Raw genomic sequence first — 111,171 nt, 5'->3', positions numbered from 1 at the left:
CAGCAGGAAGGGCGCCGTGCCGCCATCTGCCAAGGGGACCTCAAGCAATAAGGGGTTTGCCTCCAGCCGGGCGTTCACCCGCCGCATGGTCGCGGCGATATCGGGATAAAGCGCCTGCGCGGCTGGCTGGGTATCAATCGCCGCCTGCAGGCGCGCGAAATAGAGATCGGTCTGGGCCGGCAGTTTGACCGTCTGGTCGAGACCTTCAGCGCTGGCCATGACGACGCGGTCGAGTTGTTCAGGAATGTCTTTCAGCGCCGCAAGCGCGAGATGGCTGCCATAGGAAATCGCCCAGAGTGACATTCGCTGCGCACCCAGATGCTGCCGCAGCGCTGCCAAGTCCTGCACACTCTCGCGTGTCGTATAGCCGGCGAGGTCGATGCCTTGCTGACGCCAGAACTCGCCGCATTCCTCGGCAGCGCTGAGCTGGGCAGCGGCATATTGCGCATCACTGACCGGTACTGTCTCGGGGATGGTCTGCGAGGAGACGCAACGCGGCAATTCAGTCGAGCCACCGGTTCCGCGCTGATCGAAGGCGATGACATCGCCGTGCTGACGCATTGACTGGAACAGAGGAAACCGCGGTCCCCGGGCCGTGCCGCTGCCCGATCCGCCCGGACCACCGGAAAGGTAGATGATGGGCGAACCGGGATGGTCGCCGGTCGCGGGAAAGCGGATATAGCTGAGAGTGATCATTCGGCTGTGAGGATCGGCGCGGTTTTCCGGGACCTCGAATGTGCCATGAAAGGCGGCAGTGCTGTCGCCGCTCTGGGCGGTGAATTCGATGGTCTCTTCAGCCAGGGCGTTTTGCGCAGCGGCCGGTTGGGGCAGGCTCAGCTGGGACAGGGTCAGCGCGCCCAACGCCGTCGCCAGCATCATGTATTTCCAGGATTGCATGTTTCACTCCATGAAATTGAGCCCCCCGGCTCGCTGTCATCCTGCCGCGCCCGTGCCGCGGCGCACCTGCCGATCTGGCAACGGTCACCTCTGGCCGTTGAACGGCGGGACGTTCGCGCGGGCGCGCGCTAGAATGGCGCCATGACCCCAACCCCCCTGCCCCTGATCCTCGCCCTCTTCCTCTTCACCCTGTCGGCTGGCGCCGCCACGGCGCAGGGGTTTGGCCCGCTGGACGCGACACCGCTGCGCGTCTGCCCGGCAAGCGGCGCGAGCGTTACGATTCCCGACTTCACAGCGCCCGACTGCAGCGATGCCGCCTTGATCGATCTCGACCCACAGGGCCGCGAAATCTGGGTCAGGGCCGAGTTTGACTGGGACGCCTCGCAATGGCCGCAGGACCGGCCGATCGGTCTCTTCATCTCCGGCAAGGCATCGAGCACAGCCTGGCTCAACGGCCATGAACTCGCGTCCAATGGGATGCCGGGCCCGAACCGCATCGCCGAGCAGCCCGGACTGATCGATGCTGTGATCTACGTGCCGCCTGAGCGTCTTGTGCCGGGGCGCAATGAACTGGTTTTGCTGATGTCAGCCCAGCATGGGTTTCTGCACCTCGGCTGGCCGATCCACATGATCGGCTTCGCACGCTACCAGTCGCCGACCGCCTTCATCGCTTCGGCTTATGCGCCCAGCCTGATCACATTCGGCATTTTCCTGCTGGGCTTCATATTTTTCGCGATGATGGCAATCCGTGGCGGCAGTCGCGAAGGAGCGGTTCTGGTCGGGATGATGTCCTTGATTGCCGGTGGCCAATTACTGGCGGAAACCAGTCGCGGCCTGATCGCCTATCCCTATCCGATGCACGATGTCCGGCTGGTGCTGATCGTCGCTTTCACCGCCGCCTTCGGTCTGACGCTGATCGCCTACCTCCTGCACCGGTTTTCCGGCCTCTCCTTGCGGGCACGGCTGCTGCGCCTGCCGGGCATCGCCGTCTTGATGGCCCCCGCCATACTGCTGTCGTCAGGCTTCGACGCCAAAACGCTGTCAATCTTCCTCATCGCAATTTTCGCGGGTCTGGTCTGGTGCGGCATCTGGATTTGGCAGGGCAAGTCGGGCGCACGCACCCATATGGGTGTGCTGGCCGGACTGGCCGTGCTCGCCTTGCTGTTTCCGGACTTGTTCATCGACCGCTATTTCTACCACGCGATTGCGGTCCTCTTGCTCTTCCTGTTTGCCCAACAGGCCATCGCCCTGGTCAATGAGCGCCGCACCCGCCGGATCGAGGCGACCCGCGCCGACCGGCTCGAGATTGCGCTGAGCCGGGCGCAGCAAAAGGCTCATCCGGTCCAGATTGAACTCGTTAGCGCCGGCCGCACCGATTACATCGCCAGCGACCGCATCGCCCAACTCAAGGCGGCCGGCGATTATGTCGAAGTCCATTTCGAGAACGGCCAGACCGCGCTCTATACCGGATCGCTGTCAGGCCTTGAAGCGAGCCTGCCGCCGACCTTCCTGCGCGTCCACCGCTCCCACATCGTCAATACGAGCTTCGTCAGCGCGCTGGAGCGTGATGCCTCCGGCGTCGGACGGCTTATCCTGTCAAACGGGATGGATGTGCCGATCAGCCGGCGGATCCTGCCGAAGGTGAGATCGGCGCTGGCCGGGGCGGGGGAATAGCGCCGAGCGCGACGCCCCCACCCGCCTCAGCCATTGCTGGCCTGAAAGGCGAGGAAGGCGGTGAAGTCTGGTTGCACGCCCATCAGCTCGGCAATGTCATGAATGACCGCACCGCCATTGGCGCCATTGGTGAAAATGATCAAACCAGTCTGCGCCTCCGGGTCGAACAGGCCAACGGTCCGCTCACCCCAATCGGCGCCGCCATGAGTGACGATGCGGGCATCGGCATACTCAAACATGCTCCAGCCCAGCCCGAAGCCGATGTTTTGCGGGCAATGCTCGGCCGGCAGCGGGCAACCATTGGCCATCAGGTTTTCGCGGATCTGCAGGCGTGAGCGCGCCAGATCAGCGTCGATGCCTTCATTATGCATCACCGCGATCATGAAACGGGCATAATCGCCAATCGTCGTATAAACATTGTCGGCCGCAGACCAAGGGTCACTATAAGCGGGCTCGCCCCATTCACCGTCCGGTCCCATCGGCACTGCGACGCGGTTGGCCGCATCATCGGGGCGGACAAAGCCGGTCTCATTCATGCCGATCGGAACAAACACTTCACGTGCGACCAGGGCTGCGAAACCGGTTTCAAAGCGGTTTTCCAGATAATGGCCCAGATAATCATAGCCCTCACCGGAATATCCGGTTGTCGTGCCCGGCTCGGCCTGGAATTCCAGCACATCGTCGGTCTGGTAGCGCCAATTGGGCAGGCCGGTGCGGTGGCTGAGATTGATTTCAGCGGTCAGCAATTCATTCCAGGGATTGGCGGCGATGTCGGGATCAACCCAGTACTCGGCCAGACGGTCATCCAGCCGCATCTGCCCGGCCGACACAAGTCGCAAAACAGTTTCCGCCGTCAGCGGTTTGGTCATCGAGGCGATATTGTAGAGCGTGTCTGGGCCCGCCGGGGTGTCAGGCCCCTGCTGCCCGTAAACGGCCGTCCAGGCCAGCGCCCCGTCCTCGATATAGGCGACGGCGACGCTCGGGACCTCATAGGTCTCCAGCATGCCCGGCGCTGCGGCATCCAGCGCGGCACGGAGTGTGGCAGCGTGTGCCTCACTGACCTCCTGCGCCTGGGAACAGGCCGGTGCCAGAATCAGACCGAAAGACATCACTGCCGTACAAATAATTCGAAACATTGGCTTCATTCCCAAACGGCGCCCAGCGCCAGACATGACCTCTGGATGCTTCCGGACAGGCGATTGGATGCAAACGACAGGCGCGTGGTTGACGTTTCTGGCCCTACCAATGTGGCGGAGGACGGCTTTCCGGGGCGGGGCCTTGCGCTTCGACGGCATGAATGCGGTCGAGAAACTGGTTGAGCCTGGCCTTGATCAGATCAAACTCGGTGCGCTGGTCATTCATGACCTCGCTGAGTTCCTGCAGCATCTGATCCTGGTGTGCGATGTGGGCTTCGAGCGTATCGAGCCGGTCGGTCACGTCGCTTGGTACCTCGTCGGTCATCTCGCCTGTCCGTCGTTGATGGGTGTCTCGGCGCCTGTTTAGGCAAGGCGCACCGACATGACCAGAGGCTTGCGCGTCCGGCGTCAGCGCGAAGCGGGATTATGTTGACGGGGCGATTAACTCTGCCGCCAGGCTCTCCAGCCTGTCCTTGCCGAAATAGAGCTCACCATCAACGACGAAGCTGGGAATGCCGAACACGCCCTGATCGACGGCGGCCTGGGTATTCGCCATCAGCTGTTGCTTGATGTCCCGCGTCTGGATCGCGGCCAGCAGGCGCTCGGTCGGTAGTCCGGCCTCGGTGAGCGTTGCCGCCAACACGTCGGGATCGTCCAGCTTGCGCGGCGCCTCCCACATGAAGTGAAACATGGCCTCGATATAGGGCTCCAGCACACCCTCGCCTTCGGCCGCGACCGCGCCGCGCATCAGGCCCAGCGTATTGACCGGGAAATGCGGATTGAAATTGAAGTGTTTGAGATCATGGCGGGCGATGAAGCGTTCGATCTCCTTGTATTCATAGGCCAGCTTGGCCGGCACACCGGCGAAAGCGATCATCGGCGCCTGATTGCCGGTCGACTTGAATATCCCGCCGAGCAGAACCGGCACATAGCGAAATTTGCGCCCCGTGCGCGCCTCGATGCCCGGCATTATGCGATGCGCGAAATAGGCATTGGGGCTGGCGAAGTCGAAATAGAAGACGGGGTCAGTCGAAGGATCGCTCACCAGTTTTCTCCATAGGGCCGAAGGTCGAGTTCATGCGTCCAGGCATCGCGCGGCTGGCGATGCAGCATCCAATAGGTCTCGGCAATCGAGGCCGGGTCCATCAGCACATCCGGCGGCATGTCGGCCAGAGCCTCCGCGCCCTTCGCTTGGGCGATGCGCTCGCGCACCCAGGCCGTATCCACCCCGGCATCGATGACAAGGTGCGCGACATGCAGGCCCTGCGGCCCCAGCTCGCGCGCCATGGACTGTGCCAGCGAGCGCAACCCGGCCTTGGCGGCCCCGAAGGCGGCATAGCCCTTGCCGCCGCGCAGCGATGCTGTGGCACCGGTAAAGAAGATAGACCCCGCCCCGCGCGGCAACATGCGCCGCGCCGCCTCACGCCCGGTCAGGAAGCCGGCCTTGCAGGCCATATCCCACACCTTGGAGAAGACCCGCTCCGAGGTCTCCAGCAGCGGGAATTGCACATTGGCGCCGACATTGAAGATCACCGCCTCGAGCGGCGCCGAGGCCTCGGCAGCATCGAGGAAAGCGATCACGGAGGCCTCGTCGCGTGCGTCAAGGGAATGGCCGGTGAAGCGCCCGCCGGCCGCCTCGATCTCTTGCCGCAGCGGTTCCAGCTTCTCGCCGCCGCGCCGCCCGCCATGGACGTGATAGCCCTCAGCCGCAAAGCGGCGGGCAATCGCGGCACCGATGAAATCGCCGGCGCCGACAATGGCGATGCTGGCATTGCGCTGGGTCATGCTGGGCTCTCTGTCTGTTCACCGCCTGGACGTAAAGCCTATCGCAAACCGCAGCCCAACAAAGTGGCCATGCGAATTCGTCGTGCTGAGCCCCAGACCCGAAAAACTATCGCAAATTCCGCGTGGCGCAAAAGCTATACTACGCCTCGAACACAACACTCTACTCAGGTTTTGGGGAGATCAAATTGACCGTCGGGAATGCTAATCTATCGAGCATATCTGGATCTGGCGGTATCGCCGAACTCGTTACTCGAGCGCGCGCTTCAAAAAGCAAATGAGCATACCCTTCGAGGTGCAGCAGACTTAGGCGATCCGTTTGCCCACTGTTGGCGGACAAGCCCATGACTCGAACCAAGATCTGGTCCCGAACAACGCCAGCCAAATCCTCAAGCACATCTCCAATTTCACACCCTAGCCGACTCTCGATCACTTCGAGATTGTCGCCATGAGCAAGCATATTGCGAAGTTTGAAGATTCGAGCACGACGAGCATCGTCCTTCAGTTCCAAGTATTGAAATAAAATGGTATCAATTTTTTGACGGGGGAACGGCTTGTGACTGGGATACGTCTCGCATGTCTCGCAATAGAGTGACGATCCACATTTTTGACAAACATCATTCTTTTCTGGCAGGTCGTCCTTGGAGACTATCGTCTCTAGGGCATAGAAAAATAACTGGTATTTGTCCCGAGCGCGCGAAGCTGCAACACCACTAGAAAACCATTCGATCGCTTGCTCAAGATAAGTCCCAACCGTGCTTTCTCTTATTTCCTGAGCCGTCTCGAGGATTGGTTGTGTTAGCGCTTGAATAGGAAACTCGTGTCCAGGCTCCGTCGCAAAAACGTCGAATTCTCGATCAAAATTGCCGTCCGACCAGTCGATCAAGCGTAGCGGGCGTTCCAGTTGAAACTTTAGGCACGTAGCAAATGCGAGGGCATCAAGAAACTTTCCAAGCTCTCGCACCCCCAGGGTTGAAGCCGGTTCAAACCCCTCAGCCTCGAACACGAACAAACAAATCATCGTCGACCGACCGGTCCCCTGGCGAACTTGATCGTTGGAAAGCCGAAACTTTATGTTTCCAGACGAGTCGACAATTTGCACATTCGAGACGCCGTTTGGCAGCAGGCAATTAGAGACTAATCGGCTCTCCAGAAGAAATCGCATCCCCTACTCCCACTCAATCGTCCCCGGCGGCTTCGAGGTCACATCATAAACCACGCGATTGATGCCGCGGCATTCATTGATGATGCGGGTGGCGACACGCCCGAGGAAATCGTGTTCGAAGGGGTAGTAATCGGCTGTCATGCCGTCGACCGAGGTGACGGCGCGCAGGGCGAGGACGGCGTCATAGGTGCGTTCATCGCCCATCACGCCGACGGTGTTGACCGGCAGCAGGACGGAGAAGGCCTGCCAGATCTTGTCATAGAGGCCGGCCTTCTTGATCTCGTCGATATAGATCGCATCGGCCTTGCGCAGGATATCGGCCTTCTCCTTGGAGACGGCGCCGGGAATGCGGATGCCCAAGCCCGGTCCCGGGAAGGGATGGCGGCGGACGAAAGCTTCCGGCAGGCCGAGCTCGCGGCCAAGCGCACGGACTTCGTCCTTGAAGAGCTCGCGCAAGGGCTCAACCAATTGCATCTTCATGCGGGCCGGCAGACCGCCGACATTATGGTGCGATTTGATGGTGACCGAGGGGCCGCCATCAAAGCTGACGCTTTCGATCACGTCGGGATAGAGCGTGCCTTGGGCGAGGAAATCGGCGCCGCCGGCCTCCTTCGCCTTCTCGTCAAACACGTCGATGAAGAGGCCGCCAATAATCTTGCGCTTCTTCTCCGGATCTTCGACGCCCTTCAGCGCGGTGAGGAAGAGATCCTCGGCTTGGGCGTGGACGAGCGGGATATTGTAATGCTCGCGGAACAGATCGACGACCTCATCGGCCTCGCCCAACCGCATCAGACCCGTATCGACGAAGACGCAGACCAGCTGGTCGCCGATGGCTTCGTGCAGCAGCACGGCGGCCACGGAGCTGTCGACGCCGCCGGAGAGGCCACACAGCACGCGCTTGTCGCCGACCTGGGCGCGGATCTTGGCGATGGCTTCGTCCTTGAAGCTCGCCATCGACCAGTCGCCACGTAAGCCGGCGATGAAATGGGTGAAGTTCTTGAGCAAAAGCGCCCCGCGCGGCGTGTGCACGACTTCGGGGTGAAATTGCACCGCATAAAATTTGCGCGCCTCGTCGGCAATCGCCGCATAAGGCGCATTGCCCGAAGTCGCGATGACTTCGAACCCCTCCGGCAGGGCCGCGACGCGGTCGCCATGGCTCATCCAGACGCGCTCTTCATGACCGATAGGGCCAAAGCCGGCAAACAGCGGACTGTCGGCAACGATCTTGATATCGGCACGGCCAAATTCACGCTCCTCCGACGCCTCGACCCGGCCGCCGAGCTGGGCGCACATGGTTTGCTCGCCATAGCAAATCCCCAGCACCGGGACGCCGCGCGTGAAGACCGATGGATCGGCTTTGGGCGAATTATCCCAATGGGTCGAATGCGGCGAGCCCGACAGGATGATCGCCTTGGGGTCATAGCTGTCGATAAAGGCCTTGTCGGCGCGGTTATAGGGATGGACTTCGCAGAACACACCGCTCTCGCGCAAACGCCGTGCGATCAGCTGGGTGACCTGGCTGCCAAAGTCGATGATGAGGGCTTTTTCGTGTTGATCAGTCATGCGCTCACATTCCCGCAGGCGCGGGCTTTCCGGGGACGAAAATGGGGGTTATGGCCGAGCTCGATATCAGCATGGCGCGGGATAGCGCGAGTCAGCCGCGATGGCCAGCAAGGATTCCGGTTTCCGCGACGGTGCCGACCAGACCAGCCGCCTTTCGCCGCCGCAATCCAGGCGGAAGCGGGGCGGGAATGAGGCGAAAAGGGGGCGATGGAGGGGGATCGTTAACCCGCTAGTCCCGCCCCCTCATAATTTTGTCATCTATCTGTAATCAATTGACGTTCCGTAATGTTCCGGTAAGCGAACGCTCACCTGATCCCGTGCATGATTCCCCTAGCGGGAGACATCGGACATGCAAGAAATCATCGCCCAAGCTCCGATCTTTATCGGCGGAGCGCCCCGTTCGGGCACGACGCTGTTGCGCGCCATCGTCAACACGTCGAAAGGTATTGTCTGTGGCCCGGAATCCCGCATCGTTCCGGCACTCTGCGCCCTCTCCTCCCAGGTCGAGCAGATGCATATGCCACTGCTCGAACGCCAATACGGACTCAATGTCGACGCGCTGCATCGCAAATTTGCCGCCAGCATTAATGGCTTCCTCGCACCGCTACAGGCGCAGACCGGCCGCCGAATCGCCGAGAAAACACCGGCGAATGTGCTGCATTTCAGCCAGCTGCGCCGCCTCTTCCCGGACAGCCCGCTGATCGGCATCGTTCGCGATGGCCGTGATGTCGTCGCTTCACTGCTTTCGATGGACTGGACCGACGCAAAGACCGGTCAACCACTCGCGATCACCCGGGACGTGGCCGCCGCGAGCCGGCTCTGGGTTGCCAGCGTCGAGGCGGGAGCCGCGATGCGCGCAGACGGCAATTATTTCGAGCTGCGCTATGAAGCGCTGGTAAGCCATCCGCGCGACATGATCGCCGGGCTGTTCAGCTTCCTGGGCGAGGATGCGCAGGCCGTTGAGGCCGCGCTCCACCATGCCGAGAGCTTCAATGCCGACGCCGGCAGCCATGAATCGAGTGCTGCCCGCGTCGCCCAACCGATTGACACCAGCGCCATCGAACGCTGGAGGCGCGATCTGAACGCGAAACAGGTCTGCGAGATTGAAGCGATTGCCGGGCCCACCCTCGCCGGACTGGGCTATGTCTGAGACCGCAAGCGGCGCGGGCTTCGCCTTCCTCGGCGGCTGCCCACGATCCGGTCTGACCCTGATGCGCCGCCTGCTCACCGGTCATTCACGCATCCATTGTGGCGCGGATACCGGTTTGCCCGTTGCCATCGCGATGCAGTGGGAGAATTTCACCACCCAACTGGGCGATCTGCACCGTCAGGATTTCGGGCTTGAGGCCGAACAGGTGCGCATCAATATGGCCGAGCTCCTGACCGGGCTGATCGGTGCGCCGGCCGAGGCCGACCCCGATCTCGTCGTGGTCGAAAAGACCAGCCTCAACATCCTCGCCTTTGAGCGCCTTGGCCGCCTCCTGCCGCAAGCGCGCTTCGTCCATATCGTCCGCGATGGCCGCGATGTCGCCGCCTCGCTGTTGCAACGCGACTGGCGCGGCCCCGACGGGCAGCGCTTCGCCCATGTCAGCGATCCGGCAGCGGCGCTGAAATACTGGTCTGATCTGACCGGGATCGGCCTGCAGGCGGAAGCCGCGCTCGGCCCGCGGCGCGTCCTGCGTTTGCGCTATGAGGATATCGTCAAAAAACCCAAGCGCAGCATGACCGCGCTGCTGCGCTTCCTCGGACTGGAGTATGAGGTAGCGACGCTCAATTATACCGGCCGCCCGATTGAACTCGTCGGCGTCGGACGCGACAGCCTGCCCTTGCTCGATGCCCCACTCACCACGGCGCGGATCGGCGGCGGACGGGCGCTAGGCGAACTGGCGGACGAGGTGGTGCAAGAACGCTTGCGGGCGCTGGGCTATGCGGCAGCGGCAGCGCCCGCGCGCGCCAGGCGATAGGGCGAGGCCCTCAGGCGAGCTGTCCCGACTTGTCGAGCAAACCAGCCGCATCGAGATCACGATGCAACGCCCAGGGCGCGAGATCGAACCCGTTTGGCCAAGTCGGCGCTCCGGCTTCCAGGAATACGCGCGCAAAATAGGCTTGATCGCGCAACGGCTGCACCATCTCACCCGCACGCTTCACCAGAGCCGACAGATCAGCCGTGCCGCAGCTGCCGTCGGAGAAGACCAGCTTGAGCCGGTGGTCGGCCAGCGCTTTGATTGAAGCGATCTTGATCATGGCTCATTCATCCTCAAGGCCCGGGATACGCTCGAGGGGTTGCAATTGTTCCGCCCGGTTCCAGTTGGAAAATATATCCGGTTTTCGAAGCATGATCCACTCAGCGACCAAACGCCGGACGCGCGATGGCAAATGCCCGTAGATGATCTTGCCGGTATCGATCCGAACCAGGGCCTCATAGCCCTGATAGGCGACATGGATATGAGGCGGCGGATGGTCGCCGAAATACATCCGGATCGTGATGCCGAGAAAGGTGGAAATGATGGGCATGGCCGGAGGAGCTTACAAAAAGCGACACCTTCAGGCCGTGCCCAAGATCACGAGGGCGAAGCCCCCCTACCCCACCCGTTCCAGCACACAGATATAAAACCCGTCCGTGTCGGTACGGGCCGGTGAGAGCTGAAGCGCGCCATGAGCACCTTCGCATTTCTCGAGGATCTCCTCGGCGCCCTTGGCGAGGCCGCCGGAGGCGCGCATCGCCTTGATCGCAGGCACAGGTTTGAAGTTCTCGTGCCCGGCGAGGAAGGCGGTGATGCGGTCCTCGTTTTCTTCCGGCAGGACGGAACAAGTGACATAGACCAGTCGGCCACCCTGTTTGACGTAGCGGGAGCCGCGCTCCAGCACGGTGTCCTGCTCGCCCATGCGGGTTTCCAAAGCGCGTTCGCGCAGACGCCATTTGGCGTCGGGACGGCGGCGCCAGGTGCCGGTACCGGTACAGGGCGCGTCGCAGAAGACGACATCCATCTTCGATGTGAGATCGCCGAGGCATTTGTCTTCCTCGGCATCATGGACCTGGACGTTATGGGCACCGGCGCGCTTCAAGCGCGGCCAAATGGCGCGCAGGCGGCGCCAGTCATTATCCCAAGCGTGGATCTGGCCGGTATTGTTGAGCAAGGCCGACAGCGCCAGCGTCTTGCCGCCAGCACCGGCGCAATAATCGAGCATTTGCATGCCTTCGCGGCCACCGGACGCGAGGGCGGCGAGTTGCGAGCCGATATCCTGGACCTCGACCCAGCCCTTGCCATAGGCAGGAATGCTTTCGGCGGCGGCAGACTTGCCACGCGGATCGCGCTGCGGAATGCGGATCGCCATGGCGGCGAGCTCGGAGGCTTCGGCGGTTTTCAGCTTGGAACTGACTTCCTTGAACGCCTTGTCAAATCCGACCTGGACTTCATTGACACGCAGATCGACCGGTGCGCGCGAGCACAGTTCATGCGCCTCCTGCTCAGCCATCTCGCCAAAGGCACGCTGGAAGCTGGGCTCCAGCCATTCAGGGAAATCGCCACGGATATAAAGCGGCGCATCGGAGATATCGCGTTCCAGCCCGCTGCGCTCGGCATTGGTCAGGGTTTCGGGCGCGTGCGGATCGCCCTCCATCATCGCGTCAATTTCCTCGACCGAGACGCCCCAGACGCGGGCGACGGTGCCGAAGGCGAGCGCGCGGGCGCTGTCATCCTGCATCGCATGGCCGACCGAGGATTGGTGACGCAGGGAATCGAGCACCAGGCCGGTAATCCAGGCGCGGTCGCCGGAACCGGCATAGCGATTGGCCTTGCCCCAGTCGCGCACGGCGTCTTTGACCGGCGTGTGCTGGCGCAATTGATTGTCGAGGATTTCAATCGCTGCGGCGATCTTGGCTGCATCTCTCATTTTGGCTGGGCTCCGCCATAGGTGGTGGCGAGCTGGTGGCAGATCGCTTTCGGGTCGGTCAGGAAACGGCGATCATTCGCGGTCTCCACCTGGGTATGGGCATTGGTGTCGGCGGACAGGATCAGGGTCGGCGCATTCTGGTGCGCCTCGCCGAGCAGGGCGATGATTTCCGGACGCGGCCGGGGATAGTCGATCCGCACGATGGTGATCGCCTCGCGCCAATGCGGATTGACCAGCAAGGCGCCTTCCATCAGGCAGCAATCGGCGCACAGCCAGGGGCCGCCCGCCGCGTCATCCCAAGCGCCTGTGAGCAGGAAGAGCACATCCTTGCCGGTCTCGAGGGGCGGTTGGTCCTGCATCATCGCGTCATCAATTCCAGTGCAAATACGACCCAATAGCCCAGCAATACCAGAAGTCCGGCAGCAAAGGCCATGAAACGCGAACGCAAATGATTGCTGGTGACATGGATCAGCGCGTGCAGCAGGCGCAGCCCGACATAGGCCCAGGCGAGCACGACGAGCAGAACACTGGTCGCGCCAGCGATCAGGGCAAAGGCGATGCCGGCATAGAAAAGCAGCGGCGAAGCGAGCTGGTTTTCATAGGCATTCGAGACCTGTTGCACCCGCACCGGCCAAGCGCGCTGGCCGAGCACGATATCGGCCGGCTTGACCTTTCCGGAGGTGGTGGCGCGATAGCGCATTGCGCCCATGGTGAAGACGAGCACAAAGGTCAAAGCAACCTGGACGAAGACCGGAATGAGCAGCGCAGAATTCATCACGAATATCCTTGTTCAAACGAGGGTGTGAGCCAAGGCTGCGAGCCCTGTCCCGGTCAATCGACAAACGCGCAGACAGGCCATACGCGCCCGTCGCTTGCCTTGCCGTCGCAATCAGCTCTGCGTCGGATAATTCGGCGCTTCGCGGGTGATCTTGACGTCGTGGACATGGCTTTCGCGCAGGCCGGCATTGGTGATGCGCACGAATTGCGCCCGCTCGTGCAGGTCGGCAATCGTGCGCGAGCCGGTATAGCCCATCGCCGCGCGCAAACCGCCGACCATCTGGTGCAGGATCGGACCGACGGCGCCCTTATAAGGCACCTGGCCTTCAATGCCCTCGGGCACGAGCTTCATGCGCTCGGTATCCTTCTGGAAATAGCGATCGGCCGAGCCGGCCGCCATTGCGCCCAGGGATCCCATACCGCGATAGGATTTATAGGAGCGGCCCTGATAGAGGAAAACCTCGCCGGGGGCTTCTTCGGTCCCGGCCAGAAGTGAGCCCACCATGATCGCATCGGCACCGGCGGCGATCGCTTTGGCCATGTCACCGGAATATTTGATGCCGCCATCGGCGATGATGCAGGCATCGGTGCCATTGGCGGCCCTGCGTGCTTCCATGATCGCAGTCAATTGCGGCACGCCAACGCCGGCCACGATCCGCGTCGTGCAGATCGAGCCCGGTCCGATCCCGACCTTGACGCAATCAGCCCCGGCCTCGATCAGCGCTTTGGCGCCGTCATAGGTGGCGACATTGCCGGCAACGATACGGGCCAGATTGGAGGCCTTGCGAATGCGGGTAACCTGTTCGAGCACGGAGGAGCTCTGGCCGTGGGCGGTATCGATCACCACGACATCGACGCCAGCCTCGATCAGCGCCATTGAGCGCTCATAGCCACTATCGCCAACCGTCGTCGCGGCGGCACAGCGAAGCGAGCCTTCGCGGTCCTTGGCGGCGGTGGGATGGGCTTGCGCCTTTTCCATATCCTTGACGGTGATCAGGCCGACGCAGCGATTGTCTTCATCGACGACGAGCACGCGTTCGATGCGGTGGCGGTGCAGCTTGGCACGCGCCTCGTCCTGGGAGGCACCGGCGAGCACGGTGACGACGTCGCGCGTCATCAGATTGCCAACCTTTTCATTGGGATCATCAGCAAAGCGGACATCGCGATTGGTGATGATGCCGACCAGTTTGCCCGGCTTGCCCGGTGCTGCGCCTTCAACGACGGGAATGCCGGAGATCCGGCGTTCAGCCATCAGGGCGCGCAGTTCAGCCAAGGTCGCATCCGGTGCAATCGTCACCGGATTGACCACCATGCCGCTTTCGAACCGTTTGACGCGGCGAACTTCTTCAGCCTGTTCGGCGATGGTCAGATTGCGGTGGATCACCGCCAGCCCGCCAGCCTGCGCCATGGCAATCGCCATATGCGCTTCGGACACCGTGTCCATGGCCGCAGCCATGATCGGAATGTTGAGCCCACAATCACGCGCCACGCGTGTCGAGACGATGGCGTCGGCGGGAAGTACGTCGGACGGGCCGGGCTGCAAGAGCACGTCATCGAAGGTCAAACCTTCACGAATCTCCATCAGAGACTCCTTTTCGCTGCTTGCGGCGCGGCTATAACAGGTGTGGCGCGAAGGTCAATTGTGGAGTGCGGGGGATAGGGGCGGCAGATTGGCGCGGCGGGCGTTCGAGCCGTGTTTCACCTTTGTGACTTTGTGTGCCGTTGAGTTGTCGTTCGTGTGCCGTTCACCTGTCGTTGGGGTATCGTTAGGAGACTTTGGGGGTGGTGTTCGGTGACGGGGCATTTTCGGCTTTCTGAATTTTTTCACGTTTTATTTTAATGGCCTATGGAAAACCTCCTCATATACACCGTCTATTTTCACCATCTGTCCTTCGCTCCCGCCCCCTTCCGCCCCCTGCATGCCCGGCGGCGCTGCCCAGTTTAACCCGCCCGATGGCAGCGGGGACAAGGCCGTCCGCGAACGGGACATGGACCGGCGTTGTAACGGGACACGGGGTATGGCAAATGCCGGGATTATCCGGGGACCTCGGGAGTGTCGCGGGAACTGACGCGGGAACAGTGGGTTACAGCGGAATTAGAGTGGGACGTGCGGGAAAGAAGCGTGCCGCGCTGTTTGGCAAACTTTGGGGAATCTGGCCAGGCACGGTGCAACTCGGCTGAAAGCTTCAATTCGCCTTTTATCAGAACGCCGCATCGTTCAAATGCAAGCTATAGCAATCGATGAGCGCGTTTTAGGAAGCGGGATATGGCGGCCCGTACCGGCGATTTTCGGTTACCGATAACTTGCTCCGAGGTTACCGCCCGATTCTGTCGCGGAAAACTGAAATAGCATAGTAAATACAATGCGTAATATGCAAATAGTTGCGATTGCAACGAGTAACCGAAGTGCAACCGACTTGTGCTGATTCCGGGGCAGCCTTGGCAGTCAAAAATGGAGGCCTGAAACGCGCTGTTTCAGTCCTCCATAAATGCCAGTTCAAAGGCCATTTTCAGGCCGTTTCAATGGCAGGTTTCTCGGGAGCCGGACGGGCTGGTTCGCGGGCGGCGCTGAGCATGGAAATGTCGGACTGAAGCCGGGCGCGGAGGCGCTCGTTGTCACGCTTGATCATTTCAGAGATCAGGAAGGCGTCGATGATCCACCAAATGAGGCCGGGGAAGAAGAAGCAGAACCAGGCGAGGATCTGGAGAAAGGCGGTGCCGGGCCGGCCGAGATAGAAGCGGTGGGCGCTGAAGAGGCCGAGACAGAACCAGAGCAGGAAGGCTGTGCCCGAACTCTTTCCCTCAGCCGCGACGCGCGATTCGATCATCAAATATTGTTCCGGTGTCATGACCTTGGTCCCCTTTGCCATGGTTGATGTTCACACGTATCGGTAGCACGGGTTGGCTGGCCAAGAGAAGCGTGTAATCGCCTGCTCAGTCCTTGTCAGGGATGAGGCGAGCGAGATCATAGAGCAGGACCGTGATGAAATCTCCCTCGACCCTGTAGAAACGCACCAAGTTGACTAGATGATTGCGTATCTCAGTTGGCGGCATCCAGCCCGCCGCCGCGCCGGCATCGGAGACGATGGCCTCGGCCTTCCTCATTTCCTGTTTTACGCGTTGACCGCGATCAAGCTGACGCTTTTCTGCGGCATCTCCCTCCGGCTTTCCTGGAAACGCAAACCGTAGCGCGAGATCTGCTCTGGCTCGGACAGGGTCAGGCATTTCCCCATCTGTTGCGATAACCGACAGGGTCTCGGCTGCGTCCTCGGAGATTGTGCCAGTGTCCTGCAGCATTTGCTCAACACTATCCAGCAGCATCGACGCCTGATCGGCTGACAATTCTCCGACTTTGCCGGCTTCACCGACGAGCCAAGCCACCTTCACGTCTAGGGCTCTTGCGATGCTCATAAGCGTGGAGAAAGAAGGGTCCCCACCGCGAAATATCCTGTTGATAGCGCTTTGGGCGGTGCCCGTGCGCCTTGCTAGCTCTGTCTGAGAGACTCCACGCGAAGCCAGCTTAAGCCGTTGATGAAACTCAGAAACTTCTGACATTACCCGCCCTCATAAAATCACCCCATTTGCGCCTGGAAAAGCGCAAAAGTGTATTGACTATCGCTAATGCGATTGATAGCACATAAACAATCGCAATTTAGATTGTTGACACGGTGATGATATGACAAGAACCGAGAAAGCGAAACAGGTTCGCGCCCGACTCCGGGATGCGGGCGTGCAAATCAAAGAGATAGCGCTCGAATTGGGCGTTGAATCTTCGGTTATTTATGGCGTGCTGTCCGGCCGCCTTAAGGGCAAACACGGCGATTCGCGACGCGTCGCCGTCCGGTTGGGGCTGATCGAAGAACGGCCACTCTCGGAGAGAATGAGTGAAGCCCTGGGGCGTGCCTGATGTCCGCGCTGATCGGGAGCAGGTTGCGCGAAGAGCGCATTCGTCTCGGCGCAAGCCAGTGTGCATTCGCTGGGCTGATCGGTGCCTCGAAGCGTGCGCTTGTCGAATGGGAGAAGGGCAAGACCTCTCCGAAAGCCTTGCACCTAGCTCGCTGGAGCGAGAGTGGCCTGGACGCGCTCTACGTCGTCACAGGGCGTCGCGAGCGGGTTGAAATGAAGGCCGCACCCATAAAGGTCCGCCTCCATGTCGACGAGCAGAAGCTGGCGGCGCTGGGCTCGGACTTCATCGCGCAATTCGAAGCCAAGCTGAACGGCGATGACTTCATCACTATCGAGCGGCAGGGCCCCGAGGTCGCATCGACGGCCCGGCCTGCGCCCGGCCCGGACCTTCGCCCGTCGCTGCTGTCTTTTCTCGGCCTTGGCCGCAAGCGCCGGGAGGGCTGATCGCGAATGCGTGAGTGGTTCACCATAGCCGACGTGCTTGAGCTGGATATTGCGGGCGCGCCAGTCTCGACGAAGAAGGGTTGGAATGGCCTGGTCATCCGCTCTGGCTGGCGCGACCTCCATGAAAGGGCGCGGCAAGGCTCGCGCGGCTGGGAGTATCATATCTCACTGTGGCCGCTGGAGGTGCGCGGTGCACTGATGCGTGTGCAGGCGCAGGAGATGATCCGCGAGCGCGCCCTGGTCAGTGATACGGAACATCAGACCGGCCCCAAGTGGGACCATTTTCGCGCCCTTTCCGAGAAACATCGCAACGTCGCCGCCGACCGGCTGGCTGCGGTCGAAGCCTTTAATGCGCGCGTCAAGAGCGGGGCGAGCAAGGGTGAGGCTTTCTCTGAACAGGCGGCGATATCCGGTGTCTCGATCCGCTCGCTGCAGCGGTGGTGGGATTCGGTGCGGTCTGTGCCGCACACGGACTGGCTGCCAACGCTGGCGCCCGGATACCGACCCACGGCCCAGTTCGGCCCCTGCCACCCCAAAGCGCTCGAAACGATCAAGGCTGACTTTCTGCGGCCTGAGAAACCAAGCTTCAATGCCTGCTATCGACGCCTGAAGAAGCTGGCCGAAGCCAATGGCTGGTCACCGATACCGTCCAGCCGCGCGATGCGCCGGCGTTTGGGGGCGGAGGTGCAGCAAAGCGTCGTCGCCATTCGCCGTGAAGGCCGCGACATGGCCAAGGCGCTCTATCCCGCGCAGCTGCGCGTGAAGAATGGGCTGCATGCGATGCAGGTGGTCAATATGGATGGCCACCGGTTCGACGTGATGGTCAAGCGGCCTGATGGCAAGGTGTTCCGGCCCGTTTTGACGGCACTGCAGGACGTCTATTCCGGCAAGTTTGTCGGCTGGCGGATCGACGAAACCGAGAACAAGGTCGCGGTGCGGCTCGCCATTGGCGACATGATCGAACACTACGGCATCCCGGAACATATCGTGCTGGATAACGGCCGGTCGTTCGCGTCGAAGTGGATTACGGGCGGACAGAAGAGCCGTTACCGCTTCAAGATCCGCGATGATGAGCCGGACGGGCTTTTGACGCTGCTCGGCGTGAAGGTTCACTGGGCAAAACCCTATTCCGGCCAGTCCAAGCCGATTGAGCGGGCCTTCCGCGACCTCTGCGACGATATCGCGAGGCATCCCGTGTTTCACGGTGCCTATACGGGCAACAGCCCGACGACCAAGCCCGACAATTATGGCGCCCGCGCAGTGGACTACGAGACGTTCCGGCGCGCGGCGCATGGTTACATTCTGGAGCACAATGCCCGAACCGGGCGAAACACCAGCACGACGCAGGGCCGCAGTTTTGATGCGACCTTTGAGGCGTCGATGAATGATGCGGCGACGGTTGTTCGACGCGCCGCGCCTGCTCAGCGCTCGCTCTGGCTGTTGATGGCGGAGGCGATCACGGCCCGTAAGCCGAGCGGCGAAATTCACCTGATGGGCAATCGGTACTGGTCTGAGGCCATGGTCGAGCACGCCGGCAAGAAGGTGTGCGTGAGATTTGACCCCGATGACCTGGCGCGGCCGGTCGAAGTGTTCGCGATGGACGGCGTGAAGCTCTGCGATGCGCGGGCGATTGAGGAGGTCAACTTCCTCGATGCCGACGCAGCACGGCGTCATGAGAAGGCCCGCAGTGACTTCCTGAAGACACAAAGAGAGCTGGCGAAGATGCACGTCAAGCTCAGCCCGGAAGAGCTGGCGCGCCTCTATGCGCCGCCAATGGCCGATCAAACCAAGGACCCGATTTATCCCGCTGTCACACGCCTGGCGTCTGCGGAAGGCCGCACCCCTCCACCGGACGAGCGCGCTGAGTGGACCGACGAGGACGAGGCCGCCTTCGTGAACGTGGTCGGCCTGATGGGCCGACGCTTGATGAGGGACTGACGAAATTCCCTCCCGCGTCCCTGCAAGGACGCGAGAGGGCTGAACGGCGCAAGCCATCCATTCGAGACGGAGAGACATAAATGGTAGACACATCAACGGCAAGCTCTGGCGCGCCAGTATCGGACGCCAAGGGTCTGGCTGACCTGGTCAAGCGCGTGGACGCGATCGCAGAAGCGCGCGGCTGGTCCAAGGCAGAGATTTCGCGCCGAAGCGGCGTTGCTCAAGGTACGCTCAGCCAGTGGATGAGCGGCAAATATGCCGGCAATTACGATGCCGTCAGCAGCAAGATCCGCAACTGGCTCGATCAGGCCGATGCGGTAGAGGAATTGGCGGCCAGCGTCCCGGTCTCGCCGGACTTCCTGGAGTTGAACTTCGCTCAATCCGTCCTTTCGACACTGTCGATTGCCCAGGTCATGCCCGCAATGGTCATGATCACGGCCGACGCTGGCATGGGCAAGACGGTGGCCGCCCGGCGCTACGCCGCCACCCGCCCCAACAGCTATCTGGTAACGATGAGCCCGCACACGCGGTCCATCCACAATATGCTGACGGAGATCGCCGCCGGTCTGAGTGTCGAGGAGCGCTCAGCGGGCAAGCTGGTCCGGGCTATCGGAAAACGGATCGAGCGGGTCGGCGATGGCACCCTGCTGATCGTCGATGAGGCGCAGAACCTGTCAGACGACGCCATCAATCAGCTGCGCCACTTCGTCGATAATTTTGGCTGCGGTGTGGCCCTGGTCGGCAATCGCGAGACATACGCCCGCTTCACCAGCTGGGGGCAGGGTGACCGGTATGGTCAGCTTCGGCGCCGCGTGTTTCGCCGCATCCGCCGCGACAAGCCGAGCAAGGAAGACCTGCTCACCTTTCTGACGGCCTGGGGCGTCAGCGATCCGAAACAGGTCGAGTTTCTGACCGGTGTCGGCCTGAAGCCGGGAGCGCTCGGTCAGATCGACATGACGATCAAGCTCGCGCGCCTGACGGCGGAAGGCCGCCAGCGCGAGGTGACCCTCGCCGACCTGAAGTCGGCCTGGGCGAACCGCGATGTGGAGTCGGTCTGATGGCGATGGGAACGATGGCTCTCATGTCTCACCGCCTGAAACTGGTGAGAGAGGATGTCGCCACGCTGCAGGCGATTTCACTGGAGATGGAGCGTGAGGTTGAGGCGCGCAGCGCTGCGCCGACACCGGAGAACCGGCCGACCGGTCTCGACCGGGCGATTGACTTGGCGATCCGGGCGGGCAAGCGCCTGTCCGGAGACCTGAACACCCACAATGAGCGCGCATCGATCGATTGCGTCATCGCAGCCCTTTTGGCCCTGAGCGCGGTCTATTCACGGGGGCGATCATGATGCTTCAACCCATGCGGATGATGGCGAATTCAAGCACCGTATCGTGGCGCGACGTGTGTGATGACGGGATCGCGGACGAGACCTGTTGGCACATCAGCACGATGACCAATCCGTCTGTGCCGGAAGGTGTGCTTTGCATCGTGCCGTCAGGCTCCGATCTGACGGATCAGCGTGTCCGGGTACAGGCGCTTTCGCCGGCGGCACTGCCCGCTGCAAAGCGGTTTGCCTTCCTGCTGGCCGCGCTTCGCGACGGCCGCTCCGATTTCATTTTTCCCATTCCGAACGAGGAGACTTTGTGATGTCGAATTCCGATACCAGTATGGCAGTCGCTCCCGGCGAAACCCTGGTCGATGGCAATCGCTATATGCGCGATGCGAAGGGCAGCCTGGTCCCGATTGAAATCATCAAACCGGCCGACCAGCTGGAGGACGAAGTTGTCCGCAAGGTGATGGAGCATGCCCGTGACCTTTCCGGCCAGATCGCCCGATTCCGCGGACATACATTCACCGACCTAGGCGAGTTCGACGCCCTGCTGGAGCAGGAATACGGCTCCACACGTGGCGGGCGGAAAGGCAATCGAAGCTATCAGAGCTTTGACGGACTGATGAAGGTTCAGGTCGCGGTGCAGGACCACATCGACTTTGGGCCTCAATTGCAGGTCGCCAAACAGCTGATCGACGAATGCCTGAATGAGTGGGCTGCAGCCAGCCGGCCGGAATTGCGGGCCATCGTCACGCGAGCCTTCAATACCGACAAGCCCGGCCAGGTAAACCGGTCCGAGATCTTTATGCTGCTCCGTCTCGACATCGAGGACGGACGCTGGGTGCGCGCGATGGAGGCGATCCGGGAGGCCATGCGCGTGACCGGGTCCAAGACCTATCTGCGCTTCTATGAACGCCCGGCGCCCGACGCCGCCTGGGAGGCCGTGACGATCGATATGGCCAAGGCGAAAGGCGGTGCATCATGAACGCCGTCGAACGCGCCGTAGAGGCGTGCGCCACACACGTTCTGCAGACGGGCCAATCGACCTGCATCCGGTATTCAGAGCCGGGGTCCTGGACATATGGCTTCTACGTTTGTTGGGTTCCCGGCCACATCTTCGTGGGTGGGGATATTGGCTCCATTACGTTTGTCCACTGTCAGGCGTTCAGCTCGATGCGGTCAGCTATGGAGTGGCTGGCGCACAGTGAGGACGATGGCTACCAGCTCAGCAAGGCCAAGGTCGGCACCGAACTCGACCTCCCACGCACACGCCTGCACATCGAAGAGCTGATGCGCCAGGCAGAAGAATATGGGGAGCCGACAGCCGGGTTCGCTGACCTTCTGGAGCAATGCGTTGAGGGGAATGAGGCGGCCATTCCAGCTTTGCTGGCCGCATCCGCTTGCTGTCAGGATTATTACGGGACTGAGAGCTACGGCTTCCACCCGCGCTTCCAGCTCGCCTGCATCCGTCTCGCCGCCAAAGCCTGGCTCGCGGAGAACCCACCGCTAATCAGTGACGAGGCGGTGTCATGAGCGCGCCCGATTACACCGTCCGGAGCGTCGGAAACGGGCGGTTCGCCGTCTTCAATGCGAAGGGCGTCCGGGTGTCCGGACTCTATGATTGCAAGGACTTCGCGTTGACACGTGCTGAGAGCCTTGCCCGACAAGCGCGCCGCCAAGAGCGGCCCTGCCTCACCTGCGCCAAGCCCTTCATGTCGGAGGGTATCCACAATCGCATGTGCAACCCTTGCCGGCGCGACGCTGCCGGCAAGGCCTATCTCGGCGACCCCTCCATGACACAAGGCGCCGCGTCTGGAGGCCTGCCGTCATGAGCCAGGGCAATCGAAGCGGGTACGGCGCGCGCACCTACCGGACGCTCTGCCCCATTTGTGGCCGCCGTCTGCGAGGCAAGAAGGGGCTGAAAATGCATACGGAGAGTGAGCATGGCGTTGATGCGGCCAGCGTCGTGGCCGCCGCAACGGCCGAGGCTGAAACGATTGCAGCCAGCCCGCTGCAAGTCGGGGACCGGGTCACGGCCAGGCTGCTGTTTGGCACGTTTGACGGGTTGACCGTGGTCGAGGTTCTGCCCGTGGCCCGGCGCGCCCGCGTGACGGGCTGGATGGGCCGCTTCACCGGAAGTGGGGACGAACGGCAGGACAGCATCGAAGTCGCGTTCGAGGACATCAATCCGGAGGCGGAATCATGAGCGCCCTCGCAGCCATGCATGTCGCCAAGAAGCAGCTCGGGCTGGACGAGGCGACTTACCGGGATGTGCTCGCGCAGGTCACCGGAAAATCGTCTGCCAAGTCAATGAGCGATGGCGAACGCAAGCTCGTGCTCGCCCGCTTCCGGGAGATGGGATTCGGGCAGGGTTCGACCGGCCGCAAAAAGGGTCTTGAAGGGCCCTACGCGAAGAAGCTGCAGGCGCTCTGGATCGCCGGTTGGAATCTTGGCCTCGTCCAGGACCGCAAGGACTCGGCCCTGATTGCCTTCGTGCGTCGCCAGACCGGCATTGATCATATCCGCTTCCTCCATGAACCGGAGGATGCGGCCAAGGCGATCGAGGCGCTCAAGGCGTGGATGGCCCGCGAAGCGGGTGTCGAATGGAATCCCGGCCGGCAAGCCTATCCATGGGCTTTGCAGCCCGGCTACCGGATTGCGCTCGCCCAGTTCGAGCTTCTCAAGCGAGCGACTGCGTCATCGACACCAACGCTCTTGCCGACCGATGCGAGGCAACGCGATCAGACACTGACCTTGTGGATGCAGCCGCGCCGCTATGGAACGCCGGCGACGGTGATCGCCGCCGAATGGCATGCCGTAATGAACGAGCTGGGTCGCCTACTTCGCGACGCCAGGCGGAGCGTGTGATCATGGTTGGCGCGCGATCCACGCCCCTTCTGACCTGGCGACGGGACGCGACGCTGGCCGCCATAGCTGCCGACCGGGCCGAATTGATGGCCCGCATCAAGAGACTACCCCCAATGAGCCACAGGCGCGTCGAACTGGTCGCGCGCCTCAAGGCCCTGACAGTCGAGGCCCTTCGCCTCGAAACACAGTCGCCGGATCTGGACCGGCCTGAAAGTGAGCTGAGCGCATGAGAGACGCCGAAAAGATACCGGCCAATCTGGAGCCATATGTTACCGCCCTCGGCGTCGCAGACGCCGAACGCTTCTTTCTCGCGCTGGGCGGATCGGACATCTACTTGCCTGCCAAGTCGAGCCCGCGCAGCATGGCGGCACGCACGATTGGCGCTGACCGAGTCGAGAAGCTTGCCGCCGAGTTAGGGCCGGGATACATCAAGGTGCCGCTCGCCCGGAAATGGGTCGCGCGCACCATGATGGCGCGCGGTGAGAGCTATGCCGAAATCGCCCGCACTGTCCGGGCAGACGTGGCCACCGTTCGTCGCTGGCTCGGGCCGCGTGACACCCATCACCAGCCAGAATTGTTTTAGAGCCATCTCGCCCGCGCAACTGCGCGTATAAACGTTTGCGCCCACAACTGACAGATTTGCCATCGTATCGCCCTCCTTCGGCCTTCGTCGCCGGGGAGGGTTTGGCAAAGAGGCAGGGATGGTCGCCGGCAATGTCTGAAATCTTCACGCCTTACCGTCCGCTGCTGGACCTGATCGGGAGATCGGAAGGCACCGACCGGCGCCAGGGTTACAACGAAACCCTGGGCTATGGCCGGTTCACGGGCGGCGACCGACACCTCTGCGGCATGACTCTCGATGAGGTTGACCGCCTCCAGACGGCCATGCTCGGTCACCCGGACAATAAATGGCAATCATCGGCTTTAGGCCGCTATCAGATCGTGCGCACGACGCTTCGCAAGCTTCGCAGCGACCAGAGCCTCAACGGTTCCGATCTGTTTGACGCTTTCATGCAAGATCGGCTGGCGGTTCAGCTTTTGATCGGCCGAGGGTTTGACCGGTTCATGACGGGCAGACTGACCGAGGATGGCTTCATCAACGCGCTGGCGCGAGAGTGGGCCAGCCTGCCGACTACGGCTGGCACAGGGCATTATGGAGGCCAGAGCGCTCATGTCAGCCTCGACGATGTGCGGGATGCGCTGGCTAGTTGTCGCAGTCTGGCGGGCGGTGCCGAGGAGGCGATGTCTGAGCCATCGCCGGTCCGTGAGGCTTCTGTCGCGGTTCGCGCCGCGTTGGCCGTGTCTGGCACAGGCATCGCGGTCGCGGGCTTAGCGTTGCCGGCCGATCAGGGCGATGCCGTCGCCGGGTACCGGCTGTTCATTGGGGTTGTCCTGGTCGGACTGGCCCTGATCGGCGCCGCCCTCTACTTCGCTCGGAGGGGCCGGACATGACGCCGAGAGAGGCTGTTTTTGCCGCTGCGCAGACGGTCGGGGCTGACGGGATTTGTCGCCTCCTGAATCCTAGTTTGAGCGAGGGAAGTGACGGGCTGGTCCAGGCCATACTGGGCCGGATTGGCGAGCATGTCGGCGGTGTCTCGGCCGGCGACCTGCCGACAGTGTCTGACGATGCCCTGCGTCGTGCGATCACCCTGACCGAGGAGGAGATGCCTGTCCTTGATGCGGTATTGGCGCAGGCAGGGGCGTCCCGATTCGACCTGAACCGCACCGAATTGGTGCAGGGAGGTTGGGCTTCTGCGTGGCGGCCGGGCTGGATGTATCTGCTCGGAGCGATGTGGATGGTCCGCTTGATGGTTGTGCCATTCATCGACGCGGTCGCGGGAACACGCATTGCGGAAGGCATGGACCTGACGGCGATGCTGACGCTCACGTCCTGGTTCCTCGGGCTCTACATGGGCGGCCATACGCTCAAAACGCTTGGCCAGGCGGCGGTTGACGCTGTGCGTGCCTCTCGCGAGACGCGCAGCTGATGGGGCCGAGCGATGCAGAGATTGAGCGTGGCGAGGCCCGTGTGGCCGCAGAGCGGGCCGCAGCAATCCGGCGCATTAGCGCGTCGCTTGAGGGGGAAGGTGCCGATGCGTGTGGGACCTGCGGCGAGATTATCTCGCCTGAACGCCGCGAGGCCTATCCGGCTGCGCGAAACTGTATCGATTGCGCGCAGGAACGAGAGAGGTCGAGACGATGGATGAAGTGAAAGGGTGGGCCGGCGTCGTGGCCACGCTGCTATCGATCGGTTCGATTGTCTACACGTGGCTCTCTGCAACGGGCCAGGCCAATAAGGCGAAGATCAGGGTGCATGGCGAAGCGCTGATTGATCATGATCGACGCATTCAAGCAATTGAGGGCGAGCTGAAGCATCTTCCGTCGAAGGAAGACGTGGCTGAGGTGAAACTCGCGCTGAGCGAGCTGGGCGGCCGGCTCGGCCGCATCGAGGAAAGTGGTCAGGGCACGAGCCGCGCCGTCAGGCGCATTGAAGAGTATCTGCTGAAGGAGCGTGGGTGAAATGGCGTTTGAAGATCACCTGGTTGAGGACGCGCGTCTCGTCATCCTCAAGGAGCTGGCGAGACAGAATGACAATCGGTTGAGCGAAACCATGCTCGCGCATGTGCTCGAAATCTTTGGACACAAGCGCTCGCGCGAATGGATCAGAACGCAGCTGGGCAAGCTCGAAGAGTTGGGCGCGGTCAAGCTGACTGAGGTCGGGACGGTGATCGTCGCAGATCTTGCCCGTGCAGGCCTCGATCATGTCGAGCGGCGAAGCTTTCTGGCCGGTGTCCGCCGTCCAAGCCTGGAGGGCTAGTCATGTCGCGCCGCAGCAACGCCAAGAGGCAGCGCCGCGAGGGCCGTGGCCGGCTATCCACGCTCGATCTTCTGCCGGAGGAAGCCGACGGTGACATCCTCTGGCTGAATGAGGAACTGCGCGAGGGGCGTCGCCTCCAGATCGACCTGTTGGACGAGTTCAACGCGCGTCTGGCTGACAAGGGCATCGGCTCGATCAGCAAGAGCGCCTTCTCGCGCTATACGGTCCGCAAGGCGACCCAATTTCGCCAACTCGACGAGACGCGTCGTATATCGGTCGAACTGGCGGACATGCTGGGCGTCGACAGCTCCGACAAGATGACGATCGCACTCTCGGAGATGCTGAAAATGGCGGCTTTCCGGATCGCTGAAGGCGGCAATCTCAACACCAAGGACGTGATGGAGTTGGCGCGCGCAACGCAGTCATTGACCAGCGCGCAGAAGGCTTCGGCAGATCATCGGCGTGCCCTGCAGGACGAGATGGGCAAGCGGGTCCGCGAGGGCCTGGAGAAAGTGGAGGGTGGCCTGGAGGGCGACGACCAGTCGGTCCCGGATGGCCGCGAGGTGCTGCGCCGCATTCGCCAGGAGGTCTACGGAATCTTCGATGCCGCCTAAACCCGCCATCCAGCTGTACGGCTATCAACGCGAGTGGTTCATGGACCGCTCCCGGTTCAAGCTCGCCAAATTTGCGCGCCAGACCGGCAAGACGTTCACTACGACCCTTGAGGTCGTGGACGATAGCTATGAGGCGGCGGTGCAGAAGCGCCGCGCCCGCTGGGTCATCCTGTCTCGGGGGGAGCGGCAGGCGGCCGAGGCCATGAACGAAGGTATCAAGCCGCATGCGAAGGCCTATGGAATGGCCTTTGAAGAATCGGCCTTCGATTGGGAAGGTTCGTCCGGCAGCTACAAAGCACTGGAGGTCACGCTTCCACATGGCGGCAAGATCACCGCCTTGCCCGCAAATCCCGACACCGCCCGTGGCTTTTCCGCGAACGTCTTCCTCGACGAGTTCGCGTTCCACAAAGACTCCGGCGCGATCTGGAAGGCCCTCTTTCCTGTCATCTCGGCGGGTTGGAAGCTGCGCGTTGCCTCGACGCCGAACGGCAAGTCCGGCAAGTTCTACGAACTGGACACTGCTGATGACGATGCCTGGTCGCGTCATGAGGTCGATATCTACCGGGCAGTCAAGGACGGTCTGCCACGCGACATCGAGGAGCTGCGCGCGGCGATCGCCGACGAAGATGCCTGGGCGCAGGAATTCGAATTGAAGTATCTCGACGAGGCCAGCGCCTGGCTGTCCTATGAGCTCATAACCGCTTGCGAGGATGAACGCGCCGGCCGGTCGAGCGAGTATCAGGGCGGCCTTTGCTTTGTCGGCCGCGATATCGGCCGCCGCAACGATCTTCACGTCATCTGGGTGGCGGAACTCATTGGAGACGTGTTGTGGGAGCGCGAGCGGATTGAGCAAAAGCGGGCCACCTTCGCAGACATGGACGCTGCATTCGATGAGGTGATGAGCCGTTACCATGTCGCGCGCGCCTGTATCGATCAGACCGGTATGGGTGAGAAGGTCGTGGAGGATGCGCAGCGGCGTTATGGCGGCGTGATAGAGGGCGTGCTCTTTACCTCGCCATCCAAGCTGGTCATGGCCACACAGGGCAAGGAGCGGTTTGAGGACCGTACGGTTCGCATTCCGGCCGGCGACGTCCCGCTGCGCGGCGATCTGCATAAGCTGCGCAAGATATCCGGACCAACCGGCGTTCCCCGCTTCGTCGCCGAACGTGACGACGATCACGCGGATCGGACTTGGGCAATCTTCCTGGGAATAAATGCGGCGGCCGGCTTGAGCGAAGCGCCGCGCTGGCGACCGCTAACTGAAGCCGGCGAGATGCAGCCAAGTCGCGTCAACCCGATCGATGAGAACTGGATACCGGCCGATGCTTAAAGCCCTAAAAGCCGCGATCAATGCGACCGTGTCGTGGATGCGTCACGCACCGGACTATGGGGCCAACCCCATGCGTCTGTTGCGCCGGACCAAGATCGATTATCGCAAGGAAGTCGGCAATGGTCTGGACGCGTCGGTCTTCACCGCGCCGGTGCAATGGATTGCGCGCGCGCTTCCCGAGGCGCGTCTGACTGTGAAGCGCGGCCGCCGTGACGGGGTTGAGGAGGATCTGGCCAATCATGACCTGGTCAAGCTCGTCGCGAATCCGAATGCCTATTATGGCGATATGGCGCTGTGGATGGCGACGGTGTTCTCGTTCTGCTTCGAGGGCAATGCGTATTGGGTGAAGCTGCGAAATGCCGCCGGCCGGCCGGTACAGCTCTGGTACGTGCCGCACTGGATGATGGAGCCGATCGGCTCGCGCGATGGCAGCGAGTTCCTGACCCATTACAGGTATTCGCCTGGCGGCGGCATCGAGCCGATCATCATCTCACCCGACGACGTGGTCCACTTTCGTCACGGCATCGATCCGAGCAACCCGCGACGCGGCCTCTCGCCAATCGACGGCGTGTTGCGCGAGATCTTCATGGATCTGGAAGCGTCCAACTTCGTAGCGGCGCTCCTTCGCAATATGGGCGTGCCCGGCGTCGTGATCGCGCCAAAGGCCGGCGCGCTGCCAACGGCTGACGATGTCGAAGCGACGAAGACCTGGTTCAAACAATCCTTCGGTGGTGACAAGCGCGGCGACCCGCTCGTGATGGGCGCTCCGACCGACGTTCATCAGTTCGGCTTCAACCCGCAACAGATGAATATGGACGGCGCGCGCGACGTTGCCGAAGAGCGGATCTGTGCATGCCTGGGCGTGCCGGCCGCCGTGGTCGGCTTCGGCGCCGGGCTTCAGCAAACGAAGGTCGGCGCGACGATGGAGTCGCTCCTGCGTCTCGCCTGGCATAGCGGTGTCCTGCCCTATTGCCGCATGTTTGCCGACGAGCTGAGCCGCTCCTTACTGCCGGACTTCGGCAATCCTGCCGGCATGCGCGTGACGCACGACACCTCTGAAGTCGTCGCGCTGGCTGACCATGAAGACCGTGAGACTGAACGCTGGGCACGGCGACTGACCAGCGGGGCTGTGTTGGTCTCGGAGGCACGCGAAGCCTGGGGCCTGCCAGTCGATGACACACACCGGATCTATCTTCGCCCGATTGCGTCTCTGGAAGTGCCGGCCGGCGCTCCGCCGCGTGCCCTGCCGGCACCCAAGGCGCGCGGTGAAAAGGCGCGGGCCGATGCATCAGCAGTCGCACGGGCATCGGCTTATGCGGGCATGGTGCAGCGCGCCGAAAAGGGTCAGATCGCGAAGCTTGACGGGCTGCTGAAAGCCTTCTTCACCGGATTGGGGGCGGTCGCGCGCGACGCGGCGACGACGTTGCTCCAGGCTGACCCGACAATCGCCAAAGCACGGGCGGCAGATGGCGAGAAGGCTGATGAGCTTCTGATCGAGCAGATCCTTGAGGCCCTGGGCATTCCTGCCCACGACACCACGTTCCGGCGCCTGCTCGAGCAACACTTCCTGGAAGTGGCCCGAACGATCGCCGATGCCGGCGAGCTGGCGGGCATTTCCGGCAAGCTGCCGGACCCGGTCGCGCGCGCCATTGTCGCGGCGGGCGGCAGACGGGCCGGCTTGATTGATCTCACCGACCAGACGCGTGCCGCGCTCTTTGACGCCTTGGCCGAAGGCCGCGCCGCCGGTGAAGGCGTCACACAGCTGGTGAACCGAATTGCCAACGAGGTTGAGGCGGGGCCTTGGGGCTCGGCCGAGACCCGCGCGCGAACGATCGCGCGGACCGAGACCAAGTATGCGCAGAACATCTCGACCATCGAGCGCGGCCGCGCGGCCGGCGTCGAGCATTTCGTGGTGATCGACGGCCGTCTCGGGCCGGGCCGGTCATCGCTCAGCCATATGGCCCGCAATGGCAGCATCGTAACCGCTGCCGAAGCGCGCCAGATGGCAGATGCCGAACACCCCAATGGAACCCTGTCCTTTGCGCCGCATTTCGGCGGGGACGATGAGGAGGACTGACCCATGAAAACCGAGATCAAGAGCCTGGTCTTCGAGAAAATGGCGGAGGATGGCCAAGGCCTCGCCCGCCTCGCGAGCTTGACCGCAATTGACCACGACGGCGACACCTATGCGCCCGGCGCATTTCTCGGGCCGGATGGCGGCGACCAATGGGTGCCGATCGTTCCGGCCCACAATCGCAGTGCGACGCCCCTGGGCAAAGCTCGGATTTTCGAGAAGGATGGCTATGCTTACGCCGAGATTCACCTGAATCTCGAAACGATCGGTGGAAAGGACTGGCACTCGGTCCTCAAGTTTGATCTCGCCACCGGGAAGCCAGCGCAGGAATGGTCCTATGGCTTCGGTGTCGTGGATAGCCAGCGGGAAGAGCAAAACGGTAAGCCGGTCCGCAGGCTCAAGCGGCTGGACGTTCATGAAGTCTCGCCAGTGATCCGAGGCGCCGGCGCCGACACCGCAACATTGTCGATGAAATCGCGCGGTGCCTTTGCCGACCAGATCGACCAGGTCATCACGGATCTGAATGACCTGGTCGAGCGGGCCGAGAGCGTGAAGGCGACGCGGGCGGCCGACGGCCGTCAGCTCGGTGCCGAGCGGCTTGCCCAATTGGACGAGTTGAAGGCCCGACTTGAGGCGGTACTGGAGACAGGTCAAGCCGATCCGGATGACGCGGAGGTCAAAGCACAGGCTGATGGCGCTCGGCTGGCTGCCGGGTTTGAAACGCGCGGGGCACGCAAGCGCTGGGCCAATGGCGCGGACTAGCGGCCGTGTCGGTCCTTGAGGAGTTCCAGAGACTGAGGCCTGCAGGCGGCTTCGGCATGATCATGGCGGACCCGCCCTGGCGTTTTGACCTTTTCTCGACCAAGGGCGAAGGCAAGGCTCCGCAGGGGCAATACGCCTGCATGCCGTTGGATGATATCGCTTGCCTTCCTGTTTCTGCGCTCGCATCCGAGAATTCCGTCTTGATGCTCTGGGCCACCAATCCCATGCTGCCACAGGCGCTTCAGGTCATGGAGCAATGGGGTTTCACCTTCAAGACTGCGGGCACCTGGATCAAGCGAACGGTGCACGGCAAGGACGCTTTTGGAACGGGCTATGTCTTTCGCTCATCCAATGAGCCCATCCTGATTGGAACCAGGGGGCGGCCGAAGACAGCCCGCACGGTGCGTTCGGCGGTCGCCAGCTATGAGCCGCCCGATTTACCCAAAGCGGGTGAAGGCTGGCCGACATCAACGCTCACGATCGAGGCGGTTGCCCGTGAGCACTCGCGCAAGCCGGATGAAGCGTTTGACGCCGCCGAGCGGCTGCTGCCGGCAGCCGCGCGAATTGAATTGTTCAGCCGCCAGACGCGCCCCGGATGGGCGAGCTGGGGCCATGAAGCTGGCAAGTTCGACCTTGCCGTCTAGGCTCGGCAAAGCGGGCGATTCTACATCTCGCGATTCTGGCGGCCATAGAGCGCCATCAGCCCGCCCGCCCTGCCACAGGCGCCACTCAGCCCCCAAACCGCGCCCCAGCGCGTTCAAACTGCCTATTTAGGGGCAGTCAGGCGCGGGGTCTCGGATGTGAAAACGACCAGGCGAGGTGCGGGGCTGGATTTTGGCCAGGATTTCGGCCAGAAATGCCCACGGAGCCCATCCTCGATCCAGGCGCCCGCGCACCGGCGCGGATAGGACCGGAGGCTCGACACCCCTAGCTTTGCTCTCGATCTGATCTGCCGCGCGGGCTGCGGCGTGTTTCACGCAACGGGAGCAACTACCCCATGACCACCCTCACCAAGGCCCGCGAAAAGCTGGCCGTCCTGCAGACGGCGCTGGGCACCGTCTTCACCGAAGCCAAAACCAATGATGGCGATTACGATTTTCAGAAGGTGTCGAAGGACACGCTTCAGTCGAGCCTCGGGCTCGATGCCAAGAGCCAAACCACGATCGACATCGTGAAGCGGATCAACGAGAAGGACTCCGAGCTGAACGAAGCGGCCGAGCAGGTCGAGGCGCTTGAGGGCGCGGAGAAAGCGGCCGCGTCGCTGTCTGGGCGTGAGAAGGCCACTCGCGGTCTTCCCATGCCTGGCGGCGACAAGTCGCGCTCGGATCGGGCCGTCGCGCAGCTCAAGGCGCTCGGCGACATGGTTTCCGATGAAAAGGCCTTTCAGGACTGGGTTCAGCGCGGCGCGCCGGACGGGATCACCCTACAGTTCGACGACTACCTCCCATCCGACATGCTCGCCAAGGGCCTGTCGATCGACACGATCGGTTCAAAGGCTGCCATGACCACCTCGGCCGGCTGGGCACCGGAAAGCCTGCGTCTGGCCGGTTTCGTCGAGGCGGCGACCCGGCCGGTCCAGTTGCTGGACATCATCCCGATGTCGCGCACGGGGCAGGCGGCGATTCCGTACATGGAAGAAACGACCCGCATTCATGGCGCCGCCGAGGTCGCCGAAGGCGGGGGCTACGGCGAGGCCACGTTCGTCCTTACCGAAAAGAACGGGACGATCATCAAGATCGGTACCAGCATCCCGGTGACCGACGAGCAGCTGGAAGATGTCGAGCAATCGCAGTCCTACATCAACTCGCGCCTGGTCTTCGGCGTGCGCCAGCGGCTGGACAGCCAGATCCTCGTCGGCAATGGCACAGCGCCGAACATGCGCGGCCTCAAGAATACCGTGGGCATCCAGACCCAGGCGAAGGGCGCCGATCCGGTGCCGGACGTGTTCTACAAGGCCATGACCAAGATCCGCGTCACCGGCCGGGCGATTCCGACGCACCATGTCGTTCACCCGACCGACTGGCAGGGTGTGCGTCTGATGCGCACAGCGGATGGCGTCTACATCTGGGGCAATCCCAGTGAAGCCGGTCCCGAACGCCTCTGGGGCCTTCCGGTCGTGCAGTGTGATGCGGATGCGTCAGGGGCGGGCTATGTCGGCGCGTTCAACCCAGCCTTCGTCTCGCTCTTCGAGCGGCGCGGCGTGGACGTCCAAGTCGGCTTCGTTGGCTCCCAGTTCACCGAGGGGCAGCGGACGATCCGGGCCGATGCACGGATGGGCATCGTCTTCTTCCGCCCGGCCGCCTTCTGCTCCTGCACCGGCCTCTAGGTCCGCGCTTGGGCCTGACGGGCGCGCCGACCGGGCGCGCCCGTCGCACAGCATACCTGCGTGAGAGAGCCCTTCCCCGCCTTTCGGCGACATGGATGGGGCGGCCCAAGGGTCGAGGGCTCACGGATCGGGAGGCGGCGCGCGTCGGCGCCGCCTCCGCCATCAGGAGACAAACATGCCCACCATCACCGGCTTTTCTGTGCCCGTCGGATGCGCCCTCATCACGGGCGGCGCCATCGGCGAGTTGCAGGTGCCCGGCAATATCCAGCCGGGCGATGCCTTGTTGGCCGTGCAGCACGTTGAGGATGGCACGCCGCCAACCGCGACCGACATCACGGCCGAGTGTTCGATCAGCGCCACCAAGGGCGGCGTCATCGAAACCACCGTCACCAACACGACCGGTGACCATGTCCACGTCCTGTGGGCGAAGAGCGAATAGGAGCTTGTCATGAAAGCTACGCAACGCCTGTTTCTGACGGCAACGAAACTTGCCCTGGTCGCCGAGGGTGACCCTCTCGCGGCCTTCCTCTACGCCGCGCCAGGCGATGATATCCCTGACTCGGCTGTCGATCGCTTCGGCCTGGTCGATGGCGGTTTGCCAAAGAAGGGCGGCAAGAGCGCGCCGCCCAGCCCGAACAAGGAAAAGCGCCCGGACGAAGACAAGTCCGCAGGTTCGGACGGTGACAAGTCGGGCGGCACCACGACCGACGATCTCACCGTCCTCAAGGGCGTTGGCGCTGCGACGGCAACGGCACTCGCCGCTGCCGGCCTCGACAGCATCGGCAAGCTGGCCCTGATCGACCCTGAATCGCCGCCCGAGATTGCGATCAGTGCCAGCGCCAAGGACTGGCTGTCGTGGGTAACCCAAGCCCGCGTCCTGGCGAGCTCTCATGTTCCCGGCACGGCACCCGGCGGGTTGACGGTTGTCGCGGCTGAAAACGCCGCTTGAGGTCTGATAAATGGCCCTTCTCGACCGTGTAAAAGAGCGCACCGGATCGGACCTGTCCGACGGTGAGTTGCAGGCGATGATCGACGGCATCACTGCCGAAATCGACGCCCGCTTCGGCCCGGCCGGCGCGATCACGGTCGAGGCGGGTGACCCTTCCGAGCCAGACGCGCGGACGCTCAAGACGCTGCGCCTGTCGCGCCCGATCGACACCGGCGCTGCTGTGAGCGTGGTCGAGATTGACCCGTCGAACTCGGGACAGGCCGCTGGCGAACTGGAACTGGACGCGGCCGACTATCGCATCCTGCATGGCGGCCGGACGCTGCAGCGACTGACGGGCGGCCCGAACGGGCGCACCCATTGGGCACCGCTCGTCCAGATCACCTATACGCCGCTAGGCGATGCCGCCGCCCGCGACGAAGCGGCGATCAAGCTGGTTCAACTCGATCTGTCCTATCGCGGCGCGCTCAAGTCTGAGCGGGCCGGCGATTATGCGGTCACGCTCGCCAGCAATATTGCGGAAGAGCGGGAACAAATTCTTGAGAGCCTGGCGCAGCGGCGCGGCTTTCTCATGGCCTAGGAGGCAGGCATGGACCCGTATCTCGTTGTGTTTATGGTGACCTTTGCCCTGCTGGCCAGCGGTCTGGGTGTCGCCGCAGCGATCTTTTCGAATGTCGGCCGGCCGACGGACTGGGTGGATTATGCCCTGGTCATTGTGGTTTCAGCCGTCATTGCGGCGGTCTTTGCGGGCGGCGCGCGCGCCTGCATCTGGCTCTGGTCGATGTTGTTTGGAGGCTAGGCATGCCGGCGATTGTTTATCTCAGCGATGCAGATGTGGTTGCCGGTCGAGTGATCGATGGCGACGAGGACGTGGACGACATCCTGCAAACGCTGCGGGAGAAAACCGGCCGCGACTATATCGTTCGCATCCACACCCATCAGCGCTGGAAGCCCGTTCTGGGTCCGCGCGTCGTCACACGCCATTTTGAATTATGCCTCGCCTGCGGCGGGGAGTGGCAGGTGGTCAACCTGTGCACGCGCGAAGGCGGCTCGATCTTTCACGATGACGGCCATTCGCGTGAGCATGTCATGAATTACATGCTCGGCCTGATCGCCGGGCTGGCCAGCGGGCAGACATGATCGGCGGTCGGCTCATTCACCGCGCCGAGGTCGAGCGCGATCAGGCGACGGCAAAGGATAACTGGGGCGGCGATGTCGCGCCGGATTTCCAGCCATTGGCGAGTCTGCGGTGCTGGGCCTGGTCGAGTGCCACCCGTGAGGTGGTTGATGGCGACAAGACGGCTGTGATCGAGGACATGCGGGTCATGTTCGCGCTCAGTGCCGATATCCGTGAAGACGATGAGATCGCCGCCATCACCAACCGGCGCGGCGATGTCATCTTCGCCGGCCGGTTCCGTGTCGATGGGCAGGTCGAGCACAAGCACACCCACCTTGAAGCGGCCCTGAAGAGGATCAACTGATGCGCGTGAAGATCGGAGACCAGTGGTTCGACAGTATCGAGCAACCCATTTGCGTGCAGTTGTCCGAGGCCGAGATCGACCATTTCGAGCGGCTCGTCATCAGCGGTGATGACGCTCCGGAGCGCAAGTTCGCAAGCTTCCCGGATGACTGGGGAAGCTCCGAGGAGATGCTCGCCTGGATGGACTAGGCCAAGAACACGTCAGCGGATGGCCGAGGCGCATTGCCTCGGCAGCGGGGCTCTAGATTGGCGTCATGACCCCACCAAGCACCGGACATGCTTCATCCGCCGCCCCTATCGGGGCGCTGGGTGGTTTTCACGATTCCGGAAGGATGGGAATGACCCCTCACAGCAAGCGGCCAGTCCGGCCAACCCGCACGCCCGCCGGCTATATCGGCGGCAAGCGCAATCTCGCCAAACGCATTTGCGCCCTCATCGACGAGACGCCGCACACCAGCTATGCCGAAGCCTTCGTCGGCATGGGCGGCATTTTCCTGCGCCGAACGAGCGCGGCGCCGGCCGAGGTCATCAATGATTTCTCCGGCGATGTCGCCAACCTGTTCCGCATCCTGCAGCGGCATTATCCGCAATTCATGGACACGCTGCGCTTCCAGGTCACGAGCCGCCGTGAGTTTGAGCGGCTCAAGGCTTGTGATCCGGCAACACTCACGGATCTCGAACGCGCGGCCCGCTTCCTCTATCTGCAGCGCCTGGCGTTCGGCGGGAAGGTGAGCGGCCAGAATTTCGGGGTCAGTGTCGGCCGGACGAGCTCGTTCAACCTCAACACGCTCGCCCCGATTCTCGAAGAGATACACGAGCGGCTCGCCGGCGTGGTGATCGAAAACTTGCCGTGGCAGGCGTTTGTGGATCGGTATGACCGGCCGGAAACGCTGTTCTATCTCGATCCACCGTATTGGGGGTGCGAGCAAGACTATGGCACCGGCATGTTCGGCCGAGCCGAGTTCGCCGAGATGGCGCAGCGCCTGGCTGCACTGAAGGGGCGGTTCATCCTGTCGATCAATGACCGGCCGGAGATCCGGGCCCTGTTTGGCCGGTTCCGAATTGAGCCGGTGACGGTCAATTACTCGATCACGAGTGGCGCCGGGCATCCTGCCGGCGAGTTGATCATCCAAACGAGGGAGTAGCCATGGGCACGTCGCAAGAGCTTGAGTGGTTTGGCGAGGCCGTCACCGCCACAATGCGCCAGGCGCAGATTATTGGCGTGAACAAGACCATGGCCGCTGCGACCGTGCGGGCGAAACTGAATCACGATTGGCAAAACCAGACGGGTGTTCTGGAGGGCGGTATCGACATCACCGACTACGCCCAGGTCGAGGAAGGTGGTGTACGCGGCACCTGGGGTGTCCGGGATGTTGTGTATGCCCGGATTCACGAGCTGGGCGGGACGATCAAGCCGAAGAACGGTGCCGCGCTCACCATCCCGCAGGCCGACGGGAGTGTTCGCCTGGTCAGCCAGGTCACAATCCCGGCGCGGCCCTATCTTCGTCCAGCGGCCGACGAGGAATATCCCAAGCTCGCCGGCAATATCCGCAAGGCGTATGAGCGGCTCTCGGCCGCGAAGGCTTGACCTGATCGCCGTCGCCGGTGAAGGTGCCAGCGCCTCCCAAACATCGTTTGCCCACGCGCCCGCGCCGATATTTCGGTCTGATGCTCACGCCTAGTCTCGCAGCATGGCTGAAGACGTGGACATCATTGGCGCCGTTCTGGCGCTCTTAAAGGCTGACGCGCCCGTCGCGGCAGTCGTCGGCGCGCGCGTCTTTGGCTCTGAGCTTCCCAAGGACGAGGCGGCGTCGATGCCGCGCCCCGCGATTGTCGTCAAACCGTCAGGTGGCCTCTCCAACGCCCAGGGCAGTGATGTCCAACACGATACCCAGCGCTTTGACCTGGTCGCCTACGGCGCAACGCCTAACGGCGCGGATGCCCTCCGCACTAAATGCCGGCGCGCGCTGACCGATTGCAAGCGGCGCGTGATCGAGGGTGCGCTCATTCACTGGATCGGGGTGGCTGGCGGATTTTCTGCCGGCCGAGACCGTCATGCCGGCTGGCCCTACGCTTTTCAGTCCTTCCAGATCTATTTCGCTCTCAAGGAGGTTTAGGTGAACACCGAACCGTTTGAAATCATCGCTGGCCCGATTTCGGCCTATATCGCCGACCCTGGCACCGCCTTTCCCGCCATCGATGCCGCGCCCGGCGCGGGTTGGACGCTGATCGGCGCGTCCGGCGCCGAGAATTATGACGAGCAGGGCGTGAAGGCTGCCCACAGCCAGGACCTCAAAACGATCACCACGCTCGGCTCCACCGGTGCCAAGAAGGTGTGGCGCGACAAGGAAGGTCTGGCGGTCAGTTTCACGCTCCTCGACCTTCAGCTTGAGCAATTCGCGCTGGCGGTGAACGGCAATGCCGTGGCGACGACGGCGGCGGGATCTGGCACGGCCGGCATCAAGTCGCTGCCGCTCTATCGAGGTCAGGCTGTCAAGCTGCACGCTTTGCTGCTGCGGGGGGCGTTCTCGCCTTACGGCGAAGGGATGAACCTGCAGTATCAGGTGCCCTACTGCTATCTCAATTCATCGCCCGATGTCGTTTTCAAGAAGTCTGACCCGGTCGGTCTGGCCTTTGAATACATGGCGCTGGTCGATCCGAACGCCGCCGACGAGGCGTCGCGGTTCGGGCATCTGATCGCGCAGCATCAGGCCGCGCTGCCGTAATGAGGCCGACGCCACCACAGGCGGAAAGGCTGTCGGCCGAGCACCGGCGCCTTGAGGTCTCGGCGGCCGAGCACAAGCGGCAGGTGCGCCAGCATCGCGAGGCGTTGAGACAAGCGCGGGAGCGTCAAGCCGAGATCGAGCGCGAATGTGCCCGGCTCGGCATCCAACTCATCATTCAACCCGGCGCAGGAGGTTTCCATGGTCGACGACGCAATTCTCAGTCTTGAGCCCATCAAGCGGCATTTCATCACCCTGCCGAGCGGCAAGGCCCGTGACATCTATCAACCCGATGAATTGTCGGTGGCCGCCTGCCAGCACATTACTCGCCAAGGCAAGCGCATCGCAGATCTGTCGCAGGCCAATACAGCCGATGCCGACGGCGAACTGGAGGTCGTGGTGGACGAGGTGGCGCGGCTCGCCTTCGTCGACATTACCGATGATGAGTTCACCGCCCTCTCTGGCTTCCAGAAAATGCAAATCGTCTCGGTTTTTACCGGGCTCCTGCTGGGCCGGTCGACCGGTCTGGCGGGAGCGATAGCCCGGACGGTGAGCGGATCGGCTGGGGTGAAGTCATCGTCCGGCTCCAGCGCTTCTTCGGAGGCTCCCCCGAATGGTGGTGGCGCGAAGCCCCGGTCCGCCTCGTAAAGGGGTATTTCAAGATGCTTGCCCGACTGGAAGCCGAGGAGTCCTTGAAGGCCGTGCAAGTGCACGCGCTGGGTAGCGGCTTGCTCGGCGCCAGCGAGTTCCGCAAATCGATCGCGCAGCTGGAGCGTGCCGCCTATGGCCGGCCGCGCAGGCCGGCCCAGGCAACGCCTGCCGTGCTGCAGGCTATGGGAATTGGTATGGTGGTTCTGCCGGCCGCAACTGCCGCCCCGGCCGATCAGGAGGCGTCAGATGTCTGAACGTCTCGGCGTTGCCCTGCTCGATCTGCGGACGAATGATGCCGGCCTCGCGTCCGGCATTCGCAATGCCAAGGCCGGTGCTCAAGGCCTGCAGACCTCCCTCAATGAAACATCGGCGAAGGCAGCGCTGACAGTCACCCGGATCGAACAGCTGACCGGCGTGACGGGCGGGCTTCGGCGGAGCGCTGGCGATATCGGGGCCTATGGCCAGGCGCTGGACGATTTGCGGGCGCGCTACAATCCGCTCTACGCCGCAATCCGCCGATACCGCCAAGTGCAGAGCGAGGTGCGCCAGGCTCACGCGGTGGGCGCCATCTCGGCCGATGAGATGGCGAATGCGATCAGCCGTGAGCGGCAACAGGCGCTGGCGTCTATCGCGGCGCTGCGCGGCCGGGCTGTCGCCATGGACCAGATGGGCCGTTCATCGCGCAATGCGGCTTTCCAGCAGCGCATGCTCGCCTTCCAGATGAATGATGTCTTCGTGTCTCTCGCATCCGGCATGAACCCGATGATGGTCTTCATCCAGCAGGGCGCGCAGATCTCGCAGGTCTACGGCCCGCAGGAGGGTGGTGCCGGGCGGGCTATCGGTGAGATGGGCCGGATGGTGAGGCGAGCCCTCACGGCGATTCCACTGCTGACTACCGCTGTAGCCGTCGGGGCGGTAGCGTTCCTCGGAATGTCGCACGCTATCGACGGCACGACGAAGTATTCCGTCACCATGGGTGACGTGATGGTCGGCGCACTTCAATCGATTGGCCACGGCATTCTGACGCTTATCCAGCCGGTTCTCGATGTGCTCGGCACGACCTTCAGTCAGGTTTGGGATGGGATCGTCGAAGGCACGCGAATTGTCGGGAATGTGATCGTCAACACCTTGCGTATGGTTGTCCTGGGCGTGTCGACCTACGCGGGAATGGTTGGCGTGGCGTGGGGTACGGCCCTCAGTGTGATCGTAGACAACTGGCGGCGATTGCCGGCGATCATGGGGGATATGGCGTTATCGGCCGCGAACCGGACGATCGCCGGAATTGAAGCCATGATTAACGGGGCGATCGACCGGATCAATGGGCTGATCGAAATGCTTCCGGACTGGATCGAGATTGACACTCTCGGTCAAGTCAGCATGGGTCGGTTGGACAACCCCTTCGAGGGCATGGCCGCCGACTTCGCTGCGGATCTCGAGCTGCTGCCCGCCGAAATCGCGCAGAAGATCGCTGATGTGTTGCGCGAAAGCGGCGTTCAAGCGCAAGAGATTCTTCAATCAGACCCGATGGGTGATTTCTATAGGGACACACGCGATCGCGCTGTGAGGCGTGCCCGCCGGCGCAACAATGAAGATGGTCTCGCCGCCGATGCGAAGCGTCACGAGGCGGAAGCGTACCACAATGTCGTCCAGGGCGCCCGAGACTTCATTGCCAGCCAGGAGATTGAACGCCAGGCCCTCACGCTGACCGAGCAGGCGGCCGCCGCGCTACGCAATGAGCACGAGCTGCTGAACCAGGCGCTGCGCGCCGGCGTGAAACTCACTCCGGAGCAACGTGAAGAGATCCGCGGGCTCGCACTGGATATGGCGGGCGCGGAACATGCGACCGAGGCACTTCGCGAGCGCATGGATTATCTGAGGGAGCAGACGCGCGGCTTCATCGACGACATGCGTGAAGGTCTGAGCCAGGGGAAATCGTTCTGGGAGGCGTTTGGTAGTGCCATCGAGAATATGATCAGCCGCCTTGTGGACCGGTCGCTGGACCAGCTTATCGATGCCATATTCCAAACCCGGGATGCGATGGCATCTACCGGGCAAGGCGGCGGGGCCGGCGGCGGCATTGGCGGCGCGATATCCCAGCTCTTCGCAGGCTTCTTTGCGGATGGCGGGATGATTCCATCCGGCTCATTCGGCATCGTTGGCGAGGCGGGGCCAGAGCCGGTGATTGGAACCTCGCAGGGCGCAAAAATCCTGCCGAACTCCTCGCTTCGTGCGCTGGAGCAAGGCCGCCAGCCTGGCTTCGTTGTCGTTTCGGTGGACAAGAGCCCGTATTTCCAGACCGCCGTCGAGGAGGTCGCAGCGCCGGTGGCCAATCGCGCGGCTGCGGGTGCCTTTTCGATGAGCCAGTCGGCGGCTGATCAGCGCGCTTACAACGAAAGCCGGAGGTTCTAGATGGTCCTCGCGCTGCCGGCCGACCTCGATATCGTGAGTATCTATCCCTACCCGATCACCGCTCGCAATGAGCAACGGCCTGTCTTTGGCGGTCCGGTCTGGCGGGTGAAGCGGATGGGTGCGCGTTGGGCCATCGCCTTCGCCCTGGCGCCTTACGCGTATACTGACGCGCTCGATTTCACCGATCTGGAGGACGAGGACGAGCGTGTTTCGGTGCTAATCCCGCAGCCCGGTCTCGATATTGGCAACCCTGGCGCGCCGGTCATCGATGGGGCGGGCCAGAAGGGCAATCAGTATGCGCTTCGAGGTCTGACGGCTGGCTACACGGTGCGCAAAGGGCAATGGCTGCCCGTGATCATCGGCGGGCAGCGCTATCTCTACCGCGCGCGTGCGGCGGCGACAGCAGATGGAACCGGCCGGGCTATCGTGCCGGTTCGACCGATGATCCGTTCGGCGGCGCTGGACGGGGCCACGGTCGAACTCGCCGCGCCGCGCATTGAAGGCTTCGTGAAGATGCCTCAGGACGCCTTCAAGGTCAGCGTTCCGAGCATGGTCGCCGGCATCTCCTTCACAATAGAGGAGACCGCCTGATGGATCCGCTTCTGAAGGCCAGTTGGTCCAGCCAGATCTCGACGCATTTCACGGCGGTCGAGGTTGTGCTTCCGGGCGGCGCTTTGCGGCTTGTTGACGGTGGACTGGTTAGCTTCGTCGTCGATGGGGTGCTCCAATCGTTCACGTCTCGTGATCTCACATATGGCGCCCTGGGCGGCATCGACACCATTTCAGACGGCATTGCCGCGACGGCGATGTCAGCGCGCATCACCTTGATGCCACCGTCTGACAGCGCCATTGCGGCGCTGGCCGCGCCGGAAGCGCAAAGCTCACTCGTTCGCGTGTGGCAGGGCGCGGTCGATCCGGCGACCGGCCTGTCGATCGGCGCGCCCGAGCGGCTTTTCATCGGGTCGCTTGATTTTGCCAAGCTGGCGATCAGCGAGACCTCACGTCAGGTGGTGTTGCAGTGCGGCTCGGACGATGAGCTCCAGCTTGAGCCAGCCGCACAGCAGCAACTCTCGCATGCCTTTCACACGACCTGCTGGCCCGGTGAGAAGGGGCTGATTCATATCCCAAGGGTTGCCGACAAGGTTTTCTGGCGGCTGCAAGAGCCCAGACAGAGCATTGTCGCTGGATCTGGTGGTGGCCGGTCTTCAATCACGAATTCGGGGAGTGTCGTGCGATGAGCCAAGCGGTAACACGTTTTCACGCTGCTCAGGCGGCTATCGACGTTTTCGCGGGCCGGCAGCTGGCTTGGGGCAAGCACGACTGCGTGCGGCTGGTCCGTTTCACCATGCATCATCTCGGCGTTGGTCTGCCGATGCTGAAGGGCGTGCGTTACCGTACCGAGGACGGTGCCATTCGCGCGATGAAGAAACTGGGCCTGTCTGGCCTTGACGCCGGCGTCGATCGTGCGGGCTTGCCTCGCATCGCGCCAGCGCGGGCCTTGCTTTGCGATATCGTCGCATTGCCGGCCGACGACCCGTTCAAGGCCGCACTTATGGTCAATGTTGGCAATGGCCGGTTGCTGGGCGTTGTGCCTGGCGAGCGGCGCTTTGCGATTCTCCAGCCAGCCGAATATCTCGCCGCATGGAGCGTCCTGGGCCATGGCTGATCCTATCAGCGCATCTGTTGCGGCTGTCGTGTCCTACGTCTCCACGGCGTTTGCCGCGAGCGCGGCTGGCACGGCGACCCTGGCACAGGCGGCGACGGTCTTTGCCGTGACGACAGCGGCCAATATCGGCGTGGCGGCGATCCTCACACCTCAAGTCGGTGCGGGTGGGTCGCCGACAGAATGGGCGGCTGATCCGGACGCGGCGATACCCTTCGTGATGGGCCGGCGCGGCGTGGCCGGAAAGATCGTTCACCGTGATGAGTGGGGGCCGGACAATCGCTACCAGTCGCTTGTCAGCGTCTACTCAGCTGCGGGGCCTATCAAGTCATTCGGCACCTTCAAGGCTGATCTCGAAACCTGCACCTTCGCCGGCACGTATGGTCGGCAAACGAGCGGCACCTGGAAGGATGTTTTCTGGCGTGACACGCGGCTCGGCGCGCAGCCGGATACCGCGTTGCAGACGCCCGCGCAAAAGGGTGACCCGACCGTCTCCGGCGCCATGCCGGAATGGGACGCCAGCTACAAGCTGTCGGGCAAGGCGTGCTCGATGCTCACCGCCGCGATGGATTCGAAGCGCCAGCGCTGGCCTGGTGATCTGCCCAAATGCCTGCAGGACATTGAAGGCATTTATGGCTACGACCCGCGCGCGGACTCGACCTATCCTGGCGGCTCGGGCTCGTGCCGGCTGAACGACCGGACTACCTGGCCGTGGATCAGCAATCCGATCATTGGTGCCCTGAACTTCGAGCTTGGCCTGAAGGAAAATGGCCGATTGGTTGGAGGCCTGGGTGCGTCGGCCGACCGGATCGACATGGCCGCTTGTGTCGAAGCCGCCAATGTTGCCGACGCCAACAACTGGACCCTTTCGGCATACTGGACCTCAGCGGACAGCAAGCACCAGGTGCTGACAGGCTTTCTGCAGGCTGGCGGCGCGCTCTACGCCCAGAACGGCGGACAGCTGTCCTGTGTCACGCGTGGCGCTCCACGCACGTCGATTGCGACGGTAACTGCGGCGGATACGGCAGGCCCGATTGAAATCTCGGCTGCCGCGTCCCGCCTCGGCCGCATCAATGCCATCATCCCGAAATGCGTGCTCGAATCCCAGTCCTGGGCAACGGTGCCGATCGATGAGGTCTCGGTTGCCGCGTTTGAAACCGAGGACGGCGGCAAGCGCGCGCGTGGTATTACCTACGTGTTCGTCGATGATCCTGTGCAAACCAGCCAGCTGGCGGCCTACGACATCTGTGACAGCCGCGAAGGCATTACAGGTCGAATACCGCTAAAGGCCTATATGCGCGAGCTGAAGCCGGGCGATGCCTTCACCATCTCCGAGCCGGAATTCGTTTTGGACGGCTTGAAGGTCTTGGTGCTCCAGCGCGATTTTGACCCGATCACCTCGATCGTCACGATCACGTTTCGTTCGGAAACGGACTCCAAACACCCCTTTGCGCTCGGGCTAAACCCGACCCCACCGACCGCGCCCAGCCTGACACCGGCCAGCCTGTACGTTTTTCCGCAGCCGCCCTTGGCCGACTGGATCGCGACCGCGATCACAATCGACGGCGAGAATGGAGAAACACGACCTGCCGTGGAGCTGATTGGGGATGTTACGGTCGCCCGCACACAACTTGTCGAGCTGCAATACCGCTATCGCGCAGGCGATGGCGCGGGCGGCTGGGGCGCCTCCACGGCATGGGCTGTCTGGGGCTATTTGGACCCGGCTGAAAGCCGTGCGGTGATCGAAGGCTTCCCGCCCGCGTCTCAAGTCGATATCCGCGTCTCCTATATTTCCCAGGACGGAGTGCGTTCGACCGAACCGCGAGATCTGGAACCGGTGACGGTCGCTGCCGAAGTCGTGGTAACGGGAAGCGTGAATGTTGGTGCGGGCTCGGGTTCGCGCCCGTCAACTCAAGTTCTTGCCGCCCTGGACGCCGCCACCAGCGCCGCCACCGACCTGCTCGCTCAGACCGATCAGCTCGCCAACACTATTATGCAGGACGCTCTCGATCGGCGCGAAGAGGTAGATCGGCGCGTTACTGAGATTTTTGGAGCGTTTGGTTCAGCGTCGGTCTTTGTGCAGGGTGCATTTGACGCGCAAACCCTGGCAGCGGCAGCCCAGGCGCAGGCTGCAGCTGCGCAGGCTGCCGCCGAGACTGCTAGTGCAGGGGCGAACTCGTCAGCGTCGACGGCAGTCAGTGCGGCAGGAGATGCCGGGGCAAGCGCTACGGCAGCTGCAACATCTGCCACTGCAGCGGCGGCTTCGGTCGAGGCCGGGGAGGAGTTCGCTACAGCTGCCGAGCTGTCCGCCACGAACGCAGCAACTAGTGCTAGCTCAGCAGGCACATCCGCTACTGAGGCATCGACATCTGAAACCAATGCTGCCGGGTCGGCGGCGGCGGCGAGCAGCAGTGCAGAGGTGGCGGCGACAGCGGCGTCAAGCTCTGGCGCCAGCGCATCAGCTGCTTCAACGTCAGCTTCCAGTGCCGCCAGTGCCGCGACCGAGGCGGGCACAGCCGCAACAGCGGCGGAAGGTTCACGAGTCGCTGCGGAAACGGCCCAAGGTGCAGCGTCATCGTCGGCTTTTTCGGCAGCGAGTTCTGCGACTGATGCGGCAGGCTCTGCATCTTCGGCCAGCACAAGCGCCTCGGCTGCCGCGTCGAGTGCTGGCAGCGCGGGTGCCTCGGCTGCCGCGTCAAGCACAAGCGAATCGAATGCGGCGACAAGTGCCTCGGCGGCTGGCGCTTCTGCCACTGCTGCCGCTGGTTCGGCGACAACCGCCTCGACGGGTGCGAGCACAGCGACAACGAAGGCGACTGAAGCCTCGACATCAGCGGCAAACGCCGCAAGCAGTGCCACCGCTGCCAGCACTTCGGCTGCGAATGCAGCTGGCTATGCAACCACGGCTACTGGCGCTGCAAGCGCGGCATCAGCAAGCGCTTCATCCGCATCTACGTCTTCGATTCTGTCGGCCACTTTCGGGGCCTCAGCAAAACAGGATGTGCAGAATGCGGACGCCTTCTTTACGACAAATCTCGACAGTTTGGTATTTTCCACTGGGAGCCTTTCCGGCGTGTGGAGCGAAAGCTTCATTTCCGGCGTTGGCTATGTCGTCGCCACATCGTCGGATGAAGTAGCCTTTGCGTCACGCGCCAGGTTTGTCCCTGTCCCCGAGAGACGTTACCGGGTCACCGTGCGATGGCGCTACACCAGCGGTTCCCCGGGAACAGTTTTGGTCGGCTTTCGCTATATCAACTCGGATGGCTCAGGGTCGGCTGACAACCGCTGGGGGGCGCTCACACCGGGAGCGGTGAACGAGTGGCGCGAAGGCTCGTACGAGATCACCGCAACGGCCGCGATGGGCCAGGAATCCTGGAGACCGTTTCTATATCGGGGTGGCAGCACACAGCCTATCGAAGTAGCCTCCCTTCTCTGGCAGGACGTGTCCGCTCTGCGCGCCGCTGGGGGTGACGCGACCATCGTCTACTCGACAGCCAACGAGGCGTACGCCGCGCGTATCGAACAGGTTTCGGCTGGCGCAGCATCAGCTTCCATTTCGTTTGTCGCCGCCCAGTCAAACGGGGTGGCTGCATCACGCATTGTCATCGCTGCGCAAACAGTTGCGTTCGGAATTGACGAGCGCATCGAGGCGACGAGCACGGGGGAACTGATCGGCTGGAATGCCGCACGTGACGTCCGACAGCTTGAATGGAACCCGACAGACGATGCACTTAGGATCCGGAAGGTGGACGGGACGTTGATGTTCGATAGCTCGGATGGCGGGATGACGAGCGCCGGCCTGAAGGCGAACTCGGTTACGACGACCGACTACACGACGACGACAACAAATAGTCCAGCCTGGACTACCTACACCACCTTCACGAATATCGAATTTGCCCGGCATACATCCCCCTCACTCACAGCCGGGTCAGTTGCGAACATCAACTGCCTATTCGCCCTCTCTGAAATCCTCAATACAGCCAATTTTATCCTATCTCTGACAGGGCTCTCCACCTCGCCCGCACGCGACATTTTGCTCCAGTTGATCCGCGACCCTGACGGAACGCCTGTTCTTCTGAAGTCCCTCCCTCTGCGCACGAACTTGATCGGTGGGTCTGACATCGGCACGGCCGGTCAAATCTGCGACGCGGATTTCCTCTACCGGGATACTGGACATGGCGGCGGTTCGACAACCTACGCTTTGCGGATCGTCAGCTACAATACGGGCACGACGACCTTAAACAGTGCCAAAATCGGCTGGAACCAAATAGATCGAACCATTTCTGTTTTCCAAACAATCAAATAGGTCTGCACCATGTCCCTCACCAACACGCAATTCTCGGATGCCCTGCTGTCCGTTATCGCGGACTTCCATGCGGGGGTGACAACGGAAAGCGAGGCCGCTGCGGCGCTGATCGCAAGCTTGGATGACTGGATAGGTGTTGCCGCATCGAACCAAGTTTTGGCTGCGAGATTCGTATCGCTATTGGCGCGCCTGGACAACATTCTGATCAATGCCGGCGTCCCGCCTGATACACTTGGGATTGACGGAGCTTATTGCTTCGACACAGTGAATCAGGACTTCTACGGACCAAAGGTTTCGGGAAGCTGGGGTTCCCCGACCTCTTTGTCTGCTGCGGCAGCAGCTTCCGCAACCGCTGCCGCCGCCAGCGCAAGCGCTGCTGCCGGATCAGAAACCGCTGCCGCCGCAAGTGCAACGTCCATTGCCGGGTCAGAAACCGCTGCCGCCGCGAGCGCCACTGCCGCTGCCGGATCAGAAGCTGCTGCCTCGACATCAGCGGCTTCTGCCGCAGCGTCAGAAACTGCGGCCTCGACATCCGAAACCAATGCAGCCGCATCTGCTTCAGCGGCGAATACGAGCGCAAGTGCCGCTGCTGGGTCAGAAACTGCGGCCTCGACATCCGAAACCAATGCAGCCGGGTCAGAAACCGCTGCCGCCGCGAGCGCCACTGCCGCAGCCGGGTCAGAAGCCGCTGCCTCGACATCAGCGGCTTCTGCCGCAGCGTCAGAAACTGCTGCTGCGGGATCTGCTTCATCGGCATCTGCAAGCGCGTCTTCTGCCGCAGAAAGCGCGGCTGCCGCTGCTGCCGCTGTTGTGGCCACATTGGCCGCCGGCGACATCATTATCGGCGGCACAAGTACGCCCGGATCAAAATTAGAGGTGTTTGGGGCGGACGATAGTCTCCAGATATTGGCTCAAGTGCATAATGACAATCCGGGGGCCTCAGCCGCAGTTGCGCTAGGGTTTAATACCTCATGGGCGGCAGGTGAAACCTCTGTTCCTAAGAGTGGCGTCGGTATGATCCGCACCGGTCCCCAAGGCGTTGGGAGCCTAGCTTTCTACAACCGTGGAGCCACTGATGCTAGCGCCTTCACAGCCTCTGATGTGAAGGCGCTGATCAATAGCACAGGGGACTTCGTTTGGAGGAATAGCGGCGGTGGCGACGGCATGACCTGGGACGCCGACGCTGCATCTGGTCTTGGGGCACTAGGAATAAACGTGACTGCCGCTACCGCAGCATTGGACATTAACTCGAACACAGTTCGACTTCGTATTCCTGCTACAATTCCTTCTGCAACATTTGCGAGCCCCATAGGTACAATAACCTGGGATGCTGGACATATTTACGTTTGCATTGCGGACAATACTTGGAAGCGGTGCGCGCTATCTACTTGGTAATGGAGATCAGAACTATGGCCAATGAACACGAATGGAATTTCGGCCCGGTGGACGGGAAAAACAAAGACGGACTCATCGGTGTCGTCACTGCCGTTCATTGGCAGCTTGTTGTTACGGATGAGGATGAAAACACCGTTCGCCACATCGGTGTTCAGACACTGGGAGAACCAGACCCTGGCAATTTCGAGGCTCGCCTACAGGTGCCCGGAGCAACGCCTGAAGAGGTTCAGACCCAGCGCCGGGGGTGGCTCGGAGAGGACTTCATTTCGCAGCGCGAGACTGCGATAGACCTCGCACTGGCCGCACAACTGGAGGCAGAAGAAGCTCAGGTGTTCCGCGAGCCCTAGAAAACACTCACAAAATCCTAACCCGAGCGAAGTCCGCTCATAGATTGAAAAGAGGCGATCACATGAAAACCCTTCCCATTAAAACTGTTCTTCTGGACCCAAACGAACAGGCGTCAGAAACCAACTACGGCGAGTTGATTAAGACGGTCGTAGGCCGCGTCGACCCTTCACAGGGCGGCATCAGGGTTGAAGACATGGCCAAGCGCCTGCGCATTATTGATGCGGTCAACGCCCTCGCGCCGGATGCCACTGAGATCCAGCTTGAGGACGCGGACGCGGCAACACTGGTTGAAAGCCTATCAAGCATGAGGTGGGCTATCGTCTCCCACGCGATCGCCGACTTCTGTGGCGACATGGGCGCGGCGAAATAGGCCGCCGCTAATCCACGCTGATTACTGCGTCGTCGAGCCTGACGGGGAGAATCAAATGTTCAATGCCACGCTATCGAACTGGATCACGTGGGCCGTCCTGACGGCCGTGCTTTCCGGATGCTTGTATGCCGGAGGCCGTGTTGATGGCTGGGATCGTCGAGGCCAAGCGCAGCAGGCTGCAGACTACGCAGCCCTGCGCCAAGCCCAATCCACCTTCCTCGTCGATTTGCAGCACACCCTGCAGGACGGCGAAGAAATCGCGCGCATCACTGGTGATTGGCGTCAAACCCTTGGAGGTATCCGCAATGAACTCTCGCGCTTGTCTGCTGGCGCTGATTGCCCCAGCGATCCTGACCGCAGCGTGCTCATCGATCACGCCGTCGGTGAAGCCAACGCTACCTTACGCGCCGCCGGCGCCGGCCATGATGGAGCCGCCGAGGGAGATAATCCCGATCACGACACCCCCTGAAGACCGCATGTGCCAGGACTATGAATCGGCCTATTTGGACATGGTCGACCTCTATGTCGTGGTCGCGGCGCGGCTCCTCCGGCTCCAGGGGTATGCGAGGAGAGCGAGTGGCACTGATCGGGGTGCCGATTAGGAGAGACGCTCGAAGGGCGCTCTAAGGCGTATTGAGGTCGCTTCGAACGCGGCTCAACGCGCTGACAAACCCGGCGTCACCTTTTGCCAACCCCGGCGGCGCGCTACAGGCGTCCAGCCGGTGCATGTCCCGGGCGCAGGGGCGACCCCCCGCCCCCTCACCCATAGCTCACCACCTCAAACTCAATCCCGTTTTCATCGTCGAAGTAGAACCGCCGACCTGGCTCGTAATTGCCGTGGGAGGTGGGTTGGTAGCCGGCTTTGATGACGCGGGCTTCGACGGCGTCGAGATCGGCGACGACGATGCCGATATGGTTGAGATTGGCGCGTGTGGCACCCGAGCGGGGCGCGGCGGGTTTCAGCTTTTCGGGCGAATAGAGCGCGAGATAGGCGGTGTCGGTGCCGACATGGACGGATTGGCCGCCCATCGCGGACGGGCCGCTCCAACGGATGTGCCAATCAAAGAGGCGGCACATCAGATCCGCGCTCTGCTGCGGCTGGGCGACGGTGACGTTCACATGTTCGAGCATGGCAGTTTTCATGATTTTTCCTGACGGCGTGGCGCCCGGTGCGGGCCGTGATTTGCCAAGCCTAATTGCTCAACTTAAGTTGAGGTCAAGCGCCAAATTGCAGTCGTGGCGAGGGAGGCATTTCATGCAGGCCAATGATTTGATATCCATAGGACAACTCGCTGAACGCACGGGCGTTTCCGTCTCGGCAGTGCGCTTCTATGAAACGCGCGGCTTGGTCACATCCAGCCGCAATGCCGGCGGACAAAGGCGCTTCTTGCGCTCTGATGTGCGGCGGATTTCCTTCGTTCTGATCGCGCAAAAGCTCGGCTTCTCGATCCAGGAAATTGGCGAGCAACTCGCCGGCCTGCCGCAGGGTCGCACGCCGACGCAAGCCGACTGGTCGCAGATCAGCGCCCGTTTCGGCGAGGTGCTCGACGAGCGCATCGCCGCCCTCGCCCTGATGCGCGACCGGCTGGATGGCTGTATCGGCTGTGGCTGCCTGTCGCTGAAAGCCTGCGCCCTCTACAACCCCGACGACCGCATCGCCGCCAAGGGCGCCGGCCCGCGCTATCTGATGGGCGACCGGCGGCGCAAGGCGTGAAGGGGTGAAAAAGGGGACAGGTATAATTAACGCGGCCCGGACGGTTCGCCAGCCAGGCACAGCCGTCTCGCCGCGTTAATTATACCTGTCCCCTTTTTCGGTAGCGCCAAGAGTGAACAGCGTTCATTATAAGCACAGCGTTTTCAGGACCCGACCCCATGACCACCCCTCACCGCGCCACCAAGACCACACCCGACGATCTCACCATCACGCCGCGCGATATCCATTTCGCGACGCAGGCGGCCAGCGGCCAGGCCTGGCTCGGCGGCGATGCGGTGGCGACGGCGGTGTTCAATGCGATGTCGCTGACCTTTCCCGATGGCGAGCGACTGTTCATGGACGCGGTGCGCCATTATCGCGGTGAGCTGAACGGCAAGCTGCTCGAGGATGCGAAGGCCTTCATCAAGCAGGAGGCGATCCATTCGCGCGAGCATGTGGCGCTGAATGGCGGGCTGGACCGGGCTCATTATCCGATCGATGAGATCGAAGCGGAAATCCGCCAACGGATCCAAATCACTCGCGAGCGCGGACCGATCGCGATGCTGAGCGTCACCATCGCGCTGGAGCATTTCACCGCAATGATGGCCGAGGTGACGCTCGAGGATGGCAGCGTGTTTGACGGCACTCACGAGGATATTCTGCGCCTGTGGCAATGGCATGCGCTGGAGGAAACGGAGCACAAGGCCGTCGCCTTCGACGTCTTCCAGCAGGTGACGGCCAAGTGGACGCCGCGGCAGCGCTATTTCCTGCGCATCAAGGTGATGATGATCGTGACCCTGCTCTTCACCTCGAATATCAGCCGCTACGCCTCCAAATTGCTGATCGCCGACGGCGTCAGCGAGTGGACGGCGCGGGCGAAGGTGTTGTGGTATTTGCTGTTCAAACCGGGCCTGTTCCGCAAGGGCTGGCGCAGCTATTGGGCCTGGTATAAGCCGGGCTTTCACCCCTGGGACCATGATAATCGCGCCACGATGGCCGCCTGGCAGGAAAAGTTTACGGCGATGGCGGAGTGATTGCGTGTGGCGGCGTTTCGATCTCCTGAGCCCGATGCGGGTGCCGAGCATGACGGTCACCCACTCAAGAGCGCCGTGGCCTAGTCGTCGCTACCCTTTGGCTTCGATCCAAATTTTTTGGTCACCCAGGGCATTATAAGGGTGTAGAGAAATCCGGAAATCACCGCGTTGGCAAGCAGGAAAGAGTAGTCCCGCTGATCACCCCAAGCCGGGAAAAAATATTGGAACGCGACCAGCAAGACAAACATCCCGCTACTAAAGCCTACCCAAAGCAGCCAGTTAAACTTCTTCATGGTTGGAGCCTCGCCCATTTGGTGGCGACAATCATAAGTGAAATTCTCCGGGGAGCAACAGAAGCCGGAAAAATCCAAGGGATGGATTGGGACAGTCACTCCTTTGCGGGCCGGAGTAGATAAGGGACAGGTATAATTAACGCTGACGCGCCACGGCGCCTTTGCTGACAACCGTCCGGAACGCGTTACTTGGGCCTGTCCGCGTTTTCATGGGATCATGACAATCGCGCCACCCTCACCGCTTGGCAGGAGAAGTTTGCCGGCGCGGCGGAGTGAACCAAGGGAAGACGTCGAGCGGAAACAGGAGTGCTGACCGTAAATCGGCCTTCACGAAGCGCCCTGAGTCTCACAAAGGTCAAAAGACGGTTTTGAACGCATCCATTCGCCCGCCAGGCGGACTTGGTCGTCAATCAAAATCGGACGCAATCTACGGCCTTGGAAAAAGCTCTGATTTGCCAACAATCTCTGGCGTATCGTCTCATCATAAGTGCTGAGAGATCCGTCGGCGCTCAACCCGGATCTCCATCTAATCAGGCTTTCCTGGGTCAGAATCCAGAAATCATATTCGCTTCGAAATAAGAGATTCCCTGCCTGAGATAGTATCAATCGGTTGTCCGCCAAACCACCGGCACAAATTGGACCAATCGCAGCGGTCGACTCCAGCGAGTAGTCGCGCACATTATTGCGGTATCCCAAGCTAATTGCTTCGAGAACATCATGTGCACTGGCAATGGCCCGGCCATCATAATGCTCTGAAAACCGATCACGCCATTCATCGCTGCGTGTGACCATGAAAACGCGGCCATAGGCAGAGGCGTGGGCCAAAAAAAGCGCCTCGGGCCCCACAGTCACGCGCTCCGCCTGGAGATAGAAAGAGATACATGCCGAGGCACATATACCGACAAAATGAACCTCGATTTCACGCGCATTAACAAGCTGAGCCAATTGGTATGTAGATGGTTCGCCGCCGCCGCGGCTTTCGATATAAAGCGCGCTAATGGGCGTCTCTATCGAGGATATAGAATCCACAAGCCTTTGGTTGATGATACCGCAAATGCGGAGCCTCGACCCCTGAAGGGAGGTGGCTTCCGAGTCAGGAGCGCATCGCTCCATGCTCAAACCTGTTTCGCCTCCATCGCCCCGATGCGACGCGCAGGAAGCCAGAAGCGCCATGGCAACAATGATTGGCAACAGGAGCACTTGGTTGATGGGACGCATGATTTCTCCGACGCGCAAGGCCATCAATGCGATTAACCAATTCCCGGCCGGATCGCCACCAGCTTGTTAAAAGTCTTGCGGCGTGATTGCATCAGGGATCACATCGACGATGCCAACACATCGAATAATTCCTGCTTGGCTTCGTCGGCAGCAAGCGCGACAGCGGCAAAAAAGCTGGAGGCTGATGATGCGTATCCTCGCAATGATTGCGGCGCTGATTGTCGCTGCCGAGCATGTCGGCTTTCTGGTGCTGGAGATGTTCCTCTGGCAAAGCGAGGCCGGGATGCAGGTCTTCGGGCTCACCGCCGAAGAAGCCGCGCAAACAGCCACCCTCGCCGCCAATCAGGGCCTGTATAACGGGTTTCTCGCGGCCGGACTGGCCTGGGCGGTGCTGCGCGGAAATCGCGAATTTACCCGCGTCTTCCTGCTCTGCGCCATCGCTGCGGGAGTATTCGGTGCGATGACCGCCAGCCCGACGATACTGTACGTCCAGGCTGCGCCGGCGGCTGTGGCGCTGGTGTTGAGTTTTACACAAAAAGGGGACAGGTATAATTAACGCGTCCCCGACGGTTTGCCAGTAAAGCACTACCGTCTCGCCGCGTTAATTATACCTGTCCCCTTTTTCCCCCGCTCAGCCCTTGAACCCCATCGCGATCAAAAACGTCTCGGCGCTTTCGGATCGGCTTGAGGCCGGCTTGAAATGGCGGACTTTGCCGAAGCGTTGTTTGAGCTGTTCGAGCAATTCGGTTTCGGCGCCGCCCTGGAAGACCTTGGCGATGAAGAAACCGCCCGGTTTCAGGGTTTCGAAGGCGAACAGGGTCGCGAGTTCGACCAGGCCGACGATGCGGACATGGTCGGTGTTTTTGTGGCCGGTGGTCCAGGGCGCCAGATCGGAGATGACGCCGTCGGCGGGGCCGCCCATCGCCGCCTTGACCATGTCAGGCGCGTCGGGCTCGGTGAAATCCTTCTCGAAAATCGTCGCGCCATCGATCGGGTCAATCGGCAGGAGATCGATCCCGATCACTTCAGCCACGCCCTTCTTGACGCAGACCTGCAGCCAGCCGCCCGGCGCCGAGCCGAGATCGACGATCCGCATGCCCGGCCGGATGAAGTGAAAGCGTTCATCGAGCTCGATCAGCTTGTAGGCGGCGCGGCTGCGATAGCCCTCCATCTGGGCTTTTTTGACATAGGGGTCGTTGAGTTGGCGCTGCAGCCAGTTCTTTGACGAGGTCTTGCGGCCGCGCGCGGTCTTGACGCGCTCGAACATCTGTTTCGAGGCACGGCTGTCACCACCCTTGGTGACCGGACCGCCAACGCGGCGGCGGCGCTTATTGTCGTCGACCGGCGGCGTGTCGCCGGCCGGCTTGTTGTCGTCTTCGTCCGAAGGTCCACTCATGTGCTGGTCTCTCCCGGCGATTTCTTCTTGCGGCGGCGTGATTTATTGCGGCGCATCAAATTGATCAACAAGCCCTCGCGCAGGCCACGGTCACCGACGCGCAGATTTTCTGCCGGCCACAGCTCGGCCACCGCTTCATAGATCGCGCAGCCCGCCAGCACCAGCTCGGCGCGGTCGCTGCCGATGGTGGGCTCGAGCGAGCGCCCGGCCAGATCGAGATCGCGCAGCCGGGTGCAGGCGGCCTCGGCCTCGGCACAGCTCATCCACAGCCCATCGACCTTGGAGCGCTCATAGCGCGGCAACCGCAAATGCACGCCGGCAATCGAGGTGACAGTGCCCGATGTGCCGACCAGATGCGCCCGTCCCTCGGAGAACAGGGTGCGCATGGAGCGTGCACCGCGCGGCGTCTTCATCAGCTGGCGCGCATAGGATTTCATCTCATTATACCAGGCTTGGCGATCTTCACGCTCTGGGAAGCGTTCGGACAAGGTGACGACGCCGACCGGCGTTGATGTCCAGGAACGCACCGGGGGACGGCCGCCACTTTCCAGCCCGCCGCGCTCGCGCCAGGCGGCCAGATCGACCCAGGACAATTCGGTTGAGCCGCCGCCGATATCGATCACCAGCGCCGCATCCTTGGCCTCGTCGAGCAGGTCGAGACAGCCATGCAGGGCCAGACGCGCCTCTTCTTCCGGTGTGATCAGGTCGAAACCAATCCCGGTCTCTGCCTTGACCCGTTCAAGAAAGGCGACGCCATTGCTCGCTTCGCGGCAGGCTTGGGTGGCGATGGCGCGATGGCGGACAAGGGGATGGCGGGCCAGCTTGCCGGCACAAATGCGCAAGGCCTCGACGGCCCGGTCCATGGCGCCCTGAGACAACACGCCATGCGCGTTCAGCCCCTCGCCCAGCCGCACGACGCGCGAAAACGCATCAATCACTTGAAAGCCGCCGCTGGTGCGTTGCGCCAATAGCATGCGGCAATTATTCGTACCCAGATCGATCGCGCCGTACACGGGAGTTGGCGACCGGCGCCGCCCGCTCCGCTTGCGTGCGGCGGATCCTGTCCCCGAATCATTCGGGGGCGAAGGCTCCGCCATGTCAGTCCTCTCGCCATAACGGTGCGCCTGCGAAGGCTGGCGCAACACGTTCTGGCCCAATTTAGTCTTCACGATCAGCATACGCGTCTTCCACCCCGCCGCAAGGTGGCGTAACGCAAGGAGGATCGCTTTGCCGCGCGGAGCCTGCGGTATGGTATGCGATTGGCCCACGGGAAATTAACCGGCAAGGTTCAGAGTGTTGTGATGGAAATGCGCGAATCAAAATTCGGCTTGGGCGATATCGTCCGCCATCGTCTCTACCCGTTCCGCGGCGTGGTGATCGATGTCGATGCCGAATTTTCCAACACCGAAGAATGGTATGAGGCGATCCCGGCGGAAGTCCGTCCCGACCGCGATCAGCCCTTTTATCACTTGCTGGCCGAGAATGAGGACAGCTATTACGGCGCCTATGTCTCAGAGCAAAACCTGCTGCCGGACGCCGAAAATGGCCCGATCAGCCACCCGCAAATCGACGAGGCGTTCGAGGCTTTTGACGGCACCCGCTATATCCTCAAACCCCTGCCGCAAGCGTCAAATTAACCCCGCATAAACCATGCCGGCAACCGCTTGCAGCGTCGTGCGGCGTCAGCGGGCATTTGGCCCGAGGCTTGCTCTCATTTCGGGATAGAGCCGGATTGATACATCCGGCACAGGCGATCCAGGGTGAGTTGATGACTGACAACCGGAATATGGGAATCGATACGCTACGCGGGCTCGCCTGCGTGTTGCTGGTGGCCTTTCACGTCATCGGCGAAGCGCCGACCCATGGTTTGCGGCTGGATTGGGATCACCCCTTCGCGCTGTTCTCGGCTGTGTTTTTCCATCTGCGCATGCCGCTGTTCGCGATGCTGTCAGGCTTCGTCTATGGCTATCGCCCGATCCGTCGCGGTGAAGGCGGCAAATTCCTGACCGCCAAGGGCCGCCGCCTGCTCCTGCCCTATCTGTTCGCGGCAACCACCTTTGCGGTCGTCAATACCGTGCTCGGCGGCGCCTATGCGGTCGCACCGGCAGAGTTCTGGCAGGTCTATGTCGAGCCCTATGCGCATTTCTGGTTTTTGCATTCCATCCTGACGATTTTCCTGATCATCGCCGCGCTCGACTGGATCTGGCCACGCGCCCCGCTACAGGTCGCGATCGGCTTCCTCGTTGTGAGTTCAGCCCTGTTCCTGACGCCGTTTGGCGAAGGCATCGAATTTTTCTCCTTCTTCCACACGCCATATCTGGCACCCTTCTTCGCGCTTGGCCTGATGATCAACCGGATGGAATTGGCCAAGGTGGGACAATTGCCGCGCCAGCTGGTCTCGATCACGCTGGTCGGCGGCCTGGCGATCCTGTTGGCGATCCATGCCTGGTTCGTGCTGAGTGATCCGGGCCATGAGCTGCTGCGCCGCGATTTCGTCGCGCTGGGTCTGGGCCTGTGCTTCTCCGGCGCGCTGATCATGCACCGCTTCACGATCACGCCACTGGCCTGGCTGGGACAGTATTCCTTCTCGATCTATCTCTACCATATGTTCGGGGCGCTCGGCCTGCAGATGGTCTATAATTTCATCGGCTTGCCCAACGCCTCCATCGGCCTCGCGCTCGGCATGATTGCCGGCCTCGGTGCGCCCGTGGTGTTCCAGATGCTGACGATGCGAGTAGGCGGTTTCGCGCCGGCTCTGGCGCTGGGACTGAAATCACCCAGGCGGCCCGGTTCACAACCAACCGGCCTGCCACGCCCTGCCAGCGCGATCTGACGGCGCAGGCCACGGACGCGGATTACAGACACGAAAAAGGCCAGGACCGTCACCGGTTCTGGCCTGTTTCATTGAACCCTGGAGCGTCAGGCGTCAGGCCTTGACGACTTCCTGCTCGATTGCCCCGAAAATCGAATGCCCGTCAGCATCCTTCATCGTGATGCGGACGGTATCGCCGTATTTCATGAAGGGCGTGGAAGGTTTGCCATTCTGGATCGTCTCGATCATGCGGATCTCGGCGATGCAGGAATAGCCGACGCCGCCTTCAGAGATCGGCTTGCCCGGTCCACCATCGAGCTTGTTGGACACCGTGCCCGAGCCGACAATCGTGCCAGCGGTGAGCGGGCGCGTCTTGGCGAGATGGGCAATCAATTGCCCGAAATCGAAGGTCATATCGGTGCTGCACTCGGCCTTACCGAACAGCTCGCCATTATATTTGACCAGCAATTCGCCCTGCAACTTCTTGCCGTCCCACGCCTTGCCGAGCTCGTCCGGCGTCACGGCGACCGGGGAAAAGGCACTCGGCGGCTTGGACTGGAAAAAGCCAAACCCCTTGGCCAGTTCGCCCGGGATCAGGCCGCGCAGCGACACGTCATTGACCAGCATCACCAGCCGGATCGCCTTGGCGGCCACATCGGGTGAGCAGCCGGCGGGCGCATCGCCGGTGATGACCGCGACCTCGCCCTCCATGTCACAGCCCCAAGCCTCGTTACCGAGCGGGATATCTGCGCGCGGAGCGAGGAAAGCGTCAGAGCCGCCTTGGTACATTAGCGGGTCGGTCCAGAAGGTCGCCGGCATTTCCGCATTGCGGGCCTTGCGCACCAATTCGACGTGATTGACGTAGGCCGAGCCATCGGCCCACTGAAACGCGCGTGGCAGAGGCGAAAGCGCCTCGCGCTCGTGGAAGCGTTCCGATGGCACCGTCCCGCGCACAAGCTGATCGGCCAGCGACCGCAAGGCCGGCTCGCAGCGCTCCCAATCGTCGAGCGCCGCCTGCAGGGTCGGCGCGATCAGGCTGGCATCAGTGCACCAGGCCAAATCCTTCGATACAACAACAAGCTTTCCGTCGCGATGACCGTTTTTGAGCGAGGCGAGTTTCATGTGCGTTGACTTCCCGTGTTGTGATTTTCAGAGGCGTGCCTGCGGCCAGTGTGGCGCAAGCGTGATCAGTTCGCCAGCAAAGGATGCGGCATCGCCCCGGCGTGCGGCGAGGCCGGAAACAGCCCGTAACTCCACTCAATAATCGCATCGAGCGCCGGCCCGATTGCGGCCGCAGTCTGTATCGCCTCGTCGGCGCGGCGCTTCGCGCTGTGGCTCTGGGTCGGGTCCTTGGAATCCTGACCAAGAATCGGACCTTCAACGGTGGCGCGGGCATGCTCACCGCCAAGGCCAAGGCCGAGAAACTGATCGACCGCGACCAGACCTGCCTCAGGCGTCTGCAGGAAGCGGTCCCCATCGAGCGAGGCGTAATGCTCGGGCCCGCCGGCGCGGGCGGCATCAAGGAAGCCGGCAATCTGCATGTGCCAGACCAGGGCCGCGATCTGAAGATCGGAGAGTTTGAACAAATCGCGCGGATCGGTGCGGGCGATGGCATGGCCGTCCATCGCGAAAATCGTAAACAACTGCCGCGCAAACGCCCGCCCCGCTTCACCCTTTTTGGCGATCGAGAGCAGGAAGGCGCGGATGTCGGAATAGAGCAGCAAATGACGTGCGTCGGGCAGCAGCGCCGCCACATCGCCGATCAGATTATTGACCGTATTGGTCGGCTTGATCGTCACATGTTCGCGTCGCACGAAAGGGCGCGCCATGAGGGACAGCACGGGGCCAAGCTCGCGCTGCAAGGTAGCCTCGCCCTGCGTGCGCTTCATATTGGCCAAGCTCATCAACGCGGCCGGCTCGCGCAGGCTGAGATTGGTGCCCGGCTTGTCGAGACAGCGCGCCAGCAGGGTCGAGCAGCAAAACGCGGTGTGCCAGATAAAGCGCGGCGGCCGCTTGGGCAGCGCCAGTGCCGCAAAATCACTGACGGGCCGGGAAACCTGCTCGGCTCCGGATCGGTCCCAGCGTTCATCAAGGAAAGCCTGATCGGCCAGCGTCTTGCGGCTCACACGGGTCAATCGCAGCGCGTGGGCATTGGCGTCATGTGCGTCGGGAAACCAGGCCGGATCGGCGGTAATTTGCGGCGATTTGGTCACAGCATCCGCCCTCCCGGTCCGGTCCTGACAAGGCTGGATAATGGCCTCCCTGTGATCAGGGTTCCACCGGCTCGAACACACCGTCCGAATTCATCCATTCGAGAATCCCCGTCGCAATCGAGAAACGCGCGCCATGCAATTGCATGCCGCGTGACTGAACGGCTTCGCTGACGAAGTCGAACTGCTTCAAGCGCTCGACCGAATGTTGCACGGCCAGCAGCTCCATATGATCACAGACCGTCTCCAGACCGGCATCGCCGATTTTCGCCACGACCTGTTCGCGCGCTGATTCCAGCGGCTGCAGCCACGGGCCGAGGAAAGTGCTTTCCAGCTTGTCCAGCCCCCTGGCACAGGCCTCGATGCCACCACACATGCCATGCCCCATCACGACAACATTTTTGATGGCCAAACGCTTGACCGCGAATTCAAGCGCTGCCGAAACGCCATGCCGACCGCCGTCCAGATCGATCTGCGGCACGAGATTGGCGACATTGCGAACCACAAACAGATCGCCCGGCCGCGCTCCGAAAATATGCACCGGATCGACGCGGCTGTCGGAACAGGCGATCACCAAAGTGTGCGGGCTCTGGCCGTGGCTCAATTCCTGGTAAAGTGAGTTTTGCGCCTTGTAGTCTGTGGCCCGAAACCGGCGGTAACCGGCAACGAGTTCTTCGGGGGGTTCTGGGGTCATCGGTCCTCATCTCGGCTCTGCGCTCCGCCAGACGCGAAACTTGCGGCGCGCGCCACGCAGGGCGAAAGCGACTCTGCGGACGGCACGAACCGATCTTCTAGGCTCATCTTCGCGCCATTTAAAGGCAGCGATCTGCGCAAAAAAAAGGGCCGGAGCGATGGCTCCGGCCCAATAAATGCGGCTAGCGGTATTGGAGCCCGGGAGGGAGAACCAAGTCTAGGCGCATTGTGCGAGCGAGAGATTCGCCCGGACTTCGTCTTCGCCCGCCGCCAGGACAGCGGCAGCATTGAAATCGGTGACGGCGGCGGCGTGATCACCCGCCAGCCAATGAGCGGCGCCGCGATTATTGATGGCGCGCCAAGCGGTTGGCGTCAATTCGGCGGCGGCGTCACAAGCTAGCACGGCTTCGGCAAACTCGCCCGTCGCGGCGTAGGCGTAACAAAGATTGGTCAGGGCAGCGGTGCGCTGGCTCGGGGCGGCGCCGGATGCGGCGACTTCGCGGCCAAAATGAATGGCCTGGCGCCATTCACTGCGGGTCACCGCATTGTATTGGGCCCGGATGGAACCATTGGCGGTTCGGTGGGCGGCGAATTGCGGCTCCGTGTCGCAGGTCTGAGCTTGGGCACCGACAGTCACTCCGCCGAGAAGGGCGGTGGCGAGGATCAGGGATCGGATCATTGGAAACTCCATTGGTGAACAACGTTCAATTTGGGAACAAAGTTATTCGAATGGAATTGACGAAATCAGGATCATAGATATACGTATTTGAATGGAAGATTGGTCCGACTACCTCGTATGCCTCGCCATCGCCGAAGCCGGCAGCCTGACGGCTGCTGCGCATCAGCTTGGCGTCAGCCAGCCCACCGTGACGCGCCGCTTGCAGGCGCTGGAGCAGCGCTTCGGTGAGCCCCTGTTCGAACGCGAGAACGGGCAATCACAATTGACGCAGCTGGGCCAGAAAGTCGTCGCCCACGCCTCGCGCATGCGTGAGGAAGCCTCGGCCATCGAACGCGCCGTTGTCGCCCAGGACCAATCCCTGTCGGGCCTGGTGGTCATCTCCGCGTCCGAGGGGATTGGCGCCGACTGGCTACCGCGGGCCTTGGCCAGTTTTCACCACAAGAATCCCGGCATCGGTATCGAGATCTCGATCAAGAACCATCCGGCCAATCTCGCGGATCGCGAGGCCGATATCGCGCTGCGTTGGAACGGACCAGGAAGCCAGCAGAGTCTGATCGGCCGGCGCGGCACCACGGTCGGCGCCGGTCTCTATGCCTCCAAGGCCTATCTGGAAAAGAAGGGCTATCCGGCCCAGGTCGAGGAACTCGCCGACCACACCTGTGTCGGTTGGTCGATGGGCGATTATTTCGGCTGGCCGAGCACGCAAGAAGGTTCACCCGTCGTGCCGAGCCATATCGCCTTTCGCGCCAGCAGCCCCGCCACCCATGTGCGCGGGCTTGAAGCGGGATATGGCATTGGCGTCACCTCGCACCGGCTGGCGCGGCAACACCACCAGCTCGAGCGCATCTTGCCCGACTTCAGTTCATCGCTCGACCTGTGGGTAGTGGCGCATGAGACGGTGCGCAAGAGCGCGCGCATCCGCGCCGCCTTCGACCACATCATCGACCAAATGACCGCCGACACCGCCTATTTCACGCGCGGTGAAGCCTCGGTGCTGTGAAGGGCGCAGCCCCAGTCCGAGGGTCACAGCCCACAGCGGCTATTCCTCATCACCATAAATCGCCACCAGCGGCTCGCCGCCAGCGGTGAGGCGCGCGCGATACATGCCCGGCGTATTGAAACTCCAGGCGATATCGCCGGTGGGTGTCAGCGCAATAATGCCGCCATCGCCGCCCATAGCGGTCAATTCATCCTGGATCACCCGGTCGGCGGCCGCCTGCAGGCCAAGCCCTTCGAACTCGACCAGGGCGCAGATCCGGCTCGCGACCGTCAGGCGGATGAAATACTCGCCCGTCCCCGTCGCGGAGACGCCGCAGGATGCATTATTGGCATAGGTGCCCGCGCCCAGGATCGGGCTGTCGCCGACGCGGCCCCAACGCTTGGCTGTCGTACCGCCGGTTGAGGTGCCCGCCGCAATATTGCCGGCGGTGTCGAGCGCAACGACACCGACCGTGCCGAAACGATGCTCCCGGGAATCGCGCAGCAAAGCGCCCTCATCGACCGGCTGTGGATCGGGTGCGCCCTCAGGGCGGGCCGGGATATCGAGGCCGAGACGTCCAAGCTCGTGCTCCATCGACACCCAGCGGCGCTCGGTGAAGAAGAAAGCCGGATCGACAATTTCCAGCCCCTGCTCGGCAGCAAAGGTTTCGGCGCCTTCGCCCTGCAGCATCACGTGTGGGGAATGCTCCATCACCGCGCGCGCCAGAGAAATCGGGTGACGCACCGTGCTGACCCCCGCGACCGCGCCGGCATTGAGGTCGCTGCCATCCATGATCGAGGAATCCAGCTCATTGCGACCAGCGGCAGTGAAGACCGCGCCACGTCCGGCATTGAACATCGGATTGTCTTCAAAGGCGCGAATGATCGCCTCGATGGCATCAACGGATGTGCCACCCGATTCGAGCACATCAGCGCCGATTTCCAGCGCGCGTGTCATTGCCGCGCGATAGGCTGCATCGGTTTCTGGCGTCATCGCACCGCGTTCGATCACGCCTGCCCCACCATGGACAACCAAGGCCCAGCGCGGCGTATCATCCGCCATGGCGCCCGGCGTCAGCATAATGGCGACCATCGCCGCGATCAGAACATCCCGCATCAAATCAATCCTCCCGATTTGGGTCGAGCTTTGCCCTGATCGGTCTGACACGCAAGGGCCAGCGGCCAAGTTAGCCGCCAACCATTGTCGAGCACAGAGGCCGTATGCCCTGCAGGCTCGGGCGGGGCCGCAACCAGCTCGCGCCGCCAAAATACAATTGCACGCCCTGCACGACCCACGTGCCCTGGCACCAGATCTGTTGATATGAGCCGGTACACTCGCCAGTCTGTGCCGTCACATAGGCGCCGGCGCCGGTATAGAAGCGCACAGCAACAATCCGGCTGTCGACGATGCAGGCGCCAACACCGTGCACCATTTCACCCAGCCCCAGCACAGCCACGCCTGACCGCGCGACCTGACGTCCGGTGACGCGGCTTGAGCAGAAACGGGCCGTGCGCGGCGGCGCACCGCGAAAGAAGGCGCGAACCTGACACAGGCGTCCGTCGAGCGGCGTCAATTGCAGCGCGTACAGGCTCTCCCCGTTTTTGCTCAACAGGGTTTTGCTGTCGCGGGTCTGCATGCCGAGCAACATGGAGGGCTCGCTCTCACCTGCGGATGCGGCAAGGCTGACGGCGAGCAGAATTGTGGCGACAATCACGGGGCAACTCCAAAGTCGGGCTCAAGAGGTGGCAGCATAACCACTCACCCTGCCCCGGTCGCCTGCCGCCCGATCACAAGCGCGTGCGCCGGCATCAGCTCCCCATCCGGATCCGCACCCGGGCCCGCGAACGCCGCCCCGCCTGATCAACAACTTCGACCAGATAGAAGCCGGGCCCGTTCGGATACCAGACCGCGTCGCCGACCGCATTGCGCCCCACCGGCTCGCCGTCGGCATACCAATTGACCGCGCTCTGTCCCTGCGCCGCCAGCACGAAACCGCGCCCGCTTCGCTCGGCCCAGACTTCCGACCCATCCGGCGGGAACAGGATTTGCGGCGCCGGATCGAGCTGGAAACGCGCCATCGTGACCGGTGCCGGCGGCAATTCACGCTCGTCGCGGTCAGGCTGGGCCTGCGAGGGCTCCAGGCTCTCGATCAGGTCGAACACGCGAAACAAGAGCGGCAAGGCGCCTTCGCGGCCGGTAATGCCCTCGCGCGGCACGCCATCGGCCCGCCCTGTCCAGACCACGACCGTATAGCGGCCCGCCACCCCGGCGGACCAGGCATCGCGAAAACCATAGGAGGTGCCCGTCTTGAAGGCGATTTCCGGGGCTGCTGTCGTCAAGGTTGCCGGCATGCGGCCGCCCGGATGCGGCGCGCGGCGCAATATGGTGAGGATTTCCTGTGCCGACTCAGCGCTGACCAGGCCATAGCCCGACCCGTCTTCGACCTCATCCTCACCCTCAAACCAGCGCAGGGGTCTGGCCCGGCCACCATCGCCCAGCGCGGAGTACAGGATCGCCAATTGCCGCACGCTCAGCCCGGCGCCGCCCAGCGCCACGGCCAACCCGTCATCACGGCCTGCACCGTGTGGACGCTCCGGCCGTGCGCCGGCAAAGCCGAGCGCGGCGGAAAAGCGCCGCGCGCCAACATCGTCGAGCGTGGTCACCGCGGGGATATTGAGCGAGTGCTGCAGCGCTTCAGTGATGGTGACATCACCGCGAAACCGGCGATCGAAATTATCTGGCTGATAGCCGGCAAAACGACGCGGCAAATCGGCGATACGGGTTTGCGGCGCTGCCAGACCGTCATCGAACGCCATCGCATAAATGAAGGGCTTCAAGGTCGAGCCCGGCGAGCGTGGCCGCGTCGTCAGATCGATCCAGCCACCGGGCCGCTCGCGCCCGGCCGAGCCGACAGCGGCGCGCACAGCGCGGCTCTGCGTCTCCACCACCATGACCGCGATCTGGGCATTTGGATCGCCCATCGGCAGATTATCACGCACCTGTTGTTCCAGCGCCCGCTGCAGGCCGGCATCAAGCGTCGTCACCAGGTCGGTGCGGCCGGGATTGTGCCGCGCCAGCGTCTCGGCGACCTGCCAGGCGTCGGCCGGGAAAGCGCGACGCTGCGGTGCCGGGTCGAGCGTGGCGTCGGCCTGAGCGGTCGGGCGAGCGAGACCGACGCGGGCGAGGCGGTCGAGGACACGGCCGCGCGCTGCGATGGCCGCTTGCGGATGACGGTCAGGCCGGCGCGCCTCGGGCGATTGCGGCAGCGCGATCAGCAGCGCGATCTGCTCAATGGTCAGCGCATCGGGTTCGCGCCCGAAATAGGCCCAGGACGCCGCCCTCACCCCCTCCAGATTGCCGCCATAGGGCGCCAGGGTGAGGTAAAGCTCGAGGATCTCGCGCTTGCTGAAATGCAGTTCCAGCTGCAGCGCCCGCGCCATTTGCAGGACTTTGGCGCTGTAGGTGCGCGGCCGTGGCTCCAGCAGGCGAGCCACCTGCATGGTCAGGGTCGAGGCACCGGAGACGATACGCCCGGCCCGCAAACCCTCCCAAGCGGCCCGCACGACAGCGCCGGCATCGACCCCGATATGCTGGTAGAAGCGCGAATCCTCGTAGGCCAGTAGCGCGGCGATAAAATCCGGATCGATCTGGTCGAGATCGGCCGCCAACCGCCAGCGCCCTTCCCCGACAGGGAAGGCACGCAACAATTCGCCATCGCGGTCACGCACCAATTGCGAGCGCGCCTGGGCCGCCTCAAGCGGGACCGGGAAAATCTGGTCGAGCGCGAGCAGCAGAGCCAGCCCCGCCAGGGCGCCGGCAATCACCCAATATATCCGACCCAGGCCGAGCATGATTTAGCCGCGCGGCCGGATGACAATCTGGCCGGTCTCGGAGCGTGCGAACACGTCGGGCCGGTACATGTCTTCGATCACCGCGCCCGGCAAGGTGTATTGCCCTGGTGTCACGGCGCGGACGATATAGGCGAGATGAGCCGGACGTCCGGTCCGCAGATCGATTGCCGCCACGAAGCGGTCATCGCGCGCTTCGGCAATGCGTGGATCATGGATCGTGCCGAGCCAGGCATGGACGCCGTTCGGGCCGGCATCCTCGGGACGGATGATCGCCTCGATTTCCAGACCCGCTGGCAGAAGATCGACCAGGATGGCGGGAATGGTGCGCTGCTCGCTCGGGATCATCTCAATATCGATGATCAGCCGGTCGCCCTGGACCAGCTTGGTGAGATCGACCGACGTGCCATCCATCGCCCGAATCCGCTTGGAGATCACCACCTGTTCCGACACCGCTGCCGGCGCTTGCAGGGTTTCTCCATGCGCGATCTGGGTGACCCAAACCGGATTGGCACCGCGATTGACAAAACCGGTTGTGCCGGTCAAATCGCCCGGCGTCAGCGTGAAGTCCCGCTGGCCCGGTGTGGCATCGCCCGCACCGGTTTCAATCTCCAGCGCATCGGTACCCGCCGACAGGGCCTGTGCGGCCAGCAGAAGGAAGGCCTTCTCCTGGGTCGTCAACCGGCCCGGCTCGGGCAGTTCCCGAGCGACACGCTCGGCCAGACGGCCAACCAGCTCGCTCTCGCCCGCTTCGGCCGCCAGGGCCAGAACGCCGGCGAGATCGCGCCGGGCGGTCTGATACCAGTCGCCCGGATTGGAATAACCCAGGGCCGCTTCCGCTTGCAGGAAAGCACTATGCGAGCGGGCCCGGTCGCCGATCAGGAACAGAGCCGCGCCGATCTGGGCCCGCGCCAGCGGGCTGGCAATCTCGGCCAGCCGCTCATCATGCATATAGCGCAGACGTGAGCGGTCAGCCCGGTCAGCACGCGCCAGGACGTAGAGTGCGTAGGCTGCACTGCGGTCTGACAGACGTTGATTGGTGTCGCTCTGACCGACCCAACGATAAACGCTGGGATCATAACCCGAGGCGCGCCACAGCTCCTGCGAAGCGACATGTTCGAGCGCAGCATAGGCCCGCTCCATCGCTGCATCGGGAACCGTGTAGCCCGCCGTTTTGGCGCGGGCGAGGAAGTCGACGGCATAGGCACCCAGCCATGGTGTCGCGCTGCGATCACCGACCCGCCACAATCCGATCGTGCCATCTGCAGCCTCACGGCTCAGCAAGGTCGAGATCGCATCCTGGATCTGGACCCGAGCCTGGTCGAACCCGTCCGTGCCGGACAATGCCGCCAGGTCCTGGGCGTAGAGGAGTGGCAGAGCGCGGCTGGTGATCTGTTCTGTGCAGCCATAGGGATAGCGGCTGAGTGAGCGCAGCAGGGCGTTCTGATCCAGCGGCGTCGCCGAGAAACTGACCGAGACTTCACTGGACCCAGGCAGGAAGGCCGCCAGCGCCGTGCTGTCGAGCGACCAGCTGGCGCCCGGCTCGACACGTCCGCGCAGAACTTCTGAAGACGGCAACCAGGCGGAGCGCACTTCGATTGGATAGCTGCGCGAGACGGCAAAACCGGCCGGGCCATCGACACTCAATCCCACATTACCAATACCGCTATCGGTGCCGCTGACAGGATAACGCCGGTCGATTCGGGCACCGCTGGCCAGTTCGATCCGGTCTTCGCTGTCGGCATTGACGGCGCCGGAAGCATTGATCGCGGCGGCATAGACGCCGGGCGCGCCTTCGACATTGTCGATGGTCAGCGTCGTCATGCTGGAATCGCCGGGCGCCAGGAAGCGCGGCAGGATCAGTTCGGCGGGCACTTCATCGCGCACAGTCAGCGGCTGGGACGCCTCGCCCAGCCCGCTTCCCGACCAGGCAACCGCCATCAGACGCAATTCGCCATTGAAGTCGGGAATATCGAGCGTCACGGTCGCATGGCCGGCACGGTCGAACGCGACCGGGCCCGAGAAGAGCGCGACAGTACGCGTTGGCACGACGGTCAGGCCGGCGCCGCCGATCTGGTCGCCGCCGGTGCGCACAGCCGCAGCTGCCCCCTGATTGGGATCGAGCAGGCGGCCATAATCGTCAAGCAGATCAACCGCCAGCGATGAGCGTCCGAAATACCAGCCGACCGGATCGGGTGATTGGAAGCGGGTCAGGGCCAGAATGCCCTCATCGACCGCCGCCACCGTCACCCAGGCACCGGCACGAACCGGGCCGGTCGCGGTGATCGCAATATCGAGCGGCTGACGTGGACGCGCCAGTTCGGGCGCATCGAGGGTGAGGCCAAGCTCGCGATGGCCGGTATCGACAGCGAGATAGGTCACACCGACGGCGCGGCGTGGACGCGGCTGGGCCACCGGATCACGCGGCGTGAAGACGGAGACCATGGCATAGGCACCTGCGCCCCATTCCTCGGAAACGCGGAAGCTGACTTCGGCGCCCTCCTCCGGCACGGAGACCGATTGCGTCGCGAGAACATGATCGCTGGCGATCACAATTTCGGCTTCACCGGCATAGGGCGGCAAAATACTGATCGTCGCCATCTGGCCCACGGCAACAGGCTCATCGGGTCCGGCGAGGCGAACACGGTCCGGCGCGTCATCGCCGGTCGAAGAGGTTCGGCCCCAGCCGACCCAGAAATGCGAACTGGCGGAGACGCCGCTGTCGGGATCGGTGACGACGAGTTGGTAATCGCCCCATTCCAGCGCCGCGATATCGATCCGCGACACAGCCTCGGCCGACAGGGCGGACACCCCCTCCTCGACGACAACGGAATTCTGGGTCCGGCGCCAGCGCCAGACATCACCTTCGGTGCGGTACCAGTCGTAATTCCAGTCGACGCGGATGACCTGCCACTCGACCCGGGCCTCGCGCAGCGCGCCGGACGGCGTCAGGCCGACAATGTCGAATGCGGCGGCGCTATTATTGCCGAGCCGGCCTTCGAACTGGGCGTCGAGACCGATATAGAGCTCACGCGGACGATAGGGAATGCGCACATCATCGGCGACCGGGCGACCGCCCGGCTCAATCGCGGAAATGACGGTGCGGATGCGCAACGGCGTACTGGTGCCCTCACCCTCGCCCTGCGGATCAATCTGCAACACGGCATGGCCAGCACCATCAGCAATCGTGTCCTGCAGCGCTCGGCTGGTTTCGCGGACAGTCTCGTCATACCGGCCAAAAGAGAAACGGGCATAATCGGGGAAGGGATTGGGATCGGGTTCGATCCGGATCGTGCCTTCAACCGGCAGACCAGCCCCGGGGGCCCCGTAGAGGAAGCGGACATTGGCTTCGACATTGCGGGTCTCGCCAGCCAGCATCGGTGCCGTACTGTCGGCATCGAGCGTCATCGCGATGCGTTGCGGCACGAAATCCTCAACCGAAAAACGCGTCTGGGCGATCAGGCCATAGCCGTCGAGCATGGCATCAATGCGCCATTCACCGCGCGCCGAAGCCCGTGCCAGATCATAATCCCAGAACACGGTGCCGCCGATGGGCGCGCCTTCAAAGCGCTCGCGCGCCGCTTCAATCCCGTTCGGGCCGTAAAGGACCAGATCGCCGGAGCGGCTGGAGATCGAAACCGCTTGGGCATCGCGCATCATCGCGGCGATACGCACCTGCTCGCCGGGACGGTAGATGCCGCGGTCGAGATAGAAATAGCCATCGGCGCCATCGGGGCGGGTCCGGCCGGCAATGTCCTGGCCGCTCAGATCGACCGGATTGCGCTGCAGATCGAGCACGGCGAAATCATTTTGCGGGCCATAGGCGGTGAGCAGGCGCGGCGTATTGCCGTCCTCGCCCCGCATCAATGGTCCGGCAAAACGGGCGCGGCCATCGGCATCGGTCGTGGTTGTGCCGAGAATTTCATTGCTGCGCGCTACCAGTTCGACGCGCACGCCGGCGACCGGCTGGGCCGTCTGCAGCGAGCGCACGACATAATCAATCCCGTCGCGGCCACGATAGGCGGTCAGCGCCAGATCGGTGATCACCAGCCAGCGGCTCGAGCGCGCCGGAACGTGATAATCATCCTCGGCTTCGGCATCGTCGCTGACCTGGATGTAATAGGCGCCCGGGCGCAGCCGCCCGATGGTCTCCGCCAGCGGGAAGACGGTGGTCACGGGTGAATTAAGAGTGCCAGCCGTGTCCATCTTGCCCTGCCACAGCCGTTCGGCGACCGGGAATGGGCTCTCATCCTGATCCTGCCAGTCATATTCGTCGAACCCGGCAGTAAAGCCCGAGGTGATCGAGCGGAAAGCCAGCGCGCGATCAGTGACGCGCCAGACCGTGACTTCGACGGTCTCAACATTGACGGTCTCGATGGCCAAGCCATCGGCTTCGAGCCGGGGCAGAATGACGCCATCACCGGCAATGCCGACATAGGCGGGCCGGTCACCAAAATCGATTTCGATCTGTTCGTCGGTCCGCAGGCCCCGGCCGTCGGCGGAGGGGAAGCCCGCGCGTAAGGTGACCGACTGGCCGTCGCCAAAGGCGAGCCCACCGAGACAGAGCGATTGCCCGCTGACCGCCATCGCGACGGGGCGCGCTGGCTCCAGCGCGACATAGGGCTCGTAATCGGATTGCGGGTCGAGCGGCGCGGTGAAGCCCAGGCAGAGGCGCGGCGCATCGCCTTCGACATCGATTTGATAGCGCAGGAAGGCAAAATCAGATGAGGTTTCGGTGACGGCGCGCGCCGCATCAGCCGGGCGTGTTTCCAGCGATGGCCCCTGCACATCCGTGTCCGGTGCCGAGCAACCGATCAGACCTGCAGCCAGAACCAGGGCCGCAGCCCCCAAGCGCCAATTCAACATGCCGACATCCCCCCATTTTCACTATCGGGCAGCATAGAGAAACTGCGCGACCTTGGCACGCAAAATTCGGATTTTGGGGAATTTTTCGCCCGCGACACAATGGACTAGCCGGCATCGATAGCGCAATGCACAGCGCCCGGCTCGTCGCCACGAGCCCGGAAGCTGGTGGGCCGGCGGCGCAATAAACTTAAATTATGTGTGGCATCACCGGGCGAACCATTGAAGCATGTCGAATTGGGATCGGGGAGAGTACAACATCATGATCACACTGCAGGAAGTCAGGCGCGATGCGCCCTGGAGCTGGCTCAAGGCTGGCTGGGCCGACATGATGCGCGCCCGGCGCGTCAGCCTGAGCTATGGCCTGATTTTCGTCGGCATCGGCGCCCTGATCACAGGCGGTCTGTGGCTGCTCGGGCTCGGGGCCATCGCACCTGTCGCGCTGAGCGGTTTCGCCCTGATCGCACCGGCGCTGGCGATCGGCATCTACCAGGTCAGCCGCGCGCTGGAGCGCGGTGAGGTGCCACGCTTTCGCGTCATCATCTCGCGCTTTCCCGACCGGATTACCCAGATCGCCTTTCTCTCGCTGCTGCTGCTCCTGCTGTTGATGGCCTGGGTCGAAATCTCGCAATTCCTGCACGTCATCATCGCCCCCGACAGCCCGCTCACCCCCGGTGCCTTTCTGGAATTCTCCCTGTCAGACCCGGCCGGGATAACCCTGCTCGTGATCGGCGCGATCATCGGCTCCGTGCTGGCCGGTTTCGCCTTCTCCATCTCGGCGATCGCTTTCCCGATGCTGGTTGACCAGGATATCGATGCGGTGACCGCGCTGGTTGCCAGCGTCACAGCGGTGCGGCGTCAGCCCTTCGTGATGCTGACCTGGGCTTGGCTGATCGGCTTCATGACCGTGGCCGGAACCGCCTTCTTCCTGATCGGGCTGGCGGTGGTCTTCCCCTGGCTCGCGCATGCAAGCTGGTATGCCTACAAGGATTTCGCGCCGCTGCCATCGTCGTCGGCGTCCTCGTCATCGTCCTCAGCCAGCACCGCCTGAGGGCGCGGCGGCAAGGGCTTGTCGTCATCCATCAGAATGCGCTCGCCGGCGCCATCAAGATCATCGAACTGACCTGATTTGAGGCTCCACAAGAAGCCAACCAGTCCGAGAAATCCCAGACCGAGCGCAAGCGGTATCAGCCAGATCAAAGCGGTCATCGGCGGGCCAGCCTCAAAGCGTTGAGCGTCACCAGGATTGACGAGCCCGACATCGCGATTGCGGCGATCAGCGGCGTCACCATGCCCATCACCGCGAGCGGTACGGCGATCATGTTATAGCCCGCCGCCAGGGTGAAATTCTCCAACACGCGGCGCTTGGCCGCCCGCGAGATATCCAGCGCGACCAGGCACCCGGCCAGCTTGTTGCCCTGAAGCACGAAATCCGCCGCCGCTTGGGAAATCTCCGCCGCTGCCGCCAGCGAAACCGAGGCATCGGCGCTCGCCAGGGCTGGTGCGTCATTAATGCCGTCACCGATCATCAGCACGCTGCGGCCGTCCGCCTTGAGCGCCTCGATACGGGCGATTTTCTGTTGCGGTTTCAGTTCGGCCGTCCAGGCGTCAATCCCCAGCTCGGCGGCGATCAGGCCAACCGGACCGGTCCGGTCGCCCGAGAGCAATTCGATCTGACAGCCGCGTTGACGCAGGCCGTCTATCGTCTCACGCGCATCGCTGCGCAGCCGATCCTGGAAGCGAAACCGTACCGGATCGCCCTCATCGATGACCAACCAGGCCTCCGAATGCGGATCGCTCGCCGCCTCGATCCCGAGCCAGCGTGCAGACCCAAAGCGCAGGCGCATGCCGTCCTCAACACACTCCAGTCCGCCGCCCGGCGTCTCGTGCACATCGCTGGCAGCCGGACCCATGCCGGCCGCATCGGCAACGGCCCGCGACAAGGGGTGACGGCTGGTGCGGGCCAGGCGCGCGGCGAGCTCGAGTGTGCCGTCAGGCAGAGCCTCCGGCTCGACCAGACGGGGGCGGCCTTCGGTCAAGGTGCCGGTCTTGTCGACCACAACCGTATCGATCTTGGCCATGCGTTCGAGGGCATCACCGGATTTGACCAGCACGCCGGCCTTGAACAGACGTCCGGAGGCGACGACCTGGACAGCCGGCACGGCCAGCCCCAGCGCACAGGGACAGGTGATGATCAAAACGGCGATGGCATTGACGATGGCGGTGCGCGGATCGCCGGCCAACACGAACCAGCCGATCAGGGTTGCCAGGGCGAGTGAATGCACCAGCGGCACGTAGAGCCGCGCCGCCTGATCAGCGAGGCGGACAAATCGGGAGCGGCTTTGCTCACCGGCCTCGACCATGCGGGTAATCTCGGAAAGCAGGGAATTATCGCGGTCGGCGCTGGCGCGCACCACCAGCTTGCCGTCCAGATTGAGCATGCCGGAAAACACCTGAACGCCCGGCCGCGCCTCGACCGGTGCCGTCTCGCCGCTGACCAGGGACGCGTCCAGTGCGCCCTCGCCTTCGACAATCACCGCATCGACCGGAACGCGGTCACCAGCCGCCAAAACAAGCGCATCGCCGGCGCGGACATCGCGTGCCGCGACAGAATCAAGCGCACCGTCGCTGCGCAGACGATTGGCGGTCGTCGCCTGCATCGCCGCCAGCCCTCGCGCCGCCTGACCGGCCTTGGCGCGCAAACGCATGTCGAGGAAGCGCCCGATCAGCAGGAAGAAAAGCAACATCACGGCAGCGTCATAATAAGTGTCGCCATGCCCGATGACGGTCTCATAGACCGACAGTCCACTGGCGAGCAGCACGCCGAGCGAAATCGGCACATCCATATTGACATGGCGATTTTTCAACACCGACCAGGCGGAGCGGAAGAAGGGCTGACCGGCATAGGCCACAGCGGGCAACACGATCAGGGCCGAGATGCGGTGCATCAGGGCCTGCATCGCCACGCTCATCTCCTGCCCGCCGGACCAGACCGCGATCGAGAGCAGCATCACATTCGCCATCGCGAAACCGGCGACGGCCAGGGCCCGCAGCAGGCGGCGCTCGTCCTCCTTGTGGGGATCGCTATCGCGCTCCGGTTCGTAAGGCGTGGCCGGATAGCCAATCTTGCCCAATGTCGCGACAAAGCCGCGCGCTGCAGCGGCGTCGCCGCGCCAGACCAGGGCCAGACGCCCGGTGGAGAGGTTCAACCGCGCGGTTTCGACCCGCTCATCGGCCAGCATGCCCGACTCGATGCGGGCGATGCAGCCGGCACAGCTGGCGCCGCGTACCAGAAGGTCGAGATGCGAACGGCCATCAATCCGGCGCACGAAGGCTTGCGGGTCGGCCTGACCTGCAACGGGATCGAACCCAACAGCGCTCAGGGTAGCCACAATTCGTATTCCACCTCAAACGGCGCATCGCCGTCATTGATCGCCCGCACCCGCCAGCGGCCGCTCGCGTCACAGTCCAGTGACGCCCGATAAATGCCGGGCCGATCTGCGGCAAAGGTGAGCGGGCAGTCCTGCATTGAGTCGGGGTGCACCATCGAGCCCGTCAGGGCCAGGCCGGAGACCGGCGTGCCTTCGGCATCGAGCACTTCGAGCAACAAGGCATCATCGGCAGCGTTGAACCGGGCCGTCCAGCCCAGCTCGGCCTGGGCCCGGCGGCGCTCAATCGTGTCATTGTAATTAATGCCCTGAACATAGGAGTGCGGCACATCCTCGCCGGGAAAGGTCGTCAGGGCGAGCGTGATGAAGGTGGCATTGACGCCGATGGTGACGCCAAAAAACATCAGGATCATCACCAGCACATGCCAGCCGCGCAGCGGGTTGAGGAAGGTTTTCATTCTGCGAGCCCCGTTACCAAAACCGACCGCGTCTGCGCGCTCTCGCCGGTCGCCGGATCAAGCACGCGGAACATGATGTCCTCACGTGGCACGTCGACGGCGCCGGGCGGCAGGGTCAGATAGACAACGAAATCGCGCGTCCGGTCGGCCTCGATATTCATCCGCATCGGAGTCTCGTCCGCAGCACCAAGCAAGCGGACAATCAGGGCCGGATCGCCCTCGACAACCAGTTCGAGTGCGCGCGGCGCATTGCTCTTATTGACCACCTTGATCGTGTAGCCATTGCGGATCGCGCCATCGGACAGGCGGACATAATTGGGATTGCGATCACGCGAAGCATTGAGCTCAAGCTCGGTGCGATTGAGCAGGCCGGCCAGCATCACGGCCGCGACCAGAACCAAGGCCACGGCATAGACCAACGTACGGACACGCACGAAGCGATAGCGCGGCTTCTCGCCTGCCACGAAGCGGTCGATATTGTCGTCCGTCTCATAGGCAATCAGCCCGGTCGGACGATCAACCTTCAGCATTACGTCATCGCAGGCATCAATGCACAGGGCGCACTGGATACATTCCAGCTGGGCGCCGTCACGGATATCAATCCCCATCGGGCAGACGGCGACGCACTGCATGCAATCGATACAATCGCCCCGGTCATCCCAGCTGTCGCCCTTCTTGTGGGCACCGCGCGTTTCGCCGCGATCTATCCGGTAGGTGACATTGAGGGCTTCGCGGTCGGTCATCGCCGCCTGGATACGAGGCCAGGGACACATATAGATGCACACCTGCTCGCGCATCGTGCCGGCGAAAATATAAGTCGTGAAGGTCAGGCCGGCGAAAAACAGATAGGCGGAGATCTCGGCCTGGCCGGTGAAGAAATTACCGACGGTGTCATAGGCATCGTGAAAGTACAGAATCCAGGCCCCGCCCGTCAGCCCGGCAATGACCAGCCAAACGGCGTGCTTGCCACTCTTGCGCCAGGCCTTGTTGAAACTCCAGGGCGCCCGGTCGAGCTTGATACGGGCATTGCGGTCACCCTCAAAGGCGCGCTCGACCATGATGAAGAGATCGGTCCACACGGTCTGCGGACAGGCATAGCCGCACCAGACACGGCCAAACAGGGCCGTCACCAAAAACAGCGCCAGCGCTGCGAGGATCAGCAGTCCGGTGACGTAGTAAATCTCCTGCGGCCAGATTTCGATGAAGAAGAAATAGAAACGCCGGCCGGCGAAATCGATCAGCACTGCCTGGTCGGGGGCATCCACGCCGCGATCCCAGCGCAGGAAGGGCACGAGATAATAGACCGACAGCGAGACAGCCATCACCATCCATTTGGCGAAACGGAACTTGCCGTGCGCCAGCTTGGGGTAAATCGGCTCACGCTTCTTGTAGAGCTCGCGCTCGTCAGCGGCATTGACCGCCTTGGCTCTCGACCGGGTGATCCCGGGTGCCGCCATGCTGCGTTTTTGGCTCTCAGACATGGCGGAGTTCAATCTGGTTTGCGGAGTTTAAGCGATGCGACTTACTGCCCCACCGGGCTGTCCGGCGCAGATTCACCACCGCCCAACAGATAAACATAAGCAGCCAATGCATCGATCGTGGTGTCGCCGAGCCGGTCTTCCCAAGCCGGCATCACACCATAGGGCCCGCGATAGATTGTGGCCACGATCTGTTCACGCGTGCCGCCATAGAGCCAGTCCTGGTCGGTCAGATTGGGCGCGCCTTGGCTGCGGTCCCCGCTGGCATCGGGCATGTGGCAACTGGCGCACTGGCTGGCATAGGTTACGCCCCCGCGTTCAATCGCATCGGCTGCGGCCTCATGTCCCGATAGGGACAGGATATAATCGGTGACGTCGCCAATCTGCGAGCGGGTCAGCATCCCATCACGTCCAAAGGACGGCATTTGCGAGAAGCGCGTATCGTCATGCTCGGCACGAATGCCGAAACGGATTGTCGTGCGGATATCGTCATACGTCCCGCCCCACAGCCAGACATCATCATTGAGATTGGGGTAGCCGACAAAGCCCTGGGCGCCGGACCCATGACAGGTCGAGCAATTATTGCCGAAGGCTGCGTCGCCGGCGGCGCGAACAAAGCCGAGCAGATCGGGATCGTCCTCGATCGTGTCGATCGAGGCGCCGCGCAGGCGTTCGAAACCAGACGCCCGCGAGGCTTCCAGATCGGCCATTGCGAGGGCGACATTGGCGCGCTCGGAATTATTGCTGAGGCCGCGCGTATGGTCATTCGCCCCGTTGGCCATGCCCGGCAGGGCCGGGATCGCTGGCAGGAAGACCATATAGATGACGCCGATCACAACGCAGGCATAGAAGGTATAAAGCCACCAACGCGGCAACGGCGTATCGAGTTCCTTGATCCCGTCCCATTCATGGCCGGTGGTTTCGGTCCCCGAATGCGCGTCGGTTTCGCGGTTTTCCTCGTGATCAGACATGGGCCTGGTCCTTGCTGGCGCTTTCGATAATCGGTTCATCGCTGTCATTGAGGGGCATGCGCGCCGCCTCGTCGAAGCGTGTCTGGTTGCGCGGCCACAGGGCATAGGTCAGCGCGCCGGTGAAGAGCGCGACGAACAGCAACATGCCCCAGGTCTGTGCGAAACTGGCGAGAAGAGAATACATCATGCGCCCCTATCTCAGATTTTCATCGGCTTCGGCCTCATAGGTGGAGAAGTCCACCATGGTGCCGAGCACTTGCAGATAGGCCACCAGAGCGTCGAGCTCGGAAACCCGGTCCGGATTGCCATCGAAATCGCGCAGGGTCGCCCCGGGATAGCGCGCCAGGAAGCCGTCATAATCCGACGCATAGGGGTCGAGCTGGGTGGTGATGTCGGCCACGGCCGTCTCCACCATCTCGTCGCTATAGGGAACGCCGACGGCGCGCAGGGCGCGCAGATTGGCGGCGACATTGTGATAATCCAGCGTCGCGCTTTCCAGGAAGGCATAGGCCGGCATGATCGATTCCGGCACCACCGAGCGCGGATCGCGCATATGGTCGCGATGCCATTCATCGGAGTATTTGGCGCCAACGCGAGCGAGATCCGGTCCGGTCCGTTTCGAGCCCCACTGGAAGGGGTGATCATACATGCTCTCGGCGGCAAGCGAGTAATGGCCGTAACGTTCGACCTCATCGCGCAAGGGGCGGATCATCTGCGAGTGGCAATTATAGCAACCCTCGCGGACATAGATGTCGCGGCCCAGCTGTTCCAGCGGCGTATAGGGCCGCATGCCGTCGACTTCCTCGATCGTCGAGTCGAGGTAGAAGAGCGGGGCAATCTCGACAATGCCGCCAATCGAAACGGTGACGAGAATCCCGACGGTGAGGATGAGCGAGTTCTTTTCGAACAGCTTCTTGTGGATATCGCTCCACACGCTTTTGCCCTTTGACATAGCGATCTCCCCCTAAGCCGGAATCTGCGCGGGTTGAGGCGATACCGACTCATCCGCTTCGGTCACATCGCTGTTGATCGTGCGATAGACATTGTAAATCATGATCAGGGCGCCAGCGAGATAGAGCAGGCCCCCAACCGCGCGGATGATGTAGGAAATGTGCATCGCTTCAACGGTTTCCACGAAGGAGTATTCCAGGAAACCGAGCGAGTTATAGGCGCGCCACATCAGACCCTGCATGATGCCGGCCACCCACATTGAGGTGATGTAGAGCAGGATGCCGAAGGTCGCGATCCAGAAGTGCCAGTCGACCAGCGCCTTGGAATACATCCCCGCCTTCTTCCACAGCCAGGGCACCAGGCAATACAGCGCTCCGAAGGAAACAAATCCGACCCAGCCGAGCGCGCCGGAATGCACATGGCCGATGGTCCAGTCTGTATAGTGGGACAGCGCATTGACGGCCCGGATTGACATCACCGGCCCCTCAAAGGTCGACATGCCGTAAAACGCGACCGAGATCACCAGCATGCGCACGACCGGGTCGGTGCGCAGCTTGTCCCAGGCGCCCGAGAGCGTCATCAGACCATTGATCATCCCGCCCCAGGACGGCATCCACAGCATGATGGAGAAGGCCATGCCCAGCGTCTGCGCCCATTCCGGCAGCGCCGTATAGTGCAAATGGTGCGGGCCGGCCCAGATATAGATGAAAATCAGCGACCAAAAATGGATGATCGAGAGGCGGTAGGAATAGACCGGCCGGTTCACCCGTTTCGGGATGAAGTAATACATGATCCCGAGGAATCCGGCCGTCAGGAAGAAGCCAACGGCATTATGGCCATACCACCACTGGGTCAGCGCATCCTGGACACCGGAGAAAAGCGAATAGCTGCGCGATCCGACAAAGCTGACCGGCATCGCCAGATTATTGATGATGTGCAGCATCGCAATCGTGACGATGAAGGCGAGGTAGAACCAGTTGGCGACGTAGATGTGCGGCTCTTTGCGCTTCCACAGCGTGCCGAGGAAAACCAGCAGATAGGCGACCCAGATCAGGGTCAGCCAGATATCCGCATACCATTCCGGCTCGGCATATTCGCGCGATTGGGTAATGCCAACCAGATAGCCCGACGCGGCCATCACGATGAAGAATTGATAGCCCCAGAACACGAACCACGGCCAGATTCCGCCGGCAATCCGGGTGCGGCAGGTGCGCTGCACGACGTAAAATGATGTCGCGATCAAGACGTTACCGCCGAAAGCGAAGATCACCGCCGAGGTGTGTAGCGGGCGCAGACGGCCAAAACTGGTGAAGCCCCAATCCTCGATATTCAGAACCGGAAAGGCGAGCTGGAAGGCGATGATCACACCGACCAGAAGGCCGGCCGCGGCCCAGAACAGCGAGGCGATCACCCCGGCCTTGACCAGGTTTTCGTTATATTCGCGCTCGTCGGTTTCGACGCCGCCGCGCGTGATAGAGCCGACCAGGATCAGAATTCCAGTCAGGAAGCCGGCCAGGATCAGCCAGGACTGCCCCTTCATCGCCGCGTCCGGCGCGTAGGCCGCTGCTGACAGAGCCCAAAAGGCCCCGAATACGGTGATCAAGAGCACGATGACGGTACTGAAATCCAGCCCGCTGCGCGTAAGCGATTGCGACGATTGCATTTGTGCCCCCGATATCTGGCCAGTTCTCGGTCTGTGTAGCGCGAGTTTCCACATTTACTGTATGGCAATTTGTCGCGCCCGGTCGCAAACCACAACAAGTGCGTGATTTCCCAAGCGGGACCAAGGTTCGCGCACCTTCGATATTTTATGTGCGGACTGCAAGATACCATCACCGCCGCTCAGTAGTCAGCGAATTCGACCTTGAAGCCATCCTGGCGCAAGGCCGCATGGATTCGGTCCATATGAGCCGCGTCCTGAGCCTCCAATGAGATATCGATATAGGTCACCTTGGCCGGCAGGTCGGAAAACGTCTTGTGATAGGCGACATCAGTCACATTGCCGCCAGCTTCGGCGATGATCCGGGAGACGGCGGAGAGCTGGCCCGGCACGTCGATCAACTCGATCCGAAAACGCGCCAGCCGCCCCGACCGCGCCAAGTCGCGCAGCAAGAGCGAGGACAGGAGCCGGGTATCGATATTGCCACCGGTCAGAACCAGCCCGACCTTCCTGCCGGCAAAGCGGTCCGGATGTGCCAATACCGCCGCCAGCGCGACAGCACCGGCGCCCTCCGGCAAAACCCGCATCCGGGTCAGGAAAAGGTTGAGCGCCCGCTCGATGGTGCGCTCATCGACCAGCAGCACGTCGTCGAGCTGGCCGGTCATGATCCGGCGCGTCAAGGCGCCCGGCTCGCGCACCGCAATGCCTTCAGCCAGCGTCATACCGCCAACGGGCCGCTGGCCGTTGTGGAACAGATTGTGGAAGGCCGGGAACAGATCGGCCTGCACGCCGATGACTTCGATGCCGGGCTTGATCCGCTTCGCCGTCAGCGCGACACCGGAGGCCAGCCCGCCACCACCAATCGGCACGATGATCACATCGAGATCGGGCTGGTCGGCGAGCATCTCTGTGGCCACTGTCCCCTGCCCGGCCATTACCAGCGCATCATCAAATGGATGCACCAACACCCGGCCCTGGGCGGCGCAATATTCATCCGCCAACTTGCTCGCCGCGTCGAAATCGGCACCAGCCAACTCTACCGTTGCGCCTTGGGCCCGCGTCGCATTCACCTTGATCGCCGGGGTGCCGACCGGCATGAAAATCACGGTGTCAATGCCGAGCCGTCGCCCATGCCGCGCCACGCCCTGGGCATGATTACCGGCCGAGGCCGCGACAACGCCGCGAGCGCGCTCATCGGCGGTCAGGCTCATCAGCTTGGCATAGGCCCCGCGTTCCTTGAACGAGCCCGTCGCCTGCAAATTCTCCAGCTTGACCCGGATATCGCAGCCGGCCAGCTCGCTCAACGCCTCGGCGCGCTGACACGGCGTGTGCAGCACTCCGCCCATGCCGTGGGCATGGCAATCAGCGACGAAGTCGAATTCGGCGGCAAATTTTTGGGGTGTATTGTCCGGGGTCATGGCGGGCTCACGGGGCGAGGTCGGGAGTGATCTGGGGGCGAGACCGGGACGGAGGCACAAAAAAACCTCGCCCGGTTGGAGCGAGGTTCGGTCTGCAGCGGCATCAGCATGATGTCAGGCAGGCGCGAGCAGGGCTCCGGTGAGGGACTGGCCGATGATAATCAAAACCAGAACAGCAAGGCTCAAACCGCCAAAAACGAGCAACCGGACGCGGGCCCGGCTATCGTCTGCAAGTTGAAGGGTTTTGGCGCGTGCCATAATCGGCCTCAAAAACTGCCACGTTTCAAACTGTCAGATTTCAAACTGTCTGCGATCACTCACAAAGTCCAGCGCCGGCGAGCATTCACCCCAGCCTGCGCGAAATCATGCACACCTCGCGCGCTACTCGGCCGCCTTCAGTGCGGTGTCCTGCTGCGCGCGCTCATCGCGCCGGCCGAATACCAGCGCTCCGTCTTCCAGCTTGCCGAAGCGGATCGTCAGCATGTCCTGGACATAATTCTGATAGGTGCGCCAGGGCGATTTGATGCCCTGCTGCGGCAGGTGCGCCATCGCTCGCTGGACATAGCTCGATGAGAAATCGAGCATTGGCACGGTTTCCAGATCGGCTGGCGGTGTCGGCACGCAGTAATCCTGCCCTTTGGCGGTCATGTGATTGAGCATGCGGCAGACGCGCTCACAGGTCAGGTCGATCTTCAGCGTCCAAGAGGCATTGGTATAGCCAAAGGCGATCGCAAGATTGGGCACGCCGCTGAGCATCATGCCGCGATAGGTCACCGTGTTGGCGGCGCGGACCATGGCGCCATCGACGCTCAGCGTCATACCGCCGAATAATTGCATCTCCAGCCCGGTCGCCGGGATGATCAGATCAGCCTCAATCTCGTCGCCGGATTTCAACTTGATACCGGTCTTGGTGAAGCACTCGATCTGGTCGGTGACGATGGACGCAGAACCATCGGCCAGCACATCGAAAAAGTCGCCATCCGGTGCCAGACAGAAACGCTGATCCCAAGGATTATAGCTCGGCGAGAAATGCTTGCGGACATCGAAATCCGGACCCAGGCGCAGGCGGATCGCCTTGAGAACCTGACCTTTGACCAAGCGTGGATGGGTCTGGGACAGGTGATAGATATAGATGTTCAGCAGCACATTCTTCGCCCGCGTTACCGAATAAGCGATCTTCGCCGGCAGGATTTTGCGCATGAAATCGGCGAAACCGTCGCGCGAAGGCCGCGCGGCGATATAGGTCGGCGAGCGCTGCAGCATGGTCACATGCGCCGCCGTCTCAGCCATCGCCGGCACCAGCGTCACCGCTGTCGCACCGGACCCGATGATCAAGACTTTCTTGCCAGCATAATCGACCTCTTTCGGCCAGAGCTGGGGATGAATGATGGCGCCGGAAAAATCTTCCATGCCGGCAAAATCAGGCAGATAGCCGTGGGAATAGCGATAATAGCCTGAGCACATCATCAGGAAATTGCAGGTGAGGCTGGTACTTTCCCCGTCGGCACCGCGTTCGGTCCGCACCGTCCAACGCGCCGTCTCGCTATCCCAATTGGCATGGGCTATCCGGGTGCCGAAGCGGATATTGTCTTCGATCCCGTTGCGCCGCGCCGTGTCGGAGACGTATTCGCGGATCGCCGGGCCATCGGCAAACACCTTGCCATCGGTCCAGGGCCGAAAGGCAAAGCCAAACGTGTACATGTCGCTGTCGGAGCGAATGCCCGGATAGCGGAACAGGTCCCAGGTGCCGCCAATCGCGTCGCGTGCTTCCAGGATCGCATAGCTGCGGTCGGGCGACCGGGTCTGAAGATGATAGGCCGCTGCAATGCCGGAAATGCCGGCACCGACAATCAGGACATCAAAATGTTCGTCGGTCATGGAGGCGCTCCTGCGGGCCGGTCGGATTAAAAGTGAACACTGTTCGCTCGACTGGCGCAAGTGCGGTTTGGGTCCGCCGGCCATCAGGCGCTAAGCTCACGCAATCCAGACCGGAGCCCTCCACCCATGGCACTGCAAAACCGCGTCACCCCTTTTGGAGACATCCTCGCCCACCCGGCACGCGGTGGCCTGATGGGCAATCGCGGCTGCCTGCATGATGAACACCGCCAGCTCGGAGAGAAGCGCTGGGCTCACCAGGCCTGGGTCGCCTGCGCGCTTTCCTTCAAGGACTGGCAGCGACAGATCATGCGTCCCGGCGTCTATACCGAGCTCTTCTTCACCGACGAGACCGTCGCTCTCGCCGCCGGTCACCGCCCCTGCGGCATGTGCCGCCATGGTGACTACATGGCTTTCCAGCAAGCCTTTGGTCGCGCCCGTCCCGAACTCGGAGAGCGCCCTTCGCCGGGCGCGATGAACCGGCTCTTGCATGCTGATCGGGTCATGTCGCGCTCGCGGGCCCAGGTCACGCACCAAGCCGACTTCGAGACCTTGCCCGACGAGGTATTCTTCACCTTACCCGGCGCCGGCGAAGCTCTGGTCCGGCGCAAGGGCTCGATCCTTGCCTGGAGCTTCGATGGCTATCGGCCCCGCGAGATCCGCCCCGCTGGCCCCGTCGCCGTGTTGACGCCGCGCATCACGGTCGATGTGATCCGGGCCGGATACCGCGTGCACACCGCGTAAAGCGTCGCTTGGCCATTGCTGCATTCCTGCGCCCCATGCGATAACGGCGCTGCAGCACACACGGAACTCAACCCATGACAGATGCATCGCTCGCCGGACTTGGCTGGTCAGACGATTTTGCGGCCCAGCTTGAACCGGGCGAGCTCGAGGCGACGCCGCCGGCCCGGCTGTGCGATGTGCATCGTGACCGGGTCCAGGCGATGACGCCTGTTGGCGAGATATCCCTGAGCCTGCCAAGCGATATCCAGGCCGGCGATCTGGCGGTTGGCGACTGGGTGCTGGTTGATCCAGCGGAGAACCGGATCGTGCGAGCGCTGGAGCCGCGCTCGGTCCTGCGCCGCCGCGCCTCGGGCACCGTGCTGATGCACCAGTTGATCGCCGCCAATGTCGACACGTTGATGATCGTCACCTCCTGCAATGCCGATTTCAATCCCGCCCGCCTCGAGCGCTATCTCACCTTGGCCGCCAGCAGTCATACCGAGCCGCTGATCGTGCTGACCAAGGGTGATTTGGTGGACAATGCCGACGATTATGTCCGCCAAGCCGAAGCCCTGTCGCCGCATGTCAGCGCCATAACGCTCGATGCCCGCGACACCACAGCGCTGGACCGGCTCCTGCCCTGGCTCAAGCCCGGCGCCACTGCCGCTCTGGTCGGCTCGTCCGGGGTTGGTAAATCGACCATTCTCAACGGGCTCACCGGCGAGGCCAGCGAGACCCAGGGAAACCGCAAGGGCGACAATAAGGGCCGTCACACCACCACATCACGCAGCTTGCGGGCGACCCATTCCGGCGCTTGGTTGATTGATACGCCGGGCATGCGCTCGCTCGGCATGAGCGAAAGCGGCGACGGCATTGACCGCGTCTTCTCCGATCTGACCGAGCTGGCGACGACCTGCAAATTCTCCGACTGCGCCCATCAGTCCGAGCCGGGCTGCGCCATCCAGGCCGGGATCAAGGCGGGCGAGATCGATGCTGACAGGTTCCAGCGCTGGGAAAAACTACTCGCCGAAGACCAGTCCAACAGCGAAACCGCCGCCGAAAAGCGGGCCCGCAAGCGTGGCGTGACGCGCCAGATCAAATCCAGTGTTCAAGGCAAGCGCGGCCGCCAACGCTAGACACAAGACGCGGGCGTAAACCACGAAAATGCGCTAACCTGCCCATCAGAGCTTGAATTGCGGGGGGCATATCATGCGCAATATTCTGATCATTCTGGGCCTGGTCATTCTGGCCGCTGTGGTGCGGATGGCGTTCGTCATCATTCCCGCATCGGGCATGATGGCCGATCTGACACCGGTGACGCCGGGCCAGTGCGAGGCGCTGACCATCGCGCCGGGCACCGAAGACGTTACCATCGATCCAAACTCGGATCTGGTTTTCGTCTCAACCGATGATCGCCGCACCGGTGAGCGTGGCGGCATCTATGCCTTCAACCTCAACGACCCCGACACCCTGCATGAAGTCTCTGGCGATGCGCCGGCCGATTTCCACCCCCATGGGCTGAGCCTGTGGACGGCACCGGATGGCAGCCAGCGCCTGTTCGTCGTCAATCACCGCGCCGGCTTCGACAGCGCGGGCGGCACCCACGCCGTCGAGATTTTCGATGTCGGTGAAAACGGCATGCTGAGCCATGCCGAGAGCATCAGCCATGAGGCCCTGCTCTCGCCCAACGACGTGCTCGCCGTCGGCCCGCGCAGCTTCTACGCCACCAATGACCGTGCCTATCACACTGGCATGATGGCCAATCTGGAAGCCTATTTCGGCCTGCCGCTATCGAGTGTCTCCTATTTCAATGGTAGCCGTGGCGATATGGTTGCCCACGGCATCGCCTATGCCAATGGCATCAACATCTCCGCCGACGGGTCCGAGGTCTATGTCTCTGAATTGCTCGCCCGGCGTATCCGCGTCTATGACCGAGATGCCGCAAGCGGAGCCCTCACTGCCAACCGCGCCCTGCCCGTACCGACAGCGCCGGACAATATCGAGGTCGATGAACGCGGCGATCTGTGGATTGGCGGCCATCCGCGCGTGTTCGATTTCGTCGCCCACGCCGCCGATGCCAGCGCCACCGCCCCGGCCCACGCCGTGCGGCTCAACCCACAAACCGGCGAGACCGAGACGGCTCTCCTGCTGATGGACGGCACCCTCAACGCCTCCAGCGTCGCCGCGATGCGCGATGGCGTGTTGATCGTTGGTGCGGTGTTTGACGACCATGTTCTGGTGTGTCGCGGAACGTAGAACGACACCCTATTGGACCGCCAAAATCTGAGCCTCCAGAGCGTCATCATCGGGCAAAACCCCGGCGGCGCGCAGGCGCGGAATGATATCGCGCCATTGCGGCCAAGCGGCGAAGGCGCGCGAGAAGAGCGGTGTCGCGCCGGCCATATCGCCGCCGGTCGCCAGCGTGATGGCGTGCCAGAACACGACTTCATGATTGTCCGGTGCCAGAGCACTGGCCGCAGCGTAGGCGGCGCTCGCGCCGGCCAGATCGCCTTCGGCCATCGCGTCATCACCGGCCTGCATCAAGGCATAGACGCGGGACAGGCCCAGCAGGCGGCGCAACTCGGCCAAGGGATCAACATTGTCCTCGACGCGAAGATCAACCACACGGCCGCTCCAGGCCGGCAATGCGGCATCGCCGGACACCACCAGCATGGCCGCCGATTGCTTGCCGCGAATATCACCGCCCTCCCCCTGAGCCGCTTCCAGCGCCAGCATCAGGCGTTCAGACAGTGACCCTGTCGAGCTCTCAAACGCTACGGACATCGCCGAGCAGACCGTGCCGTCCCGCATCATATTGGCCTGAACCGAATAGCCCTCACCGGTGATGTGGCAATGCTCGGCGATCGCGTGCTCGCCGGTGTGGACTGCAACGCCACCGCTCGCATCGACCATCGCCACCTGGCGCACATCGATATGTTCGTCTGCCGCGAGCGTCTGCTCCAACGCCTCGGCAGCGCTCGCCCCGGCGCGCATCAGCGCCAGACCGTTTGGGCCGTAGTCGGGCAGGACAAAGGACTGAGTCGCCACCGCGCCAATCCCCGGCTCGGCCCAGATCACCACCGAACCAACGGAAAACCAGTGCGACTGCACAGCGACGCCAAGCTCGCCGGTCGCCGCATCACGCGCGACGATGGAATAGGTGTTGACCGGCCGCAGCGGCCGGTCGGCCGCCTGGACCGCGCTGCCGGCGAGTATCAGCGCTGTGGCGCCAAGGGCGATGGATTTGAATGACATGTCGGGCTCCCCGGAGTTGTGTTGCGAGTATAGGCGGGTTTCGCGGCGGCTGTCAGCGCCCGCACCGAAATCTCCACGCCGCGAGCGGCTGGAGGGATAAGAGGTCACCTCGCTATGGGAGGTGTGTGGGACGCCGGCGAATGCCGGAGCTGAGGTAGATGAGTGGGGGTGACATTCGTGACGTCCCACCAATTCTTCCTGGAAAACGATGGGAGTTTTGTTCAAGCCCCTTGCGGGTCCTGCCTCGAAATGACCGGGGATGCACGGTCGAGCCCTGATGCCGCTCTTCCCCGATCATGGCCTCACCGGAACTTGGGCTGTCAAAGCTTCGTGCGGATGAGCTCCACGCTCCCGATCGCCGCCAGTGGCTGAGCTCACGCCTCCTGTGCGACCGGAACGGGTGGATTATGCGCCAGCGCCAAGGGGGTGGGGATAAACTGACCCATTTTTCGTCATCCCGACGAAAGTCGGGACCTCGATATCATAGGCTCCGCACTTGTCGCGTCGAGGTCCCGGCGTTCGCCGGGATGACGTGGGAAAATTGGGAACCGTGGGGGATAAGCAGGCAATTGCGCACTGCGGTCGCGCCCGGACCCGCTTTTAACGCATAACCCAAATACATACCCGAGGGTCGATTTCTGACGAAACCACCTTACCTGTGGGCTCAGCTTTCATCGCAAGGATACCCGCATGACCTCGACCGCCGCCCTGTTCAAGCCCTTCTCGCTGGGCTCGCTACACCTGCCTAACCGTATCGTGATGGCCCCGATGACGCGCTCCAAGAGCCCGGGCGGCGTCCCCGGCCAGCCTGTGGTCGATTATTATCGCCGCCGCGCCGAGAATGCGGTGGGCCTCATTATTACCGAGGGCACGACCGTTGACCGGCCCGGCGCGAGCTTCGATGCGGCCATACCCAATTTTCATGAATCTGAATCCCTGGCCGGTTGGAAAATCGTCGTTGACGCCGTCCATGCCGCCGGCGGCAAGATCGCGCCGCAGCTCTGGCATGTCGGCCTGGCGCGCAAGCCGGGCACCGGCCCGCATCCCGAGGCCCGCTCCGACAGCCCGTCCGGCATCATGCCCGGCGGCAAGGCGGTCGGCGAGCCGATGAGCGCGGAAGACATTGGCGACACCATCGCCGCCTTCGCCAAAGCCGCCAAGGCCGCGGCCGAGCTTGGCTTTGACGCCATCGAGCTGCACGGCGCCCATGGCTATCTGCTCGACCAATTCTTCTGGAACGGCATGAATCAACGCGATGACCGCTTTGGTGGCGGGCTGGTCGAGCGCACCACCATCGTGCGCGAAATCGTCAAGGCGGTGCGCGCGGAAATCCCAACCGATCTGCCGCTCATCCTGCGCTATTCGCAATGGAAGCAGCAGGATTACAATGCCCGTCTCGCCGAAACGCCCGACGAACTCGCCGCCTTCCTTGGTCCGCTTTCCGACGCCGGCGTCGACATCTTCCACGCCTCGACCCGCCGCTTCTGGATCCCTGAATTCGAAGGTTCCGACCTCAACCTCGCCGGCTGGACCCAAAAACTCACCGGCAAGCCGGCCATCACCGTCGGCTCGGTCGGCCTCAACTCCGACTTCATCGGCGCCTTCATGGGCGAGAACTCGCCCGCCTCCTCGCTGGACGGCCTGATCGAGCGCATGGAGCGCGGCGAATTCGACCTCGTCGCCGTTGGCCGCGCCCTCATCTCCGACCCGGAATGGGCCGTGAAGGTGCGCGATGGCCGGTTCGATGAGCTCGCTGACTTCAACGCCGGGACGCTCAAGGAACTGGTGTGATCTGAGACGCCTGGATCAAGCGAAAACGCCCGGCCGGTTGGTCGGGCGTTTTTGTTTGGGCGAGGATATGGCCGCGCAGAGACACACTGCGCCCACATCCCGTTGCGTTAAGCATATTTTGCACTCCAGCCTGCATTCTACCCGGCGAGGCTCGAAGGTAGAATGATGACACACGGCAGAATTCGGCAGTTTTTCAGTCGAAGCAAAACCCTGAATACGGATATCTTGGCCTGGCCCCTGCTCGTTCTGGCGACCGGCTTGGCGATCACCTATTTCCTGGCCACGCGCGCCGATACAGAGCGGCTTGCAGCGCTGCGTTTCGCGGTCGAGACGCGGGCCGACGACCTCAGCGATCATCTGCAATACCAACTGGTTCAGGAAATGCTGGCAATCGACCGCTTGGGGCAGCGATTTGCGGTGCGGCCGGAAGGCTTGCCCTATGAGGAATGGGTCGCCGACGCCCAAGCCTATCTGGATGACAAGCCCTGGATGCAGGCCATCGAATGGGCCGATACCAGTTACCGCATTCGCTGGATCGAGCCCCTGGTTGGCAATGAAGCGGCGCTTGATCTCGACCTGTTCAGCGTCGAATGGCGCAGGATCGCCATCAGCAATACGGTGCGGAACCGTGAAATGATGGTTACCAATAGTTTCCAGCTGGTGCAGGGCGGGCGCGGCCTGGTTGCCTATTACCCCGTCCACCATGATGACGTACCGGGCGGCCTGATCATCGGCGTTTTTGCGGTTGATCGCCTGATCCAGAACTTGCTTCAAATTAAACAACTCAGCCAGTTTACGATTGCAGTCGAGGAATTGGGTGAGACGATCTGGACTTCGCCGAATTTTGCCGCCGGCTCGGACAATACCGACATGGTTGCGACGGCACCGGTAAGATTCAACGGCGTCGAATGGGCCTTGCGGGTGCAACCGACCGCCGAACTGCTCAATGGTTTCCGGCGTTACGCCGTGCCCACGACCTGGACCGTTGGTTTGCTGCTCAGCCTGTTGGCCGCCAGCGCCGCGATGGCGGCCCTGGTTGCGGGCCGGCGCGCGAAGGCCTTGCGCCGGATGGTGACGACCCTCAATGCCCGTGAAGAAGAGCTCGAAGAGGCCACCCGTCAGGCTCAAAGTGCCAACCGCCTCAAGAGCCAGTTTCTGGCCAATATGAGTCACGAAATCCGCACCCCGTTGAACGGCGTGCTCGGCATGTCGCAAGTGCTTCAAAACACCGGGCTTAATGACGGCCAGCGCAGCATGGTGGCGACAATTCGAGAGTCCGGGGAATCCTTGCTGGGCCTCATCGATGACATTCTCGACCTGTCCAAGATCGAAGCGAACATGCTGGCCGTGAACAATGCGCCCTTCGTGCTCGACGAATTGCTGGCCTCGGTAATGTCTGCCCATACCCTGGTGGCGACGAATTGCGAGCTCGAGCTGACACTTGATGTCGCCGAAACGGCGCGCGGCAGCTTTGTTGGCGACGCCCACAGGCTGAGACAGGTTTTGAACAATCTGATCTCCAATGGCCTGAAATTCACCGAGACCGGCAGCGTCAAAGTCACTGCAGCGTTGCGCCAAGTCGCGGGCGGCGAGGAATTGCTGTTCGAGATTGCCGATACCGGGATCGGCATGGATGCCGAGACTTGCGAGAGGGTGTTTGCACCCTTCATGCAGGCCGATGCCTCGACGTCGAGAAAATTCGGCGGCACCGGTCTGGGACTGTCGATTTCCCGGCGCCTGTGCGAGCTGATGGGCGGCTGGATCCGGGTGACAAGCGAGCCGGGCCAGGGATCAGTCTTCAGCTTCGCCATTCCCGCAATCCGCAGCGAAGTGGCGGCCGGCCAGGCAGCAGAGTCCGGGGCCACGCCTGATGCCGAGGCCGTGCTGGCTCGCACCACCATCCTCGCGGCCGAGGACGTGCTGACAAACCGGCTGGTCCTGCAAAGCCTGCTGACCCCGCGCTGCCACGACATCACCCTTGTCGAGAATGGTGCGCAGGCCATCGAGGCCTGGAAGGTCCAGCGTCCCGACATCATCCTGATGGATATCCACATGCCGGTGATGGATGGCGTCACGGCGATCGAGACCTTGCGGGCGCTCGAAGACGAGCAAAACCTGCCCCGCACCCCGATCATCGCCCTGACCGCCAACACCATGACCGACCAGATCAACACCTATCTCCAAGCCGGCGCCGACAGCCACCTCGCCAAGCCCTACCGGATAGAGACACTGACAGCGGCTATCGTGGATACGCTGGGCGGCAACAGGGTTGAAGTGACGCGCGCAGTGCGGGGTTAGCTGGGCGGATTTTGAAGCTTAATCGATTTTCCGGATTCATGGGTTTGAAGAGTGGGTGCTTCTCACCATTTTGTCCGAGGCGGAAATTGGGTCCGTCCCAGTTGTCAGGATCAATCTCGCCTATATGAATAATGCTAGGAGTTCCACGCCGCATTTTCGTAGATTTCATCGTAGTTCTTGGCATTTACCAGCTCAATCCCCAGCGCTTTGAAAAATACTCCACGGCGCTCATCGTCCGTTGAATCATTTGTCACGTACCAAGATGGCTGCCTCCAATCAGGGCGAATTTTATGAAATTTTGCCCGCTCCAAAAACAACCAACGCAGAAAGCTCTCATCCTTACCCAAACCAAAGCCAAAAATTAGCAGTGGAGCAAAAAAAATGGGTGCCAACCACGTATTCTCACCCCGCCATCCGGAAGACTCATTATTGGCATAAGCTCTTAAACCATCTTTGCCATATAGCATTAGGCGTGCCCGCTGAACCGAGCCCATGTAATGGGTCAAACCCAAGCGAATACTTCTAGAGTACCTCACCATCCCGTGAGGATGCCAAATGGCGAAATTCGAGATCGGCGCATCGATTTCGCGACTCGAATAGTATGAACCCCACGGGTAGAAGTCTGTAAAACTCGGCTCCCCGAGAAACAAGCGCGCGCCAATGGAACCAGAAAGGTTCTGGTCAAAATTGACCGTAATTATCGGCGCTGAGTGTCGGCTCGCCCAGTCGACAATCTTTCGATGATGCTCTTTCGGTTTCCAAGCCTTCATCAGATTACAAAATTCACGCTGGAGACTAGCTCTATCTTCTTTCGGCCGGGCTAGGTCAAGAATGTCAAAAACCTCCGTTTTCGACATCTCCTCCAACTGTCTTTCTGTGAGCGTCATGCCTTGGCTTTTTGCTAGTTGTTCTAGCAAATTCTCCCAACCAGTGTGTCCGCCAACACTCCGGTGACGATTAATCCCATTTCCGATAAACAATGCGGGCGGTTTGGGGGCATCAAGAATCCCGGCCAGTGTATCCGACATGCCACCCCTGCCTTAAGCCATACAATACCGACGGCCCTGTCCTGAGACCATTCAAGGCCCGTCCAGCTACGCCACCGGCCCGCACCTACGAGCGCTCATTCGTCACGGACCATAGCGTGACACGGGGACACGGCCACTTATTTTCTGGATGGCACTCAAATCAAAGCGAAGAGCAGCACTCGCCTCGAACCCTCAGGGTTCACAAGCGCGGCTGCTTCAACCGCTTAGGTCACCCACCCAGAGCGAGATGCGAAGCGATTTGCCGTGAGATAAAAATGGTGCCCGGGGGCGGATTCGAACCACCGACACGCGGATTTTCAATCCGCTGCTCTACCAACTGAGCTACCCGGGCACCGGGTCCGCCTGGCGGCTTTGGGCCGCTGGCGAGAGCGCGGTTTATAAGGTGCGCGCCGCACCCTGTCCACGATGCAGCACGCTGGATCGCAGATTATTTCAGTAAGCTGGCGCTATTCATTGTCCGGCTTGCCAGCGGGGGTTTCATCGGCCTGGTCGGCGGGCTCGCCCGGGATGGCGTAGGCACCGGTGAACCATTTGCCCAGATCGAGATCGGCGCAGCGCTTCGAGCAGAAGGGCTTGAAGGCCTCAACGGGCGGGTTTTTGCACATCGGACAGGTGATTGGTTTGGACATCAGGATTTCACGCCGCAGTCTTCGCGGCCAAATTCGGGGTTCAGCGCGAGGGTGAAACGGGCACCAATCCGCTCGGCCAGAGCGGCGTTCCAGCCGATGCTGTCGGCTTCAAGCCAGGCATGGACCTCGCTTGAGGCCTGCAGGACCAGCTTGCGGGAGCGCTGGGCGCGGGCCTCGCCTTCAAGCCGCCTGATGGCGGCCAGGGCGCAGGTTTCAATGCTGGGACGGCCGCTCTCGTCGAGCTGGATTTCGGACAGGGTGCGGCCACGACGCTGACGTGCCAGCTCGCCGACGCAAAATTGCGATAGCGGCGCGACATCGACCTTGGCGCGGTCATTGCGGAAAGCCTGGCGCAGGGCCTGTTCGACCGCCTTGCGCTCGGGCTGGCCGCGCATGTGGACGAAATCGATCGCCGCAATGCCGCCCAAGCCGCGCAGGCGGATCTGGCGCGCGGCTTCCTTGGCGGCGGAGAGGTTGAGGGCCTGGGCCAGCTGCAGCGGCGAGCCCGTGCCCTTGCGGCCTTCGGCGTCGACATCGACCGTGACCATGGCGCGGGTCTGCTCGATGCAGAGCGAGCCACCGCCGGGAATGGGGGCGACGGGGTCCATCGCCAGTTCAAAAGCTTCCTCGAGATCAAAATCGGTTTCGTCGGCCCAGACGACATCGGCCCCAGAAAAAATCTGCGCCAGGCGCTGGGCCAGGATCGGAGCCGGTTCGAGGCATTCGGGGGCATCGCCAGCGGCGATTTCGACCAGGTTGAGGGTCGGGCCCTTATCGGCAAAGGCTTCACGTGAGACGCGCACGCCAATCGCGGCGCCTTCATGCAAGCCCTTGGGGCGCCCGGCTTTTCCGAACGGCATGAAGCCTTCTTCGCCCAAGCCAAGATCGACGAAAGCGGCATTCAGCGCCGGTTCGACGCGGCGGACGCGGCCGCGATAAAGCTCGCCTTCGACGGCGCGCTGGCGCAGTTCCGACCAACGGTCGAGATGCAGTTCGACCAAGCGGCCATTCTCGGCGATGGCGGCGCGGGTTTCGCCGATATTCTCTTCGATAAGGATCTGGCGAATCATGGGTTTTGCACTTCGTTCTGGGCCTCGGTGACGGGATAGCCACGCCCGGCCAATAGATTGACGGTCTCATACATCGGCAGGCCGACGACGCCGGTATAGGAGCCGATCAACGAGATGACAAAGGCGCCGGCCCGACCCTGAATGCCGTAACCGCCGGCTTTTCCGCGCCATTCGCCGCTGGCGATATAGCTTTCCAGCTCGCGCTCACTGAGTCGCTTTAACTTCACTTTGGTCTCTACCAGCCTTGCCGTTAGCTCACCGTCCGGTGTGCGTAGGGCTATCGCTGTGTAGACGCGGTGATTGCGCCCCGACAGCAGGGCGAGGCAGGCGCGCGCCTGGGTCTCTGTCTCGGCCTTGGGCAGGACGCGGCGACCGACACCGACGACCGTGTCGGCGGCAAGGATGAAAGCATCGCCATCGGAGTGGGCCGAGGCTTTTTCGAGCGCAAGCCGCTGTGCCAGAGGGCCAGGCAGCTCTCCGGGGATTTCGCTCTCATCAATATCGGTGGGCTCGACGGCGTCCGGCGTGATGCCAACGCTGGCGAGCAGGTCGAGGCGGCGCGGTGAAGCGCTGGCCAGGATCAGGCGTGGGCGGGGCTCAGCCATCGGGGCATCCGTTTCGCGCATCCACGCCGCTGTGGATCTTATTTGAAGCGATAGGTGATCCGGCCCTTGGTCAGATCATAGGGCGTCATCTCGACCAGCACCTTGTCGCCGGCCAGAACGCGGATACGATTCTTGCGCATCTTGCCCGCGGTGTGGGCAATGATTTCGTGTTCGTTTTCAAGCTTCACCCGGAAGGTGGCGTTCGGAAGCAATTCCGTAACTTCGCCGGGAAACTCCAATAATTCTTCTTTAGCCATGCGGCTCCTCATACTCGTAAATGCGGGTCAAAAAATGTGTTGATCGGCCCGGCGCCCGGGCCGACTGGGCCCCGGCGCGCGTTATAGTCCCGCCTGCCCCATAAAGTCGAGGCTTCAGGCGCTTTTTCGCGGCAAGTCCCAAGCGGCGATGCGGGCAAGGATGGCATCACGCGTTTGCCGGTAGGCCGCAAGGCGCTGTTCACGGCTGCCGCCGGTCTCGCTCGGATCGGGAATGGGCCAGGCCTGGAACTCGGCTGATTTGTCGGCCGCGTATTGCCGGGCCAGCCGATCAGCGGCGGTCGAGAGCGAGACGACCAGGGCTGCCGGCGGGTCGATCACACCGCTCAGCGCCATCGGCGTAACGTCTTCCATATCGCAGCCCAGTTCGGCCATCACCGCGACCATGTAACCATCAGCAAAGGCCGCCGGAATGACACCGCAGGAGCGGGCCTGGGCCAGATCGCCGAAATGCTGGCGCCACAGAGCGGCGGCCATGGGCGAGCGGATCGCATTGCGACCACACACGAACAGCACAGAGGGCACGCTCATGACGCGGCCCGCCGGTGCAGGGCACAGATCAGGGTGAAGAGGCGGCGCGAGGTGTCGAAATCGACCTCGATCTTGCCCGACAGGCGCTCGCGCAGCAGGGTCGAGCCCTCATTATGGACGCCGCGACGCCCCATATCGATCGCCTCGATCTGGGCCAGCGGCGCATCGCGCACGGCCTCGTAATAGCTCTCGCAGATCAAAAAATAATCCTTGACGATCCGGCGCAGCGGCCCCAGCGCAAACACGAAGGCGCGCACCGGCGTATCGTCTTCCAGCCGGACATCGAACAAGAGCCGGTCGTGCTCGATCGCCAGACGCAAGGCGTAGGGCCCGCTGGTATCGCCGACCGCATCGCTGACCGGACGGAAACTATTGCCCTCAAGCAGATCGGCGATCGCAACACGGCGTTCGTGATCGGCATTGACGTCGCTCGGCCCGATACTGGCGATATCGAGATCGATGCGGACGATCTTGTCGGAGGGAAATTCGCTGCCGGTCATGAATGATCCGTATCATGGCCAGGCCGCCGCGTCGCGGGCCAGGGCTCGCTGATATCGGCCATCGCCAGATCGAGGCATTCGACCTCGAGGCGCATCTCGCCGCCACCGGAGAAAACCAGCACAAGCGCGCCCGACGGCGCCTCGGCGGGCTCAAACCCGATCGAGAGCAGATTGACCACCGCCTCCTCGGCGCCCTGGCGGATATTGTGGGAGCGCGCGGCCAGTACATGTCCGATCTGGAGCCCGCAGCGCACGCGTTGTTTTCGCCCGCTAACTTCCCAGCGGAAGCGGTTGAAAGCGATGGTGAAACTGCGTTGACGGCTGGAGAATTCGAAATCGCCCAATTGCGCCACGGCGTCCTGCAGGGCGGCCGAAATCGCCTCCAGATCCGTGACATCGAGCGCCGTCAGGCGCAGCGGGGCTTGGGCGCGATTCAAATCAGGTCTCCGTCAGTCAGACCGGCGTTCGATGCGGGCACCGCAGCCGGACAATTTCGCTTCCAGTCGCTCGAAGCCACGATCGAGATGGTAGACCCGGTTGACCACGGTTTCACCCTCGGCGGCAAGCCCGGCAATGACCAGCGAGACCGAAGCGCGCAAATCCGTCGCCATCACCTGGGCGCCGCGCAGCAGCGGTACGCCGCGCACGACGGCCTCGCTGCCATGGACGCTGATATCGGCACCCAGCCGGGTCAGTTCCGGCGCATGCATGAACCGGTTCTCGAAAATCGTCTCGCGGATCACCGATGTGCCCTCAGCCAGCGTCATCAACGCCATGAATTGCGCTTGGGCATCGGTTGGGAATCCCGGATAGGGCTGGGTCTCGATATCAACCGCGGTCAGGCGTTCGCCATTGCGCGCCACGCGCACCCCCGTCTCGGTGGCCTCAACCGTGACGCCGGCATCGGTCATGGCACGCCAGAGCGACTTGTTGTGGGCCCACTGCGCGCCGTCGAGAATGCAATCCCCGCCGGTTGCCGCGACGGCGAGGGCATAGGTCGCCGTCTCAATCCGGTCGCCGACAACATGATGTTGCACGCCCTTCAGCCGGGTCTGGCCCTGGATCCGGATCGTGCTGCTACCTGCGCCTTCAACGAGAGCCCCCATCGCTGTCAGCATGGCGGCGAGATCAGCAATCTCCGGCTCGCACGCGGCATTCTCGATCACGGTTTCGCCACGCGCCAATGCGGCGGCCAACATGGCGTGCTCGGTGGCGCCGACCGATGCGAAGGGCAAATCAATCTCGCCGCCGACCAGGCCGCCCGCCGGCGCCTTGGCGTCAACATAGCCTTCAGAGACCTCGATCTGCGCCCCCAGCGCCTCAAGCGCCTTGAGATGCAGATCGACCGGCCGCGCCCCGATCGCGCAGCCACCGGGCAGAGAGACGCGTGCATGGCCCTCACGGGCGAGCAGCGGGCCAAGGACATTGAAGGTGGCGCGCATTTTACGCACCAGGTCATAGGGCGCGAATGTGTCGGCGATGGTCGCAGCGTGCAGGCGAAGCTCGGCGCCCTCGCCCTCCTCGACCGAAACGCCGAGTTCGGCGAGCAAATGCCCCATGAAGCGCGAATCGGCCAAACGCGGCATATTGGTGAGAATCACCGGCTCATCGGTCAGCAGCGCTGCGGCCATCAGTTTGAGCGCCGAATTCTTGGCGCCGCTAATGGGAATACGGCCTTCAAGCCGTGCGCCACCCTGGATGATAATCCGGTCCATTCTCACTCCTCAAGCCGATGAACCTGCATGCAGCGGTTCGAACCCGGCGGGATTATGACCCATCCTGGGGATTTTTCGTGGCAGGGATTGCAGAGGCTTGTGCAGTGGCTGCGGCGTCCGCATCGTCTGTGTCTGCTTCCGCCTCTGGCACAGGGGCGGCGCGGTCGGCCTTGCGCCGGCGCAGATTGGTGCGCAGGGCCGCAGCCAGCCTTGCTTCACGCGTATCGGGATTGCCCGTTGTGGGCGGCTTGCGCGGCGGGGTTGGGGTTTCGCTCATGCCCTTGGTCATGTCGAACGCAGCTCTCCACGTCAAGACGCCCTTGGCGGGAGGGCGGCCATGTATTATACGCCCGGCTTCGCGTCGCGACTTCAGCGACCCGGCGCCGCCATAGCTCAGGGGTAGAGCGCGTCATTGGTAATGACGAGGTCCACAGTTCAATTCTGTGTGGCGGCACCATTTTCCCAGCCTTCATATCGAACGCCATACTGACCACCACACGGCCAGCGCCCCTCAGCCTCAGGCTGACGCATCCTGTGCTGCAGCCGTCTCGCCCCCGGCCGGTTTGAACAGCCCGCGACGGTGCGCGATCACCAGCAGCACGATGACCGCCAGGCTGGACACGACCAGCATCAACACCGAGTCCTCGGGCCCGGCCAGTCCGCCAGACACCCAATCAGGTCCGCTGAATTCGCTGCGCAGCGGCGACTGCTCACGCCAGTCCTGCAGACCGGTCAGCGGCAGGCCGGTGGCGAAAATCGTGTAATTCCACAGCGCATGATTGAGGCCGACAGCCCACAGATTGCGCGTCAGCATATAGGTCACCGTCCATATCCCGCCAATCGTGACCCCGGTGGCGAAGGACAGCCAGCCGCCCCAGTTTGCATTGAAAATATGCGCGGCCGAGAAAATGACGGTCGGCACGAACAGCGCCGCCCAGCTGCCGAAATGGCGCTCGACAATGCCGAAGGCGATGCCGCGGAACACGACTTCCTCGAGCATGGCCGCCCCCAGGATGATCAGCGCGATCCCGCCCATACCGCCGAATCCGCCTGTTCCGACCAGTTGATAGGTGCCCGTTAGATAGAGCGCCGTCACCGGCACGCCGATCAGTACCGCCCCGCCGAAGCCGGTGAGCAGGATTTTCCCCATCGCCGGAGACAGCTCGATCGCCGGCCGTTTCTCGACCCAGCGCACATAGCCCCAATAGCCCAGCACGAAGGCGACCAGCATCAGGACGCGCCGCAGGTAACTCAGCGTCTCTTCGTCCAGATGCAGCAGGCTCTGCAAGAGCGGCAGCAGGGCCAGGCGCGTCAGCGCCGCCATCACCGCGACGGCGATCAGGGCGGCAGCGATCTGGGCAATGGCCCTCAGCGCAGGTTTGAAGTGGGACATGATCAGACCTTTGTCAGTTGAAAGGGGTGATGGAAGCAGGGGGATCTAACATGAGGGTTTCCGCATGACTGAAATTATACAACTTATTGTACAATTTATTGTATAACTCCCAAACGTCAAGCCCGCCGCGCAATACATCGCGAGCGCTGGACCGATCCGCACGGCTTCACTAGATTGCCCGCAGCGCTTCCAAGGGGGCTGGGAGAGAATGAAATCCGATTGGCAACGCGCGCTCACAGCGCTTCTGCTGGCAACTGGCCTTGGCACCGGCTTGGCCGGTTTCGCGCCTGAGCTGCGCGCGACCGGGCTCGTGGCTGCGCGCCCGGCCGCTGCCGAGACAGAATTGCTCTATTCCATCGTCAATATCACCGAGGATCTGGGCGCACGCTCCGCCTGCCCGCTCGATCTCGCTGCAGCGCGCGCGCGCATCGAAACCGGACTGCGCGCCCAGGCGCTCAAGCCGGTCTTCAGCCCGGTTGCCGAAGGGCCCGGCGTGTTGACGCAAGAGATCGCGGCACAGCGCATCGCCGCCGATCGCGGCACAATCTGCGGCTGGACGGCCAGCGCCCATTTCAATGGCCGCCGCGGACCGCTTCGGCGCGACCGGGCCGGACATTCCTATTCCAGCCTCGAAGCCGCCAGCCATGATGTGCCGCCACTGCTGACGGCACATCTGCGTTGACGCGGCGTGATCACCCGCTGAAAGCCCGCGCCAAGATTTTGCGCGCCCCTCGCCTGAACGGATGCCAATGAGCTCGCAATTCCCGCCGATTGAACCTCACCGGACCGGCCAACTCGCCGTCTCCAGCGGACACAGCCTGTATTGGGAGCAATGCGGGGCGCCCGCCGGCCTTCCTCTGCTGGTTCTGCATGGTGGGCCCGGCTCGGGCTGTTCGGAGCGCTTCCAGCGCATGTTCGATCCGGACCGCTTTCACATCACCCTGATGGACCAGCGCGGCTGTGGCCGCTCGACGCCGCACCTGTCGCTGGACGCCAATACGACCGCCGATCTGGTCAGCGATATCGAGGCTCTGCGGACCCATCTCGGGCTTGAGCGCTGGATCGTGTTCGGCCCGTCCTGGGGCTCGACGCTGGCTCTGGCCTATGCCCAAGCCTTCCCCGAGCGGGTCAGCGCGCTGGTGGTTGGCGCCGTCTTTCTGGCAACGCCCGACAATCTCGACTGGTGGCACAGCGAAGCCGGTGCGCCGCGCTTCTTCCCGGAAGCCTTCGCCGATTTTATCGCGCCAGTGCCGGAGCGCTTCCGGTCCAGCCCGCCCGCGATCATGGATTGGTGTTTCGAGGACATGCAGCGCGAGCGGGCGGATGGCCTTACGGCGTTGAGCCGCTTGAGCGATCCCAAGGCCAGCTTGGCCGAGCTGCGGCAATCGACGCTGTATCGCTGGACCGAATATGAGGATCGCCTGTCCTGGCTCGATCAATCGGCGGACGTTACGCGGACCGGCCTCGCCGAGCGCGGCCCGGACTTCGTCGCCGCGCATTCCCTGATCGAGGCGCATTATTTTCGCAATGGCTGTTTTCTCGAACCCGATCAGCTGATCGCGAATGCGCATCGGCTGGCGGATATCCCGATGCAGATCCTGCACAGCCGATACGACATGGTCTGCCCACCGCGCGGTGCAATCCGGTTGGCGGCGGCCTGTCCACATGCGGACCTGCACATGGTCGCGGTCAACGGGCATGCGATGACGGATGCTGTCCTGGGTCGGCTGAATGCCGTAATGGCCGGGGTCCAGGGCTAGGCGTGAACTCTCATGAGGTCGCTCCTTCGGGCTGAAGCCTTGAGGCTGGTTGATGTGACACAATCAGCGACAAGGAACGACCCGGGTGAACAACCATGGAAATGCCGGAACATAACTTTTCGCAGGCCGTGATTGTGAAGAGGCGCCCGTCGGGTCAATGCGTCGGGATAATAGCCGGTTCTCCCCAGATGCACCAATCGGCAACCGATTGGCCCGCAGGTCCCGGATCGCAGACCAGCGTTAGCGTGAAGGCCTGGTCGAGTCCTGCCGGGAGGGGGAAAACGCCACCATGCCAGCCCCTATCATTCGGGTTGTTTCTTACATCAAGAGATTGATCGAAAACGGTGTAAGTCTCGCCCGATTGCAACTCGTGCGCCGTTACGATGAATCGCGTGACGTCGGCGCCAGAATAGTCGTAGACCTCCTCGTGAACGGCGACGTCCAATCTCAGGGCAAGACGGTCATGTGCATTGAACGGGCCAAAGGTGTATTCCGCCGGCGGGGCGGTAAAGAGGGACATCTTGGAGACGCCCTGGACGCTGATCGGCGATACGGGATGCGAATCTAAATCGACCGGCTGATGGTCCAGATAGTGGAGCATCACTGACTGCTGATCGCCAAACCGGTAGGCGACGTAGCCGCGACAACCCAGTGCAATAACCGAAACCGCCAGCGTGATCGCCGTTGAGGCGATCAGCATTTTCCTTCCCATATGCGAGTTGATGAAAGCAAGGGCGGACACGAACAAAATCGGAATAGCGGCCTGCCACCCATGTAGCAGGGGCGGGTTAGGCACGCCGAAAAGCAATGTCACGGCGGCGGCGGGAAGGAGCACGGCGAACAGCATTAGCCGCGAAAATCGCAAGGGGCCCACGCATATTGCGGCAGGCAGCAGCAGAAAGGGAATAATTCCGATGGCCGACGCAAGGTGGACGCTGAAAAGCAGGTTAAGACCGTTAAGGGAGTTATGCTCTAAATCCATGAAATTGAATGAAAAAATAGTTCCGATATTGGCCAGTTTTATCTGAATTTGTTGGATGAGGGAGAGTCCAAGACCCGCATTCTGAGAGAGCAGGTCGGCTTCGATTTTTAGGCCGTAGCGAGTCCATATAAACCAAGGCAACAGAATGGACACGACGCAGGCTGCGGAAAGGCTAAGGCTCCTGCCGTTATCGACGAAGGATTTTTTCGTTCTGTCCTTCAGATAACCAGAAAGGGCTTCGGTGAACAGGTACATGCAATATCCAGCGGTGAACAGAATTGCATAGGAGTGCGCCCAGTAGGCGAGCGCGGCGAGGCTGGCGATCAGGAACGCTTGCCTGCGTTCAAGGGCGGCAATAAACGCCGTTGACAAGATGAAGGCCGCCAAACTCTTGGGCCAAGTGAATATCGTGTGCAGGATGAAATAGGGAGTCACCGCGAACCCGAAGATCGCCAGCGGGATTGCGTATGGCACGGCGTAGAACTGGAGCAATAGGATAACAGCGATGATCAAGGCGGCGTTCGCCGTGATCGCTGTCGCCAAATAAACCGAAAAGCTTCGATCCGTTATGAGAGCTTCCAAGTCCGGCCAGTCAGTTCCGACATAGTGCAAGGTTGGAACCGTGTCCACATGATCGGCGCCCCCCCCCAATATCAACCTATAGGGCAAGTAGATCGCGGACATCAGCAGTGGCCGGTTCGAAACTTCCTGACCGGGCGCAAGCGGACGGACGTCGCGGAAGGACAAATTTCGCGCCATCATTTCGCCTGCCATCGCAGGCAAGGCGTTATCTGCTGGCATGTCCCCGACCAGGAACTGGACGCGCACGGGGAGTGTCCAGTTCTTGTAAACATAGGGTCCATCTTGGAGCCAATTTGGCTGGCTGGGTTCGACATGTGCAAGACAAAAGAGAATGGAGGACGCCCCGAGCCATACGAGTACAACCGCTTTGGACTGCGCCGCCAAATATCTCAGCGGCGTGCCCATGCGGCGATGGGCGAAGACCGCCAGCGCGTTGATTGCAATAACTCCAAGCGCCGCCCAGAAAATACTCGTGAGATGTGTCACCCAAAGCAAGCCGCCAAGAAAACCGTTGGCGACGAACCCAGCGATGACGGCATAGGCGAGTATGGTCCGGGATAAACGCAGGCCCCGGATCGCGTAGACGGCCGCGAAACCCGTATTCAGCGTTGTGCCCGCCATTATCAAGATGGCGAGTAGTCCGGCCAGAAGGTCCATCAAGATCACCCTACTTTGATTATCTTTGTTGCAGTTTTCCTGGAGGCGTCGAAGGTTGGAATGGCGCTCCTGACGATTGCCAGCAATTGTTCGGCGCGGCGGGCGAATGTGTGGTCCTTCAGGCAACGCTTCTGGGCGCGCTTGGCGATGGCCATCGCTTCCAGCGGATTGTTCATCAGGTAATCCAACTTTTCCTCCAGTTCGAAGACATCGTTGAACGTGACGATTTCCTTGTCGGGTTCAAAGTAATCGGCAAGGAAGGCGCTGGGCTGATAATAGAACTGCACGCATCCAGTCATCGCCGCCTCGAAAGTTCGCGGGCCCGGCGTCACAGATTTGAGGCCGCGAGTCTCATTGGCGTAGGCATGATCGCGACCGATGTTCAACACGACCTTGGAATTGTGGTAGTAATCCAAGATGACATCTGCAGGAACGCGGTGGTTTTGAACAATCCCGTCTGGAGTTTGAGCCCAGTTGTCCCCCAAGATCCGGGAATTGTATCGCGCAAATATATCGTGCGCGTCCACGATGATTCTTTGCCGAATCTTGAAGCCAACCCCGCAGAAGAAGATGTCGAGCGGTCGGGCGGTGAAGTTCACCAGGGACTTTGCAATACGCTCCGGAGCCGCCAAAGGCAGATGAAACACTTGGTCGCGCGGATAATATTTTACAGCGTATGCATCATTGCTGATGATGATGTCAGCGTATTGCGTGAACTTGCTGTTGGCGTCAAATTCGTAGGGATCCTCGACTGTCCAGAAGACAAATGTCACGCCCGCCCGTTTGCACGCTTGGGAAATAGCCGAATAATCACCGCTCGAATGCAAAGCCGAGCCGATCATGACCAACAGGTCGGGCACCTTGCGCGTCAAAAAACCCGGTAAGGCGGAGTATGGGCAGACCTGAACCTGATCCTTGCCAAGAACAGTCTGGAAGCCCTCCGCAAGAGAGTCTACCAGACCGCGGTTGACGTTAAGGCGTTCTGGAAAACTGCTGGATACACATATTTTTACCATGGCTGACCCTTTTCGAATGTGCAGCTGGATATTGGTGCCCAACAGAACCGAAGCGGGCCTCTCTCAACACGCTTCAGATGGAGGCTTCATCTTTGGATTTTGCCTTAAGGATTGGGGGCTTGGCACGTGGCTTCCGCTTCTTGGTTGTTCGGTTGATGATTGGCGCGAGAGTGGGAGCTGTGTCCGTCACCGGCTCGCTACCGAGAGCGGCGCCCCCATCGGCGTCAATTTCTAGCGCATCGAGCGGACTTTCAACCTCATAGAAGACGCCCAGGCCTTTCAAGCCAAAAAACACCTCATAACGGCCTTGAGGCAGGCCGGGCAGCCAGATGTTTGCCTCAAAGCCCGATTGCCGCATGCCCTCGACGCCGAAGTGCTCGGCGACGTCGGGGCGGGGCGTCGGGCCAGCTGCCATTTTGTAATTTTCAGGACCACGCAAGAAAATATAGGCACTTTCGATGTCTTGCGGCAGCTCCAGCCTATTGAACCAGCCGCTGACGTGCAGGCGCTCTGGTTGCAGCGTGACCTTGGAAGTCGACCCCAAGGGATTGCCGAACGCATTGCTCGCTTTAACGGAAAGTTCATCGACGACCACAACCCCACGGGGAATGTGCATCTTGCGAGATTCGGATGGGCCTTCGATCAATGGGACGTCTACCTGGATTTGAGTCGTTTGGCCTGCAGTGGTTGGAATAAGTAATACACCGAATTTCGAACAAATTAGAGCCAACGGGAAGGGGAATAGAACTCGCCGCCCATGCCGCACGAGGGAAAGTTCAAGCGAATAGACTCCAGAGTCGAGCATTTCCACGGGCAATGGTTCTGTTGCGTATCCGGTGCACGCTTGACCGGGGAAGGCTTGCAGCAGATCCGAACGCTCGTTCAGAGTGACGCGGCGCTGAATCATGTCTCCATTTGCCGACCGGGCAAGCAATCGGATGTCATCACACGCGTCCAAGGAACTCGACTGCAGCCAGCCTACAAGCGATAGCCCGGTGCGCGCCGGAGGCAGCTTCAATGGCTGCAGCCGACTGTCGCCCAATGGCTGGCCATCATGAATGATATGATCCACATGCAGGAAGTGAGATGTGTCAACTGAAACTCGCCCGTCCGAAAACTCTTTCTTTAGCGCCCGGAAAGAATTCCAAAGAGGGTTCATGTGGGGGCGTAGAGGACTTGGCAGAGGCGGTCCGGGGACATCGGCGGGGGTCGTCCAGTTTGGAGAATTGAGTTTGACGTTGGCGAGTCTGATGTCGACTGGTGGCAGGTTTGGCGAGCGCCAGCCCCCCCCGGCGGGGCGGGCGGCGGGGTGGGCGTTCAACAGCCTGGCGTAAATATCTCGTAGGGCGTTGCAGTGTTGTTCGGGCGTTAACCAGAGATCGGGGGTAATATTCGCGCGTATGTCATCCAGCAACGACCGGTCAGCTTCCATTTGCTGCAAAAGCTCCACGATCTCGCCGATCCCGTGGGGCGGGACAGTAAAACCATTGACGTTCGGTTTGATGCGGTCGGCGAGCGCGCCAATCTGAGTTGCGATGGGCACAACGCCAGCGCGCCAGGCTTCAGATAGAGTGATGCAGTAAGTCTCCGGCCAGATAGAGATTATCAGGGCGACATCGAACTCCGTCAGATCAAGTTCGCCAGGTGAAAAGGCGCCGCGAACCTCAACATTTTGAAGCTTCAGGTCCTTGAGAACCGGGTGATATTCCGCATCTATTCTCCCGCATATCGTGAACTTGATGTTTGAGTCGCACAGCATGCCGGCGGCGGCCAGGAAATCGTCCGCACCTTTGATACGCGAAAAATTACCAAAAAAGACAACGCGCAGCGGCCGAGCTTTTGCGCCTTCAATTTCCCGCTTCGTTTCTTTTCGCGCGGAGGGAACAAACGGCGTAACATTTGGCAAGGACGGGCCAAGCTGGGTGAGAGAATCGCCCTCGGCCAATTCTGGATAAACGCTCGAAAAGACCCGTTGCGCAGAGGGAGTGTTTGCGATGACATGGTCGAACGCCTTGATGACCTCGCGGGCCAGATAGCGGCGATATGCTTGCGAACCGTCAGGCACCCCCTCCCCGGACGACAGGCAATTGTCACATAACGAAAGGGGATGGTTTGCGATGTCGCAATACTCGTTCCGCGCGTTGAGCAGATTGAACCGGGAACAGACTATATAGAAGTCGTGCGTGGTGAATACTGATGGAATTCCCTGCAACCTGGAAATCAGCGGCAAGGTGATCGGATGGTGGATCAGATGGTGGTAGTGGATCAGCTCGATTTCATAGTCGACCAGCAGGCGTGAGAACGCCCCCTCGATCACCGGTTGACTCATGATCCGGACGAAATCCATCTCTGGTGCGTGAACGCGATGGAGTGGCCTGTGTCTATCGTCAGTCAGAATGAATTCCAGCACCCCAAGCTTCTTGGCCTGCGGGTTGGGCCGGTAGTAGAAAATTTCATATTCGTTTCGAAGCTCGTTGGCGACGGTTTCCTGATAAACTTCCACCCCGCCGAAATTGCCGTTCGCGATCGTGTTGTGCGTCACGAACAAGAGGCGCGGCTTGTGAGGCGCCCTTGTGCTGGCCACGGCGGGATTCTCGTCTGGAAGCGCGTCCAATCTCTCGAAGATCTCTCGAACTCGATTGGCGTATAGGTGTTGGGCCCGGGTGTGCCTCTGAGCGGCACGAGCCATCTCGATGCGCTTCTTGGGATTCGCCAAACGGTCGCGGATCAGGTCGATACAATCGTTGAAATTGTTGAAGACATCGACTTCCAAACCCGCCTTGTAATATTTGTCCACGGGGGTTTCATTGATGTCGATCAATTGGTAGCCACCCGCAAGGCCGACCTCAAATAGGCGCGGGCCCGGCGTGCTTGCGCAAGGGTTCAGACCGTCTCCCGAAAATTCGCGATGGAGGGTGAGATTGATCCGGGATTGGTTGGAAATTTCCGCAAAGTCGTGGTGAGATACTGAACCCACATACGAGCTGTCGGGAAGGTCCAGGTAAGATGCTGGCAAGAATTCATTATAGTGAAGCACGAAACGGTGCTTGAGATCCGGCATCACGCGCATGAGTTTCCTAAGAAACTGCACGCGATTGGGCCACGCCGAGCCAATGAATGATATATCGTACTTGTATTGGGAATTGTTGGAGGGAATGGACCTGACTTCCTGATCGGGCGACGCCGCCAGCGGCAGGTGGAAGGTGTTGTCCGGGTAAGCCGTGACACTGCCTTCGTCGTTAGTGAAGACGAGGTCAAACAACGAGGCCAGTGGAATGGTGCGGTCGCGTTCGTACGGGTCATCGAACGTCCACAGCACCATACGCTTCACCAGGGGGCGGACTCTGACCAAGATATCAAAGGCGATGGCTTCTCCATCCACGGCGAGGCAGATATCAAAATCCGCCTTTCGAGCTTCGCCGATCAAGTCGGCATACCCTACGAGCTTCACTGCAGCGACTCGCGGGTGAGCGGCCAAGGCAGCTTTGATACCGAGTACGATATAGTGGTTTGGATTCTCATGCTTGGTGTCAAGCAATAGAATTCTCAATTGACGATCCGAACCACCAGGCATCCAGCGCCCTCCCCGCATGCTTCACCAGCGCAAGTGGGTACAGTAAAGAAACCTAGAACTCAATAAGGAATACAGCGGCTTGAACAACCGTTGACAGATCAATTTCGAAAGTAGTTGGGTGATTTCAGTCCATTACAACTCACGACTCAATCCCGTGTGTCGAAATAGGAGTTTCGTGACAGTTTGGACCAGGACCACGCAGGCGGACTATGCCCGGCGCTGAGGGCGTTGCAATGGCAACATGTTCCCACACGAGACCCGCCCCAAAAATGTGAGCCTCTCGTGTGAGCCTCTGGATGGATTGTAGGAATTTTGCACTGCGAAGCTGGCCATTGAATGAGTGGACGCCGGCAATAATTGACGTTAATCCTGCTCTGGCTGGAGAAATCAGCGCAGCGTCATCTCCTCCGCGATCCGACCGGACGCAGAGCTTCTTGAAGTGGATTGCTTATGAGTCAAGTTGCATTTTACGCGACCCGTCACGGTTTATTTGCGCATTACGAATCAGACGCATGTATTGGCGCCTCGCTCAGACAGTATGGAGAATGGGCCGAGAGTGAAATTTCACAGATCCGCCAGTACTTGAAATCCGGGTCATTTGTAATCGACGTTGGCGCAAATGTCGGGACTCACTCGGTCGCTTTTGCTCAACATGTTGGATCGGAGGGGTTTGTCATTTCTGTTGAAGCCCAGCCGGAAGTTCACGTTTTGCTCGCCTCCAATATCGTCATGAACCAAATGCAGGGTCGGGTGGTTGCGTTGAATGCGCTCGCGAGCAGCAAGCAGAACGTTTCCCCCTACGTCGCTTCACCAGACAAGAACAGCGAAAATTTTGGCGCAGAAAGCTTTACGGTGGAACGGGAAGCGGTCGTCTCCAAACGCGCCGTCATGACAAGCTTGCCGGTGATCCGCATCGACGACATGAATCTCATCAGATGCGATCTGATCAAGATTGACGTTGAGGGAATGGAGTTGGATGTCCTGAATGGCTCTGTTGAGACAATCAAGCGTCACAACCCCATTATATATTTTGAACAGAATAGCGATAGGAATTTTGCTGAAATTCACTCGATGCTCAACAAGATCGGGTACAAATTATACTGGCACGTATCCAACCCGTTCAACACAAGCAATTTCCAAAACAACACAGTGAACATATTCGGCGGCGCCGTGGAGCTCAATGTTCTGGCTTTGCCGACGGGAATTGAGATGACGACGGGGCTGCCAGAAGCCCAGAGCGGCAAGTTTCAGCCTCCGCTGCCAACCCACGCCGAGGGTCTTCCAGGTGAACCCGTGCCCGAGGGGGAAGCTGCGGACGTCAGTGCGAACTTGAACTGGGTTCCTGCGAAATCTTTAGAAACGGTCAAAGCAGAACTGGATGCTCTACGTGATGACCGGACAGAGGCACAGAACGTTATCGAATATCAGCAGGCAATGATTGAGAACGCTCGCCGCGCGCTCAATCCTTGAGTTTTCGCTTTGCCCGCTGCCCCTCACAATTTCCCATTAGGGAGGCGATTCTGGTGTATTCTTCTCTCATTCACGGCCATAGCCGCAAGATTTAAACTAATTGAGGCCTTCGGTCGGGGTGATAACACCCTTTGCGTAGGCAACAACGGCGTAGACATCGTCGACGGTGTCGGCGGCGACATTGCGCAACCGGGCTATGAGCGTCGAGATGGCCTTTTCGATAGGTTTGAAATCCGTGCATTAGCTACAGCCGGCCCGCGCCGACAGCCCATACGCCGTCGGGCACGGTAGCGAATTTGTGCGCGGGCAGATAGCGCACCACACGATGTCAGCATGCGACCGTTCCGATACCAGCACGCCTCATCCGGGACAGCAGGGTTTCGCCATTCATGTCCTATCAACCACGCTTGGCGCAGCAACACAGTAGAGGCGCAGCCCAGCGGTGAGTAGGATTACTTTCCGATGCTCATGTCGGTCCGCTGCGGGACAGCGTTGGCCGAGCTGGGCCCGGTCCCGCCAGACGTTCCATTTGCCTGGAAACGACGCTCTCGTCGACGGACGCAGGCATTCCGGCTCAAGGTTGCGGTGACCCACCCGGCGTTGATGGAGATCCGGCCGGTCCCGTTCGCTGGCATCGCCTACCACATTTATTACGATTCAGTCACACTGATCGCGGACAGACCAGAGCGGGCTTGGCCGGACGTGCAGACGGTGGGAGCCCATTATCAGATGGTTGCATCAGATGGTTGCGTCAAGTGGGAAATTTGGTCAAATGAGGCTTGAAATGCCGGTATTGAGATAATTTGTGATTGTGAGCCTCGCTTATCGTGGTAAAAAATAATCTAACCCGTTCGGGCACCTGGTCCAGCTCGGTCAAGGCGCAGGCTATTGCCGCATCGGCACTTGGGTGGTATTCCCCCGGTTCATTTCGTCCTGCGGAAAAGACCGATGGTTTAAAGCGCTCCAACAACAGACGATCGAGGTTGGGCCTTCGTATTTCGGATTGCGTTTGAATATGAGATTTTGACTGAGCACGATCATGACCCCCTCTCAAATCAAGATAAAGCAAGGCTTCGCGGAGACGCGGACGTTCCGCGATTGCTGGGTCGCATTGGGAACGAAATATGATGTTTGAGGCACCAGGAAGCAAGTTTGACAGGTCAGTTCGATTTTATTCAAAGCTCAAAGCTTCAATCGTATCCCCTGCCAATAATCGATCAACTTATTTTGCACAGACCACATACAGAGCATTGGATCAAGCCAATCGTAATGTTGAAGTCATGGTAGTTACTGGCAGTTCCAATGATGAGGGAAGAACAACCGCAATTGCGCTCTCTTACATTGATAAAACTATCTACAAGTCATGCATTCAACCCGACATATCTTTGGCGCGCGCCGTTGCAACCAAAAGCGTGATTGACCTTATTTTTCGATGAGAGCTGCGGTGGCGTGAGGAATCGAGTGATTGGCGAGACGCTTTCTACGTGATGCCAATTTTTATTTAACAAACTGCACTGAGTCGGAATAGATAGCGCGCTCGAGTTGTTTGCGCATAGTCTTTCATTATTGAGATGGGGTTAGAACACAAAATGGTTCGAGTTGCGCTGGATGATCTCCTCGGAGGTTTTAGTCGCTTTGATGTGGCGTGTTCCCTGGCTTGGAGCGACCTCAAGGCTCGTTTTGAGCGGACGCTTTTGGGCCCACTTTGGGTGGTGGTCTCCAATATAATGTTGGTGGCTGGCATAACCGTGGTATTCGGCGCACTCTTTAATAACCCGATACGCGAGTA

Annotated in this window: 118 protein-coding genes and 2 tRNA genes (1 of these 120 cut by a window edge); 63 read left to right on the top strand and 57 right to left on the bottom strand. The window is 61.8% G+C overall.

Going from position 1 to position 111,171, the window contains the following annotated elements:
* Positions 1-897, bottom strand: partial view of an alpha/beta fold hydrolase gene (locus AAC029_RS07195; protein ID WP_339745702.1) — the 5' portion only. Its footprint begins 585 nt before the window's first position; only the first 897 of its 1,482 coding nucleotides appear in the window; it begins with the start codon at positions 895-897; its stop codon lies off the left edge, out of view.
* 141 nt (positions 898-1,038) lie between these two features.
* Here AAC029_RS07195 and AAC029_RS07190 point away from each other — a divergent pair, with 141 nt between their 5' ends.
* Positions 1,039-2,571: a LytTR family DNA-binding domain-containing protein gene (locus AAC029_RS07190; protein ID WP_339745699.1), complete on the top strand. Its 1,533-nt coding sequence runs from the start codon at positions 1,039-1,041 to the stop codon at positions 2,569-2,571.
* Between the two features lie 26 nt (positions 2,572-2,597).
* On the opposite strand, the gene AAC029_RS07185 is transcribed toward AAC029_RS07190, so the two are convergent.
* The 6 genes from AAC029_RS07185 to guaA form a co-directional block, all read right to left on the bottom strand.
* Entirely contained in the window at positions 2,598-3,707 is a 1,110-nt protein-coding gene (locus AAC029_RS07185) for a serine hydrolase domain-containing protein (RefSeq protein ID WP_339745696.1), read from the bottom strand.
* 103 nt (positions 3,708-3,810) lie between these two features.
* Positions 3,811-4,032 (bottom strand): SlyX family protein, encoded by a 222-nt coding sequence (locus AAC029_RS07180; protein WP_339745693.1) that lies wholly within the window; start codon positions 4,030-4,032, stop codon positions 3,811-3,813.
* A gap of 99 nt (positions 4,033-4,131) precedes the next feature.
* A complete protein-coding gene (locus tag AAC029_RS07175; protein WP_339745690.1) occupies positions 4,132-4,752 on the bottom strand; it encodes a 2-hydroxychromene-2-carboxylate isomerase in 621 nt (206 codons plus the stop codon).
* Positions 4,749-5,492: an SDR family NAD(P)-dependent oxidoreductase gene (locus AAC029_RS07170; protein ID WP_339745687.1), complete on the bottom strand. Its 744-nt coding sequence runs from the start codon at positions 5,490-5,492 to the stop codon at positions 4,749-4,751. Before AAC029_RS07170 ends, AAC029_RS07175 begins: the two co-directional genes overlap by 4 nt.
* 160 nt (positions 5,493-5,652) lie before the next feature.
* Complete coding sequence (locus AAC029_RS07165) at positions 5,653-6,654, bottom strand: hypothetical protein (RefSeq protein WP_339745683.1); 1,002 nt, start codon at positions 6,652-6,654, stop codon at positions 5,653-5,655.
* 3 nt (positions 6,655-6,657) lie between these two features.
* Complete coding sequence (gene guaA, locus AAC029_RS07160; protein ID WP_339745680.1) at positions 6,658-8,217, bottom strand: glutamine-hydrolyzing GMP synthase; 1,560 nt, start codon at positions 8,215-8,217, stop codon at positions 6,658-6,660.
* Between the two features lie 349 nt (positions 8,218-8,566).
* Here guaA and AAC029_RS07155 point away from each other — a divergent pair, with 349 nt between their 5' ends.
* Positions 8,567-9,367, top strand: a complete 801-nt coding sequence (locus AAC029_RS07155; RefSeq protein WP_339745677.1) for a sulfotransferase — start codon at positions 8,567-8,569, stop codon at positions 9,365-9,367.
* Positions 9,360-10,181 carry a sulfotransferase gene (locus AAC029_RS07150; RefSeq protein ID WP_339745674.1) on the top strand — a complete coding sequence of 274 codons (822 nt, stop codon included), beginning with the start codon at positions 9,360-9,362 and terminating at the stop codon, positions 10,179-10,181. The genes AAC029_RS07155 and AAC029_RS07150 overlap by 8 nt, the downstream gene beginning before the upstream one ends.
* Positions 10,182-10,191: 10 nt before the next feature.
* Here AAC029_RS07150 and AAC029_RS07145 read toward each other — a convergent pair whose 3' ends face one another.
* The 8 genes from AAC029_RS07145 to AAC029_RS07110 form a co-directional block, all read right to left on the bottom strand.
* On the bottom strand, positions 10,192-10,461 hold the full coding sequence (locus tag AAC029_RS07145) for a DUF2442 domain-containing protein (protein ID WP_339745671.1): 270 nt from the start codon (positions 10,459-10,461) through the stop codon (positions 10,192-10,194).
* A 3-nt stretch (positions 10,462-10,464) separates the two neighbouring features.
* A complete protein-coding gene (locus AAC029_RS07140) occupies positions 10,465-10,731 on the bottom strand; it encodes a DUF4160 domain-containing protein (protein WP_339745669.1) in 267 nt (88 codons plus the stop codon).
* Positions 10,732-10,797: 66 nt separating this feature from the next.
* Positions 10,798-12,111, bottom strand: coding sequence for an RsmB/NOP family class I SAM-dependent RNA methyltransferase (locus AAC029_RS07135; RefSeq protein ID WP_339745667.1), 1,314 nt, complete (start codon positions 12,109-12,111; stop codon positions 10,798-10,800).
* Positions 12,108-12,473 carry a DUF3088 domain-containing protein gene (locus AAC029_RS07130; RefSeq protein WP_339745665.1) on the bottom strand — a complete coding sequence of 122 codons (366 nt, stop codon included), beginning with the start codon at positions 12,471-12,473 and terminating at the stop codon, positions 12,108-12,110. Before AAC029_RS07130 ends, AAC029_RS07135 begins: the two co-directional genes overlap by 4 nt.
* Positions 12,470-12,886, bottom strand: a complete 417-nt coding sequence (locus AAC029_RS07125; RefSeq protein ID WP_339745663.1) for an MAPEG family protein — start codon at positions 12,884-12,886, stop codon at positions 12,470-12,472. The genes AAC029_RS07130 and AAC029_RS07125 overlap by 4 nt, the downstream gene beginning before the upstream one ends.
* Positions 12,887-13,000: 114 nt before the next feature.
* Entirely contained in the window at positions 13,001-14,470 is a 1,470-nt protein-coding gene (guaB, locus tag AAC029_RS07120) for an IMP dehydrogenase (RefSeq protein WP_339745661.1), read from the bottom strand.
* Positions 14,471-15,398: 928 nt separating this feature from the next.
* Positions 15,399-15,737: a TM2 domain-containing protein gene (locus AAC029_RS07115; RefSeq protein ID WP_339745658.1), complete on the bottom strand. Its 339-nt coding sequence runs from the start codon at positions 15,735-15,737 to the stop codon at positions 15,399-15,401.
* Between the two features lie 85 nt (positions 15,738-15,822).
* Entirely contained in the window at positions 15,823-16,443 is a 621-nt protein-coding gene (locus tag AAC029_RS07110; protein ID WP_339745656.1) for a helix-turn-helix domain-containing protein, read from the bottom strand.
* Positions 16,444-16,564: 121 nt separating this feature from the next.
* Between AAC029_RS07110 and AAC029_RS07105 the strand changes: the two genes are divergently transcribed.
* From AAC029_RS07105 to AAC029_RS06945, 33 genes are all read left to right on the top strand, one after another.
* Positions 16,565-16,795 carry a hypothetical protein gene (locus AAC029_RS07105; protein WP_339745653.1) on the top strand — a complete coding sequence of 77 codons (231 nt, stop codon included), beginning with the start codon at positions 16,565-16,567 and terminating at the stop codon, positions 16,793-16,795.
* Complete coding sequence (locus tag AAC029_RS07100; RefSeq protein ID WP_339745651.1) at positions 16,795-17,238, top strand: helix-turn-helix transcriptional regulator; 444 nt, start codon at positions 16,795-16,797, stop codon at positions 17,236-17,238. Before AAC029_RS07105 ends, AAC029_RS07100 begins: the two co-directional genes overlap by 1 nt.
* A gap of 6 nt (positions 17,239-17,244) precedes the next feature.
* Positions 17,245-19,176 (top strand): transposase domain-containing protein, encoded by a 1,932-nt coding sequence (locus tag AAC029_RS07095; RefSeq protein WP_339745649.1) that lies wholly within the window; start codon positions 17,245-17,247, stop codon positions 19,174-19,176.
* Positions 19,177-19,256: 80 nt separating this feature from the next.
* Positions 19,257-20,234: an AAA family ATPase gene (locus tag AAC029_RS07090; RefSeq protein WP_339745647.1), complete on the top strand. Its 978-nt coding sequence runs from the start codon at positions 19,257-19,259 to the stop codon at positions 20,232-20,234.
* Between the two features lie 14 nt (positions 20,235-20,248).
* Complete coding sequence (locus tag AAC029_RS07085) at positions 20,249-20,524, top strand: hypothetical protein (RefSeq protein WP_339745644.1); 276 nt, start codon at positions 20,249-20,251, stop codon at positions 20,522-20,524.
* On the top strand, positions 20,521-20,823 hold the full coding sequence (locus AAC029_RS07080) for a hypothetical protein (RefSeq protein WP_339745641.1): 303 nt from the start codon (positions 20,521-20,523) through the stop codon (positions 20,821-20,823). The genes AAC029_RS07085 and AAC029_RS07080 overlap by 4 nt, the downstream gene beginning before the upstream one ends.
* Positions 20,823-21,491, top strand: a complete 669-nt coding sequence (locus tag AAC029_RS07075) for a DUF3164 family protein (protein ID WP_339745638.1) — start codon at positions 20,823-20,825, stop codon at positions 21,489-21,491. The genes AAC029_RS07080 and AAC029_RS07075 overlap by 1 nt, the downstream gene beginning before the upstream one ends.
* Positions 21,492-21,679: 188 nt before the next feature.
* On the top strand, positions 21,680-22,039 hold the full coding sequence (locus AAC029_RS07070; protein WP_339745635.1) for a hypothetical protein: 360 nt from the start codon (positions 21,680-21,682) through the stop codon (positions 22,037-22,039).
* Positions 22,036-22,338: a hypothetical protein gene (locus AAC029_RS07065; RefSeq protein WP_339745631.1), complete on the top strand. Its 303-nt coding sequence runs from the start codon at positions 22,036-22,038 to the stop codon at positions 22,336-22,338. The genes AAC029_RS07070 and AAC029_RS07065 overlap by 4 nt, the downstream gene beginning before the upstream one ends.
* Before the next feature lie 92 nt (positions 22,339-22,430).
* On the top strand, positions 22,431-22,712 hold the full coding sequence (locus AAC029_RS07060) for a hypothetical protein (protein ID WP_339745628.1): 282 nt from the start codon (positions 22,431-22,433) through the stop codon (positions 22,710-22,712).
* Positions 22,709-23,374, top strand: coding sequence for a regulatory protein GemA (locus tag AAC029_RS07055; RefSeq protein WP_339745625.1), 666 nt, complete (start codon positions 22,709-22,711; stop codon positions 23,372-23,374). Before AAC029_RS07060 ends, AAC029_RS07055 begins: the two co-directional genes overlap by 4 nt.
* 226 nt (positions 23,375-23,600) lie before the next feature.
* A complete protein-coding gene (locus AAC029_RS07050; RefSeq protein ID WP_339745622.1) occupies positions 23,601-23,957 on the top strand; it encodes a hypothetical protein in 357 nt (118 codons plus the stop codon).
* Positions 23,958-24,088: 131 nt separating this feature from the next.
* Positions 24,089-24,826 (top strand): hypothetical protein, encoded by a 738-nt coding sequence (locus tag AAC029_RS07045; protein WP_339745619.1) that lies wholly within the window; start codon positions 24,089-24,091, stop codon positions 24,824-24,826.
* Between the two features lie 74 nt (positions 24,827-24,900).
* The gene (locus AAC029_RS07040; RefSeq protein WP_339745616.1) at positions 24,901-25,362 is read left to right on the top strand and encodes a hypothetical protein; all 462 of its coding nucleotides are present in this window, start codon (positions 24,901-24,903) and stop codon (positions 25,360-25,362) included.
* Positions 25,363-25,573: 211 nt separating this feature from the next.
* On the top strand, positions 25,574-25,894 hold the full coding sequence (locus AAC029_RS07035; RefSeq protein WP_339745613.1) for a DUF2730 family protein: 321 nt from the start codon (positions 25,574-25,576) through the stop codon (positions 25,892-25,894).
* Between the two features lies 1 nt (position 25,895).
* Entirely contained in the window at positions 25,896-26,192 is a 297-nt protein-coding gene (locus tag AAC029_RS07030) for a hypothetical protein (protein WP_339745610.1), read from the top strand.
* Between the two features lie 2 nt (positions 26,193-26,194).
* Positions 26,195-26,806: a phage protein Gp27 family protein gene (locus tag AAC029_RS07025; RefSeq protein WP_339745608.1), complete on the top strand. Its 612-nt coding sequence runs from the start codon at positions 26,195-26,197 to the stop codon at positions 26,804-26,806.
* The gene (locus tag AAC029_RS07020) at positions 26,796-28,136 is read left to right on the top strand and encodes a terminase family protein (RefSeq protein WP_339745605.1); all 1,341 of its coding nucleotides are present in this window, start codon (positions 26,796-26,798) and stop codon (positions 28,134-28,136) included. Before AAC029_RS07025 ends, AAC029_RS07020 begins: the two co-directional genes overlap by 11 nt.
* A complete protein-coding gene (locus AAC029_RS07015; protein WP_339745602.1) occupies positions 28,129-30,213 on the top strand; it encodes a phage portal protein in 2,085 nt (694 codons plus the stop codon). Before AAC029_RS07020 ends, AAC029_RS07015 begins: the two co-directional genes overlap by 8 nt.
* 3 nt (positions 30,214-30,216) lie before the next feature.
* Positions 30,217-30,972: an HK97 family phage prohead protease gene (locus AAC029_RS07010; RefSeq protein ID WP_339745600.1), complete on the top strand. Its 756-nt coding sequence runs from the start codon at positions 30,217-30,219 to the stop codon at positions 30,970-30,972.
* A 56-nt stretch (positions 30,973-31,028) separates the two neighbouring features.
* A complete protein-coding gene (locus tag AAC029_RS07005; protein WP_339745597.1) occupies positions 31,029-31,616 on the top strand; it encodes an MT-A70 family methyltransferase in 588 nt (195 codons plus the stop codon).
* Positions 31,617-31,969: 353 nt separating this feature from the next.
* On the top strand, positions 31,970-33,298 hold the full coding sequence (locus tag AAC029_RS07000; RefSeq protein ID WP_339745594.1) for a phage major capsid protein: 1,329 nt from the start codon (positions 31,970-31,972) through the stop codon (positions 33,296-33,298).
* Between the two features lie 175 nt (positions 33,299-33,473).
* A complete protein-coding gene (locus AAC029_RS06995) occupies positions 33,474-33,737 on the top strand; it encodes a hypothetical protein (protein WP_339745591.1) in 264 nt (87 codons plus the stop codon).
* Positions 33,738-33,746: 9 nt separating this feature from the next.
* Positions 33,747-34,247 (top strand): hypothetical protein, encoded by a 501-nt coding sequence (locus tag AAC029_RS06990; protein ID WP_339745589.1) that lies wholly within the window; start codon positions 33,747-33,749, stop codon positions 34,245-34,247.
* 10 nt (positions 34,248-34,257) lie between these two features.
* On the top strand, positions 34,258-34,824 hold the full coding sequence (locus AAC029_RS06985; RefSeq protein WP_339745586.1) for a hypothetical protein: 567 nt from the start codon (positions 34,258-34,260) through the stop codon (positions 34,822-34,824).
* Positions 34,825-34,833: 9 nt separating this feature from the next.
* Positions 34,834-35,043, top strand: a complete 210-nt coding sequence (locus AAC029_RS06980) for a hypothetical protein (protein ID WP_339745583.1) — start codon at positions 34,834-34,836, stop codon at positions 35,041-35,043.
* Positions 35,044-35,045: 2 nt separating this feature from the next.
* Complete coding sequence (locus tag AAC029_RS06975; RefSeq protein WP_339745579.1) at positions 35,046-35,384, top strand: hypothetical protein; 339 nt, start codon at positions 35,046-35,048, stop codon at positions 35,382-35,384.
* Positions 35,381-35,725, top strand: coding sequence for a hypothetical protein (locus AAC029_RS06970; protein WP_339745576.1), 345 nt, complete (start codon positions 35,381-35,383; stop codon positions 35,723-35,725). Before AAC029_RS06975 ends, AAC029_RS06970 begins: the two co-directional genes overlap by 4 nt.
* Positions 35,725-35,913 carry a hypothetical protein gene (locus AAC029_RS06965; protein WP_339745573.1) on the top strand — a complete coding sequence of 63 codons (189 nt, stop codon included), beginning with the start codon at positions 35,725-35,727 and terminating at the stop codon, positions 35,911-35,913. Before AAC029_RS06970 ends, AAC029_RS06965 begins: the two co-directional genes overlap by 1 nt.
* A 149-nt stretch (positions 35,914-36,062) precedes the next feature.
* Entirely contained in the window at positions 36,063-36,869 is an 807-nt protein-coding gene (locus tag AAC029_RS06960; RefSeq protein WP_339745570.1) for a DNA adenine methylase, read from the top strand.
* Between the two features lie 2 nt (positions 36,870-36,871).
* Positions 36,872-37,312, top strand: a complete 441-nt coding sequence (locus AAC029_RS06955) for a hypothetical protein (RefSeq protein ID WP_339745567.1) — start codon at positions 36,872-36,874, stop codon at positions 37,310-37,312.
* 103 nt (positions 37,313-37,415) lie between these two features.
* The gene (locus AAC029_RS06950; protein ID WP_339745565.1) at positions 37,416-37,841 is read left to right on the top strand and encodes a DUF3168 domain-containing protein; all 426 of its coding nucleotides are present in this window, start codon (positions 37,416-37,418) and stop codon (positions 37,839-37,841) included.
* Positions 37,842-38,450, top strand: coding sequence for a hypothetical protein (locus AAC029_RS06945; RefSeq protein WP_339745561.1), 609 nt, complete (start codon positions 37,842-37,844; stop codon positions 38,448-38,450).
* Here the strand turns inward: AAC029_RS06945 and AAC029_RS06940 are convergent.
* Positions 38,432-38,650 (bottom strand): hypothetical protein, encoded by a 219-nt coding sequence (locus AAC029_RS06940; protein WP_339745558.1) that lies wholly within the window; start codon positions 38,648-38,650, stop codon positions 38,432-38,434. The genes AAC029_RS06945 and AAC029_RS06940 overlap by 19 nt on opposite strands.
* Here AAC029_RS06940 and AAC029_RS06935 point away from each other — a divergent pair.
* Genes AAC029_RS06935 through AAC029_RS06905 form a run of 7 tightly spaced genes read left to right on the top strand, consistent with a single transcriptional unit; the run spans position 38,649 to position 47,476 of the window.
* Positions 38,649-39,095: a hypothetical protein gene (locus tag AAC029_RS06935; protein ID WP_339745555.1), complete on the top strand. Its 447-nt coding sequence runs from the start codon at positions 38,649-38,651 to the stop codon at positions 39,093-39,095. The genes AAC029_RS06940 and AAC029_RS06935 overlap by 2 nt on opposite strands.
* 14 nt (positions 39,096-39,109) lie before the next feature.
* Positions 39,110-39,352: a hypothetical protein gene (locus tag AAC029_RS06930; protein WP_339745552.1), complete on the top strand. Its 243-nt coding sequence runs from the start codon at positions 39,110-39,112 to the stop codon at positions 39,350-39,352.
* A complete protein-coding gene (locus AAC029_RS06925; RefSeq protein WP_339745896.1) occupies positions 39,345-41,507 on the top strand; it encodes a phage tail length tape measure family protein in 2,163 nt (720 codons plus the stop codon). Before AAC029_RS06930 ends, AAC029_RS06925 begins: the two co-directional genes overlap by 8 nt.
* Positions 41,508-42,098 (top strand): hypothetical protein, encoded by a 591-nt coding sequence (locus AAC029_RS06920; RefSeq protein WP_339745549.1) that lies wholly within the window; start codon positions 41,508-41,510, stop codon positions 42,096-42,098. It begins immediately after the preceding gene.
* Complete coding sequence (locus AAC029_RS06915; protein ID WP_339745546.1) at positions 42,098-42,745, top strand: hypothetical protein; 648 nt, start codon at positions 42,098-42,100, stop codon at positions 42,743-42,745. Before AAC029_RS06920 ends, AAC029_RS06915 begins: the two co-directional genes overlap by 1 nt.
* Entirely contained in the window at positions 42,742-43,173 is a 432-nt protein-coding gene (locus AAC029_RS06910) for a hypothetical protein (RefSeq protein ID WP_339745543.1), read from the top strand. Before AAC029_RS06915 ends, AAC029_RS06910 begins: the two co-directional genes overlap by 4 nt.
* A complete protein-coding gene (locus AAC029_RS06905; protein WP_339745541.1) occupies positions 43,166-47,476 on the top strand; it encodes a hypothetical protein in 4,311 nt (1,436 codons plus the stop codon). The genes AAC029_RS06910 and AAC029_RS06905 overlap by 8 nt, the downstream gene beginning before the upstream one ends.
* Before the next feature lie 278 nt (positions 47,477-47,754).
* On the opposite strand, the gene AAC029_RS06900 is transcribed toward AAC029_RS06905, so the two are convergent.
* Complete coding sequence (locus tag AAC029_RS06900; protein ID WP_339745538.1) at positions 47,755-48,294, bottom strand: hypothetical protein; 540 nt, start codon at positions 48,292-48,294, stop codon at positions 47,755-47,757.
* A gap of 591 nt (positions 48,295-48,885) precedes the next feature.
* Between AAC029_RS06900 and AAC029_RS06895 the strand changes: the two genes are divergently transcribed.
* The 3 genes from AAC029_RS06895 (at position 48,886) to AAC029_RS06885 (ending at position 50,058) form a co-directional block, all read left to right on the top strand.
* Entirely contained in the window at positions 48,886-49,218 is a 333-nt protein-coding gene (locus tag AAC029_RS06895) for a hypothetical protein (RefSeq protein ID WP_339745536.1), read from the top strand.
* A 62-nt stretch (positions 49,219-49,280) separates the two neighbouring features.
* Positions 49,281-49,589 (top strand): hypothetical protein, encoded by a 309-nt coding sequence (locus tag AAC029_RS06890; protein ID WP_339745534.1) that lies wholly within the window; start codon positions 49,281-49,283, stop codon positions 49,587-49,589.
* Between the two features lie 55 nt (positions 49,590-49,644).
* Positions 49,645-50,058 carry a hypothetical protein gene (locus AAC029_RS06885; protein WP_339745532.1) on the top strand — a complete coding sequence of 138 codons (414 nt, stop codon included), beginning with the start codon at positions 49,645-49,647 and terminating at the stop codon, positions 50,056-50,058.
* Between the two features lie 290 nt (positions 50,059-50,348).
* Here AAC029_RS06885 and AAC029_RS06880 read toward each other — a convergent pair whose 3' ends face one another.
* On the bottom strand, positions 50,349-50,732 hold the full coding sequence (locus AAC029_RS06880) for a VOC family protein (RefSeq protein ID WP_339745530.1): 384 nt from the start codon (positions 50,730-50,732) through the stop codon (positions 50,349-50,351).
* 112 nt (positions 50,733-50,844) lie between these two features.
* Between AAC029_RS06880 and soxR the strand changes: the two genes are divergently transcribed.
* Both soxR and AAC029_RS06870 read left to right on the top strand, forming a co-directional pair.
* Complete coding sequence (gene soxR, locus AAC029_RS06875) at positions 50,845-51,303, top strand: redox-sensitive transcriptional activator SoxR (RefSeq protein WP_339745528.1); 459 nt, start codon at positions 50,845-50,847, stop codon at positions 51,301-51,303.
* Positions 51,304-51,461: 158 nt separating this feature from the next.
* Positions 51,462-52,316: a metal-dependent hydrolase gene (locus AAC029_RS06870; protein ID WP_339745526.1), complete on the top strand. Its 855-nt coding sequence runs from the start codon at positions 51,462-51,464 to the stop codon at positions 52,314-52,316.
* Between the two features lie 80 nt (positions 52,317-52,396).
* Here the strand turns inward: AAC029_RS06870 and AAC029_RS06865 are convergent, their stop codons facing one another.
* Positions 52,397-52,609 (bottom strand): hypothetical protein, encoded by a 213-nt coding sequence (locus tag AAC029_RS06865; protein ID WP_339745524.1) that lies wholly within the window; start codon positions 52,607-52,609, stop codon positions 52,397-52,399.
* 327 nt (positions 52,610-52,936) lie between these two features.
* Positions 52,937-53,827 (bottom strand): hypothetical protein, encoded by an 891-nt coding sequence (locus AAC029_RS06860; RefSeq protein WP_339745522.1) that lies wholly within the window; start codon positions 53,825-53,827, stop codon positions 52,937-52,939.
* Positions 53,828-54,014: 187 nt separating this feature from the next.
* Between AAC029_RS06860 and AAC029_RS06855 the strand changes: the two genes are divergently transcribed.
* Positions 54,015-54,383, top strand: coding sequence for a DUF1304 domain-containing protein (locus tag AAC029_RS06855; RefSeq protein ID WP_339745520.1), 369 nt, complete (start codon positions 54,015-54,017; stop codon positions 54,381-54,383).
* Between the two features lie 75 nt (positions 54,384-54,458).
* Here AAC029_RS06855 and AAC029_RS06850 read toward each other — a convergent pair whose 3' ends face one another.
* Together AAC029_RS06850 and AAC029_RS06845 are read right to left on the bottom strand one after the other, a co-directional pair.
* On the bottom strand, positions 54,459-55,223 hold the full coding sequence (locus AAC029_RS06850; RefSeq protein WP_339745517.1) for an RlmE family RNA methyltransferase: 765 nt from the start codon (positions 55,221-55,223) through the stop codon (positions 54,459-54,461).
* On the bottom strand, positions 55,220-56,236 hold the full coding sequence (locus AAC029_RS06845) for a Ppx/GppA phosphatase family protein (RefSeq protein WP_339745514.1): 1,017 nt from the start codon (positions 56,234-56,236) through the stop codon (positions 55,220-55,222). Before AAC029_RS06845 ends, AAC029_RS06850 begins: the two co-directional genes overlap by 4 nt.
* Before the next feature lie 294 nt (positions 56,237-56,530).
* On the opposite strand from AAC029_RS06845, the gene hspQ reads away from it, so the two are divergent.
* Together hspQ and AAC029_RS06835 are read left to right on the top strand one after the other, a co-directional pair.
* Positions 56,531-56,860, top strand: a complete 330-nt coding sequence (hspQ, locus tag AAC029_RS06840; protein WP_339745511.1) for a heat shock protein HspQ — start codon at positions 56,531-56,533, stop codon at positions 56,858-56,860.
* A 131-nt stretch (positions 56,861-56,991) separates the two neighbouring features.
* On the top strand, positions 56,992-58,056 hold the full coding sequence (locus tag AAC029_RS06835) for an acyltransferase (RefSeq protein ID WP_339745507.1): 1,065 nt from the start codon (positions 56,992-56,994) through the stop codon (positions 58,054-58,056).
* Positions 58,057-58,149: 93 nt separating this feature from the next.
* Here the strand turns inward: AAC029_RS06835 and AAC029_RS06830 are convergent, their stop codons facing one another.
* The 4 genes from AAC029_RS06830 to AAC029_RS06815 all read right to left on the bottom strand — a co-directional run bounded on the left by AAC029_RS06830 (position 58,150) and on the right by AAC029_RS06815 (position 61,617).
* On the bottom strand, positions 58,150-59,157 hold the full coding sequence (locus tag AAC029_RS06830; RefSeq protein WP_339745504.1) for a fumarylacetoacetate hydrolase family protein: 1,008 nt from the start codon (positions 59,155-59,157) through the stop codon (positions 58,150-58,152).
* A 65-nt stretch (positions 59,158-59,222) separates the two neighbouring features.
* Positions 59,223-60,248: a hypothetical protein gene (locus AAC029_RS06825; protein WP_339745501.1), complete on the bottom strand. Its 1,026-nt coding sequence runs from the start codon at positions 60,246-60,248 to the stop codon at positions 59,223-59,225.
* A 55-nt stretch (positions 60,249-60,303) separates the two neighbouring features.
* Positions 60,304-60,939, bottom strand: coding sequence for a carbonic anhydrase (locus AAC029_RS06820; protein ID WP_339745498.1), 636 nt, complete (start codon positions 60,937-60,939; stop codon positions 60,304-60,306).
* A gap of 216 nt (positions 60,940-61,155) precedes the next feature.
* A complete protein-coding gene (locus AAC029_RS06815; RefSeq protein WP_339745496.1) occupies positions 61,156-61,617 on the bottom strand; it encodes a hypothetical protein in 462 nt (153 codons plus the stop codon).
* Between the two features lie 91 nt (positions 61,618-61,708).
* Between AAC029_RS06815 and AAC029_RS06810 the strand changes: the two genes are divergently transcribed.
* A complete protein-coding gene (locus AAC029_RS06810) occupies positions 61,709-62,617 on the top strand; it encodes a LysR family transcriptional regulator (RefSeq protein WP_339745494.1) in 909 nt (302 codons plus the stop codon).
* A 39-nt stretch (positions 62,618-62,656) separates the two neighbouring features.
* Here AAC029_RS06810 and AAC029_RS06805 read toward each other — a convergent pair whose 3' ends face one another.
* The 4 genes from AAC029_RS06805 to AAC029_RS06790 form a co-directional block, all read right to left on the bottom strand.
* A complete protein-coding gene (locus AAC029_RS06805) occupies positions 62,657-63,712 on the bottom strand; it encodes an isoaspartyl peptidase/L-asparaginase (RefSeq protein WP_339745491.1) in 1,056 nt (351 codons plus the stop codon).
* 70 nt (positions 63,713-63,782) lie between these two features.
* Positions 63,783-64,310, bottom strand: a complete 528-nt coding sequence (locus AAC029_RS06800) for a hypothetical protein (protein ID WP_339745488.1) — start codon at positions 64,308-64,310, stop codon at positions 63,783-63,785.
* Positions 64,311-64,404: 94 nt separating this feature from the next.
* Positions 64,405-66,447, bottom strand: coding sequence for a penicillin-binding protein 1C (pbpC, locus tag AAC029_RS06795; protein WP_339745485.1), 2,043 nt, complete (start codon positions 66,445-66,447; stop codon positions 64,405-64,407).
* Between the two features lie 3 nt (positions 66,448-66,450).
* Positions 66,451-71,310, bottom strand: coding sequence for an alpha-2-macroglobulin (locus AAC029_RS06790; protein ID WP_339745483.1), 4,860 nt, complete (start codon positions 71,308-71,310; stop codon positions 66,451-66,453).
* Between the two features lie 259 nt (positions 71,311-71,569).
* Here AAC029_RS06790 and AAC029_RS06785 point away from each other — a divergent pair, with 259 nt between their 5' ends.
* Positions 71,570-72,358: a DUF2189 domain-containing protein gene (locus AAC029_RS06785; protein ID WP_339745480.1), complete on the top strand. Its 789-nt coding sequence runs from the start codon at positions 71,570-71,572 to the stop codon at positions 72,356-72,358.
* Here AAC029_RS06785 and ccoS read toward each other — a convergent pair.
* The 11 genes from ccoS to AAC029_RS06730 form a co-directional block, all read right to left on the bottom strand.
* Positions 72,289-72,516, bottom strand: coding sequence for a cbb3-type cytochrome oxidase assembly protein CcoS (gene ccoS / locus AAC029_RS06780; RefSeq protein ID WP_339745478.1), 228 nt, complete (start codon positions 72,514-72,516; stop codon positions 72,289-72,291). The two genes, AAC029_RS06785 and ccoS, sit on opposite strands and share 70 nt — an antisense overlap.
* Positions 72,513-74,699, bottom strand: coding sequence for a heavy metal translocating P-type ATPase (locus AAC029_RS06775; protein ID WP_339745475.1), 2,187 nt, complete (start codon positions 74,697-74,699; stop codon positions 72,513-72,515). The genes ccoS and AAC029_RS06775 overlap by 4 nt, the downstream gene beginning before the upstream one ends.
* Positions 74,687-75,154, bottom strand: a complete 468-nt coding sequence (locus AAC029_RS06770) for a FixH family protein (protein WP_339745473.1) — start codon at positions 75,152-75,154, stop codon at positions 74,687-74,689. The genes AAC029_RS06775 and AAC029_RS06770 overlap by 13 nt, the downstream gene beginning before the upstream one ends.
* Entirely contained in the window at positions 75,151-76,635 is a 1,485-nt protein-coding gene (ccoG, locus tag AAC029_RS06765) for a cytochrome c oxidase accessory protein CcoG (RefSeq protein ID WP_339745471.1), read from the bottom strand. Before ccoG ends, AAC029_RS06770 begins: the two co-directional genes overlap by 4 nt.
* Positions 76,636-76,676: 41 nt before the next feature.
* Positions 76,677-77,603: a cytochrome-c oxidase, cbb3-type subunit III gene (gene ccoP / locus AAC029_RS06760; RefSeq protein WP_339745468.1), complete on the bottom strand. Its 927-nt coding sequence runs from the start codon at positions 77,601-77,603 to the stop codon at positions 76,677-76,679.
* Complete coding sequence (locus tag AAC029_RS06755; protein WP_339745465.1) at positions 77,596-77,790, bottom strand: cbb3-type cytochrome c oxidase subunit 3; 195 nt, start codon at positions 77,788-77,790, stop codon at positions 77,596-77,598. The genes ccoP and AAC029_RS06755 overlap by 8 nt, the downstream gene beginning before the upstream one ends.
* 6 nt (positions 77,791-77,796) lie before the next feature.
* On the bottom strand, positions 77,797-78,555 hold the full coding sequence (gene ccoO, locus AAC029_RS06750) for a cytochrome-c oxidase, cbb3-type subunit II (RefSeq protein ID WP_339745462.1): 759 nt from the start codon (positions 78,553-78,555) through the stop codon (positions 77,797-77,799).
* A gap of 12 nt (positions 78,556-78,567) precedes the next feature.
* Complete coding sequence (ccoN, locus tag AAC029_RS06745) at positions 78,568-80,217, bottom strand: cytochrome-c oxidase, cbb3-type subunit I (protein ID WP_339745459.1); 1,650 nt, start codon at positions 80,215-80,217, stop codon at positions 78,568-78,570.
* Between the two features lie 179 nt (positions 80,218-80,396).
* A complete protein-coding gene (locus AAC029_RS06740; RefSeq protein WP_339745457.1) occupies positions 80,397-81,632 on the bottom strand; it encodes a threonine ammonia-lyase in 1,236 nt (411 codons plus the stop codon).
* A 114-nt stretch (positions 81,633-81,746) separates the two neighbouring features.
* Positions 81,747-81,890: a hypothetical protein gene (locus tag AAC029_RS06735; RefSeq protein WP_339745454.1), complete on the bottom strand. Its 144-nt coding sequence runs from the start codon at positions 81,888-81,890 to the stop codon at positions 81,747-81,749.
* Between the two features lie 123 nt (positions 81,891-82,013).
* Positions 82,014-83,510, bottom strand: coding sequence for an NAD(P)/FAD-dependent oxidoreductase (locus AAC029_RS06730; protein ID WP_339745451.1), 1,497 nt, complete (start codon positions 83,508-83,510; stop codon positions 82,014-82,016).
* 126 nt (positions 83,511-83,636) lie between these two features.
* Between AAC029_RS06730 and AAC029_RS06725 the strand changes: the two genes are divergently transcribed.
* The 3 genes from AAC029_RS06725 (at position 83,637) to AAC029_RS06715 (ending at position 86,486) form a co-directional block, all read left to right on the top strand.
* The gene (locus tag AAC029_RS06725; RefSeq protein ID WP_339745448.1) at positions 83,637-84,251 is read left to right on the top strand and encodes a hypothetical protein; all 615 of its coding nucleotides are present in this window, start codon (positions 83,637-83,639) and stop codon (positions 84,249-84,251) included.
* Positions 84,252-84,325: 74 nt separating this feature from the next.
* Positions 84,326-85,366, top strand: a complete 1,041-nt coding sequence (gene rsgA, locus AAC029_RS06720; RefSeq protein WP_339745445.1) for a ribosome small subunit-dependent GTPase A — start codon at positions 84,326-84,328, stop codon at positions 85,364-85,366.
* A gap of 73 nt (positions 85,367-85,439) precedes the next feature.
* Positions 85,440-86,486: an SMP-30/gluconolactonase/LRE family protein gene (locus tag AAC029_RS06715; RefSeq protein ID WP_339745442.1), complete on the top strand. Its 1,047-nt coding sequence runs from the start codon at positions 85,440-85,442 to the stop codon at positions 86,484-86,486.
* Between the two features lie 9 nt (positions 86,487-86,495).
* Here the strand turns inward: AAC029_RS06715 and AAC029_RS06710 are convergent, their stop codons facing one another.
* Positions 86,496-87,485, bottom strand: a complete 990-nt coding sequence (locus AAC029_RS06710) for a DUF1028 domain-containing protein (protein ID WP_339745439.1) — start codon at positions 87,483-87,485, stop codon at positions 86,496-86,498.
* A 690-nt stretch (positions 87,486-88,175) separates the two neighbouring features.
* Between AAC029_RS06710 and AAC029_RS06705 the strand changes: the two genes are divergently transcribed.
* Together AAC029_RS06705 and AAC029_RS06700 are read left to right on the top strand one after the other, a co-directional pair.
* On the top strand, positions 88,176-89,276 hold the full coding sequence (locus AAC029_RS06705; protein ID WP_339745435.1) for an NADH:flavin oxidoreductase: 1,101 nt from the start codon (positions 88,176-88,178) through the stop codon (positions 89,274-89,276).
* A 225-nt stretch (positions 89,277-89,501) separates the two neighbouring features.
* Entirely contained in the window at positions 89,502-91,574 is a 2,073-nt protein-coding gene (locus AAC029_RS06700; RefSeq protein ID WP_339745432.1) for an ATP-binding protein, read from the top strand.
* Positions 91,575-91,708: 134 nt separating this feature from the next.
* Here the strand turns inward: AAC029_RS06700 and AAC029_RS06695 are convergent, their stop codons facing one another.
* The 11 genes from AAC029_RS06695 to AAC029_RS06645 all read right to left on the bottom strand — a co-directional run bounded on the left by AAC029_RS06695 (position 91,709) and on the right by AAC029_RS06645 (position 98,237).
* Positions 91,709-92,602 carry a hypothetical protein gene (locus AAC029_RS06695; protein WP_339745429.1) on the bottom strand — a complete coding sequence of 298 codons (894 nt, stop codon included), beginning with the start codon at positions 92,600-92,602 and terminating at the stop codon, positions 91,709-91,711.
* A 276-nt stretch (positions 92,603-92,878) separates the two neighbouring features.
* Positions 92,879-92,954: transfer RNA gene (locus AAC029_RS06690), tRNA-Phe, on the bottom strand.
* 115 nt (positions 92,955-93,069) lie between these two features.
* A complete protein-coding gene (gene yacG / locus AAC029_RS06685) occupies positions 93,070-93,252 on the bottom strand; it encodes a DNA gyrase inhibitor YacG (RefSeq protein ID WP_339745426.1) in 183 nt (60 codons plus the stop codon).
* The gene (locus AAC029_RS06680) at positions 93,252-94,322 is read right to left on the bottom strand and encodes a ribonuclease E/G (RefSeq protein WP_339745423.1); all 1,071 of its coding nucleotides are present in this window, start codon (positions 94,320-94,322) and stop codon (positions 93,252-93,254) included. Before AAC029_RS06680 ends, yacG begins: the two co-directional genes overlap by 1 nt.
* Positions 94,319-94,927: a Maf family nucleotide pyrophosphatase gene (locus tag AAC029_RS06675; protein ID WP_339745420.1), complete on the bottom strand. Its 609-nt coding sequence runs from the start codon at positions 94,925-94,927 to the stop codon at positions 94,319-94,321. Before AAC029_RS06675 ends, AAC029_RS06680 begins: the two co-directional genes overlap by 4 nt.
* A 38-nt stretch (positions 94,928-94,965) precedes the next feature.
* Complete coding sequence (gene infA, locus AAC029_RS06670; RefSeq protein ID WP_011643070.1) at positions 94,966-95,184, bottom strand: translation initiation factor IF-1; 219 nt, start codon at positions 95,182-95,184, stop codon at positions 94,966-94,968.
* Between the two features lie 114 nt (positions 95,185-95,298).
* Complete coding sequence (locus AAC029_RS06665) at positions 95,299-95,733, bottom strand: low molecular weight phosphatase family protein (RefSeq protein ID WP_339745415.1); 435 nt, start codon at positions 95,731-95,733, stop codon at positions 95,299-95,301.
* Positions 95,730-96,233 (bottom strand): UPF0262 family protein, encoded by a 504-nt coding sequence (locus AAC029_RS06660; RefSeq protein ID WP_339745413.1) that lies wholly within the window; start codon positions 96,231-96,233, stop codon positions 95,730-95,732. The genes AAC029_RS06665 and AAC029_RS06660 overlap by 4 nt, the downstream gene beginning before the upstream one ends.
* The gene (locus AAC029_RS06655) at positions 96,230-96,670 is read right to left on the bottom strand and encodes a DUF2948 family protein (RefSeq protein WP_339745410.1); all 441 of its coding nucleotides are present in this window, start codon (positions 96,668-96,670) and stop codon (positions 96,230-96,232) included. Before AAC029_RS06655 ends, AAC029_RS06660 begins: the two co-directional genes overlap by 4 nt.
* Before the next feature lie 12 nt (positions 96,671-96,682).
* On the bottom strand, positions 96,683-97,948 hold the full coding sequence (gene murA / locus AAC029_RS06650; protein WP_339745407.1) for a UDP-N-acetylglucosamine 1-carboxyvinyltransferase: 1,266 nt from the start codon (positions 97,946-97,948) through the stop codon (positions 96,683-96,685).
* Positions 97,949-98,000: 52 nt separating this feature from the next.
* Positions 98,001-98,237, bottom strand: a complete 237-nt coding sequence (locus tag AAC029_RS06645; RefSeq protein WP_339745403.1) for a hypothetical protein — start codon at positions 98,235-98,237, stop codon at positions 98,001-98,003.
* Positions 98,238-98,330: 93 nt separating this feature from the next.
* Between AAC029_RS06645 and AAC029_RS06640 the strand changes: the two genes are divergently transcribed.
* A tRNA-Thr gene (locus AAC029_RS06640) sits at positions 98,331-98,405 on the top strand.
* Between the two features lie 60 nt (positions 98,406-98,465).
* Here AAC029_RS06640 and AAC029_RS06635 read toward each other — a convergent pair.
* Positions 98,466-99,341 (bottom strand): CPBP family intramembrane glutamic endopeptidase, encoded by an 876-nt coding sequence (locus AAC029_RS06635; protein ID WP_339745400.1) that lies wholly within the window; start codon positions 99,339-99,341, stop codon positions 98,466-98,468.
* Positions 99,342-99,549: 208 nt separating this feature from the next.
* Between AAC029_RS06635 and AAC029_RS06630 the strand changes: the two genes are divergently transcribed.
* Positions 99,550-100,023 carry a hypothetical protein gene (locus tag AAC029_RS06630; RefSeq protein WP_339745397.1) on the top strand — a complete coding sequence of 158 codons (474 nt, stop codon included), beginning with the start codon at positions 99,550-99,552 and terminating at the stop codon, positions 100,021-100,023.
* A gap of 67 nt (positions 100,024-100,090) precedes the next feature.
* Positions 100,091-101,101, top strand: coding sequence for a prolyl aminopeptidase (gene pip / locus AAC029_RS06625; RefSeq protein WP_339745394.1), 1,011 nt, complete (start codon positions 100,091-100,093; stop codon positions 101,099-101,101).
* Between the two features lie 154 nt (positions 101,102-101,255).
* Here pip and AAC029_RS06620 read toward each other — a convergent pair whose 3' ends face one another.
* From AAC029_RS06620 to AAC029_RS06610, 3 genes are read right to left on the bottom strand one after another with little or no spacing between them, the layout of a single operon-like run.
* Positions 101,256-103,322, bottom strand: coding sequence for a hypothetical protein (locus AAC029_RS06620; protein ID WP_339745392.1), 2,067 nt, complete (start codon positions 103,320-103,322; stop codon positions 101,256-101,258).
* Positions 103,323-103,327: 5 nt separating this feature from the next.
* Positions 103,328-104,380: a glycosyltransferase gene (locus AAC029_RS06615; RefSeq protein ID WP_339745389.1), complete on the bottom strand. Its 1,053-nt coding sequence runs from the start codon at positions 104,378-104,380 to the stop codon at positions 103,328-103,330.
* A 31-nt stretch (positions 104,381-104,411) separates the two neighbouring features.
* On the bottom strand, positions 104,412-107,912 hold the full coding sequence (locus AAC029_RS06610) for a glycosyltransferase (RefSeq protein ID WP_339745387.1): 3,501 nt from the start codon (positions 107,910-107,912) through the stop codon (positions 104,412-104,414).
* Between the two features lie 450 nt (positions 107,913-108,362).
* On the opposite strand from AAC029_RS06610, the gene AAC029_RS06605 reads away from it, so the two are divergent.
* Both AAC029_RS06605 and AAC029_RS06600 read left to right on the top strand, forming a co-directional pair.
* A complete protein-coding gene (locus AAC029_RS06605; protein WP_339745385.1) occupies positions 108,363-109,382 on the top strand; it encodes an FkbM family methyltransferase in 1,020 nt (339 codons plus the stop codon).
* 1,124 nt (positions 109,383-110,506) lie between these two features.
* Positions 110,507-110,818 carry a glycosyltransferase gene (locus AAC029_RS06600; RefSeq protein WP_339745383.1) on the top strand — a complete coding sequence of 104 codons (312 nt, stop codon included), beginning with the start codon at positions 110,507-110,509 and terminating at the stop codon, positions 110,816-110,818.
* The last annotated feature ends 353 nt before the right edge of the window (positions 110,819-111,171 follow it).

Origin of the sequence: uncultured Maricaulis sp. (assembly GCF_963975345.1) — a bacterium.
GTDB lineage: Bacteria > Pseudomonadota > Alphaproteobacteria > Caulobacterales > Maricaulaceae > Maricaulis.
The sequence above is the reverse complement of the archived record's forward strand: the minus strand, read 5'-3'. Positions and strand labels throughout refer to the sequence as shown.

Coding starts and splice junctions, on each gene's coding strand:
- AAC029_RS06855 (WP_339745520.1), top strand. CDS start 54,015: ATGCGTATCCTCGCAATGATTGCGGCGCTGATTGTCGCTGCCGAGCAT.
- AAC029_RS07130 (WP_339745665.1), bottom strand. CDS start 12,473: ATGATGCAGGACCAACCGCCCCTCGAGACCGGCAAGGATGTGCTCTTC.
- AAC029_RS06600 (WP_339745383.1), top strand. CDS start 110,507: ATGATGTTTGAGGCACCAGGAAGCAAGTTTGACAGGTCAGTTCGATTT.
- AAC029_RS07005 (WP_339745597.1), top strand. CDS start 31,029: ATGATCATGGCGGACCCGCCCTGGCGTTTTGACCTTTTCTCGACCAAG.
- AAC029_RS07155 (WP_339745677.1), top strand. CDS start 8,567: ATGCAAGAAATCATCGCCCAAGCTCCGATCTTTATCGGCGGAGCGCCC.
- AAC029_RS06635 (WP_339745400.1), bottom strand. CDS start 99,341: ATGTCCCACTTCAAACCTGCGCTGAGGGCCATTGCCCAGATCGCTGCC.
- AAC029_RS06680 (WP_339745423.1), bottom strand. CDS start 94,322: ATGATTCGCCAGATCCTTATCGAAGAGAATATCGGCGAAACCCGCGCC.
- AAC029_RS06715 (WP_339745442.1), top strand. CDS start 85,440: ATGCGCAATATTCTGATCATTCTGGGCCTGGTCATTCTGGCCGCTGTG.
- AAC029_RS07115 (WP_339745658.1), bottom strand. CDS start 15,737: ATGACACCGGAACAATATTTGATGATCGAATCGCGCGTCGCGGCTGAG.
- AAC029_RS06870 (WP_339745526.1), top strand. CDS start 51,462: ATGACCACCCCTCACCGCGCCACCAAGACCACACCCGACGATCTCACC.
- AAC029_RS06815 (WP_339745496.1), bottom strand. CDS start 61,617: ATGATCCGATCCCTGATCCTCGCCACCGCCCTTCTCGGCGGAGTGACT.
- AAC029_RS06915 (WP_339745546.1), top strand. CDS start 42,098: ATGGATCCGCTTCTGAAGGCCAGTTGGTCCAGCCAGATCTCGACGCAT.
- rsgA (WP_339745445.1), top strand. CDS start 84,326: ATGACAGATGCATCGCTCGCCGGACTTGGCTGGTCAGACGATTTTGCG.
- AAC029_RS07070 (WP_339745635.1), top strand. CDS start 21,680: ATGCGGTCAGCTATGGAGTGGCTGGCGCACAGTGAGGACGATGGCTAC.
- AAC029_RS06805 (WP_339745491.1), bottom strand. CDS start 63,712: ATGCGGGATGTTCTGATCGCGGCGATGGTCGCCATTATGCTGACGCCG.
- AAC029_RS06860 (WP_339745522.1), bottom strand. CDS start 53,827: ATGCGTCCCATCAACCAAGTGCTCCTGTTGCCAATCATTGTTGCCATG.
- AAC029_RS07000 (WP_339745594.1), top strand. CDS start 31,970: ATGACCACCCTCACCAAGGCCCGCGAAAAGCTGGCCGTCCTGCAGACG.
- AAC029_RS06960 (WP_339745570.1), top strand. CDS start 36,063: ATGACCCCTCACAGCAAGCGGCCAGTCCGGCCAACCCGCACGCCCGCC.
- AAC029_RS06810 (WP_339745494.1), top strand. CDS start 61,709: ATGGAAGATTGGTCCGACTACCTCGTATGCCTCGCCATCGCCGAAGCC.
- hspQ (WP_339745511.1), top strand. CDS start 56,531: ATGCGCGAATCAAAATTCGGCTTGGGCGATATCGTCCGCCATCGTCTC.
- AAC029_RS06880 (WP_339745530.1), bottom strand. CDS start 50,732: ATGAAAACTGCCATGCTCGAACATGTGAACGTCACCGTCGCCCAGCCG.
- AAC029_RS06925 (WP_339745896.1), top strand. CDS start 39,345: ATGTCTGAACGTCTCGGCGTTGCCCTGCTCGATCTGCGGACGAATGAT.
- AAC029_RS06630 (WP_339745397.1), top strand. CDS start 99,550: ATGAAATCCGATTGGCAACGCGCGCTCACAGCGCTTCTGCTGGCAACT.
- AAC029_RS07075 (WP_339745638.1), top strand. CDS start 20,823: ATGTCGAATTCCGATACCAGTATGGCAGTCGCTCCCGGCGAAACCCTG.
- AAC029_RS06620 (WP_339745392.1), bottom strand. CDS start 103,322: ATGGACCTTCTGGCCGGACTACTCGCCATCTTGATAATGGCGGGCACA.
- AAC029_RS06785 (WP_339745480.1), top strand. CDS start 71,570: ATGATCACACTGCAGGAAGTCAGGCGCGATGCGCCCTGGAGCTGGCTC.
- AAC029_RS06930 (WP_339745552.1), top strand. CDS start 39,110: ATGCTTGCCCGACTGGAAGCCGAGGAGTCCTTGAAGGCCGTGCAAGTG.
- AAC029_RS06665 (WP_339745415.1), bottom strand. CDS start 95,733: ATGAGCGTGCCCTCTGTGCTGTTCGTGTGTGGTCGCAATGCGATCCGC.
- AAC029_RS06725 (WP_339745448.1), top strand. CDS start 83,637: ATGGCACTGCAAAACCGCGTCACCCCTTTTGGAGACATCCTCGCCCAC.
- AAC029_RS07180 (WP_339745693.1), bottom strand. CDS start 4,032: ATGACCGACGAGGTACCAAGCGACGTGACCGACCGGCTCGATACGCTC.
- AAC029_RS06940 (WP_339745558.1), bottom strand. CDS start 38,650: ATGGAAACCTCCTGCGCCGGGTTGAATGATGAGTTGGATGCCGAGCCG.
- AAC029_RS06735 (WP_339745454.1), bottom strand. CDS start 81,890: ATGGCACGCGCCAAAACCCTTCAACTTGCAGACGATAGCCGGGCCCGC.
- AAC029_RS07185 (WP_339745696.1), bottom strand. CDS start 3,707: ATGTTTCGAATTATTTGTACGGCAGTGATGTCTTTCGGTCTGATTCTG.
- AAC029_RS07100 (WP_339745651.1), top strand. CDS start 16,795: ATGTCCGCGCTGATCGGGAGCAGGTTGCGCGAAGAGCGCATTCGTCTC.
- AAC029_RS06705 (WP_339745435.1), top strand. CDS start 88,176: ATGACCTCGACCGCCGCCCTGTTCAAGCCCTTCTCGCTGGGCTCGCTA.
- AAC029_RS06710 (WP_339745439.1), bottom strand. CDS start 87,485: ATGTCATTCAAATCCATCGCCCTTGGCGCCACAGCGCTGATACTCGCC.
- AAC029_RS07085 (WP_339745644.1), top strand. CDS start 20,249: ATGGCTCTCATGTCTCACCGCCTGAAACTGGTGAGAGAGGATGTCGCC.
- AAC029_RS06830 (WP_339745504.1), bottom strand. CDS start 59,157: ATGAAACTCGCCTCGCTCAAAAACGGTCATCGCGACGGAAAGCTTGTT.
- AAC029_RS06985 (WP_339745586.1), top strand. CDS start 34,258: ATGGCCCTTCTCGACCGTGTAAAAGAGCGCACCGGATCGGACCTGTCC.
- ccoG (WP_339745471.1), bottom strand. CDS start 76,635: ATGTCTGAGAGCCAAAAACGCAGCATGGCGGCACCCGGGATCACCCGG.
- ccoN (WP_339745459.1), bottom strand. CDS start 80,217: ATGCAATCGTCGCAATCGCTTACGCGCAGCGGGCTGGATTTCAGTACC.
- AAC029_RS06790 (WP_339745483.1), bottom strand. CDS start 71,310: ATGTTGAATTGGCGCTTGGGGGCTGCGGCCCTGGTTCTGGCTGCAGGT.
- yacG (WP_339745426.1), bottom strand. CDS start 93,252: ATGTCCAAACCAATCACCTGTCCGATGTGCAAAAACCCGCCCGTTGAG.
- guaA (WP_339745680.1), bottom strand. CDS start 8,217: ATGACTGATCAACACGAAAAAGCCCTCATCATCGACTTTGGCAGCCAG.
- ccoS (WP_339745478.1), bottom strand. CDS start 72,516: ATGACCGCTTTGATCTGGCTGATACCGCTTGCGCTCGGTCTGGGATTT.
- ccoO (WP_339745462.1), bottom strand. CDS start 78,555: ATGTCAAAGGGCAAAAGCGTGTGGAGCGATATCCACAAGAAGCTGTTC.
- AAC029_RS06605 (WP_339745385.1), top strand. CDS start 108,363: ATGAGTCAAGTTGCATTTTACGCGACCCGTCACGGTTTATTTGCGCAT.
- soxR (WP_339745528.1), top strand. CDS start 50,845: ATGCAGGCCAATGATTTGATATCCATAGGACAACTCGCTGAACGCACG.
- AAC029_RS06965 (WP_339745573.1), top strand. CDS start 35,725: ATGCGCGTGAAGATCGGAGACCAGTGGTTCGACAGTATCGAGCAACCC.
- AAC029_RS07045 (WP_339745619.1), top strand. CDS start 24,089: ATGTCTGAAATCTTCACGCCTTACCGTCCGCTGCTGGACCTGATCGGG.
- AAC029_RS06885 (WP_339745532.1), top strand. CDS start 49,645: ATGTTCAATGCCACGCTATCGAACTGGATCACGTGGGCCGTCCTGACG.
- AAC029_RS07105 (WP_339745653.1), top strand. CDS start 16,565: ATGACAAGAACCGAGAAAGCGAAACAGGTTCGCGCCCGACTCCGGGAT.
- AAC029_RS07170 (WP_339745687.1), bottom strand. CDS start 5,492: ATGACCCAGCGCAATGCCAGCATCGCCATTGTCGGCGCCGGCGATTTC.
- AAC029_RS07125 (WP_339745663.1), bottom strand. CDS start 12,886: ATGAATTCTGCGCTGCTCATTCCGGTCTTCGTCCAGGTTGCTTTGACC.
- AAC029_RS06995 (WP_339745591.1), top strand. CDS start 33,474: ATGCCCACCATCACCGGCTTTTCTGTGCCCGTCGGATGCGCCCTCATC.
- AAC029_RS07135 (WP_339745667.1), bottom strand. CDS start 12,111: ATGAGAGATGCAGCCAAGATCGCCGCAGCGATTGAAATCCTCGACAAT.
- guaB (WP_339745661.1), bottom strand. CDS start 14,470: ATGGAGATTCGTGAAGGTTTGACCTTCGATGACGTGCTCTTGCAGCCC.
- AAC029_RS07145 (WP_339745671.1), bottom strand. CDS start 10,461: ATGATCAAGATCGCTTCAATCAAAGCGCTGGCCGACCACCGGCTCAAG.
- AAC029_RS07065 (WP_339745631.1), top strand. CDS start 22,036: ATGAGCGCGCCCGATTACACCGTCCGGAGCGTCGGAAACGGGCGGTTC.
- AAC029_RS06980 (WP_339745583.1), top strand. CDS start 34,834: ATGGACCCGTATCTCGTTGTGTTTATGGTGACCTTTGCCCTGCTGGCC.
- AAC029_RS06975 (WP_339745579.1), top strand. CDS start 35,046: ATGCCGGCGATTGTTTATCTCAGCGATGCAGATGTGGTTGCCGGTCGA.
- AAC029_RS07020 (WP_339745605.1), top strand. CDS start 26,796: ATGCCGCCTAAACCCGCCATCCAGCTGTACGGCTATCAACGCGAGTGG.
- ccoP (WP_339745468.1), bottom strand. CDS start 77,603: ATGTCTGATCACGAGGAAAACCGCGAAACCGACGCGCATTCGGGGACC.
- AAC029_RS06935 (WP_339745555.1), top strand. CDS start 38,649: ATGGTCGACGACGCAATTCTCAGTCTTGAGCCCATCAAGCGGCATTTC.
- pbpC (WP_339745485.1), bottom strand. CDS start 66,447: ATGCTCGGCCTGGGTCGGATATATTGGGTGATTGCCGGCGCCCTGGCG.
- AAC029_RS07030 (WP_339745610.1), top strand. CDS start 25,896: ATGGCGTTTGAAGATCACCTGGTTGAGGACGCGCGTCTCGTCATCCTC.
- AAC029_RS06835 (WP_339745507.1), top strand. CDS start 56,992: ATGACTGACAACCGGAATATGGGAATCGATACGCTACGCGGGCTCGCC.
- AAC029_RS07110 (WP_339745656.1), bottom strand. CDS start 16,443: ATGTCAGAAGTTTCTGAGTTTCATCAACGGCTTAAGCTGGCTTCGCGT.
- AAC029_RS06610 (WP_339745387.1), bottom strand. CDS start 107,912: ATGCCTGGTGGTTCGGATCGTCAATTGAGAATTCTATTGCTTGACACC.
- AAC029_RS06645 (WP_339745403.1), bottom strand. CDS start 98,237: ATGACCAAGGGCATGAGCGAAACCCCAACCCCGCCGCGCAAGCCGCCC.
- AAC029_RS07150 (WP_339745674.1), top strand. CDS start 9,360: ATGTCTGAGACCGCAAGCGGCGCGGGCTTCGCCTTCCTCGGCGGCTGC.
- AAC029_RS07055 (WP_339745625.1), top strand. CDS start 22,709: ATGAGCGCCCTCGCAGCCATGCATGTCGCCAAGAAGCAGCTCGGGCTG.
- AAC029_RS07090 (WP_339745647.1), top strand. CDS start 19,257: ATGGTAGACACATCAACGGCAAGCTCTGGCGCGCCAGTATCGGACGCC.
- AAC029_RS06820 (WP_339745498.1), bottom strand. CDS start 60,939: ATGACCCCAGAACCCCCCGAAGAACTCGTTGCCGGTTACCGCCGGTTT.
- AAC029_RS06890 (WP_339745534.1), top strand. CDS start 49,281: ATGAAAACCCTTCCCATTAAAACTGTTCTTCTGGACCCAAACGAACAG.
- AAC029_RS06865 (WP_339745524.1), bottom strand. CDS start 52,609: ATGAAGAAGTTTAACTGGCTGCTTTGGGTAGGCTTTAGTAGCGGGATG.
- AAC029_RS07080 (WP_339745641.1), top strand. CDS start 20,521: ATGATGCTTCAACCCATGCGGATGATGGCGAATTCAAGCACCGTATCG.
- AAC029_RS06970 (WP_339745576.1), top strand. CDS start 35,381: ATGATCGGCGGTCGGCTCATTCACCGCGCCGAGGTCGAGCGCGATCAG.
- AAC029_RS06660 (WP_339745413.1), bottom strand. CDS start 96,233: ATGACCGGCAGCGAATTTCCCTCCGACAAGATCGTCCGCATCGATCTC.
- AAC029_RS06950 (WP_339745565.1), top strand. CDS start 37,416: ATGGCTGAAGACGTGGACATCATTGGCGCCGTTCTGGCGCTCTTAAAG.
- AAC029_RS06990 (WP_339745589.1), top strand. CDS start 33,747: ATGAAAGCTACGCAACGCCTGTTTCTGACGGCAACGAAACTTGCCCTG.
- AAC029_RS07165 (WP_339745683.1), bottom strand. CDS start 6,654: ATGCGATTTCTTCTGGAGAGCCGATTAGTCTCTAATTGCCTGCTGCCA.
- AAC029_RS07190 (WP_339745699.1), top strand. CDS start 1,039: ATGACCCCAACCCCCCTGCCCCTGATCCTCGCCCTCTTCCTCTTCACC.
- AAC029_RS06955 (WP_339745567.1), top strand. CDS start 36,872: ATGGGCACGTCGCAAGAGCTTGAGTGGTTTGGCGAGGCCGTCACCGCC.
- AAC029_RS07025 (WP_339745608.1), top strand. CDS start 26,195: ATGTCGCGCCGCAGCAACGCCAAGAGGCAGCGCCGCGAGGGCCGTGGC.
- AAC029_RS07050 (WP_339745622.1), top strand. CDS start 23,601: ATGAGAGACGCCGAAAAGATACCGGCCAATCTGGAGCCATATGTTACC.
- AAC029_RS07010 (WP_339745600.1), top strand. CDS start 30,217: ATGAAAACCGAGATCAAGAGCCTGGTCTTCGAGAAAATGGCGGAGGAT.
- AAC029_RS06770 (WP_339745473.1), bottom strand. CDS start 75,154: ATGAAAACCTTCCTCAACCCGCTGCGCGGCTGGCATGTGCTGGTGATG.
- infA (WP_011643070.1), bottom strand. CDS start 95,184: ATGGCTAAAGAAGAATTATTGGAGTTTCCCGGCGAAGTTACGGAATTG.
- AAC029_RS06675 (WP_339745420.1), bottom strand. CDS start 94,927: ATGGCTGAGCCCCGCCCACGCCTGATCCTGGCCAGCGCTTCACCGCGC.
- AAC029_RS07060 (WP_339745628.1), top strand. CDS start 22,431: ATGCATACGGAGAGTGAGCATGGCGTTGATGCGGCCAGCGTCGTGGCC.
- AAC029_RS07095 (WP_339745649.1), top strand. CDS start 17,245: ATGCGTGAGTGGTTCACCATAGCCGACGTGCTTGAGCTGGATATTGCG.
- AAC029_RS07035 (WP_339745613.1), top strand. CDS start 25,574: ATGGATGAAGTGAAAGGGTGGGCCGGCGTCGTGGCCACGCTGCTATCG.
- AAC029_RS06920 (WP_339745549.1), top strand. CDS start 41,508: ATGGTCCTCGCGCTGCCGGCCGACCTCGATATCGTGAGTATCTATCCC.
- AAC029_RS07015 (WP_339745602.1), top strand. CDS start 28,129: ATGCTTAAAGCCCTAAAAGCCGCGATCAATGCGACCGTGTCGTGGATG.
- AAC029_RS06740 (WP_339745457.1), bottom strand. CDS start 81,632: ATGACCCCGGACAATACACCCCAAAAATTTGCCGCCGAATTCGACTTC.
- AAC029_RS06910 (WP_339745543.1), top strand. CDS start 42,742: ATGAGCCAAGCGGTAACACGTTTTCACGCTGCTCAGGCGGCTATCGAC.
- AAC029_RS06905 (WP_339745541.1), top strand. CDS start 43,166: ATGGCTGATCCTATCAGCGCATCTGTTGCGGCTGTCGTGTCCTACGTC.
- AAC029_RS07140 (WP_339745669.1), bottom strand. CDS start 10,731: ATGCCCATCATTTCCACCTTTCTCGGCATCACGATCCGGATGTATTTC.
- murA (WP_339745407.1), bottom strand. CDS start 97,948: ATGGACCGGATTATCATCCAGGGTGGCGCACGGCTTGAAGGCCGTATT.
- AAC029_RS06850 (WP_339745517.1), bottom strand. CDS start 55,223: ATGAGTGGACCTTCGGACGAAGACGACAACAAGCCGGCCGGCGACACG.
- AAC029_RS06755 (WP_339745465.1), bottom strand. CDS start 77,790: ATGATGTATTCTCTTCTCGCCAGTTTCGCACAGACCTGGGGCATGTTG.
- AAC029_RS06695 (WP_339745429.1), bottom strand. CDS start 92,602: ATGTCGGATACACTGGCCGGGATTCTTGATGCCCCCAAACCGCCCGCA.
- pip (WP_339745394.1), top strand. CDS start 100,091: ATGAGCTCGCAATTCCCGCCGATTGAACCTCACCGGACCGGCCAACTC.
- AAC029_RS06730 (WP_339745451.1), bottom strand. CDS start 83,510: ATGACCGACGAACATTTTGATGTCCTGATTGTCGGTGCCGGCATTTCC.
- AAC029_RS06895 (WP_339745536.1), top strand. CDS start 48,886: ATGGCCAATGAACACGAATGGAATTTCGGCCCGGTGGACGGGAAAAAC.